Here is a 92593-nt window from a genome sequence, read left to right as displayed (position 1 = left end):
CGACAAGATCGACGAGAACCTTCGCGAAGCCATGGAAAGCAGAAGCAATCTAGCACCTGCTGCCTGAGTGAAAGAATGCCTTGGGTGCCAGGACAGGAACCCAAGGCGCCTGGCCCGTCCATGAACATCCGTGACCGCTCCATCCGATAGAACTCTGCCGGCCCCCGCTGGGCCCGGGTGCTTGGCGGCCCACTTAGTCTACTATCCCACTAGACATAATCTGGATTTGCACTAGCCTTTATCCCATGCAGCGGATGGAGGTAGCATGCTGGACCTGATCGACCGCAAGATCATTGCCGAACTGCAGCGCGATGCCACGCTATCGGTAGCGCAGATCGGCGAACGTGTCGGCCTTTCTCAAACGCCATGCTGGAAACGAATCCAAAAGCTCGAACAGGCCGGCATCATCCTCGGGCGGGTGGCTCTGGTCGCCCCGGAACGGATCGGCTTCGGACTGACGGTCTTCGTTGCCATCGAGGCATCGGACCACAGCCCGGCATGGCGCGACACTTTCCTCAGCACAATCGAGAGCATGCCGGAAGTCATGGAGCTCCATCGCATGGCAGGCGAAGTGGATTACATGCTCAGGGTCGCCGTTGCCGACATGGCTGCCTACGACGCCTTCTACAAGACGTTGACCGAAGCCGTGACGCTGAAGAACGTCACGTCGCACTTCGCCATGGAGCGGATGAAGAGTTCGACGGCGTACCCAATCGACACCGCCAAGCGATAGGAACCTTCTCCATGCCATCGGCGAAAGAGAAGAGAACCGCTCTCTGCGGCCCCTGTTTTGGAATGTACATTGTCTATCGGTTCGGTAGACTGATGTCAGACGTTTAAGGAATGTTCGATGGCGCAAACCATTACCATCCCTGGTCTGAACGACGGGCCACGGCCCGTTTATGCGCGGGCCAGCTCCCGCATCGTTCAATATCAAGCAGCGCAAGAGCTTTGTCCCTCGGCCGACAGGCCCACTGGACCCCACGGAAACATCGTGCGGCCTGCCATCAGGCAGCGCCTCGTATCTCAGATCGAGTTTCAAGGAGCTTCGCAACATGCATGACAGCAGACAGAAGTTCGACAAAGTCTTCGGATGGGCCGCCTTTCTGGCGTCCTACCTGCTCGTAGTCGTGCTGATCTCTCTTCCGTTTTCCGATCGCGGAACAAATGAGCAGCCTCAAACGTCGAAAGGGGAAATCGCGTCACTGCTGACGGATTGAAAGCAGTAGCAGAGCCATGCGGACCAGCCGTGGTTTGGGAGCAAAGGAGTGCTAAGATGCGCAGAGATTCTGGCGGCCAACAGAGCAGACACCTGTATGATGTAGAGAGATTTTCTCTTGCAAACATCCCAAAGGAAAATTCACTCGATGTTGTCAATGAAAGGCAAGTATGGGCTGAAGGCGCTCTATCATCTTGCCGGCCTGCCTCCCGGGGTCATGGCACAATCCATCGAGATTTCGGAAAAGCACGGGATTTCCAAGAAGTTCCTGGACGCAATTCTCGCAGATCTCAGGCACAGCGGCTTCGTGCAGACCCGCAAGGGGCGCGGAGGCGGCTATTGCCTGACCCGTTCACCGGACTCCATCATGGTGGGCCACGTGTTACGGGTGCTGGACGGGCCTTTGGCCCCGATCCACTGTGCCAGCCGGACGGCCTATCATCGCTGCCACGACTGCCCCGACGAGAACGCCTGCGCGGTTCGGCTCACCATGCTGGAAGTGCGCGAGGCGATCGCCGCCGTTCTGGACAACAAGTCCCTCACTGCGATGCGGCAAATGGTGGAGGACGAGAAGGCGGATCTCGACGAGGTGCTGGCGGCATCCTGATCCGTCAACGCCTCCTCGTCACGGTTTCGGAGGTGGTACGATGACCCTGCATGTCGCGATTATCGGAGGCGGCGCAAGCGGAACGCTCGCGGCCGCCCACCTGCTCAGGCGCAGGAGCAGCCCGGAAAGGCTGCGGATCACGCTCGTCGAAAGCCGCGAGGATGTGGGCTGCGGCATCGCCTATTCCACCGACCAGTCCAGTCACCTCCTCAATACCCGTGTCCACAACATGAGCGCCTTTCCCGAGGAGCCCGAACATTTCGCCCGCTGGCTGGAACGGCAAGGGCTGAGTTCCGGCGGTGGACTGGAGTTCGTGCCACGCAAGGTCTACGGTCGTTACCTTACCGAACTCATCGCCGCCGAGCCCAATGCGTCGGCAGTTCCACGGCTGCGCATCGTGAAGCAGGAATGCACCGGGCTGCGCCCCCATGAGCACGGAGTGGAAGTGGCGCTGTCCGATGGCACCGTGCTTCCCTCCCACTTCGCGATCCTCGCAACCGGCTATTGTCGCGACGGGCGTCACGAACCCGGGCTGGACGACCCCTGGTCCCGGCCCGAAAAGCATGACCTTGCTGCGCCGGTGGTTCTCGTCGGCACCGGCCTCACCATGGTCGACATGGTGATGTCGCTGCTGGATTCCGGCCAATCGGGACCGATCTATGCGCTCTCCCGGCGCGGCCTGCTGCCCCAGCCTCACAGGGTGACGAAACCGCTGAAGCTCTCGACTGCCGATATCCCCATCGGGACCAGCCTCGCCTACATGATGCACTGGCTGCGCTCCACAATCCGGTCGCACGAAACCGCGGGCGGAAACTGGCGCGACATCATCGATGGGCTGCGGCCGCATACGCAGATGCTCTGGCGCCATCTTCCGCACGAAAGCCGTGGGCGCTTCCTGCGGCATGCTTCCAGCCTGTGGGACACGCACCGTCACCGGATGCCCCCGGCATCGGCCGACCGCATCGCCGATGCACAGGCTTCCGGCCTGCTACGGATCATCAGGGGGCACTTCCAGGAGGCGCACAGGACGGCGCATGGTACGAACATCACCTATCGTCCGTCCGGCAGCAGGGAACCTCTGGTTCTGGAAGCCTCGCACGCAATCGACTGCCGCGGCTTCGGTCGCCTTTCGCTTCCCACAAAAAACCGGCTCATACAGTCTCTGCTGGACGATGGCCTTGCCCGTGTCGACACCCTGAAGCTTGGCCTGGATTTCGACAAGCACGACGCCCTGGTCGATGCGAACGGGTGCAGCACAGCCCGCGTCTTCGGTATCGGTCCGATCACACGCGGTTCTCATTGGGAAATTACCGCGGTTCCGGATATCCGCGAGCAGGCGGCCCGGCTGGCCGAGCTGCTGCTCGGCACTCCCGGGCTGAACGAATCCGCACCCCGTCGGGAAACCAATTAGGTCGCAAAGGGGAGAGGCAATCGTTCTCTCCCCTTCCCCGTTTGCGCTAAACCTCTTCTCTTTCCGCCAACAACAACGAAATGGACGCCAGCGGGCGAACGCGTTTAGTCTACCAATTCGATAGACTAAACGAAGGAGACGCCCCATGTCCAAGTTCGATATCGTCGGCCTCGCTGGCAGTTTCAGTGTGCCTTCCCGCACCAGAGGCCTCGTCGAAGAGGCTGTTGCACGCACGGTGGCCAGCTATGGCGGCCGTTCCAAGGTCATCGATCTTTCGCAGCTGGGACCGGACTTTGCAGCCGCACGCCATCTGAGCGATCTGACTGGTCCCGGGCGCGACGTTGTCGACCACATCGTCGAAGCAAGGGCGCTGATCGTTGCAACCCCGGTCTACAAGGGCAGTTATCCCGGGCTGTTCAAGCACCTCTTCGATCTCATCGAACCAACGGCACTTGTCGGCAAACCGGTTCTCCTGGCCGCGACCGGTGGAGGAGACAAGCACGCGCTGATCATCGAGCACCACCTGCGTCCGCTCTTTGCCTTCTTCGAGGCCCACACGCTTGCCACCGGTGTGTACGCCTCCGATCGCGACTTCATGGATGGCCAGCTTGCTTCCGCCAGTGTCACCGACAGACTGGACCGCGCCGTCTCGCAACTGGAGCCATATCTGAAACCGGACCTCAGGGAGCTGCCCTTCACCGCGAAAATCGAGCGCTGGCGCGGCAATGCCAACGCAGTCGCCGCCGTTTCGTGACGCACGTTTATCGATCCCATCAGGAGAATTCAGATATGACCCGACAGATCAGGCTTGGTGCTTTCCTGCCCGGCGGTGGGCAACACATCGCTTCATGGCGGCACCCGGACCAGCCGGCGGACGGCGCTACCAGCTTCGAATTCCACAAGCAGCTTGCACTGACGGCCGAACGCGGCCTGTTCGATGCCTATTTCCTGGCCGATGGCCTGGCCGTCTCCTTCGGCGGTGGCTCCGAAGGCGGCAGCGCCAAGGTGGCAGGGCTTGAACCGGTCACGCTCTTTTCCGCACTTGCGCCTCTCACCTCTCATATCGGTTTCATCGCGACGGCCTCCACCACCTACGAAGAGCCGTTCAACCTTGCCCGCAAGTTCGCGTCACTCGACCTCATTTCAGGCGGCCGGGCCGGCTGGAACGTCGTGACCACCGGCACGGAGGCTGCTGCCTATAACTTCAATCTCGACCAGCAGCATCCACACGCCTTCCGCTATGCCCGAGCGAAGGAGCATGTCGAGGTCGTCAAGAAGCTCTGGGAGAGCTTCGAGGATGACGCCTTCATCCGCGACAAGGAAAGCGGCGTGTTCTCCGATCTGGACAAGCTGCATAGCGCGGACCATCGCGGCGAACATTTCAAGGTCAAGGGCCCGCTCAACGTACCTCGCTCTCCGCAAGGTCACCCGGTCATCGTCCAGGCCGGCCAGTCGGAAGACGGTCGCGGGCTTGCCGCAGCGACGGCGGAAGTCATCTTCACCGCTCACCAGCGTCTGGATACGGCGCAGGAGTTTTACCGGGACATCAAGTCGCGAGCACAAGGTCTCGGCCGAGACCCGGGCCATATCCTGGTCATGCCTGGCGTCTCACCCTTCGTTGGCAGGACGGAAGAAGAGGCGCGCGAAAAGTACAATCGCCTCACGAGCCTCATCGTGGAGCAGGACGGGATCGCGCTGCTGAACGGACTGACCGGCGGAACACTCGACCTCAAGGGCTACGATCTAGACGGCCCGCTTCCACCAGCACCACCGACGGAGGGCATGAAGAGCCGCCAGACGCTAATCCGCCAGATCGCCGACGAGAACAATTTCACCATCCGTCAGCTCTACCAGTGGGTCGCCTCGGCGCGTGGCCATTTCACGGTCGTTGGGTCTGCGACGCAGATTGCCGACACGCTGCAGGAATGGTTCGAGAACGAGGCGGCCGACGGTTTCAACATCCTGCCGCCCTGGCTGCCGACGGCGCTGGAGGACTTCGTAGAGCTGGTCATCCCCGAGCTGCAGCGTCGCGGACTGTTCCGCACCGCTTACGAGGGTCGCACGCTGCGTGAGAACCTTGGGCTTCCCTACCCCCACAATCGCTGGACCACCGCGCGAACCGCGGTCCAGGCAGCCGAATGATCCGTGAACGGAGAGGATCCACCATGTCTATCATCGAGTCGGAACAGAGTGGCGCCTTCCGTCGGAGCAAATCCGACACGCCCTTTTCCGCGGGCCTCGCCGAGAAGGCCGTCGCCGGTCTTGCCCGGCTGGGGAGCCGCTACGGTGTACTCATCGCCTTCCTCGTCTTCTGGCAGGTTGCCAGTGAAGCGGGCTGGCTCAACCCGGCGGTCTTCCCGCCGCTCGACAAGATCATTTCGGCGCTCTGGAACGGTATCGCCGGCGGCTTCCTGCTGGACGATGTCGCCATCAGCCTGCAGCGTGCGGGCATCGCCTTCTCGGCCGCCGTCATCATCGGCATTCCACTTGGACTGTTCATGGGGCAGGTCAAGGCAGTCGAGCACAGCCTTGACCCCATTCTGCAGCTCTTCCGGCAGACCTCGGCTCTGGCCCTCTACCCGGTCTTCATCCTCCTGCTCGGGCTCGGAGAAGCGTCCAAGGTCTTCGTGATCTTCTGGGCAACACTGTTTCCCACCCTTCTGGCGACGATAGGCGGCGTCAAGCAGGCGGATCCGAAGCTGATCGAGATGGCTCGCGTCTACGGCGCCTCGCGGCTCACCATCTTCCGGCGCGTGGTACTGCCGGGCGCAGTGCCTTCCATCTTCGTCGGCCTGCGACTCAGCGCAACCACCGCCCTGCTCCTCCTGATCGCCGCCGAGATGATCGGCGCCAATAGCGGCGTCGGCTTCCAGGTCATGAATGCCCAGTACAACTTCCAGATCCCCCTGATGTTCGCTGCGATCCTGCTGCTGGCAATCCTGGGGCTCGGCGCGAACTACGCGCTCGAACGCCTGCAAGGCAGGCTCTGCCGCTGGAACCAGCTCAGCCGCTGACTGCTCCGTTTCCAATTTTGATCGAAAGGCTTCACCGTCATGAAAATCACCCGCAGATCCCTCAACTCCCTGGCACTTCATTCAGCCATCGCACTACTGGCAACGACCACCCTCTTCGGCGCGGCCAAAGCCGCCGAAGAAGCCACGACGATCCGCTTCCTTGGCAGTCATGGAGGCGTCTCGGCCCACGAACTGGCCGAGGAACTTGGCTATTTCGAAGGCACGGGGATCGTGCTTGAAAACATTGGCTATGCCGGCGGCGGGCCTGAATCTCTCTTCGCACTGGCGTCCGGTAGCGTCGAACTCGGCAGCGCGGCGACTGCCGCGGTCCTCAACTCCATCGCAGGCGGCAACGACTTCGTGGCGGCCTATCCCAGCAACGGGATCAATGCCGAGGTTCAAAGCATCTTCTACGTGCTCGAGGACAGCCCGATCCAGTCGATCAAGGATATCGTCGGAAAGACCGTTGCGGTGAATACGCTTGGCGCCCATCTCGACTACACCGTGCGGGAAGCCCTGCATGCCGAGGGCCTGGCCGAAAATGCCGCACGCCTAGTCGTCGTTCCAGGCCCGCAACTGGAGCAGGTCCTGCGCTCCAAGCAGGTGGACGTCTCGGCATTCGGCTACTGGCAGACGACCTTCGAGGGTGCCGCGCGCAAGGTGGGCGGTCTGCGCCCGATCTTCGGCGATACGAGCGTGCTCGGCGAGATCGCAGGCGGCTTCGTGGTACTGCGGCGCGACTGGACGGAAGAGCATCCGCAAGCTGCCAAGACATTCGTCGACGCCTCTGCCAAGGCGCTCGATTTCGCCCGCGAGAACCCGGACAAAACCAAGGAAGTCCTCGCGCGCGTCCTGAAAGAGCGCGGCGAAAACCCTGAAATCGCACAATATTTCGCGGGCTATGGCGTGCGTCCGGGCGGCCGTGCGGTCGATCGCGACGTCCAGTTCTGGATCGACGTCCTCGTCCGGGAGGGCAAGCTCTCCGAAGGCCAGCTCAAGGCGGAGGACATTCTCTATGCACCCGCTGCCGAGACGGTTGCGAGCGGAGGCTGATCATGACGCAAGGACAGGCAAGCGGGCGCGGCGAGGTCTCCATCCGGGACCTCTCCAAATCCTTCTCCCTCAACGGCCGCGCACTGAATGTGCTGCGCGGCCTCGATCTTCATGTCGAAAGCGGCCAGTGCCTGGCAATCGTCGGCGCCAGCGGCTCGGGCAAGACGACCCTGCTGCGCATCCTGGCGGGGCTCGAGGCTGCCGATTCCGGCGACGTTCTTGTCGACGGAGCGCCTATCCACGGCGTGGGATCCGAACGTGCGGTGATCTTCCAGGAGCCGCGCCTGCTGCCCTGGCTGACGGTAATCCGGAACGTTGCCTTCCCGCTTGAGGTGCGCGGCGTTTCAGCCACGGAGGCCGCCGACCGTGCCCGCCACTACCTGCGCCTCGTGGGGCTTCTGGATTTTTCGGAAGCCTATCCCGCCCAGCTTTCCGGCGGCATGGCACAGCGCGTGGGCATCGCGCGGGCGCTTGCGGTACAGCCGGAACTGCTGTTGCTCGACGAGCCCCTGGGCGCGCTCGATGCAATGACAAAGATGACCATGCAGGAGGAACTCACCCGGATATGGTCCGAGGAGCACGTCACCATGGTCCTTGTTACCCATGATCTGGAGGAAGCGGTCTATCTCGCCGACCGCGTACTGGTCCTGCCCAAACACAAGGGCGGTGTGATCCGGACGATCGACGTGGATCTCCCGCGCCCTCGGGATCGGAGCGAGCCACGCTTTGTGGCGCTCCGCCAGTCCCTGCTGGCCGAATTCGGCCTGCATTGATCTGAAATCTCTTCACGCCATAGCACCGTGAAGTCGTAACAGCTGACTGAACCAGGCCCCCCTATCTGCAGCGGCCCGAAACCTTAAAGGTTCCGGGCCGCCTTAGTATGTGATGGTCACCAAGCGTCTCAAGACGCCTGCTCGACTGTCGATTTATCAGCCTTAGCTCGCGCCGGGCTGCACCACAGGAACCCTAGGCAGGTAGCGGTAGGCCATGCGATTTTGCCGCACGAGAACACTCATCATGCGGGCGGCGGTCCCGAATGTCATCTCGTTAAGCGGCCCATCGCCCTCCCACGGCTTGGAGAGGCGATCGGTGATCTCACCGACCAGATGAGACGGCAGAATATCGGTACACCCTCGCATGTGGACGAATATTTCCCCGATCGAAACGACTCCATCTGCCGATTCGACCACGGGCTCATTCTCGCCGATCGACCAATCATCGAACGCAAACAACGCTTCGCGGAACAAGTTATGCAAGGTAATTGGCGCATGGCCATCAGAGAGGTGTGGCAAGGTCATCATGATCTGTCTCCTTCTCACGTTGCGGATCACAACACCGGAAAACCCCAGCGGCTCCAACTCTACTGAACAAGTAGAGAAATACCAGCGAAAGATCGCGGTCGGGAAGCAGCGTTTATGCCGGCCGGCCTTCCGTATTCAACCATGGTTCGAACCGGGCCGAGGCCCGTTGGTATGGGCGATTACCGCAGGCCTCAATCCGGCTCAAACTTATCATTTTCTATCTTTTTTATAGAATGACTGTTCTTTATGAGGCTGCTCCCTGTGCGAGCATATGCCCCATCAAGTAAACTGAGCTGGGGACTGAAGATCATGACTTTTTTTTCGACCATCAAGCGTTTTGCTGCCGGAAGCCTCGGAGCCTTGCTCCTCAGTGGTACGGCAATGGCATCGGAAGCGCTTGTCGACGCCAATTGGCTGCAGGACAACCTTTCCAATCCGAAGGTTCGCATATTTGAGGTCAGCGTGGACACGGGTGTCTACGAACGCGGGCACATTCCGGGCGCCGCTCATCTCAATTGGCACACCGATCTGGTCGATCCTGAAAAACGGGATATCGCAAGCCGCGAGGCGTTCGAGAAGGTGCTCCGGGATGCTGGCGTCGACAAGGACACCACGATTGTCCTCTACGGCGACAACAACAACTGGTTTGCTGCCTGGGGTGCATGGATTTTTGAGGTCTATGGGCTTGGCGACCAGGTCAAACTGCTGGACGGCGGGCGGAAGCTCTGGGAAGCAAAGGGACTGCCTCTCGATACGGCTGCAGTCGACCATGAGGATTCTACGCTTGAGCTTGCGGAGCGCGACAATGCTGTTCGTGCGCGCTTCGTCGATGTGGTCGCCGTTGCAGAAGGCAAGCATGACGTCAAGCTGGTGGATATTCGCTCCGCCGACGAATATTCCGGCAAGATCTTCGCGCCCGAAGGCGTGAAGGAACTGTCGGTTCGGGCAGGTCACATACCGAACGCTGTCAATGTTCCTTGGGGCACGATCGTCAACGAGGACGGCACATTCAAGAGCGCCGACGAGATCAAGGCTATCTACGCCGGGAAAGGTATCGACGGCACCGCGCCGGTGATCACCTACTGCCGCATTGGCGAGCGCTCCAGCCACACGTGGTTCGCGTTGAAGAAGATCCTTGGCTATGACGTCAGGAACTATGACGGATCATGGACGGAATACGGCAACGCAGTCGGTGTTCCGGTGACCAACCTCGCCGGCACTGTATGGACCGGAAAATAATCAGGCTCTCTTCGTTTTGAGCCGATGGATCGCCGAAGCGGCCGGACTGAAGTCCGTCCGCTTCGCCATTTCACCGTTTTGCTGATTTCGTGCCAATGACCTTTGCCCGCCTCGCCTCCGTCGCCATTCTTGGCGCAATCATCCTCTCCGGCATCCTGCTTGCGGCAGACGCGCAAGGGAGAGTGCTTTCGTACTCGCTGCTCGCCGGTGCAGCGTTCGGAATCGTATTGCAGAGAGGACGCTTCTGCTTTCTCTGTAACCTGCGCGATTTCGTGGAGAAACGAGACCCGTCCGGGCTGACCGCCATCCTGGTCGCGCTTGCTGCCGGCATCGTGCTCTATCAGGTCGTCCTGGGTGCCTGGGTTCCGGTTCCACAGCCGGGCCGCCTGCCGCCGACCGCCCATATCGGCCCTGTCGGCGTCGTACTTGCTCTCGCCGCACTGACCTTCGGTGTCGGCATGGCCATTTCGGGCTCCTGCCTTTCCGCACACTTCTATCGTCTTGGAGAGGGAGCATTCGGCTCTCTCGCCGCACTTCTGGGGGCGGCTTTGGGCTTCCTTGCCGGCTTTGCAAGCTGGAACACCCTTTACACCCTGACGGTCTATGATGACCCGGCCGTGTGGCTGCCGGAAAGGGTTGGATATGCCGGCGCAACCCTTGGCGCCCTTGCGGTGCTCGGCCTGCTCACAGCACTCGTGCTTCGGCTTGGACGCGTTGCCAAGGCGGATCCATTGCCGCCCACTACGGCTTCCACCGTATTCGAAGCCGTATTCGTTCAGCGATGGCCGCCGGTAACGACAGGCATCCTCATCGCCGCCATCAGCGCCTTCTCCTATCTGCGTGTCGCACCGCTTGGCGTGACCGCGGAACTTGGCAGCCTTGTCCGAACCGCAGCGGCATCGACAGGGCTTGTGCCCCAGACGCTCGTGGGACTCGACACGGTGCGGGGCTGCATCAGTGCGATCAAAACCGCCATTCTCTCACCGAACGGCGTCTTCGTCGGCGGCCTTGTTGCCGCAAGCTTCGCATCGTCGCTGCTCGCAGGCCGGTTTCAACCGTCCTGGCCGAGCATGGGCGGACTTGCGACCCGTTTCCTCGGCGGCGTGCTGATGGGCTGGGGTGCGATGACCGGCCTTGGATGCACCGTAGGGGTATTGCTTTCAGGTATCCACGCCGGCGCACTTTCCGGATGGGTCTTCCTCGTTTTCTGCACGGTCGGAGCCTGGGCGGTAATGTCGGTTCAGAAATACGCATCGCAGCGGCGATGATGTCCATGCTCTGAGAGAACCAGACCTTCGGACGTAGAATGAAATTCCCTTTATCTTCACGTAGTCAGAATGCTTGCCTTGGTATTGGAGCATCCAGCCACATCGTTAGTTCTTTCTTCCAGAAACCCTAACCTGTCGCTTGAACCTGGCCCTGATTAGTCTATCTTGGCTGTAGACAATGCCACGGCGAGGATTTTCTCATGACCGCAATCAAATCGGTAAAACTGCGCACCACCTCGTTTCCCACCGCCATGGCATTTTGTTGTCTCTCCATGTCGCGAATGCGGGTTTCGCAAAATCGAAACCAGACAAGCTTCCAACGACAGTGGCCTGACAGGCGGAGAAACGACAATGCAAAAGCAAGTCATTGAATACGGCGGCCTACCCGTCGGGATAGTTGTCCCTCAGGACGACACACTTCGATTTATCGCAGTTAAATTTCATGTCATCGACCTGGACAACCAGCGTTTCAGGAGCGTCGATGAATTGAGAACCGCCATAGGCAACCACATGGCGCAAACCGCAGCGATTGCTGCCTGACGGGCGGCAGCGGAATTGGGTCGGAGCTTTCCCACAGTGCAGCTCCGGCCCGCTAAGTCCAAGGGGAAGAGCCTCATCCGACAGAACAGCGATGAAAGAGCATACTGTCTGCGATCCGGCCGCAGATTAGGAAATCTGCATCACGCTGTACTTGCGAATTGAAGGTTTATTTCTTTCCGTCGCGGTTCAAGCGTGGCTAAATGCCCCATTAGACCCGAACGCTCAATCAGTCATGGAACTCACAGGAGTGTTGCGATGAGCAACGTTTTCCATCTCGCTGCAAAGATCCGTGCGGTTCCTCCCTACCTTGCAACGGAAGACGAAGCGATCGAGGTGGCCAAAGCCATCGCTGAGCGTATTGCTACGAGATCAAACCACAGGGGCCACGACCGGATACTGCCGTATGACAAGATGGCTCTCGTCGCTCAGTCCGGACTTCTGGGGGTGACGGTGTCCTCCGAGTATGGGGGCACAGATATATCCAACGCATCACTGGCGGAACTGATTGCGATCCTTTCCGAGGCCGATAGTTCGGTCGGGCAAATTCCTCAGAGCCATTTTTATATTCTCGAAGCGCTGCGACTGGCCGGCAGCGACGCGCAAAAGCAGTACTTCTTCGCTCGAGCGCTTGCCGGGGAATATTTTGCCGACGTGCTGACGGAAGCCGAACCGACAGCTTCAGAAGACATTGCGATCCGCCTGATACCGGACGGTGTCGGCTATCGTATTTCCGGCCGCGGATATTGCTCGCCCGGCGCCTTGTTCGCCGATTGGATGGCGATCTTCTGCCTGGACCCACAGAACCGGATCGTGATGGCGATCGTTCCGCGCCAGACAGAAGGTTTGGCCATTGTCGACGAGGGACATGTCCTCAGTCCGCGGGCGGCCGCAAGAGGTGGCGTCGTCATTGACAATATCTATGTCTCGCAGGATGCGGTGATCGACCACTACCGTAACTTCGAGCGGCACGTACCGCTCGGCGCGCTCGGCCAGCTTTTGCTGGCAGCCGTCGACCTCGGGATCGCGCGTTCTAGTTTTGCTGAGATGATCCGACTTCTGCGTACGGGAGAACGTGGCAGTGGCCGCCCTGAGACCGGGGCGACGAGCGGAGATCAGCTGACGATCGCTCGAACAGGATCCATCGCGATAAAGATAGAAGCGGCGTGCGCGCTCCTCGAACGAGCCGGCCGTAAGGTCGATGTGGCACAGATCGACCAATCACAGGAAACGGCGATCGAGGCCTCGATTGCGGTCGCCGCGGCGAAAGCCCTGACCGCCGATGCCGCCCTTGAGGCGAACCGCAGCCTCGACGAACTGGCGGATCCTTCGCCGAGCAAGGGGGAGCCGGGCCTGGATTGCCATTGGTCTGATGCCCGGATGCACACGCTGCATGATCCGGTTCGCTGGAAACATTACGCCATCGGCGACTTTCACCTGAACGGCAAGGTACCGCGTCCGAACGGCCAGTTCTAAGAACGATCAACCGTTCGAAACGTCGTCCAGCAAGGCGTTCGACCGCTTTGCGACCATCTGCTCGAGCGTCATGTTGTCGAGCACGAATGCAATCGCATCACGAACTTCAGTCATGGAATGGCGGATCTGGCAGTCTTCCGGGTGATTGCAGTCGTCACAGGCTTCGAAGGCTGTCTTGCTGGCGCAGCGGATGGGTGCAAGTGGCCCGTCCAGAATTCGAACGGCGTGGCCGACATAAATCTCGGAAGCCGGCTTGGACAAGGCATAGCCACCGCCAGGGCCCTTCTTGGACCGCAGGATGCCACCCTTGCGCAATTCAAGCAGGATGGCATCGAGGAATTTCTTGGAGATATTATTCTGAACTGCGATCTCGCTTACAAAGGCAGTCTTTCCAGGCTCCAGCTGAGCGAGGTGAACAAGGGCTTTCAGCCCATATTTTCCTTTTTTTGTAAGCATCGAGAGTACGAAACCTGCCTGCCTTGTGATCCGACAGCGCATTGCCGTCAGTATCCCACCGATACAAGACCGGAACGCAAGGTTCAATTGTCCTGAATGCGTCGAAACACAATCTTTCGTAGGTTCTCAAGCGCATGGACAAGGCTAGAGAGCTTGCTGGACAGGCGACCGAAACCGTCGAGGAAGACCGGCAAGCCTGCTTCCGATCAGACGCTCGAAGAAGCCGTAACCTTCCTCCCATCGCCCAAACCCGCTGGCGACATTGATATGACCAGCAAAGCCGATAGTCGCCAGATCGCTGCCCCAGCATTTGACGTGCCGTTCGAGCTCCCGAACATTCATATACGGATCGTTGAGACTTCCAACGACGAGGCTGGGGAATGGCAACCGCGCCAACGGGGCATCACCAAACTCGATCATGCAGGGATGAAGCCTCAACGTAACGTCCAGAGAACACGGCGCCACCAGCAACGCGCCCCGGATTTTCTCGGATAAGGCCCTTCTGCCATAGCTTGCGGCCAGCAGGCACCCAAGACTGTGCGCGACCAGAAAGACACCATCCGATCGAGACAGGACCTTGTCCAACTGGTGCTGCCAGTCCTCAAGAACGGGGCAATCCCAATCCTCCTGCTCCAGGATCGATGCATGAGGATGGTCATCTACCCAAAACTGCTGCCAATGCCCCGCCGGCGACCCTTTGAAACCCGGTAGAATAAGCGTTTGATACATCGCATCCTCCGACAACTTGAGACCCTCAAAGTTTAGCGGGACGCGAAAAATTGGCAGGCAACACGCAACCATAATCTAGTGAAACAGTAGATTATTATGCTCGGGGATTCTGCCTATGCTCCCTGGCCGGCGGACAGATCGCGCAGTCCTCGCGGCAGGGCATTCATGCATTCCACACCGATCTCGGTCACCAGGAACTGATCCTCGATCATCAGGGCGCCCAGCCCCTGCCCGTAGAAAGGCGCCTCCAGCGCTACGACCATGTTCGGACGAAGAATTTCCTGATTGTCGCTGGAGAAGAAGGGCCACTCCTCGATGCCGACACCGCCGCCGACCGAATGGCCGAAATGGCCACGGTAGTATTCGCCAAATCCACTCTTGCGCATCGCGGCCAGCATGGCAGCATGCACCGCGCCAAATGAGTTGCCCGGACGGAGCTTCTCGAGCCCGGCAGCGAACGCATTTTCCAGCGCCTTGAAGACGTCGCGCGCCAGTGGCGAGGCCGGCCCATAGGTGAATGTCCGTGCTCCGTCGGAAGAATAGCCATCGACCAGCGTCCCGACATCCGCCTTTATCAGCGCGCCCGGCGTCACCACCGCCGACATGTCCGAAAGGTCCGGACCGACGGAAATGAAGTCCCAATGACCGCTCAATGCATAGCCGTCTTCGGTGGCAGCGGCATTTGCTCCCGCCTTCCAGGCCGCCGACAGCTCAGGCAGCGTCGTTCCCGGCTTTACTGCCGAAGCCATCCGCACCAAGCCGGCTACCGCGGCCTTGGTCGCGCGGCGCAACCGCTGGATTTCGCGGGGCGTCTTCACCATTCTCAGACGTCGAAACGCCAGCGATCCATCCAGCCACGTTACCTGTGGCAATGCCCGCCTGAGAGCCTCGAAATCTGCCGCGGGCATGAATTCCAGATCGACGCCGATCCTTTCCCGGTCAAGCCCTCGTTCCTTGAGAAGATCGCCGAGCAGGCCGAAGCAGACGGATCGGTCAAACGTCTCGGGCCGAGAACCGCCGACACCGGAGCGACGGTAGGCGTCATCGACCTGCTGCACCGTCTCCACGCCGGTGAGGTTGGCCATGTCGATCCATATTCGATGGGTTCGAAGCTCCACCTCCGGCGCCAGCCGGCGGAACGCATCCGCAGCGTGATCGCTGGCCACTGCGGCAATGGATGTGGTGGCGTGCGAAGGAACCAGCGCGATCGCGGAACCTGCCCGGCCCCACATGGTCGCGACACCTGCCGGCGCACCAGTTGCGTAGCGAAATGCTTCAGGCTGAAAGAGCACCAATGCGGCGAGCCCTGCCTCTTCCATCAACTGCTGCGCATACTGCCGGTCGATATCGCTCATGCCAGACCCTCATCCATAGCCTCAGGGATTTAGCCATGTCCGGATCAAAGCACCAGCAAGGCTGGAACAAAATTTCTCCTGGCCGCGAGCCGGGCGAAGAGCGTTTCCCGGCGACGGCAAAAATCGTCGCAGGACACCGTTACAGCAAGGGGAGGCTTAAGCTATTCTCCGCCAACCATAGCATGGCCGCAAAGGCCCCTCGCCCTAGGAGTTTCGAAATGACCGGTTTGACGACCCATGCGGGCGCAATCCTCAAGATCAGCCGACGCAATGCCCGGACCATGACGGCGGCGGCGTTGCTATTTGGCGCACTCGCCGCAGGATCGGTACAGGCGCAGGACTTCGACGCCGACGCGACGATCAACATCGGTTCGCTCTACGAGCCGCAGAACCTCGACAACACCGCAGGCGCCGGCCAAGGCATCAATGAAGCTTTCAACAGCAACGTCTACGAGGCGCTGTTTCAACTGAACGACGACGGCACCGTAAAGCCGGTCCTGGCGAAGGACTATACGGTGAGCGATGATGGCCTCACCTACACGTTCACCCTGCAGCCGGGCGTCGCCTTCCATTCCGGCGACCCACTCACCGCGAAGGACGTAAAGTTCTCGATCGAACGCGTCACGTCGGCTGAATCCAAGAGCTCGCGGAAAAACAGCTTGAAGTCGATCGCCGCCATCGAGACACCCGACGATGCGACCGTGGTGATCAAGCTGTCCGCCCGCTCGATATCGCTCCCCTACAACCTGAGCTACGTCTGGATTGTCAACGATACGGCGACCGACCTGACGGCTACGGAAGACGGCACCGGACCCTACCAGCTCGAAGACTGGCGTCGCGGCTCATCGCTCGCACTTGCCCGCTTCGACAGCTATTGGGGCACGAAACCAAGCAGTGCCGACGTCGTCTTCCAGTATTTCACCGAGGCGACCGCGCTCAACAACGCGTTGCTGACGGGCTCCGTCGACATCATCACGTCGGTCCAGAGCCCGGATTCGCTGGCGCAGTTCAAGGACAACCCTGACTTCACGGTCTCCGAAGGCCAATCCACGACAAAGCTGCTGCTGGCCTACAACGACCGCGTCGCTCCGTTCGACAACATCAAGGTCCGCAAGGCGCTTGCCCGTGCGGTGGACGACCAGAAGCTGCTCAATGCGGTATGGGGCGACTACGGCACTTCGATCGGCTCGATGGTTCCGCCCACAGATCCCTGGTACATCGACCTTACAAAGACCGACGCCTATGACCCGGAGAGCGCCAAGGCGCTGCTGGCCGAGGCCGGTTACCCGGACGGCTTCACCTTCACCATCGACACGCCGAACTACGACCCTCATCCGATCGCCGCGCAGTTCCTGCAGACGGAGCTCGCCAAGGTCGGCGTCACGGTGAACATCAATGTCATCACCGCCAACGAATGGTACTCGAAGATCTACAAGGCGCATGACTTCCAGGCGACCCTGCAGGAACACGTCAACCACCGCGACATCGTCTTTTACGGCAATCCCGACTTCTACTGGGGCTACAACAACCCGAAGGTCGTCGACCTGATCCAGCAGGCCGAAGCGAGCGCCAACACCGACGAGCAGACGGAAAAGCTGAAGGAAGCCAACCGGATCATTGCCGAGGATGCTGCCAGCAACTGGATCTATCTCTATCCGCAAATCGTCGTCTCGGCGAAGTCGGTTACGGGTTATCCGTTAAACGGACTGAATTCGCAGTTCTTCGTGTCAGGCATCAAGAAGGCCGATTGAACCAGGTCTCCCCTTCGGCAAAGTCATAACCCGCGCTATATAGTTGACCGTCCGGTTCCACACCGGGCGGTTTCCCATGAAAGGTGCTGCCATTCTCTCCTATCTCCTGCGCCGACTGGCCATCCTCATGGTCTCGATCCTGATCGCAGCCATGGTGCTGTTTCTATTGCTGCGCCTTCTGCCTGGCGATCCGGCGAACGCGCTCGTATCGGTTGGAGCGGACCCCGAACAGATCGAGGCTGCGCGTAAGCAGGTTGGCTCCGACCTGCCGCTTTCCGAGCAATTCGTGGGTTTCGTTTCGAGCCTTTTGCGCTTCGACCTCGGCAATTCCTTCATCAGCCAGGCACCCGTCCTGCCGGAGATCGGCAAACGGCTGGCGGTCACCGTGCCGCTGACACTGATGGCGTTCCTTCTGGCGGTCGTCATCGCCGTCCCCCTCGGCATCATCGCCGCCGTGAAATCCGATCGTTGGTACGGCTCGGTCATCTCGGTCATCTCGCAGCTCGGCATCGCGGTGCCGGTCTTCTGGATCGGCATTCTTCTCGTGACGGTCTTTGCCGTAAATCTGAGGATCTTTCCTTCCGGTGGTTTTCCCTCACGCGGCTGGCAGCGACCCGAAGCGGCCTTTGAATCGCTTGCATTGCCCATCTCCACCATCGCCATTGTCATGTCCGCCTCGCTGATCCGCTACGTACGCTCGGCCACGCAGGACGTGCTCGGCAGCGACTACCTGCGTACCGCACGCGCGCTTGGCGCGAGTTTTTCGGAGGCACTGATCCGCCACGGCATCCGAAACGGCTCGGTGCCGGTTATCTCGATCCTCGGGATCGAACTTGCCTCCACACTGCTCGGCGCCGTCGTGGTCGAACGCGTCTTCTCGCTGCCCGGCCTTGGCTCCATGCTGCTCCTCGGCATCGAGCAGCGTGACTATCCGAACGTTCAGGGTGTGCTGTTCGTTTCGACGCTTCTGGTCCTGCTCGTCGGCTTTGCAGCCGATCTCGCACAGCGGTTGATCGATCCGCGGCTACGCGACCGCACGGTGGGGACCGACCGATGACCGATACCAGCCTCATCGATACCTCGCCGCAAGGCAGCACCCGCCGATCGTGGACCTTCACCATCGGCGCCATCGTGGTCGGCCTGCATCTCGTCATCGGCCTGTCGACGCTCTTCTGGACCCCCTATGATCCAACCGCCATGTCTGGCGGGCGGCTGGAAATGCCGTCCCTTGCGCATGTCGCGGGAACCGACAGGCTGGGCCGCGATCTCTTTACGCTGATCATGATCGGCTCGCGCATCGCGCTGATCGTCGGCACCGGCGCAATCGTCATCGGCGGACTGATCGGCATAGCCATCGGCTTGCTTGCCGCCTTCGCCTCCAGGACGCTGGACGACATGCTGGCCGCCGGCCTCGACATCCTAATCGCATTCCCCACGCTCCTGCTGGCCATGCTGATCGTCGCCTCCAGTGACGGCGCAAGTCTTTGGACCGCCATCGTCGCAATCGGCATCGCAAACTCGGCGATCGTTGCGCGGTTGACCCGTATCCTGGCGAAGCGGGTGCTGAGGATGGACTACATCACCGCTTCGCGCATTTCCGGCACATCGTGGATCGGCGTCGTGGCTATCCACATCCTGCCGAACATCTGGCCGACACTGCTCGTCAATCTCGCCCTGCAATTCGGCCTCGCGGTCATCGCCGAAGCCTCGCTTTCCTATCTCGGGCTTGGCACGCCTCCTCCAAATGCATCCTGGGGCCGTCTGCTGCAGGAAGCGCAGGGTACGGTATACACGGCGCCGTTGGGGGCGATTGCACCCGGCATCGCGCTCGTCTCGCTGGTCATCGGCGTCAACCTCCTCGCTGACGGCTTGCGCGACATTGCCGACCCCACACGCAGGAGGCGTCGATGAGCCCGCTTCTCGGCATCGAAAGCCTCACCATCCAGGCCGGCGGCAAACCACTCGTCTCCAACGTCTCCTTCTCCGTCGCACCGGGTGAGCGCCTTGGCCTGATCGGCGAGTCCGGTTCCGGCAAATCGCTGACGGCACTGGCCTCCATCGGCCTGCTTCCGGATGGGCTGCAAGCCTCCGGGTCTGTTCTCCTGGATGGGCGACAGGTGGTCGGGGCGCGCGACCGGGATCTTGTCCCCTTGCGCGGCACTGTCGCTGCAGTGGTATTCCAGGAGCCGCTGACCGCACTCGACCCGCTGATGACGATCGGTCGGCAGGTCGGCATCGCGGTTCGTCGCCGGGCGAAGCGCGATGGACATCCGACAGACTCAATAACTGTCATGGGCGAGGTTCTCGACCTGCTCGACCAGGTTTCCCTGCCCCAGCCCCAACGCATCGCGGAAGCGTGGCCGCATGAAGTTTCCGGCGGCCAACGCCAGCGGGCGGCAATTGCCATGGCGCTTGCCTGCAAACCGAAACTTCTGATCGCCGACGAGCCGACGACGGCACTCGATGTCACGACTCAGGCGGAAATCCTCAAATTGCTGGGCCAGCTGGTCCGGGAGCGAAACATGGCGCTGCTGTTCATCAGCCACGACCTGCCTGTCGTTGCCGGCGCGGTGGACCGGGTTGTGGTCCTGCGCCACGGAAGCATTGTCGAACAGGGGCCGGTCGCCACCGTCTTTGGTCAGCCATCCCACGAATATACGCAGAGCCTTGTCGCAGCCGCACGGGCCTTCGACGACGCGCTGGAGATCGCGCCATGAGCCTCATCGATGTCCGCAACGTCTCCTTCGGCTACACCCGCAACCAGAGAACCCTCGACGAGGTCAGCCTGACGCTGAGCAAGGGCGCCAATCTCGGGATTGTCGGTGAGTCCGGCTCCGGCAAGACGACGCTGCTGCGCCTGCTGCTTGGCCTCAACCGCCCTTCGGAAGGCGCCATCACCGTCAACGGCGTATCGCTGGAGCCGGCAAACCGGGAGTTCATGCGCGGCTTTCGTCGCACAGTGCAGGCGGTCTTCCAGGATCCCTACTCGTCACTCGATCCCCGCCAGAGCGTTTTCGACATTATCGCCGAGCCACTTCGGTCCTTGAAAATACCAGGCGACATCCAGCTCGCCGTTGCGGACGCCCTCGCATCCGTCGGTCTGCCAGCCGATGCAGCGGAACGGTATCCGCACGAATTTTCCGGTGGCCAGCGGCAGCGAATTGCGATCGCCCGGGCGATTGTTTCGCGACCGGACGTCATTCTGGCCGACGAGGTCGTCAGCGCGCTCGACCTTTCCACCCGCATCCGCATCGTCGAACTGCTCAAGACGCTCTCGAAGACCGCGACATTCGTGCTCGTCTCACACGATATCGGCCTTGTCGCCTCGCTCTGCGAAGAAACCGTCATCCTTGAGCGCGGCAGGATCGTCGAAAGCGGCCGGACCCGTGATATTCTCGCCGCCCCCCGCCATCCCTACACGAAAAGACTTCTCGCCAGCATTCCCCGCATGCCCGCCTGATCAAGCCCCCTGATTGATGATGGTCAGCGGGTCACGGCACCGGGCCGGTTCCAGCGCGTGATAGCGCGCAACCGGCTTTGAAATGCCGTTAGCACAGGGCCGTCACTTCAAATCGGCTGCCGTCAGCACATAAATCGATCGGCGACTACGCTCATAGAGCTTGATCGCCACATCCTGGATGGCCGAGCGCGATCTATCGAAGGCGTTGAGACACTCCGCTTCCGCGATACTGTTATCTGCTTTCTTCACGAGCGCCGCAGCCTCCACGAGAAAACGTACTTCGAACATGCCGTCATAGCCATGAAAGCGAACCGTCCGCTTCACGTCGTCGTAACTACGGCTCCTGTTTGGAAACTGAAGCGTCATGGTGGTCTCTTTTCGGATTGAGTGAGCCGGGACGGTAGACGCATTCTTTGGTCATCCGAGCCTGTCGCCATTTCGGCGGCAGCGGACCAGAAAATAGGTAGTGCTTTTATTTGGAAGGCAACTTGTCACGGCCCGATCCGCAGGTTCGATGCTTCACCAACCGGGTGACGAACCGTTACCCCCGAGACGACAAAGTACCCATTGCTTGATCAGGTCGCTTCACAGCGGCGGACGCACCCCACTCCAATCATGGAACCATGGGGATGGTTGCCTACATGGCGGACATATCATCCAGGAGGTTCTGCGCCAGTTCGCTGATGGCGACTTCCGATTCCTCCAATGTCCAGCCGACACCGGCAGCGCGCTTTGCAAGACCAGCCAGAACCGGCGGGAGATTGCCACCCGCCGCGGCCACGACGTCATCCGGCGTCAGCCCCTTGGCCAGTTCAAGAAACACCTGCTCCAGAGCTTCCTGGCAACCGATATCCCTGTCCGGATAGCGCTCGGAACTGCGTGGTTTGTTCAATACGATCATCTGCACCTCATCGTGTCGCGGGCTCCGTTGCGCTGGGCGCAGAGCCACTGATGCTGGTCGGCCGGCATGTTCTCGGGTCTTCGGATATTCGCACAAACGCTGACATTGGCGGTGCGGGCACCTACAGGCACGAGAATATCGGCAGTCTTGTTATGAAATGGACAAGGGCTCCGATCGGTCGGAGCCCTTGATCTTGGTACTTGTCGAGGTCGAAACCGACCTCGTTACATCATGCCGCCCATGCCGCCCATATCAGGCATGCCGCCGCCCGCAGCATCCTTCCGCGGCAGTTCGGCAATCATGGCTTCCGTCGTCACCAACAGACCGGCAACAGAAGCTGCGTTCTGCAGGGCGGTGCGAACAACCTTGACCGGGTCGACGATGCCCATGGCGATCATGTCACCGTATTCGGATGTCTGGGCATTGTAGCCGAAGTTGTCGGTGTTGCTCTCCAGTATCCGTCCAACGACCAGCGAGCCTTCATCGCCGGCATTTTCGGCAATCTGGCGAACCAGCGACTGCAGGGCCTTGCGGATGATGGTGACACCGGCGTTCTGGTCGTCGTTCTCGCCCTTGACGTCGAGGACGATGGAGGCGCGCAGCAGCGCCGTGCCGCCGCCAGGTACGATGCCTTCTTCAACGGCGGCGCGCGTCGCGTTGAGCGCGTCGTCGATGCGGTCCTTCTTTTCCTTGACTTCGACTTCCGTCGAACCGCCGACACGGATCACGGCAACGCCGCCGGAAAGCTTGGCAAGACGCTCCTGCAGCTTTTCCTTGTCGTAGTCCGAGGTGGTTTCCTCGATCTGCGCCTTGATCTGGCCAACGCGACCTTCGATATCGGCCTTGGTGCCGGCACCATCGACAACCGTGGTGGTTTCCTTGGTGATCGACACCTTCTTGGCGCGACCGAGCATTTCAAGCGTGACGTTTTCAAGCTTGATGCCGAGGTCTTCCGACACGACCGTGCCGCCGGTCAGGATGGCGAGGTCTTCCAGCATGGCCTTGCGGCGATCGCCGAAGCCAGGAGCCTTGACGGCAGCGATCTTCAGGCCGCCACGCAGCTTGTTGACGACGAGCGTAGCAAGAGCTTCGCCTTCGACGTCTTCCGAGATGATCAGCAGCGGCTTGCCGGTCTGAACGACAGCTTCCAGGATCGGCAGCATCGCCTGCAGGTTGGATAGCTTCTTCTCGTGCAGCAGCACATAAGCATCTTCCAGTTCAGCCACCATCTTTTCGGGATTGGTGACGAAATAGGGGCTGAGGTAGCCGCGGTCGAACTGCATGCCTTCGACGACTTCAAGTTCGGTTTCAGCGGTCTTGGCTTCTTCGACGGTGATGACACCCTCGTTGCCGACCTTCTGCATGGCGTCGGCGATGTATTGGCCGATTTCCTTCTCGCCATTGGCCGAGATGGTGCCTACCTGAGCAATCTCCTCAGACGTATTGATCTTCTTGGCCTTGGCGAGCAGGTCCTTGACGACGGCAGTGACGGCAAGGTCGATGCCGCGCTTCAGGTCCATCGGGTTCATGCCGGCTGCAACAGCCTTGCCGCCTTCGCGAACGATGGCCTGGGCGAGAACGGTCGCGGTCGTGGTGCCGTCACCGGCAATATCGTTGGTCTTCGAAGCAACTTCGCGGACCATCTGGGCGCCCATGTTCTCGAGCTTGTCTTCCAGTTCGATTTCCTTGGCCACGGTGACACCGTCCTTGGTGATGCGCGGAGCACCGTAGGACTTGTCGATGATGACGTTACGGCCCTTCGGGCCGAGCGTTACCTTGACCGCGTCGGCGAGAATGTCGACGCCGCGCAGCAACTTCTCGCGCGCATCACGGCCGAATTTGATTTGTTTGGCAGACATCGCAAAACTCCCGGGCTGATCGCCCAATGATCTTCATGATAGGAAACAGAGGCGGCAGAGGTCAGGCGATAACGCCCATGACGTCGGCTTCCTTCATGATCAACAGGTCTTCGCCGTTGAACTTGATCTCGGTGCCGGACCACTTGCCGAACAGGATGCGGTCGCCGACCTTGACATCGAGAGGCACGATCGCGCCGCTCTCGTCACGCACACCGGTGCCGACGGCGACGATTTCGCCTTCCTGCGGCTTTTCCTTGGCGGTGTCCGGGATGATGATGCCGCCCTTGGTCTTGGCCTCAGCCTCAATACGACGCACGACGACACGGTCGTGCAACGGCCGAAAATTAGCATTAATCATTTTGGGGTTCCTCAGCGAGAACACAGCCGAAAGGCCGATCTCGATAAGCGCTTTTAGCAGTCTTACGTTGTGAGTGCTAGAACTAATTCGTGCCTTGGTAGCAATCCGGGATTTGAGCTCGCGGAATTTCGTTTCTTGTATGTTGGGCGATATTCATGCCGTCATAGCAGCCCGGAGGCCGGATATTCCGGCGCCGGTGATGGAGATGATTACCAAGCCCTTGGTAATAGGAAGCATCGCACGGAAGGAGCGAGGGTATTGACCGCTCCGCGGCGGGCTCCCTCCCGGGCAATCATCCCCCGACCGTCAAACCGCTATGCGACGCGCCGCCTTGTCGGAAGCTTTGCGGTCGACACCATACTGAGTAATGATCTTTGTCGCATCCTCGACGCTGATGCGATGCTTCTTTGCCAGTGTTTTCGCGTCATAAGCTTTCGCCGGCGCTGAATTGAGGTCCGTCATAAAAGTCTCCATTTAATTTCGCGCTCCCGTGGGGCGCTCGATCGGATGATACGGCCGCCCGGCAACATGCCGGCGGCAAAGGTTCCATTTTAGAAAGGAGGGGCGGTTTCGATCGCCAAGCCGCCAAAACAGCGCTCGAAGTGAGCGCAATCGCTCCAATTGCCCAGTGACTATGTCCAAAGAAAGGTTAGCGGGCTGCACAGACGCCCGACTGCCCTCATCGTTATCATGATGACCCGACGCAAGTGTTCCTGCGTGGTGCCGGCATCCATATCGGGAACGCCAGCACGGCAAGAAGGTCATCACATTCCGGTCCTACAGCTTCATGTTGAAAAATGGAATGCGGGCGATCCGGCTTCGCACCTGCCTGACGAGCGATTGCCGCGGTGAAAAACAAGCAGTTGGTCCGTCATCCCCCTGCAGCCGGAGCACAGGACGCCTATTCCTGCAGATGTGAACACTCCGCCATATCACCACCTCAGGTAGCATTTTTACGAATACTGAAACAGGAAGTTGACGCGACGGCGTGGCTGATATATGAAGAACCCTCGATACTTTGTTTGCTGAATTTGTTTTTGCTGCGCTATGCGCCGTTGACGAACTTTCCCTCTCAAAAGTCGAAACAATCGCCGGGAATCGCCCGGTGATGATTAATCTTTGCATTGAAGGGGTTCGTTATGACCACTGGCACAGTTAAATGGTTCAACGCCACCAAGGGCTTCGGCTTCATTCAGCCTGACGACGGTTCCGCCGACGTCTTCGTTCACATCTCCGCCGTCGAACGTGCGGGCATGAGCTCGATTGTCGAAGGCCAGAAGCTTAGCTTCGAGCTTGAGCAGGACCGCAAGTCGGGCAAGATGTCCGCAGGCCAGCTGCAGGCCGTTTAATGCTCCGGTCTCCATGACCGGACATACTGGCATGGTGGCAAGACATATAAAGGCCAGACAGATGTCTGGCCTTTTCCCGTTGGCTGGTTGACCTCATACGGTATCCGAGAGGTTTCCCATCAGGCCGTTTGCGCTTCGAGCCACGGCCTTCTGAAGTTCTATGAGGAAGATATATTGAGACATTCGAGCGACAATGGCTTTGCCGAGCGCCGCAAGACTGCGGAGAATGCCAAGCGGGAGCTTTTGACCAAGTTTGCAGCCGCCCCGAAACCGACTGATCCTGAAGTTCAGGAACGATTGGCGGCGCGCGAGGCAGTGAGCGTGGCAAGGGCGGCTCGCCGCGCCGAGCGCGAAGCCTTGAAGCAGGCAGAGAACGAGCGTCTGCTGGCGGAAGCCGCAGCAGCGGCTGCCGCAGCCGAAGCCAGTGAGAGAGCCGAAGCCGAAGCCCGGCAGGCAGAAATGAACAATCGTATTTCTCGCGTGGTGGCCGATGAAGCCGAACGCAAGGCCGAGCGGGATCGCCGCTATGCGGCTCGCAAGGCTCGTAAAGCCTGACAGTCAAGGGTATGCCCGGCAGCGTGGAATACGCCTGCTGCGGCGCCGTTTACCTGCGGCTGGAAAGGGATCGAAATTCATGAACACTCATGCCCGCGCCGTCGACGCGTCGTTCACGAATACCGGCGGCTCCTGGCTGAAGATACTTGCAAAATACCGGCAGCCACGTCTGGGACGTAGCGTGTTCGAGCTTTTTGTAACTGTCCTCCCTTTCGCCGCCTTCTGGGCCGGAGCCTATGCTTCGGTCCTGCACGGATTTTGGCCGGGGCTGATTCTGATCATTCCGGCTGCCGCCTTCCTGCTTCGGCTGTTCATGATCCAGCACGATTGCGGGCACGGCTCGTTCTTTGCGCGGCGCAAGCTTGACACATGGACGGGGCGCACTCTGGGCGTCTTGACCATGACGCCATACGATTACTGGCGTCAGGCCCATGCAACCCATCACGCGTCGACTGGCAATCTCGACGAACGGGGCATCGGCGATATTACCACCCTGACCGTCGCGGAATACAATTCCCTGCCGCGATCAAAGCGCCTTGCATACCGAGCCTACCGCCATCCACTGGTGATGTTCGGCATCGGTCCCGCCTGGCTCTTCCTCGTCAAGCAACGCCTGCCTTTCGGGATGATGAATTCCGGGGTCATGCCCTGGATATCCACCATGGGCACGAACCTTGCGATCGCAATACTGGCGGCATTGATGATATGGGCCGTCGGGCTTGTGCCCTTCTTGCTGATCCACCTGCCGGTGGTGCTGCTGGCGGCTGCGGCCGGCGTTTGGCTTTTCTACGTTCAGCACCAGTTCGAGGATACCCATTGGGCAACGTCCGAGGAGTGGCAGTTTCCCGAAGCCGCGCTTCATGGTGCGTCCCATTACGACCTGCCGCTGGTGCTGCGATGGATTACCGGCAACATCGGTGTTCACCACGTCCATCACCTGGCGAGCAGGATACCTTACTACAGACTGCCGGAAGTGCTGCGCGACCATCCCGAACTGGCATCCATCGGCCGCACAACCCTGTCGCAGAGTCTTTCGTGCGTCGGGCTCGCGCTGTGGGATGAAAAGCGCGGCAAGCTGGTCTCCTTCCGGGATGCCGCAAAGGCTCTACCTCTCGCATGACACTAACCACGGCGCCTGACGACAGCGCTCCGATCCGAAAACTAAACCGACTTTTCCAAGGACTGAAGTTTGAACATGACCGCAAGTAACAACACGACCGCCGCTGACACGGTGATCTCGTTGACCCCGACCCAAATCCGTGGCCTGAAGCTTGCCAAGGACGGTGACCTGCACTTCCAGGAGGGAAAACGATGGACGCACCTGAACGCCGTCGTCACCTACGCCAGAACCGACCGCTTCAAGGAGCGGCCGCGCAAGGTCAAATTCCTGATGACCGGGACTTTGAACGAGTTGAGGGAATTCGGCCTTCTGCGAAACCTCACACCAGATGTGGCAACGGACGAAGCTCCCCATGGGATCACCATGGCAGGCAAGATCTGGCTCCTGAAGCATAAGTGACGGCCGCGCGGATACGCGACGGCAGACAGGCTTGGCGAGGTTGGCGTTCCTGCCCCCTCGTCATTGCCACGATGGGCATCGTGGCACGGGCGGCCTGATAAAAACTCAGTCTCCATGGTGCCGCCCACCTTACCCCTAATTCGGTTCGCCACGAATTCCCCCAACCCTGCCACTATGATCCCGCAGGGATTCAGAGGCCCGCATTCGCGGGAGTATTCCCGTAACCGTCGGCAGATTTCCGTCGCTCTACGGCCGCTCAAATACGGCATCTGCCCTATGTCTTCCTCCCGAGTGTGCGAACTGTCAATTCAAGCTGGCTGCGTGGTTCGCAACGGGTCAGCGGATTTTTCGAAAATCCCCGGCACTCATTCGTGTCATGTACCGGTTCCGACAGTCACTGACAGCCTCTCTCTTTTGTTTGAGGGCCAGGATGTCGGGGGATACCGGTGAACTCGGGTCTATCTTGAAGCCGAACAGTCCTCGTCCCACTTCCACGATGTTGAAATGCTTGCTGGCGAGCGCGTTGATGGACCGACTTATCTCCTGCCTTTCAATCGTCAGCCGGATGTAGTCCGAGGTCGCCGGCTCCGCGTCCAACTGAATGAATTTGGAAGGAAGCATCGGGTCGAGCTTGCCGAAGGTGGTCTCGGTATCGACTATGAACGCTATTTTCTTATAGTCCTCGCCGGGAAAGCAGGCGCTGTGATATCGCCCAGTCTTCCGTCCTTCGCCACGATAACAGCGTGGTGAAGTGCCTCCAGAAAATGCCCGGGCAAATGACAGAGAAGCCATCCAAGCTGCACACCGACGCCGAACCGCATGTGAGCCACACGCGCATTCCTGTAGCATTGCCCGACCGGTGCGCTGTCTATCCTGGGCACGGTCAGAATTCCCGAAGCCGGGAAAAACGTATCGCGAAGTTGACGCGCAAGCTTGTGGTCTGCGGTGAGCGTTTTTCGGCGTAGCATGCGGTCCTCCATCGCCGTTGAAGAACGTTCTCGCTAGGGACGCTGTTTGTCCCGCAGCCAAGCGATGCAACCGCCAGGAAAAACCCGCTGGCTGGCGATCCTGTTGCTTCCGGGAAAACCTACTCAAACTCCAGTTCTTATAAGTATCAATCCGCTCGATTTCGGCCAGTGCCTCGGGCCACAAAACTATTTACTCGCACTCTCGGGGTTCTGTCGCCGGGCCGGGCGACGCCAACCATAAGCAGCTTTTCCATTGTTTTCTCGCTAGCCTAAAGGATGACATTCACTGGTGGGCGCCCTTCCCCACCAGTTGCCCATCCGCTGGAGCAGCCGAACGCTGGTGCTGCAATGAGGGATCCGCGAGTGATGACGACAGAAGCGCCTTGTGACGGAGGTCTATACCTGCGGCAAAACTTACAGCGCTTCGACGATAGCCAGCTTGTCGGCGGCCTCCTGCGTGAGAGAGGTCGAGGTCGTCATGAACGTACTCCTTCCTGTGCTGAGGCCTGCCGGATGCAAACCTTCCCGGTATCGGCACCTTAGGCGCAGATGTTGGTTATTTCGGTGGAGCTGTTTGTGGGTCTGCTATTAGAGGTCGGCGTCGATGCGCTCGATCAGGCCGTCCGAACTGGTCGCGATCCTCATGATGCCGGTCTCGTGGCCGAAATCGCCCTTGAAATCCAGGCGGAGGTCCGCGTTGAAGGCGTCCAGTGGCTCCATGGACAGCAACCTGCTTGCGGTGTTGTAACCAACGAAGAACCGCTCGAAGTAGATCCGGACGCCGTCCCTGCCAACAAAGGCGTCGCCGATCGAAACATCGTCGATGACGGCATCGGGAGCGAACAGGGACAGCGTGCCTTCGACGTCGAATGCGTTTGCGGCCGTGATGAAGGATGCGACCATCTTCTGCATGGTGCGCTCCTCAGATGTCGGTGATCGTGGTGTCGGCGATGGTCTGGGCGAAGCCGCTTCCGAACAGGGCGGCAGGCGTCTGAAAGCCGGGGCGGACCTCGCCTGCGAGGACACGGCGACCTGCTTCGGCGGCAGCCATCGCGGTAAAGGTATAGCCGTTGACCGTGTCAAGTAGCGAGCGGATCACGTGGCCTTCCGCGTCGGTGACTTCGACGGCCGCCTGATATCGGTTCGCCAGCCGATCCTCTTCACTCGGCCCATCCGGGAGCAGAGAGACATCGCCCTGAGGAAAGCCGTCGCCTGTCACATGCACGAAGGTCTCGATGTCAGGAACGCCCGTGGACCGCCAGATCGTGATGAGATCGGGAAGCGTCACTGGGAAGCAATCGACCTCGCCTTTGCCGAAGTCGAATTTCCTAATACCCTCGGCAGGAGTGCTGACGAGCTTGCCGTCGAGACGAGCGAAGGTCTGTGTGGTGACATTCTCCATCGCGCTGATCGCCGACCCGCGCGAAAGACCACCTGCAACATGCAGAGCAATACCGATCTTGCGGGGCGCTCGGACCCTCCCCAAAGCATGTCCGGCGAGGCTGCCGAGCATTGCGACGCTGCCACCACCGCCCGGCATCAGCATGATCCCTGCTGCCTTCGCCTCATCGTCCAGGTCTTCGGCCAGATGGTAGCTGTCGAGTTCGGCTGCAGTGTCGAGATAGTGCACGCCGTTGCGGAGCGACGCCCGCATCAGGACTTCGGCGGTCCTCAGGAAAGGTCCGGCGCAGTTCAGCAGGACTGATATATCGGCAACACCATTGTCGATCCCTGCAGTGTCGCCGAGGTTAAACACCCGGTATTCAACGCCGAGCTCGGCGGCAAGCCTGGAGAGGGTCGCTTCGCTGCGGCCTGCGAGGACCAGAGAAGTGCTTGCCGCCTTTGCATGTTTCGCTGCCATGCGGCCGGTATAACCGGTCGCACCATATATCATCAGCTTTGTCATATCAGTGCTGCCATTCCTTGTAGACGAATTCGAGGCTATAGCCGTCGGGGTCGCGAACCTGCGCGGCGTAATAGCGTGGGTCGTAGTGGAGCTGCGGGCCGGGGGGATGGATCTCGGTTGCACCCGCGGTGATCGCGGCGTCGAAAGCGGCTTCGACTTGGGTGGTGCCTTTGGCGACGAAACCGATATGCGCCGAGCGACCATCCACGAACCCTTCGCGAAGCCAGAAAAACACCCTGCCGTTAGCGCCAAAACCCTTCAGGTCCGGATGGCCGGGAGGCCCGTCCTTCCCGTCGTAGTCATGTGCATGAACGATTCCGAGCGGTGCCAGCACCGCCTCGTAAAAGGCGATCGAGCGGGCGATATCGCTAACGGAAATGAAGACATGATCGAGCACAATGTTCTCCTTTGGTCAGATGATGTAGCCGCCGGCGACTTCGATGTTCTGGGCGTTGATCCAGCGATTCTCGCTCGACAGTAGGCTGGCGACGACGCTACCGATCTCTTCAGGTTCGCCGACGCGGCCGAGCGCAGTCTGACCGGCAAGCATTGCCTCGAACTCGTCGTTCAGGCCACCGCCGAGCTCGGTGCGTATCGCGCCAGGCGCAATCGAGTTCGCGCGTATACCGCGCTCGCCAAACTCCTTGGCCATATAGCGGGTCAGGACTTCGAGGCCACCTTTGAACGAGGCATAGGGGGCTACGCCTGCGGTCGCCACGCGCGATGTGGCGCTGGTGATGTTTATGATTTGGCCGCCATCCGCCATCAGCGGAAGCAGGATCTGCGTCAGGAAGAATGGACCTTTGAGGTGTACGTTGAACAGTCCGTCGAACTGCTCTTCCGTCACCGTGGCTATCGGACTGAAGAGGCCATATCCGGCGTTGTTGACGAGATAGTCGAAATCGCCACGGCCGAAGATAGTTCCCAACTTCCCCGCGACGTCGTCACGAAACGCCGAAAACGAGCTGATGTCGCCCACGTTGAGTTTCAGGGCCACGGCCCTGCCGCCGTTTTGCGCGATCGTATTCACAACGTCCTTGGCCTTGTCGGGATTGCTATTGTAGGTGACGATCACGCCCATGCCGTTTTGGGCACACTCGATGGCGGTGCTTGCTCCAAGACCACGGCTGCTGCCGGTAATTATGACGATCTTAATGGGATTCTCCTTGCCTCTTCGGTCTGACTAGAGGCTAGGACCGTGCTGTCTCGTGCGCTCACCCATTCCTCTCTGTTACTTGCCTATTTCTGCTTTGTGATTGCGATAGCATCTCCGGTCTGTCACCGTTGTCCTCATGGAAAAGCAACTTCAGGAACTGCGCAGCCTAGCCTCGTCGGCCGAAAACCGGCGGACGGAAACGGGTATTCCCCGCGTCGCCATGGTCCAGGGCGAGATACCGGAACATCGCCTTTCGGCCGTCTACGAGCCAATGATCAACCTGATCCTGACGGGATCGAAAACGATGACGGTCGGAGACCGGACCTTTGCCTACGATCCAGCCACCTATTTCGTCATGTCGGTCGATCTTCCGGCCGTAGGATCGGTGCATCCGTCGGCGTCCGGGGAGCCGTATCTCGCGGTCAGCCTGACGCTACATCCTCCGACGGTCGCGGCGCTGATTAGCGATCTTCCCGTTCAGGTCTGCGGCAAGCTGTCTGGATCGGGCTTCTCGGTCGCGCCGGTCAACAACGAGTTTCTTGACGCTTGGGTGCGGATGCTTCGGCTTATGGACCGGCCGGACGAGGTTGCCGTGCTCGCGCCTGCCTACGAAAGGGAAATCCTGTTCCGGGTGCTGCAGGGGCCTCTCGGCTGGATGCTTCGGGACATCGCCGTGCCTGATGCGGCGCTCTCACGGATCGGCGCCGTGATCCAGTGGATCAGGGAGAACTTCGCAAAGCCCTTGAAGGTGGAGGCGCTTGCCGAAATGGCGGCCTTGAGCGTTTCGGCGTTCCATCGCCACTTTAAGGCTGTCACCGCGCTGAGCCCGATCCAGTACCAGAAGCAAGTCCGGTTGTTGCATGCGCGGACGCTTCTTATGGCCGGAGAGGGAAACACTACTTCGGTGGCGTTCGGTGTCGGCTACGAAAGCCCGAACCAGTTCAGCAGGGAATATGCCCGGCAGTTCGGCTTACCGCCATCCAAGGATATATTACGTCTTCGAGGCGAGGCCGCGTAACTGTCCCTATGCGGGAGACGTCCGTTTTCGAGAACCTAGTCGGGCATGGAAGCGGCGCTTGACATGGGTTCAGGGCCCAACTCAATGCACCGAAGGTGCAGCGATTGCGCAAGCGCGAAATACGGGGCATCGAAAACAGAATGATTTTTAGGTGATTGCTTAAATCAATGGCGGAGAGGATGGGATTCGAACCCACGATACGCTTTTGACGTATACTCCCTTAGCAGGGGAGCGCCTTCGACCACTCGGCCACCTCTCCGGTCGAGGCCTGATTATTTCGGATGCTTGCCGATTGCAAGGTCTTTTCGCAACAGCGGTGGAAATGCTGTGCACCGACCTCCCGGAGCACAGCTTTTGCCCTGTCAGTAGCCGGATCGGCCACCGGAATTGGGGATGCCGCGGCCGTAGCGAGCCGCCAGGCCCCGAAGCGCGCCGGCAAATTCGGCAACATCGGAGCCCACGGCAACGAATCGCGCACCAAGATCGATGTAGCGCAGGTTGAGCGCCTCGTTGAACGTCAGGATGCCCGCCGCCTTTCCGGCGGCCGTGATCGTGCCGATCGCCTTCTCGATGACTTCCTGAACCTCGGGCGCTTCGATCCGGCCGATATAGCCCATGTCCGCGGACAGGTCGGCAGGGCCGATGAAGACACCATCCACGCCATCCACGGCAGCGATATTCTCCAGATCGGCGATGGCGGCGCGGGTTTCGGCCTGCACCAGAAGGCAGATCTCGTCGGATGCCGTATCGGCATAATCGGCAATCGTGTTGAAGGCCGAGGCCCGCGCAACGGCTGCGCCCACCCCACGGATGCCGTGCGGCGGATAACGGACGGCGCGGACTAGTTCGCGGGCCTGCTCTGCCGAATCGACCATCGGCACCAGAAGCGTGCGGGCGCCGGCGTCGAGCAGCTGCTTGATCATCCATGTCTCGCCCGTCGGCGGGCGAACCACCGGCTCAGCCGGGGACGCTGCCAGCGCCTGCAGCTGCGATATGATGCTGCGCAGGTCGTTCGGACCGTGCTCGCCGTCGATTACCAGCCAGTCGTAGCCTGCCGTCCCTGCCAGCTCCGCGAGAAGTGGCTCCCCGGTGTTCAGCCACAGGCCGATCTGGGGCCGCCCACCCTCGCGGAGGGCGGCTTTGAACTGGTTCTTCGGTACAGGCATAAGATATTTTCCTAGGAGAGAAGTTGCTTGAGATCGGCCGCCGCATCGGACAGCACCGCCCGGTCGGGTTCGATACCCAGATCGAGAAGTTTCTTGCCCGTGACGTAGGCCTTGGCGTCGTTGATGGCATCCACGGCAACGAAGCGCCCGTCGCGGAAATACCAGATGGAGACACTGCCTTCGCGCATGCCCGGCCGGACCAGCGTCTCGTCGTAGCCGAGATTGAAGCCGGCGATCTGCAGTTTCACGTCGTACTGGTCGGACCAGAACCACGGTGTCGGCTGGTAGGGAGCCGTGCCGCCGGCAAGGATGGCGGCAATCGCCTCGGCCTGATCGACGGCGTTCTGAACGGATTCGAGACGGACCTGCCGTCCCTTCCAGGGCAGGAGCGTGCAGTCGCCGGCAGCAACGATCGACACGTCTGAGGTCCGGCCGAAAGCATCGACGATGACGCCGTTGCCGACATCCAGGCCGCTTTCCTGCGCAAGCCGGTCCTCGGGCGTGACGCCGATGCCGACGATGACGAAGTCCACGTCGATCACGCTGCCGTCCGACAGTTCGGCGCCACAGACCTTGCCATTCTTGCCGATAAGGCGGGCGAGCCCCGTCCGCTCGCGTATGGTAACGCCGTGCTGCAGGTGAATGGTGCGGATCACGTTGGCGGTTTCGGGCGCCGCCACTCGCGACAGGATGCGATCCGCCATCTCGATCACCGTCACCTCGACCCCGAGATGCCGGGCAACCGCCGCAGCCTCCAGCCCGATATAGCCACCGCCGATCACAAGCAGACGACGGCCCGGGAGCATCTCCTCGGCGAGCAGATCTGCATCGCGCTTGTTGCGCATGACGAAGACACTGTCGAGATCGCCACCGATCGCCGCCGGAAGTGTGCGTGGGACCGCGCCCGTGGTCAGCGCCAGCGTTTGGTAGTCAAGCCACGAGCCGTCCTGCATGCGGACACGTTTCTTTGTCCGGTCGATCTGCTCGACATAGGTCGACAGCCGAATTTCAACATTGTTTTCCGCGTACCAGTTCTCGGTGCGAAACGTCAGGCGGTCGAACTCCATCTCGCCCATAAGGTACTTTTTCGACAAGGGCGGTCGCTGGTAAGGAAACGCGTCTTCCGAGCCGAGGATGGTAATTGGCCGGGCATCCTTCAGCGAACGTAATTTCGCGGCGAGTGCAAAACCCGCCTGCCCCGCTCCCACGATAACCAGCCTGTCTGTCAAAACTCTTCCTTCCCGCCTTGCGGCCCGGACATAAGCTCCTGATCCCGAAGGGGTAGCTTTGCACCGGTACGGCGTCAACAGGCGGACCGCAGATGCTCCAACCATGCCTGCGTTGGATTTTCGCGGATTACGCTACTGGGTTGAAGATGTTCAGGATGTATTAGTCCAATGCCGGTAGAATCACTGCAACGAGGAGCCAGAAGGAGGGTGTTATGCCCTTGAACATGGAACGAGACCCTAAACAGAACATCCCCCGCGACCAGGTCTTCGAGAAGTTTACAATCGATCGCCCGGGCAAGATCATCTTTGTAGGCCACCACCTCAGCACCAAGACGCATGTGCGTTGCCTGATCCGCACCATTTCGCTCTATGGCGCGGAACTGGACGTCAGCCCGAATGTGCCTGTGCCCAACAATTTCTTCCTGAAGATTCTCGGCATCCATGACGATATCGGAAGCACGCTGATCCGCCGGGAAGAAGAAAAGGTCACAATCGGCTTCAACATGCTGATCGATAGCGAGTTCCTGCATCACGTCATTCGCCTGAGCTTCGAGAACAGCTAGGGCGGAGCGCGCGTCTCGCTTCCCATCGTTACCCGCCGGACCTCCGCAGGCCTGCCATTGCGGTCGGCCCAGCGGACCGACAAGCGGCGCGCCCCCACGGCCTGTCGACACGCCACCGGCAACGCCTCGCCGGTGAAGCCATTTGGCGTTACTGAGGACTTGCGTGGTCGAAAATCAGCCTTATGGTGCCGGTTTTCGCAGCAGAGCTCATCGCCATGTCCGCCTTTTCCCGCTTCACGCCCCTCATCAACTCGCTTCCCGCCACTGTGCCGTTCGTCGGGCCGGAGGCGATCGAGAGAAATCGCGGCCTGCAGGTCAAGGCCCGCATCGGGGCCAACGAAAACGGTTTTGGACCGGCACCCTCCGTGCTCCGGGCCATCACGGAAGCCGCCGCCGATACCTGGAAATACAGCGATCCCGAAAACTACGAACTGAAACAGGCTCTGGCGAGCCATCTCGGCTGCCGACCCGAGAACCTGGCCATCGGCGAGGGAATCGATTCGCTTCTCGGTCAGATCGTTCGCCTGGTGATCGACCCCGGCATGACCGTGGTGACATCGCTTGGCGCCTACCCGACTTTCAATTTCCATGTGAACGGCCATGGCGGGCGGCTGGTGACGGCACCATACGCTAACGACCGCGAGGATCTCGACGGGCTTCTGGCGGCGGTGCGCAAGGAGAACCCGCCCCTCGTCTATTTCGCCAACCCGGATAATCCGATGGGCAGCTGGTGGGATGCGGACAGTATTGTGGAGTTTGCCCGGGCGCTGCCGGAGACGTGCCTGATGATCCTCGACGAGGCTTACTGCGAAACGGCGCCGGCAGGATCCACACCTTCCATCGAGGCCCTGATCGACCGCCCGAACGTGGTGCGGACGCGAACTTTCTCCAAAGCCTATGGCCTGGCAGGCGCGCGGGTCGGATACGTCATCGCAACACCCGGCACCGCGAACGCCTTCGACAAGATCCGCAATCACTTCGGCATGGCGAGAATCAGCACCGCGGCAGCGCTCGCCGCCCTTGCAGACCAGCCCTATCTTCAAGACGTGCGGAACAGGATCGCCGCATCCCGCGAACGGATCTCAACCATCGCCCGGGCAAATGGCCTTTCACCGCTGTCGTCGGCAACCAACTTCGTCGCCATCGATTGCGGTCGGGACGGCGTCTATTCGAAAGCCATCGTCGATGGGCTGATGGAGCATGGGGTGTTCATCCGCATGCCGGGCGTTGCACCGCTCAATCGCTGCATCCGCATCAGTGCCGGACCGGAAGCCGACATGGCCCTCCTGGAAGAGGCGCTGCCGCAGGTTCTTAAAACTCTTTGATATGACGAAAACCGCATAGGATCGCGCCGGCCTTGTTCCTGCCGGTCGCGGTCCTATCCGTTATGATATCGTCGTGCAGCGTTTGAAATCCGTAGCGAAGTTTATCACGCCGCCGGATCAGTGCAGCGTCATCCATTCGCGAGCGGCACGAAGTGCCGCAGCGAGGTCTGTTTTGCTCATCGTCCGGGCCAGATCGGCGCGAAGCTCGGCGGCACGGTCGGAACCCTTGATGGCCGCGATGTTCAGCCATTTGTGAGCCGAAACGAGATCCACCGGGCAACCACGACCTGTCGCATACATCAACCCCATGTCGCAGAAGATGTCGGGGCGGGCTTCGCCACCCATCGTGGCGTATTCGGAATTCTGCATTTCAAAGCGTGCCATCGTTTTTGTCCCTGTTCGAAGCCTGTTACTTCGGCATGTCCCTGTTTTATTTCCCTTTCGGGCACCTTCCGGATCACCGTCTTCAAGCGGTTCATCTGGTCCTTCAGGCCGGCGGAATTTCCCGCTCGTTTGTGAGGATGACTATGCGGCAGATTTTCCAACAGTCGCCTAAAAGGCATGATTAATTTGATGAAAACAAAATCCAAACGCTTGGTAAAATTGGGTTTTTGTTAAATATCAGAAGCCCTGCGGATTAGGCGATTTGCCTCAAATTTTACGAAAAATTCAGATCCGGATTTCAACCCTTCGCTAACCACCATTCAAGGAGCGGCGTGAACCTCTCTGAGTTTCCGCGGCGACCACCCTCCGAAAATCCCGCTCACCGCCCGACCCGATAGATTTACCTTTACGTGCGCGTAAGCTAGCTTGGGCCTGCCCGCCTGAACCGCGGGATGGAGGAATGGCGCGCGACATCTCGCGCGAAATGGGATGGAGAACCAAACATGATGCGTCGATTGATGCTCGCGTCAGCATTTGTGCTCGCGGCGACCGCGGGCCAGGCCGCGGAGGCGATTGAAGGAAACTGGAAAACAGCCAGCGGCGAAACCGCAACGATTGCGGAATGCGGTGGCGCCTACTGCATTACCTTGAAAACCGGACAGCATGCCGGAAAGAAAATCGGCAGGCTTGCCGGAAGCAATGGCCGCTATGCCGGCGAGATCACAGACCCGGCCGCCGACAAGACCTATAGCGGCACCGGCTCGGTTAGCGGAAATTCGCTGCAGATGAAGGGATGCGTTCTCAAGATCCTCTGCAAGTCACAGACCTGGACCAAGCTCTGAGAGTTCTGCACAAAGTTCCGCCATCAGGCGTCGCAAATCCGGTTGCGGCGCCCCCTTCTGCTCAATTCACAGCCACCAGCGCGCCAAAAACAGGCAGCGCAGAGCATTTTTTCCCAATGTAACAGTTTTGTGAAACTCTTGAAACGGAGGGCATTCGTCAGTTTGCCCCGAAATCGCCACATATGCCGCACCGATGAAGGCGCGCCCTCGCCCATAGGTCACATTCACATCTTCTAAATCGTAAGCGACTGATTTCAATCAATATTGTTGACTTGCATGGGCGGCAACGGCAATCCCGGAAGCTCATGCGACCGTAAAAACTGCGCCCACATCACCCCTTATGGTTGCCGCCGATTTGGCAGCTCATCGATTGTCAATGTCTCGTTGACAACGCATTCCAATTTGCGGCCTTCCGCCTCCCTCGTTTCGATCCGATATCAGCCTCCAGCAAGCGACACTGGTTCGCTCTGGCTGACAAAGGAAACGAATATGACCAAGTCTCTTACTTCTACATTTGCCGCCGCTCTTATCGCGTCAGCTGCATTTGGCAGCGCTGCACTGGCCTCTGGCGACTATTATCAGGGCGCAGATGCCCAGCCGGCAGCCTCCGTCGATATCTTCCAGACAAGCAGTGTAGGCGAGCGTTCCATCCAGCGTGATGGCGTTTCGGTCCAGGTCGCGAACCAGGCCGTCGATCGTGGCGACTACTATGAAGGCGCAAACCGTCCGAACTAAGCCTGCCAGTTCATTCAAGACCCCGGCGTGCCCCGCATAAGGTCGCAAACTCTGCGTGGCAGCCTAATCATCCAAGGATATGAAAATGACCAAGTCTCTCACCTCCACTCTTGCTGCTGCCCTTATTGCTTCGGTCGCCTTCGGCGGCGCCGCACTTGCAGGCGGCGACTATTACACGGGCGCTTCCAAGGATGCCGCCGGACACATCGACCGCGTCCAGACCAGCAGCGTCGGCGATCGCGGCAGCTTCACGCATCAGAAGATCGCGCAGGCGCCCGACAACGGCGACTACTATGAAGGCGCAAACCGTCCGCAGTAATCGGTCGCAAGCCCATCAAGACACCAACATGCCGCGCATCAGGTCGCAAACTCTGCGCGGCAGTTCAAACTGTTCAGGATAAGAAAATGACCAAGTCTCTCACCTCTACCTTTGCTGCTGCCCTCATTGCCTCGGTCGCCTTCGGCGGCGCCGCACTTGCAGGCGGCGACTATTATGCAGGCGCTTCCAAGGAAGCCGCCGGACACATCGATCGCGTCCAGACCAACAGTGTCGGGGACCGTGGCAGCTTTACGCACCGCGAGGTCACCCCGACTGCCGACAGCGGCGACTACTATGAAGGCGCGAACCGCCAGCAGTAAGACCGAGCCATCGGTCGGTTCACCGCACCAGATCCACCGCAGATTGCGGTGGGCCACCAGTGGCCGGATACTTCCGGTGAAGATGATGTTTGCCGGTATTTTTGCGGCAGGCGTGATCGCTTCAGGCGCAGCGACAGTACCGCGCTCAACGGCGTAGCACATATAAAAAGACCAGCCGCCAAGGCGGCTGGTCTTTGCAGTTCATTCAAGACACCGGCTGAACGGCGGGTCGCAATCGCCCTTCACCTGCAGTGATTCCATGGTCTCTCAACAAGGGATCACAGCAACACCATAGTTGAACGCCATTGGCGAATCAACGGATGCTTTCGGGCTGCCAACGGGCCTCCGGAAAGAGGCGGTAGTTCGCATCGAAATAGGCACCACTTCACAACTGCTTGATCTATCTGCCATTTCTTTGTGAACGGCAAATCTCATCTTTCTCGGAACGATGTGATGGCGAGCGTGTTCTTTCCCTTGCGAGCGGCACAAAATTTCAAGCCGCTCGATGAGATCAATGGAAAGGCAGGATTATGAAAACCTATCTGACTTCCGGTTTTGCAGCCGCTCTAATTGCTTCCGCTACTTTCGGAGGCACAGCCCTTGCTCAGTCCACTCAGTACGATCCGTATGCGGAAGCTCCGCCCGCGGTCAATGACAGCCAGGTCGATACGATGTCCACCGGCAGCATCAATGGCGATAGCCGGTATATGGTTGGCGGCCCGAACATGTCCGACACCTATGTCGACGGTTCGCAGGACACCGGTGACTATTACAGTGGTGCCATGCGTCCAACCAACTAAGCGGTTCGTTCAAGACACCGTTCCCGCTCGGGTCGCGTAAAGAGCGGGAATGATCTGATCAAAGGCCGGCTTCACAAGCCGGCCTTTTTTCCATGCACACGCCTGAGTTCCCCCGGATTCCGTTTGCTATACTGAACATCACATGAACCCATGCGTCAGAGTGAGTTCAGGGCGGCGTCACTATCCTGCCACTATTGGATTTGGGAAAGTCAGATGTCAGTGCTCGCTCGCCGTCTCTTCATCGTTACTCTGATCTGCGCCAACTTCGCGATCCTGTTCGCGGCTGTTGCAAGCCAGCCGAACAATCGCGGTTCAAGGCACGGGTTGCTGCCATCCTCGCCCTGCCAGTCCTCGTTCGGCTGCGGAGTATCGCTATGAGAGCCCGGCCCCATTCGGGCACACGCGGCCTTAAAAGGGCGATCGTCACCAGCGTCCGCCTCTGCCTCGCCACCCTCATCCTCGTCGGTCCTCTGGCGGCCGTCGCAGTTGGCATGTCCGCGGACGGGCTGATGCCGAAACGTGGCGCTGGGCTTGTGCTCTTCGTCAGCCTCCAGCGGCAGTCAATGAGCTGAACCAGACCGACACGGGCCGCACGATGAGCCTTTTGCTTGTCAGCGACTTCATCCTATAATGCCACATGAGCAAACGAATCTTCTCCCTGTCGCCTCTGTCTTTCATCAGCCCAAGCCCTTACGAGCCCCGCCTCTTCGATGATCCGACGGAGGCCGTGGACGAGTTGACGAGGCTCTACGAGCGCAACACCACGTTCCTGATGCAGGCGTTCGATGCCCTCGGAAAGGGGGCCGCCGTCACCGGCCGCTACCGCGCCTGCTACCCGCAGGTCAGCATAGAATCGACATCGTTCGGGCATGCGGATAGCCGCCTTTCCTACGGGCATGTCACCTCGCCGGGCATCTACACGACCACGATCACCCGTCCGAAGCTCTTCCGCCATTACCTGAAGGAACAGCTCGGTCTGCTTATGCGCAATCACAACGTGCCGATCACCGTCTCGGAATCGACGACACCTATTCCGCTGCATTTCGCGTTCGGCGAAGGCGCCCATGTTGAAGCTTCGGCGACAGCGGGTCTGGCGGACGTGCCGTTGCGCGACCTGTTCGACACGCCGGACCTCAACAACACCGACGACCTGATCGCCAACGGCGAATATGACCAGGTGGTGGGCGAACCTGCTCCCTTGGCGCCCTTCACGGCGCAGCGCATCGACTATTCGCTGGCGCGGCTGAGCCACTACACCGCCACCAGCGCCAACCATTTCCAGAATTTCGTTCTGTTCACCAACTACCAGTTCTACATCGACGAGTTCACCGCCTGGGCACGCGAACTGATGGCGAATGGCGGCGAAGGCTATGACGCCTTCGTCGAGCCCGGCAATATCGTGACGCACGCCGGCACACCGCGCGATGAGGCCAACGTGGTCGGGCGCCTGCCCCAGATGCCCGCCTACCACCTCAAGAAAAAAGGGCATGCCGGGATTACGCTGGTCAACATCGGTGTCGGCCCTTCGAATGCGAAGACGATCACCGACCATATTGCAGTATTGCGACCACATGCCTGGCTGATGGTCGGGCACTGCGCCGGACTTCGCAACAGCCAGCGCCTGGGCGATTACGTGCTGGCGCATGCCTATGTCCGTGAAGACCACGTTCTCGACGACGACCTTCCCGTGTGGGTGCCGATCCCGGCGCTGGCCGAGGTGCAGCAGGCACTCGAGGACGCGGTGGAAGAGATTACCGGCTACGAGGGTTTCGAGCTGAAGCGCATCATGCGCACCGGCACTGTCGCGACGATCGACAACCGCAACTGGGAACTGCGCGACCAGCGCGGGCCTGTGAAGCGGCTTTCGCAGTCGCGCGCCATTGCGCTGGACATGGAATCCGCCACCATCGCGGCCAACGGCTTCCGCTTCCGCGTGCCCTACGGCACCCTGCTCTGCGTATCGGACAAGCCGTTGCACGGTGAACTGAAGCTGCCGGGCATGGCGACCGCCTTCTACCGGACGCAGGTCAGCCAGCATCTGCAGATCGGCATCCGCGCCGTGCAGAAGCTGGCGGCCATGCCGGTCGAACGCCTCCATTCGCGCAAGCTCAGGAGCTTCTACGAGACGGCGTTCCAGTAACGTAACGCCGCAGCGAGACCGTTACTCCCTTACCGTGTCTCTCAAGTGGTCGAGAGCCTTGCGCAGCTTCTCGACCACCTCGTCCACCTCGGAACGGCTGATCGTGAATGCCGGTGAGGCCAGCATCCGGTCGCCGGTCGCCCGCATCACAAGACCATTGTCGAGGCAGTGATTGCGGACCATCGTGCCGATGTCGTCGGGTTTGGCATAGCGGCGGCGGGTCGACTTGTCAGCGGCGAGTTGCAGGCCGCCCATCAGGCCGACGCTTTGCGCCTCGCCGACCACCTCATGATCTTCCAGGCTTTTCCACCCTTTAGCGAAATAGGGGCCGATATCGTCCCGCACCCGCTCGACGAGCCCCTCATCCTCGATGATGCGTATGTTCTCGAGCGCCGCTGCCGCGCAGACCGGATGGCCGGAATAGGTGAAGCCGTGATTGAAGTCACCGACCTCGTCGAGCATCACGTCCGCCACCCGGTCGCTCACCAATACACCGCCGATCGGCAGGTAGCCGGAGGACAGCCCCTTGGCAATCGGGGCGAGATCAGGCTCGACGCCGAAATGCTGGTAGCCGAACCAGGAGCCCAGACGTCCGAAGCCGCAGATCACCTCGTCGGACACGAGCAGGATATTGCGCTCGCGGCAGATCCGGGCGATTTCCGGCCAATAGGTTTCGGGCGGGATGATCACGCCGCCTGCCCCCTGGATAGGCTCCGCGACGAAGGCGGCGACGCGGTCCTCTCCCAGTTCGTCGATTTTCTCTTCCAGTTCGCGGGCCACCTTGAGGCCGAATTCGGCCGGCGAAAGATCACCACCCTCGGCATACCAGTAGGGCTGTTTGATGTGCGAGATGCCATCGATCGGCAGGTTGCCCTGCTCGTGCATCCACTTCATGCCACCCAGCGAGGCGCCGGCGACGGTGGAGCCGTGATAGGCATTCTTGCGCGCGATCACGTGGGTTTTCTCCGGCTTTCCGAGCGCCTTCCAGTAGACGCGGGCCATGCGGAGCCATGTATCGGACGCCTCAGAACCGGAATTGGTGAAGAAGACCCGGTTGAGCTTGCCGCCCGCATGGGAGGCGATCTTCTGGGCCAGCAGCGTGGTCGGCGGCGTCGTGGTGCCGAAGAAGCTGTTGTAGTAAGGCAACTCGTTCATCTGCCGGGAGACGGCATCTGCCATTTCCTTGCGCCCATAGCCGATGTTGACGCACCACAGGCCCGCGAAAGCGTCGAGATACTTCTTGCCGTTGCTGTCGAAGATATGAACCCCTTCCGCCCGCTGGATGATGCGCGTGCCGGCCGCATTCAGCTTCTTCATGTCGGAGAAGGGATGCAGGTGATGCGCGGCATCGATGGCGCCGAGATTGGAAAGGGACGATGTATCGGACATGGGGCGTAGCTCTGCCTTCTGATTGTGTGACCAATTCTTATCGGCTACGAACAGGGCTTCGCAACCTCCTTCAGAAGACATTCCCCATGACTGACGAGACTGCTCCGCCCCGCATCGAGATCCTACTCGTTGGCATGAACGGCGATCTGCGCGGCAAGCAGATCCCGCTCGAAGCGGAGAAGAAGGTCTGGGACGGCGCTGTGCGCCTGCCCTCCTCTACGCAATCGCTAGATATCTGGGGAGACGACAACGACGACATCACCGGCCTGTCCCTGACGATCGGCGATCCGGACGGCGTCTGCATTCCCGACCGCCGCAGCCTTGCGCCTATGCCGTGGGCGCCGGAAGGTTCGCGCCAGGTGCTCTCGACCATGCACGAACTGGACGGCACGCCGAGCTTCATGGACCCGAGGGCCATCCTTGCGGCGATGCTTAAACGCTACGAAGATCGCGGGCTGACGCCGGTGGTCGCGACCGAACTGGAATTCTACGTCGTCGAGGACGACTGGCGGGAAACCGGCAAGCCACGTCCTCCGGAACGGCTTACCTGGCGCGGCGAGCCGAACGGCTTCCAACTCTACGACATGAGCGCTGTCGATGCGCTCGACGGCTACCTGCAGACGGTGCGCAGCTGGGCGAAGGCACAAGGCCTGCCGGCCGATGCGACCACGGCGGAGTTCGGTCCCGGTCAATTCGAGATCAACCTGCTCCATCGCCCGGACGCGCTCGCCGCCGCCGACGACTGCATCTACCTCAAGCGGATCGCGGAACAGGCGGCCCGCAAGCATGGGCTGAAATCCACCTGCATGGCAAAGCCCTACGCCGAGCACGCGGGTTCCGGCCTGCACGTGCATGCGAGCGTCATCGACAGCGCCGGCAACAACGTGCTGGATGCGAAGGGCGGCGATCCCGTTCGGCTGAAATCCATCTGCGCCGGGATGCTAAACACGATGCGTGAGGCCCAACTGGTCTTTGCGCCTTTCGCCAATTCCTACCGCCGCTTCCAGTCCGGCTCGTTTGCGCCGGTCGACATAGACTGGGGTCCGGGCCACCGCGGCACGGCGGTCCGTATTCCGGAGAAGGATGGACCGGGCGCACGGGTAGAGCACCGCGTCGCCGGTGCGGATGCCAACCCTTATCTCCTGCTGACGGCGATCCTCGGCGGCATGCTGCTCGGCCTCGACGAGACGCTCGACCCCGGTCCGGCAACGGAGCCGGGCAAGCCCGCGCAAGGCAGCCGTCGCCTCACCCATGACTTCCTGACCGCGGTGGAAGACTTCGCGGCCTCGCCCTTCATCGCCGATACGTTCGGCGAGCAGTACCGGGCGCTCTATGCCGACACGAAGCGGAAGGAGGCCATCACCTACCTTCGCACCGTTTCCGACTTCGATTACCGGACCTACCTGCCCAGGATCTAGGTCGGCAGATCATCCGGCGCGACGCGTAAGGGGTGATGCATCAATGTTTAGGGGAATGTTCAACCCCTTCTTAGGCCGCGGTGCCTAAGGCCGGGGAAACCTAATTCTATCCGGCAGCATGATGCGCTTCATAGTCACCAAATCCATCGCGGCAGGGCTGCTATCCATGCTTGCCTCGCTGATCGTATCGTTCACGTTCGTCCCCATGCTGGGCGGACAGGTCGCGGGCGCCGGACTGATCATGACGATCGTCTGCCCGCTCGCAATCGGCATTCCGGCGTCGGCAATGCATTTCTATCAATCCGAACGCGTCCGCAGAGCCGAGGCGGCAACATCCGATGCACTTGCAAGGCTGGCCTCGGCCTACGAGGAATTACGGCTGCAATCTCGCCAGGACGACCTCACCGGCGTGCTCAACCGCTATGCCTTTCAGGAGGAGCTGGAGAATTTCAGCCGGAACGGCGTCACAGGATCTCTCGTCTTCCTCGACCTTGACCACTTCAAATCGATCAACGATCGCTACGGCCACGCCACAGGAGACGACGTCCTTCGCGCAATCGGGCTGATCCTCGCGAAATATCAAGGTCCGTCCGGTATCGTGGGCCGCCTCGGAGGCGAGGAGTTCGCACTCTTTCAGAGCGGCCTGAAGGTCAATGAGATGCTCGTCCGATGCGAGGAGGTCAGAGAGCTTATCCAACGCGTGGATGTCCGCTCTGCCTCGGGTGCGCGCGTGCCCGTTTCGGCCAGCATGGGAGCCTTTCACTGTACGACAGGGTTTGACGCCCTCGAATGCCTGAAGGCCGCCGACATCAATCTCTACCAGGCGAAGGCGCGAGGGCGAAACCGGGTCATCGTGTCGGCCTGAACGGTACGGATCGCGGGCTCAGCCTCACGGCATCTCGCACGCATTTCGGTGGCTCGTATCCGTGAGATCAGATGCCGCTGCCGACGCCTTGCTCAACCTGGCCCGAGTCGCGCGGCACAAGGACCTTGAGCTCGCCCGCATGGATCTTGAGCTTCACGTCGCGGTCCATGGGCAGCAACTCGCCATCGATGACGCAGCGGACATCGTGACGCTCGCGGGGAAAATGCAGTTCCAGTTCCGTGGCGGTCATGGCCGTGACGGCAGCGTTCTCCTTCAGCCGGCCGCGCAGTATGTCGAGCGCCAGCTGTGCGACACCCGCAGGCTTCAGGGGATCAGCAATGTAGAAGCCGAGATGGCCGCCGGTCAGGCTGTCAGCGAACATCAGCGGATCGCTGCCGAACTCGTTGTTGGAAACTGAGATGGCCGAAACCTTGCGGTGGCCGACTTTCCCTTCCGCGTTAAACTCCACCTCGAACTCCGGTGGATTGAGCATGACGCCGAAGGCAGCGCGGGTACTCGCCCTTATCTTTCCAAGACGAGACCCATAGGTCATCGAATTGCGATAGCGGACCATCCGGGCATGGAGGCCGGCGGAGAACTGGTGCACGAAACTCTTGCCGTTCGCACTGGCAATGTCGACATTCTGGACCTTGGCATCGGCCAGGACATCCAACACCTGCCAGATATCGAGGGGCAATTTCAGTGATCGTGCAAACAGGTTCATCGTGCCGGCAGGCACGATCCCCAGCGCCAGGCCGCTCCGCCAGGCGATATCCGCAGCCGCCGATATCGTGCCGTCGCCACCACCGGCAATCAGCCCATCGATGCCGTCGCTCTGCGCGGCCTTCTGCATCGTTGTGACGACGTCATCGCCGGCCACGACATGACAATCGATATCATGCCCGGCCTGCTTGAATGTCTTGACCGCATGGGCGCAGTAGGCATCCATGTCGGTGGTCCTGAACGTACCGCCATCGCGGTTGAAGACGGCAAACAGGTTCATCTGGCCTCGCTTGGGCAACGCGCCGGTTTTGGCGGCGGGACAACGGATCATTCCAGAAATGGTTGCGCGGTTGACACTTATCAACAGCGAGCCGGTCGCCACCTGCGCCCACCCATTCGCATGGAAGATGGGTGGAGCGCGCGGCAGGTTCTACCGCAATGCACAATCGCGTGGTATCTCTTTGCGACACGACCTCGATAATTCGCTCACCACGGGTGAATTGGGCGTCTCGCCGATTTCTCGCTTCAGCAGACATTACCACCATGAGTGACAACGCAGCCGCCCTCGATTCCGTCCAAAACCGGGCGGACCCTCGCGCCCCGGAATCCGTGACAACCCTTTCGCCGCTGGCGATCATCCTGATCGAGATCGCCCTTGCCGTCGGTGGCTTCGGCATCGGCACGGGTGAATTCGTCATCATGGGCCTCCTGCCGGATGTCGCTTCGACCTATCAGGTCAGCATTCCAATGGCCGGCTACGTGATCAGCGCCTATGCGGTCGGCGTCGTCATCGGCGCGCCGATCATCGCCATTCTTTCCGCCCGGCTGCCGCGCCGCACGTTGCTGCTTGGCCTCATGATAGTGTTCACTATCGGCAATATCCTGAGCGCGATGGCGCCTGACTTCTGGACCTTTACGGCGCTACGCTTCATCACCGGCCTGCCACACGGCGCATACTTCGGCGTCGCATCGCTGGTGGCTGCCTCCATGGTGCCGCCCAACAAGCGAGCGCGCGCCGTCGGCCGGGTGATGCTCGGCCTGACAATCGCGACGCTTGCCGGCACGCCGCTTGCCACATTGATGGGCCAGATGCTCAGCTGGCGGGCTGCGTTTTACCTGGTGGGCGGCATCGGCGTGCTGACCGTGTTGCTGCTCTGGTATTTCCAGCCGCGCGACACGGTGAAGGAGGGTGCCAGCATCCGCCGCGAACTCAGTGCCTTTGCCCGCACCCAGGTATGGCTGACGCTCGGAATCGCCGCGATCGGCTTTGGCGGCATGTTCTCCGTGTTCAGCTACATCGCCTCGACAACAACCCAAACGGCCGGCCTTCCGGTCGGCATGGTGTCGATCGTGCTCGCCCTTTTCGGCATCGGCATGAATGTCGGCAACATTGTCGGTTCGCGGCTTGCCGACATTTCGCTCAAAGGCACGATCGGCGGCTCGATGGTGTTCTACGTCTTCGTCATGCTTGGCTTTGCGCTCTTCGCGCACATTCCGATCGCCCTCTACATCACCGTCTTCCTGATTGGCTGCGGCTTTGCGCCCGGACCGGCCCTGCAGACACGACTTATGGACGTCGCGGCCGACGCACAGACGCTCGCCGCCGCCTCCAACCATTCGGCCTTCAACATCGCCAATGCGCTCGGAGCCTGGCTCGGCGGCCTCGTCATATCGTGGGGCTGGGGTTTCGCCGCAACCGGCTATGTCGGCGCATTCCTGTCGCTGGTCGGCCTTGGCGTGTTCCTGATTTCGGTCGCGCTGGAAAAGAGAGGCGTCCGCTAAACCTCGCAAGCTGGCCCAGATGCCCCGACATCACTCCTTGCCACCTGGAGGCATCGACAACATCTACAGCGAACGCAACGAATGAAGGAGAACTCCATGCGCGCCGTCGGCTTCACCATGCCCCAGCCCATCACTGCGGATAAGTCCCTGCTGGACATCGAACTGCCGAAGCCCGAAGCAACCGGGCGCGATCTTCTCGTCGAGATCAAGGCCGTCTCGGTAAACCCGGTCGATACGAAGGTGCGCAATTCCGCGGCCGTGGAAGCCGGCGACTATCGCGTGCTGGGCTATGACGCCGCCGGTATTGTTGCAGCTGTCGGCCCGGACGTCACGCTCTTCCAACCGGGCGACGAGGTCTTCTATGCCGGCGCGATTAACCGGCAGGGCACGAACGCCGAGTATCACCTCGTCGACGAGCGGATCGTCGGCCCCAAGCCGAAAAGCCTGAGTTTCGAACAGGCCGCCGCCCTGCCCCTCACCGCGATCACCGCCTATGAGGCGATGCTTCACCGCATGAAAGTGCAGGACCCGGTTCCGGGTGCGGCGAACGCGATACTGATCATCGGCGGCGCCGGCGGCGTCGGTTCGATCGCGATTCAGCTTGCGCGCCAGCTGACGGACCTGACGGTCATCGCCACCGGTTCCCGGCCGGAAACGCAGGCCTGGATCCGCGAGCTCGGCGCCCATCATGTCATCGACCATAGCAAGGCACTGGCACCGCAGGTGGAAGCGCTCGGCATCGGTGCGCCCGCGTTCGTTTTCTCGACGACTCAGACGGACCAGCACATCGCGGACATCCTTGAACTGATCGCGCCGCAGGGCCGTTTCTCGCTGATCGACGATCCGAAGGAGCCGATGGACCTGCGCCCCTTCAAGCGCAAGGCGCTGTCAATCCACTGGGAAATGATGTTCGCCCGTCCGGTCTGGCAGACCGCCGACATGATCGAGCAGCACAAGCTGCTGAGCCACGTCGCGGACCTGGTGGATGCCGGCCGGATCCAGACCACGCTCGCCGAAACCTACGGCACCATCAATGCGGAAAACCTCAAGCGCGCTCATGCCATGATCGAGAGCGGACGAGCCAAGGGCAAGATCGTGCTGTCCGGGTTCTGACCGGAGCTAGCCCTTCTCCCCGGCAGGCCGCACGATCCTCGGAGCCGTCGTTCGCCCAGCAGGTTGCAGCGGCATTCATGCGTTTGCTCAAGCGCATGAATGCGAAGGCTTGTGGACTGCAACGCCGACCATGATGAGCAACACGCCCACCACGTCCACTGCGCTCGGAATCTGCCGAAGCACGAGAACGCCGATCACGGTGGCGGTCGCCGGGAGGAGCGCCAGCAGCAGTGCGAAGCTCGCCCGCGGCAGGCGTGACATGGCGAGCTGGTCGCAAACGTAGGGTATCACCGACGAGCAGATGCCGACCCCTATTCCGGCAAGGACAAGCAGCGGCGCGCCGAAAGCCTCCAGCGCCTGCAGAAAGCCGATCGGCATTACGAAGAGAAACGCCGTGCTCATGGCTGCTCCCAGTCGCTCGATGCCGCGCGAGGCTCCGCCTTCCGAAATCTTGTGGCCGAGAACGATGTAAAGCACGAAGAGCGCCCCGTTCAGCACCGCCCAGAAGAGGCCGAGCAGGTCGGATGCCAACGCAGGTCCCTCGACGACAAGGAGTGATGGCACGTCAATCAGAAGCGCGACCCCGAGGACGCCCAGCGCGAGGGCAAACCAGTTTCGCCCCGTTCTGAGGCCGTAGAGCGCCATGCCGATCGTGCCGACGAACTCGATCGCGGCAACGAGCGCGATCGGGAGACTGTCGAGCGCGAGGTAGAACGCCGTATTCATCCCCGCGAGGGTTGCGCCGAGCGCGATCAGAAGCACACGCTCACGCGCGTCGGCGTTCAGGAACGTTCGCCAGGGCTTCGTTATCGGCGCAAAGAGGAGGGCTGCCGAGGCAATCCTGAACCAGGCCGTGCCAAGGACGCCAACGGCGGGAAAGAGCAGCACGGCAAAGGACGGCCCGAGATAGTGGAAGACGGCTGAGACCGCGAACCAGGCGTGCGACGGTACTGCCTCGGCAGTTCGCGTCATTAAAGGCATCGGCCGGACGGAAGTGGGGGATTCGACTTGGCGGTCCATTCATGCATCATAGAAGGCAAGGTAGCTGAGTATATGGATAAGGCGCATGCGTAATGGCGGCAATAGCACCATAATGAAGGCAAAATCGCCGATTGACCATCGAATCGAAACATCCGAACTCGATGCCGCCGATCGGGCCATCCTGCGGGAACTGATTGCCGATGCCCGAATTGCCAGAGCCGAACTCGCACGTCGAGTGCGGCTCTCTGCGCCCGCCGTCGCTGAACGGGTTCGCCGGCTGGAGGACAGGGGCATCATCACGGGTTATGGAGCAAGGATTGACCCTCGCCGACTGGGATACAGTCTGAGCGTGCTTATCCGCGCCCGCCCGAGTCCTGGCCTGATGAAGGACATGGTCGCCGCGATCGAGGCGACACCGCAGATCGTGAAATGCGATCGCGTTTCCGGCGAGGACTGCTTTATTGCGTTAGCTCATGTCCGCGACGTGGGAGAGATGGAGGCCGTCATAGACCGACTCGTCCCCTTCGGCGCAACGAACTCATCCATCATCCAGTCCGCCACAGTCCCCGAGCGTACCTGGGACCTCGTGGGCCGATAAGGGAGTACTGCTCTCCAACGGGCTCTTGTCCCACGCAGCCGGATATTCGGACCGTCACAACGCGGCTAACGGGCTTGCCGAGCTGATGCGCGACATAGGTGTGCGTGCCTTCCGCAGCAACCTTAACAAACGACAGGTCTTCGCCTACACTGACGCCGTCCGAGCCGTAGGGGAACGTCATGGCCACATCGCAGGCGAATACATTCGGTAATCCGATCAATGCAATCACCGGAGCGACATGGTTCGGCTATCTCGCCAGAACCGTCCTCACCTTCATGTTCTGGGCGAGCGGTTTGGCCAAGCTCATCGGCTTCGAAGAGGGCGTCGCCGAAATGGCGCATTTCGGACTTGAGCCCGCGGTGGCGTTCAATATTGCCACCATCGTCGTGCAACTCGGCGGATCGATCCTGATCATCCTGAACCGATGGACCTGGCTCGGTGCCGGGGCGCTTTCGGTCTTCACGGCACTAACGATCCCCATCGCCCATAATTTCTGGACGATGGAAGAGCCGTTCAAGACCATCGAGTTCTATGTCGTGATGGAGCACATCACGGTGATCGGTGCGCTGATGGTCGTTGCCTGGAAATCGCGCTAGGCAGCCAGCAACTACGCCTGCAGGACCACGACGCGGCTGCCGACTGTTACCCGCTCGTAGAGGTCGATGACGTCGTGGTTCATCATCCGCACGCAGCCGCTCGACAGCGCATGGCCGATCGTCTGCGGCTGGTTGGTGCCGTGGATGCGGAAATGCGTATCGTTGCCGCCGCGATAGAGATAGATGGCGCGGGCGCCGAGAGGATTGTGCGGGCCACCGGGAACGCCGCCGGCATATTTCAGGTTCTTTTCCGGCTCGCGGCGGATCATGTTGGCCGTCGGCGTCCAGGTCGGCCATTCCGCCTTGCGGCCGATATAGGCATCGCCCCGCAGCGCCAGACCCTCGCGACCGACGCCGACGCCGTAGCGCATGGCCTGGCCGTTTTCCATGATATGGTAGAGGCGGCGGGCCGCCGTATCCACGACAATGGTGCCCGGCTTGTACGTGGTTTCGTAGGCGACGACCTGCCGGCGAAGTTCAGGCTTGATCTTTTCAAGCGGCATCGCCTTCAGCGGGAACGTCTCATCGGGACGCGCTGCATAATTGGCCCGGTGGTCAACCCCACTGGATGCACAGCCGGCAACTAACAGCGGCAGCCCGATCAGAAATCCGCGGCGGGAAATCGACATGAATCGTATCCTCAATGTGTCGGCTTTGTGTCCGGCCACTTAATGAGATTATGGTTAATGGAGGCTTAACTGAATCCACAAGTGGTTGATCGGAAAGGGTCGCAACCCCTAGCCCCACTGCATCTCACAGCAATTTTACCACTGCGCGCTGCTGGATCAGTGATTTCCAAACGGAAAGAGGCCCGTCAGTGACGGGCCTCTTTCGTTGATAGCAAACGTTCAGATGCCGCTTATCGCACGGATCCAACCGTGCTTGTCGTTGCTCTGGCCACGCTGGATGCTGACGAGCGCCTGACGCAGACGGGTCGTAACCGGACCGGTCTCGCCACCGCCAATCTGGAACTCGCCGCCTGAGAACTTCACCGTACCGATTGCCGCAACGACAGCCGCCGTACCGCAGGCGAAGGCTTCCCTGAGCTTGCCGCTCGCCACATCGGCCTGCCACTCCTCGAAGGAATACGGCTTCTCATGCACGGTAATGCCCTCGTCGCGCGCGAGAGAGATCAGCGACTTGCGTGTGATGCCCGGCAGGATCGTCCCGCCAAGCGGCGGCGTCACAATCGAGCCGTCCTCCATGACAAAGAAGACGTTCATGCCGCCGAGTTCCTCCACCCAGCGTTGCTCGGCAGCATCGAGGAAGACAACCTGGTCGCAGCCGTTTTCAGCGGCTTCTGCCTGCGCAATGAGGCTGGCGGCATAGTTGCCGCCGCACTTCGCGGCGCCCGTTCCGCCGCGGGCAGCGCGCGTATAGTGTTCCGAGACCCAGATCTTCACCGGCTTTGCGCCACCCTTGAAGTAAGGTCCGACCGGCGAAGCGATGACGCAGAAGATGTATTCCTTCGACGGACGAACGCCGAGGAAGGTCTCGCTCGCGAACATGAAGGGGCGCAGGTAGAGACTTCCCTCGCCTTCCGGGATCCACTTGGCATCGATCCGAACCAGCTTCTCGACGGCATCGAGGAAAGCCGCTTCCGGAAGTTCCGGCATTGCCATGCGGCGTGCGGATTCATTGAAGCGCCGGGCGTTTTCCTCGGGCCGGAACAGCACGACGCGTCCATCGGCCGAGCGGTAGGCCTTCATGCCCTCGAAAATTTCCTGGGCATAGTGAAGGACGCTCGATGCCGGGTCGATGGGGAAAGGCGCGCGCGCAGTGACCTCGGGGGAATGCCAGCCCTTGTCGCTCGACCAGCGGATCACCGCCATGTGGTCAGAAAAGAGGGTGCCGAAACCAAGGCTCTCGAACGCCTTGAGGCGGTCCGCTTCGGCCAGGGGGGTCTGGTTGGGTTTGATGTCGAAGGTAAGGGCGGTCTCGGCTTGCATGAGTGGTGGTCTCTCAACTGGTCTGGATTGTGGGCGCAAACTGCCCCTTCGGTCGGCGTTTTTCAAGCTGGAATAGAGGCCGTTCGGTACGCCGGTTTGCACGACGCATTGAAGCGGGCAGAGCTCTGCCCTTCCCGACCCGCCCAAACAACGATCCCGTCCTGCACAGACGGCATCCTGAAACCTTGCTAAACGGTTGGTGCGGCAGGACAGCCCTGCCGCCACCGACCTCACATATTCGGATAGACGGGTCCCTCGCCGCCCTGCGGCGGCACCCAGTTGATGTTCTGGTTGGGGTCCTTGATGTCGCAGGTCTTGCAGTGGACGCAGTTCTGCGCGTTGATGACAAAGACGTCCTCGCCGTCCTTCTCCACCCATTCATAGACGCCGGCCGGACAGTAGCGGGTCGACGGGCCGGCATAGATGCCGAGTTCCGAGCGCTTCTGCAGATCCATGTCTTTCACGTGCAGATGGACCGGCTGGTCCTCCTCGTGGTTGGTGTTGGACAGGAACACCGAGGACAGCCGGTCGAAGGTCAGCACGCCGTCGGGACGCGGATAGTCGATGCGTCTGTGCCTGGCCGCCGGCTCGAGTGACTGGGCATCCGTCTTGCCGTGCTTCAGCGTGAACGGCGAAGTGCCGAAGATCTGGTTGACCCACATGTCGAGGCCGCCGAGCGCGATCCCCAGCGCCGTGCCGAACTTCGACCAGAGCGGCTTGACGTTGCGCACCTGCTTCAGATCCTTGCCGATATCGCCGCCGCGCCACTCGTTCTCGATCTCGACGACTTCGTCGTTGGCGCGGCCGCTCGCGATCGCCGCGGCGATCTTCTCCGCCGCCAGCATGCCGGACAGCACCGCGTTGTGGCTGCCCTTGATGCGCGGAACGTTGACGAGGCCGGCCGAACAGCCGATCAGCGCGCCGCCGGGGAAGGTGAGCTTCGGCACCGACTGGTAGCCGCCCTCGGTAATGGCACGCGCGCCGTAGGAAATGCGCTTGGCGCCGGCAAAGGTCGGCGCGATCGTCGGATGTGTCTTGAAGCGCTGGAATTCCTCGAACGGATGCAGATAGGGGTTCTTGTAGTTCAGGTGGACGACGAAGCCGACCGCCACCAGATTGTCCTGCAGGTGATAGAGGAACGAGCCGCCGCCGGTCTTCATACCGAGCGGCCAGCCGAAGGAGTGCTGCACGAGGCCGGCCTTGTGGTTCTCCGGCCTCACCTCCCAGAGTTCCTTCAGCCCGATGCCGAATTTCTGGACGTCGCGATCCTTCTGGAGATCGAATTTGGCGATCAGCTGCTTGGCGAGCGAACCGCGCACGCCCTCGCCGATCAGCACGTACTTTCCATGCAGTTCCATGCCGCGCGTGAAGGCGGGACCCGGCGTGCCGTCCTTCTCGATGCCCATGTCGCCGGTCGCCACGCCGCGCACGGCACCCGCCTCGTCATAGAGCACTTCGGTCGCGGCAAAGCCCGGATAGATCTCGACGCCGAGGCCTTCCGCCTTCTCCGCCAGCCAGCGACAGACGAGACCGAGCGAGACGATGTAGTTGCCGTGATTGTTCATCAGCGGCGGCATCAGCATGTTCGGCAGCCGCACCGAGCCGGCAGGTCCCAGCACCAGGAACTGGTCTTCGGTCACCGGCGTGGTGAAGGGATGGCCCTCCTCCTTGCGCCAGTCCGGCAGCAGCCTGTCGATGCCGACCGGATCGACGACCGCGCCCGACAGGATGTGCGCGCCGACTTCCGCGCCCTTCTCGAGCACCACCACCGAAAGATCCGGATTGACCTGCTTCAACCGGATCGCCGCCGACAGCCCCGCAGGTCCCGCACCGACGATCACAACGTCGAATTCCATGCTCTCGCGCTCGGGAAGTTCCTGTTGCTCGCTCATTACCTACTCCACTTGCCGGCCCAGCCCGGCACCTAGTTGTCTGACAACCTAATTGGCAAAAGACGACGAGGTTGTCGATAAGGAATGCGACTGTTCCTCCCGCTTTCACTTCGGCTCATCAATCTTACCTTTACGTTAACGTAAGATATCGATTGATCAGTGAAAATCAAGTTGCGGGTGGGACTATGACGCGCATCACTGCTCCTGCCCAGCGGGTTGCGCTTGCAAAGACCGCCGAAGCGTTGCATCCCCAGCACATTCACGACAAGCGCAGGCCCGACATGAGCACGACCAGTTCCCCTTCATCACTTTCAGCGGCAGAACTCGCGGAGCGGCTACGCGCCCTACATGCGGACCTGACGGTCCTCAGTCCAGCGGATCTGGCCGGACGGCATCCCGGAGAACACCCGGAAAATTTCGGCGCAGGCGTCATGGCACAACCCTCTTCCACCGAGGCCACTGCTGCGCTCGTCTCCTGGTGTGCCGCCGGCAACGTGGCGATCGTGCCGCAGGGCGGCCTCACCGGGCTCGTCGGCGGCAATGTCAGCCACTGCGGAGACGTGATCCTCTCCTCGTCCCGGCTTAACCGCGTGATCGCCATCGAGCCCGAGGAAATGACGGCAACGGTCGAGGCAGGCGTCACGCTGGAGGCCCTGCAACTGGCCGCCGCCGCCCACGGGCTGACGACCGGCATCGACCTCGGGTCACGCGGCACGGCCACCATCGGCGGCATGGTCTCGACGAATGCCGGCGGCATCCTCGCCTTTCGCAACGGCGTCATGCGCCATCAGGTGCTTGGAGTAGAGGCGGTGCTGCCGTCGGGCGCGGTCTTTAGCGACCTTACGCGCGTGGTCAAGGTCAGCGCCGGGCCGGACCTGAAGCAGCTGTTCATCGGCGGAGAAGGTGCCTTCGGCTTCGTGACGAAGGTCGTCCTGAAGCTTGAGCCGCAGCGTCCCCACCGGGCAACGGCCATGCTCGGAGTAGTCGATGCCCGAACAGCCCTTTCGGTCGTTCACCACTTCCGCTCCCTGCCGGCGGTGACGCTGGAGGCCGCGGAAATGATGTGGCCGCGCTACATCCGCAACCACGCCCGGCTCAAGGGTCTCGACCTTTCCTGGCTGGAAGACGGCGCTTCCGCGCTGCTCATCGAAATTTCCGCCGAAAGCGTCGAAGCGGCGACGGCTGCGCTCGAAGAGGGGCTCGAAACTCTATGGGAGCCGCTCGATCTCAAGGGCGGGATCGTTGCCCAGTCGCTCGATCAGACGCGGAAATTCTGGGACATCCGCGAGGATTCCGGCTTCTATTACGGGGAAATCCCGGATGCGGCATCCTTCGACATCTCCGTGCCGCCAACCTTCCTCGATACCTATGTCGCTGATCTCGAAAGCCGGCTGAAGGCCATCGACCCGACCTACGAGGCCTATGTCTACGGCCATATTGCCGACGGCAACCTGCACCTGACGCTGGACAAGCGCGGCCCGTTGCCGGACCCGGAACTGCGCGCCGTGGAGGATGCGGTCTATACCGGGATAAGGGAAGCCGGCGGCAGTTTTTCGGCCGAACACGGCGTCGGCTTCGAAAAACAGCACGGCTACCGGATATTCGTCTCCGAGGAAAAACAGGCTCTGGCACGCACGCTGAAACAGGCGCTCGATCCGAAAGGCCTTTTCAATCAGGGCAAGGTGCCGTTCGCCTGAGCCTTATGACCCGGATGCAATGCCCGCAACGGAGATTTCGAGGCGACACGAAAAAGCGGCGGCCCAGGGGACCGCCGCTTTTTTTGTGATCGTTACTTGCGGCGGTCGGGCGCCTTGCCGGTCGCCGGCTTGGGCTTGCCCTTCTTCACGAAGGGCTTGCCATCCTTGCTGAAAGGCTTGGCGTCCTTGTTAAAAGGCTTGGCGTCCTTGTTGAAGGGTTTGCCTTCCTTCTTGAACGGCTTGTCCTTGAAAGGCTTGTCGAAGCTGCGGGCCTCCCGCGCTTCCCCTGCACCTGCGGGCTTGCCGGCAGGCTTGGCCTTCGGCCACTCGTCCCGGGGCCCTTCGCGCGGCGGGCGATCGTCCCAGGTCTTCTTGACATAGGGCTTGCCTGCGGAAGGGCGGCTGAGATCCGGCGTACCTTCGACGCGGGTCACGCGAATGCCGCGCTCCAGCGTCTTGTCCTTGCCGATAGCCTGAGAGAACCGCTCGGCGTGATCCGCAGCGATCTCGACGAAGGTTTCATCCTGCTGCATCTTGATCGCGCCGATTTCCGATTTTGTCAGCTCGCCGTTGCGGCAGAGCATCGGGATCAGCCAGCGCGGCTCGGCATTCTGCTTGCGGCCGACCGAAAGTGAAAACCACACGGCCGGGCCGAATTCGGAGCGGGGTGTGCGCGGCGTGGCCGAAAACTCGTCCCTTTGCCCGCCTCCTTCCCGCGGCTTGCGGGTCCCGTCGACTGCAACCTCTACCAGGTCTTCCGGCGCAGCCTGTTTGGCGCGATGAAGATTGACGAAAGCCGCAGCCAGCTTTTCCGCACCATAGGTGGCAACCAGCTTGGCAATCAGGTCCTCTTCCTCTTCACGCGGCTTTTCCTCGAACACAGGATCAGCCAGCAGCCGTTCCTGGTCGCGGGCGATCACTTCGTCTGCCGAGGGCGCCTGTGCCCAGGTTGGTGTAATCTCGGCACCGGCGAGCAGGCGCTCGGCCTTGCGACGCTGGTTCACCGGCACAATAAGCGCGCTCACGCCCTTGTTGCCGGCGCGTCCGGTACGCCCGCTGCGGTGAAGCAGCGTGTCGGAATTGGTCGGCAGATCGGCATGGATGACCAGATCGAGACCCGGCAGGTCGATACCGCGGGCAGCGACGTCGGTTGCGATGCAGACGCGGGCACGGCCGTCACGCATCGCCTGCAGGGCATGGGTGCGCTCGTTCTGCGTCAGTTCGCCGGAAAGCGCCACGACATCGAAATTGCGGTTGTTGAAGCGAGCCGTCAGATGGTTGACGGCGGCGCGCGTCGAGCAGAACACGATGGCGTTCTTGGCGTCGTAATAGCGCAGCACGTTGACGATGGCATTCTCGCGGTCGGAGGAAGCAACAGCCAGGGCGCGATACTCGATGTCCGCGTGCTGCTTTTCTTCGGTCTTGGTCGCAATCCGCACCGCATCGCGCTGATAGCGTTTGGCGAGCTTTGCGATCCCGGACGGAACCGTCGCCGAGAACATCAGCGTGCGACGTCCCTCAGGTGCGGCTTCCAGGATGAACTCCAGGTCTTCACGGAAGCCGAGATCGAGCATCTCGTCCGCCTCGTCGAGAACTGCAACCCGCAGTTCCGACATGTCCAGCGCGCCGCGACGGATATGGTCGCAGATACGGCCGGGCGTCCCGACAACGATGTGCGCGCCGCGGCTGAGCTCGCGCCGCTCGTTGCGGATGTCCATGCCGCCGACGCAGCTGGTGATCACCGCACCCGTCAGCTCGTAGAGCCAGTCGAGTTCGCGCTTCACCTGCATCGCCAGCTCGCGGGTCGGTGCGATGACGAGCGCCAGCGGAATGCCGGCACGGTCAAACTGATCCTGACCGTCGAGCAGCGTCGGCGCCATGGCAATGCCGAAGGCCACCGTCTTGCCGGAGCCGGTCTGGGCGGAGACCAGTGCGTCGGATGTCCTCAGCGCCGGGTCGAGCATAGCCTGCTGGACCGGGGTCAGGGTTTCATAACCGCGTTTCGACAACGCCTTGGCGATCGCCGGGACGGCGCCTTCGTAATCGGTCATACTGTCATTCTTTCGGAATATCGGGCGCGCCTGTGCGCCTGGCTGCAACGCTCGCAGCACTACATGTGGCAGTTCCTATCGATGGAAGCTGCAAATGTCAAAGCTCAGATCTCGAATCGACCGCCCTGCCCTTTCCAAGCCCACCTCGACATTGCTAGCCTCACGGCACCACAAATCAGTTCTGGAAGGAATCACCATGGATCTCGGACTTGCCGGCAAACGCGCCCTCGTACTCGCTTCCTCGCGCGGCCTTGGCCTCGGGATCGCCACGGCGTTGGCGCAGGAAGGCGCAAACGTGCTGCTGGTCGGCCGCTCGAGTGAACGTCTCGCGGAGAACTGCAAGGCAATCAATGCCAAGGGTAAAGGCAAGGCGGACTGGGTTTCTGCCGACCTTTCCGACGCAGATTTCGTCGAGACGATGAAATCGGCAGTGCAGGAAAAGCTCGGCGGCATCGACATCCTCGTCAACAACACCGGCGGCCCGACGCCCGGCACGGCGGAGGAAATGACGGCCGAAAAGCTGGAGACCTTCTTCCAGTCCATGGTGCTCCGCGTCATTACGCTGACCGGCGCCTTCCTGCCCCAGATGAAGCAGCAAGGCTGGGGCCGCATCCTGACTGTCGCCTCTTCCGGCGTCTTCGAGCCTATCTCGAACCTCGCCCTGTCGAACACGCTGCGCGGCGCGCTGGTGGGCTGGAACAAGACACTCGCAACGGAAGTTGCCGGCTCCGGCATCACGGCAAACATGCTGCTGCCGGGCCGCATCCACACGGACCGCATCGACGAGCTGGACAATGCCAACGCGGCGCGGCTTGGCAAGAACATCGAGGAGATCCGCACGGCATCGGTGAAGAGCATTCCGGCCGGTCGCCTCGGCAAGGTCGAGGAATTCGCCGCGGCCGGCGCCTTCCTCTGCTCGGAGCCTGCAAGCTACGTCACCGGCGCGATGCTGCGCGTCGATGGCGGCGCCTCCAAGTCGATCTAGTCAAGCAAAGCAACAACAGCGGCGCCGGCCTGTTTAGAAAAGGCTGGCGCCGCCTTCTTCCGCGACTGTATAGTGTCCATGGTGAAACACTTCGCGGGAGGGAACGTGGATCGCATTCGATACTGGATGGTGGCGACAGGCGCGCTGATCATCCTCACCGGCCTTGTCTGGATTGCACATGGAACCGGTTTCGTGAGTTTGCCGGCAACCGATTTCATGACCGAACTCAGCGTCTGGACCGTCAATGGCGGACTTGTCTGCGTGTTCGGAGCAATCGTACTTCTCGGCTCCTGGCGGCTGCTGCGGGAAGAACCTCACGCGGAACCCGAGGATGGGGACGTGCCAGGGTGACGGCGCGACCACGGCAGCACGATCACAGCAAAAGGCGCGAGGAATGAAGCGCATCCTCATCGTCGTTGGCATACTGGCGACCTTGGTCGGCCTTGTCTGGATGGGACAGGGAAGCGGCCTGTTCCCCTACCCGGCCTCCAGCTTCATGATCGACCAGTCGCCCTGGATCGCCTATGGCGCGGTCCTTGCCGTTGCCGGGCTCGCCCTGATCTTTGCGGCGTGGCGGCGATGATTGGCGGGCTTGCCATCAATACGGAAATTCCGTATGGTTATTATCGATGACGCAGAGGTTCGACCCTGCAAAAGACGCGGCCAATCTCGAGAAACACAATGTGTCACTCGCCTTTGGGGAACGGATTTTTGAGGACGACAACTACCTGATAATTCCTTCAATTCGCGAAATCGACGACGAAGAGCGGTTTAAAGCTGTTGGTGGCGAGGAGACGTGCCGCGCTTCATGTCGGTGCGAAGGAGCAACAAGGGTGAAGAACGAGCATATCATTCTGCCTTCTGATCCGGCCGACGCCGAGGATTTCGACGTCACGGCGGAAGCGATGGACCGAGGCCAGCGGGCCCGCCTGATCCGCAGGACGAGGATTGAACTCGGTCTGTCTCAGGCCGAGTTCGCCAGCAGATTCCGCATGCCGGTCGGCACTCTTCGTGACTGGGAACAGGCTCGCGTGACAGCACCGGATTTCGCCATAGCCTATATCCGCGTGATCAGCCTGCATCCCGATTTGGTAGCCACGGCTGTGGCATAAGCAGCAGTTCACGTCAGCTGCAAGCCACTTGCTTTCTCAAAGCCCCGCGAGGATCTTCGGCAGGTCTGCGATCAAGCTGTCCCGTGTTTCGAAGCTGAGCGGCTCGTCGTAAGCCCGGTTCGAGACATAGAGCCGGGCGAAGACCACCCGACGGTCGTTCTTCTCGGCCCAGCCGACGAACCAGCCGAGCGGTCGATCCTTGGCCGGTTTCCCGTTTTCGTCGCGCAGCCGTCCGCTGCCCGTCTTGCCGTGGATGACCCAGCCGTCCGCCGCCTCGAAGCGGGGAACGATGGACTTCGTCATCTCCACCGCATGGTCCGAAATCGATAGCCGCCCGGTCAGGAAGCGCCGAAGGAATTGTACCTGGTCATCGGCCGAGATCGTCAGTGACGACATGAGCCAGGATTCCGTCAGGCCGTCCGTATTTCCGGGTCCACCGGAAACGTCGCGATTGCCGTAGTCGAATCGCTGGATGTAGTCGCCGAATTTCCCTTCGCCCAGACGCCGGGCGATCTCCTGCGAGTACCAGACGATGGACTCCTTTTCCCAGCCCGTCGGGTCGAAGGCCTTCTGTACGCGCTTCGGCCCACCGAATTCCTTGCGATACTCCCAGCGCGGCGTTTTTTCGTCGGTCAGGATTCCCGCGTCATACCCCATCATGGCCAAAGGCAGCTTGAAGGTCGACATCGGATAGACGCGCTCGTCGCAGCTCCCTTCGCGGTGCAGAGGTTCGCCGCTCTCCTCGTCGATCATGACGGTGCAGCGGATGGGGTCGACGGCCAGAGCCGGCGCGGTAGCGTAGATCGAGACGAAAAGGCTAACGGCGGAGGCAAGAAGAGCGCGTCTGTAAAAGACCATGATGAAAATCCCGTGGTTCACTTCGATCTTTCTAGGCAACTTGCACCGTCGCCGACAAACGACGATAACTGGCAGGAGCCATAAGAAAAACTAAGGCACCCATGGTCCGGCCACATCTCCCGCTTAACGCCCTGCGCGCCTTCGAGGCCGCCGCCCGGCATCTTTCCTTTACACGTGCTGCGATCGAACTCTGCGTCACGCAGGCGGCCGTCAGCCATCAGGTGAAGCAGTTGGAGCAGCGGCTGGGCGTGACGCTTTTCCGCCGACTTCCGCGCGGATTGATGATCACGGAGGAAGGTCTGGCGCTCCTGCCGACGCTCGAAGACAGTTTCGACCGGATGGCGGACATGCTGGAGCGTTTCGAGGGCGGGCACATGCGCGAGGTGCTGGTGCTCGGCGCCGTCGGCACCCTGGCCGTCGGCTGGCTCCTGCCGAGGCTCGGCGATTTCCGCGAGCGCCACCCGTTCATCGATGTCCGGCTCTCCACCAACAACAATCGCGTCGATATCGCGGCAGAAGGGCTGGATTACGCCATCCGCTTCGGCAACGGCGCCTGGCATGACACTGAGGCACTGCCGCTGTTCGAAGCACCGCTTTCGGCGCTCTGCGTGCAGGCGATGGCAGCACAGCTGAAGACACCGGAGGATGTGGGGCGGCAGACGATGCTGCGCTCCTACCGGACCGATGAATGGCCAGGCTGGTTCGAGGCGGCAGACATCGAGCCGCCCCCGGTCACAGGACCGGTTTTCGATTCTTCCGTCCTGATGGTCGAGGCGGCATTGCAGGGTGCCGGCGTCGCGTTGGCCCCGCCGCTGATGTTTTCCCGTCACCTCGCCTCGGGCGCTCTCCAACAGCCCTTTGCCGTCTATGTATCGAAGGGCAGCTACTGGCTCACCCGCCTCAAGTCGCGCAGCGTCACGCCCGCGATGAGTGCATTCCGCACCTGGCTCGTGGAGATGGCGGAGGAGACGCGGCGCGACACCGCATGACCGTTTCGGGATTGCCATTCCGCGCCGCCTGTGCCATTTGGCGCGCTCTCAAATTCTAAGGGCGCCGCAAGCGCCCTTTTCGCGTTCGGGGCAACATCCCGATTCAATGATCTATGACGGACAGAAGGAGCACCGCGATGGCACGGGCGCTGGGGCTTGATTTCGGCACGACGAATACGGTTGTCGCACTGGCGGATGGAAATGGCGGCACGAGCTCCCTGCCGTTCACGAGCAGCGCCGGAAATAGCGACACGATGCGCACCGCGCTGTCCTTCATGAAGGACCGGCAGCTGGGCGCACAGGCGCTCAAGGTGGAAGCCGGTCAGGCCGCCATCCGCCAGTTCATCGACAATCCGGGCGACTGCCGCTTCCTGCAGTCGATCAAGACCTTTGCGGCAAGCTCCCTCTTCCAGGGAACGCTGATCCATGCGCGGCGTCATCAGTTCGAGGATCTGATGGAGATCTTCCTGCGCCGCCTGACGGCCTACGCAGCCGATGCATGGCCGTCGGAAGTCTCCAGGATCGTCGTCGGTCGCCCCGTGCAGTTTGCCGGTGCCAGCGCCAACGAAGAACTGGCGCTGGAGCGCTACAACGCGGCGCTGACGCGTCTCGGCTTTCCGGAAATCCATTACGTCTACGAACCGGTGGCGGCAGCGCACTACTTCGCGCAGAACCTCGACCGCGACGCGAACGTGCTCGTCGCAGACTTCGGCGGCGGCACGACCGACTACTCGCTGATCCGTTTCGAACGGCACGCCGGGCGCCTGACCTCCACACCGGTCGGCCATTCCGGTGTCGGCATAGCCGGCGACCAGTTCGATGCCCGGATCATCGACCATCTGGTGGCGCCGGAAATCGGCAAAGGAAGCCAGTTCAAGAGCTTCGACAAGGTGCTGGACGTACCGAGCAACTACTACACCAGCTTTTCGCGGTGGAACCAGCTGTCGATCTTCAAGAGCAGCAAGGAGTTCGCCGACCTGAAGTCGCTCGTCCGCTCCGCTCTGGAGCCGGAGAAACTGGAAGCCTTCATCGATCTCGTCGAGCATGACGAGGGCTACCCACTCTATCAGGCGGTCTCGGCGACGAAGATGGCGCTGTCGAACGCCGACGAGGCCGAATTCAACTTCGCGCCGCTCGGCCGCGCCGGCCGCAAGATGGTGCGCCGCAACGATTTCGAGAGCTGGATCGCCGACGACCTCACACGCATGGAAGAGGCACTGGACGAGGTGCTGACGCAAACCGGCACGCCTGCATCGGAGATCGACAAGGTCTTCCTCACCGGCGGCACGTCCTTCGTACCGGCGGTCCGGGGCATCTTCGCGCGCCGGTTCGGCGACGAGAAGATCGAAAGCGGCGGCGAACTTCTGTCCATTGCCCACGGTCTCGCCCTGATCGGAGAAGGCGACGATCTGGCGCAATGGGCAGCATGACGCTTTCAAGCTGCCTCGCGCTTCGTTAGAGTGAGGCCATGATCCAGTCGAAAGACCTCGAACCCGGCGAACTCGCGGCGCTCCTGCATTTCTATTCAGATGCGGGCGTCGAATGGTTGCTGGACGACGAGCCCATCGACCGGCTTGCAGAATTCCAGGTGCAACAGGCGGCGCGCGAGCAGCAGAGGGCGTCGCGACAGCCGCCGGCTGCAGCCACCCAGCCCGAGCGCAAGACGCCGGCCCGTTCCGCAGCGCCGGCCATGCCGATCAATTCGCCCACGGTCGCCGTCCCGGACGATCAGGCGGTGGCCGCCGCGCGGTTTGCCGCCGAAAGCGCCCGCTCGCTTGCGGAACTCAAGACGGCGCTCGAAACCTTTGGTGGCTGCAACCTCAAGAACGGCGCGCGCTCGACGGTTTTCCTGAGCGGCGACCCCGCTTCGAAGATCATGGTGATCGGCCCGATGCCGAACGCCGACGATGACCGCGACGGCATTCCCTTTTCCGGTCGGCAGGGCCAGTTGCTCGACCGAATGCTGGAAGCGATCGGCCTGTCGCGCGAGGCGCTGCTTCTCACCAACATCATTCCCTGGCGACCGCCAGGAAACCGCATGCCCTCGCCCGCCGAGACTGCAATCTGCCAACCATTCATCGAACGGCAGATCGCACTGACAGAACCGACGCACCTTCTGCTGCTCGGCAACTTTCCCGCCCGCTTCTTCTTCGGCGACAGCGGGACCATTCACGGCCTGCGTGGGGAATGGCGCGACGTAACGACGGGTGGACATGCTGTTCGGGCGCTGGCGACCCTGCACCCGCAGGAACTGCTGACGGCTCCCGGAAGCAAAGCCTTGGCCTGGCGGGATCTTTTGCTGTTTTCACACGCGATCGTCGGCCGCTGACGCCTGAAAAATGATCATTATTACCTCAATATGACAATAGTCATGCAGCAAGCGCATGGCAGTGTAGCTTTATGTCGCATTGTGGAATCTACGCTGCACTGCAATATAAGGCTGTGTCTTGGGAGGAATTCTAGGTTTTAAGGAACCAAGGCCATGACTACCCGTTCGCGCCCGATCCATTGCGGATTTGAGAGCCTTCGTAATGCCAGCCTGCCGCCGCGTTCGACGCAGGGCTATCACAGGTTCGGCTCAGCCACCAACGAGCAGTTGACGGCCCGCGCTATCGGCCGGACCGGAAGCATCACGCGCCCGTCCGCCATCTTCGCGGATTTCCGCGAGCGTTGATCTCTCCTCCATTCGGATAGGAACCAGGATCATGACACAGCTTCATCCCCTGCGGGCGCTCCGCGCCGCATTCAGCGATGTCAATGCCGCCATCAGTGCGGCCCGGGAATACAACCACGCGAGCGCGGTGCGCCGCGGCGACGCGCGTCCCGGCAATCCGCTGACGGCCGGCATCCCTCTCTGACGCTTGTAAGAGCCTTCTGGCTGACCGGAACGGAACCCGCCTAGGTCGAAGGCGGCGATGCCTTGGCGGCCCTGCGCCGCTCAAGGCCAAGCTGATGCTCGCGGTACACGATGAATATTCCGGCAGCGATGGTGATGGCCGTTCCGATAATCATCGGCATGGTCGGGATGTCGCCAAAGATAACGAACGCGATTGCAATCCCGAGCAGGAAGGACGTGTATTCGAACGGCGCCACCGCCGACACGTCCGCATGGCGGTAGCTTTCCGTCAGGAAGATCTGCGCTATGCCCCCCAGAATGCCCGAGGCGATCAACAGTGTCGCCTGCTCGCCGGTCAGGACGGTCCAGCCGAAAGGCAGGCTGATCAGCGAAAGTACCGCACCGGTCAGCGAAAAATAGAAAACGATGGTGGGCGTCTTCTCTGTCTGCACAAGCTGGCGGACCTGCACCATGGCAAGACCGCTCAGCACGGCAGCCATCAGCACCGCGGCCGCCCCCATTGCCTGCGTGGATTGAAGACCGCCCTCGCCGAATAGCGTCAGGTTGGGCCATGAGACGATGAGCACTCCCACCATCCCGGCCATGACCGCCGTCCAGCGATAGAATCGGACCTGCTCTCGCAGAATAATGGCCGCAAACACGACCGCCATGAGAGGCGAGGCATAGCCGATCGCAATGGCCTCCGGCAGTGGCAGATGGACCAGGCCATAAAAGCCGCACGCCATCGACATGACCCCGAACAGTCCGCGCTTGAAATGGCCGAACGGTCTGTCAGTCCTGACGGCCGTGAGAAGATCGCGCCGCCACGCGAGATAGGCGATGATCGGGATCAGTGCGAATGCGGAACGGAAGAAGGTGATCTGCCCGGCCGGGACATCAGCTCCCGCCGCCTTGATACAGGTTTGCATCATTACGAATATGGCGACTGACAGGATCTTGTACACGATCCCGCGCAGGGGATTTCCTGCTTCAACAAACATTTGGAACTCTGGGATATGCGACTCTAGGCCAAGTCATCTGCGGCGGGGCGAACATAGAGGGAAACTGGATGCAAACCCTAAAGGAAGTATTGCCGACATGACATCAAATTGACGACAGGTCGATCAATATCATTGCGGGGAAGGCAGCCTGGCCGTTCTCAAGTCCGGACAGGCGCCTGTCTCTGGTTATTTGTGCAACATGGCCCGACGCATCGTTTGTTAGCATCGTGTTAGCAACCCATTGGTATTACTCGGACCCTCACCTTGCCGAAAGGACCTGCCGTCGTGCCTTCTCCTGAACATCCAAACCACACGCCGGCGCTCCCGTTCAAGAAGCGACCGAACTGTACCTGGAGCAGATTTAGGCAAAACCGCGGGCATTAAAGGCCCTCACCTGGCTTTCCCGCACCTTCTACTGCACGCATAGGGACCCCTGCGCTTATGGGCAAATCCGACAATAAAATTGTTGAACTCTCCAATTACCGTCCGACCGATTTCGTCTTGGAGCGCGTCGATCTCACGTTCGAACTCGACCCGACGAACACGAAAGTGGATGCGCGGCTGATCTTTCATCGCCGCGAGGGTACCGAGGCGAAAAGTCCGCTGGTGCTGGACGGCGACGAACTGGCACTGTCGGGTCTGCTTCTCGATCAGAACGAGGTTCCGGCCAGCCAGTTCGAGGCGACGCCGCAGAGCCTGACGATCCGTGATCTGCCGGAGAGCGCACCGTTCGAGATTACGGTCACGACGTTCATCAATCCGGAAGCGAATACGCAGCTGATGGGCCTCTACCGCACCAACGGTGTCTACTGCACCCAGTGCGAGGCGGAAGGTTTCCGCCGCATCACCTATTTCCCTGATCGTCCAGACGTTCTGGCGCCCTATACGATCACGATCATCGCCGACAAGGCCGCCAACCCGCTGCTGCTCTCCAACGGCAACTTTCTCGGCGGCGGCAACTACGACGAAGGCCGGCATTTCGCCGCCTGGTTCGATCCGCATCCGAAGCCGAGCTATCTCTTCGCCCTCGTCGCCGGCGACCTCGGCGTGATCGAGGATACGTTCGAGACCATGTCGGGCAACGAGGTCGCGCTGAAGATCTACGTCGAGCACGGCAAGGAGCCGCGCGCCGCCTATGCCATGGACGCGCTGAAGCGCTCGATGAAGTGGGATGAGGAACGTTTCGGCCGCGAATACGACCTGAACATCTTCCAGATCGTCGCCGTCTCCGACTTCAACATGGGAGCCATGGAGAACAAGGGCCTCAACGTCTTCAACGACAAGTACGTGCTGGCCGACCCGGAAACCGCCACGGACCAGGACTACGCCAATATCGAGGCGATCATCGCCCACGAATATTTCCACAACTGGACCGGCAACCGCATCACCTGCCGCGACTGGTTCCAGCTGTGCCTCAAGGAAGGCCTGACGGTCTACCGGGACCACGAGTTCTCGGCCGATATGCGCTCACGCGCCGTCAAGCGAATCGCGGAAGTCCGGCACCTGAAGTCCGAGCAGTTCCCGGAGGATGCGGGTCCCCTCGCCCACCCGGTGCGCCCGACGAAGTATCGCGAGATCAACAACTTCTACACTACGACCGTCTACGAGAAGGGTTCAGAGGTCACCCGCATGATCGCCACGCTGCTTGGGCAGGAAGGCTTCAAGAAGGGCATGGACCTCTACTTCGAACGTCATGACGGCGATGCCGCCACGGTCGAGGATTTCGTCAAATGCTTCGAGGACGCGAACAGTCGCGACCTCAAGCAGTTTTCGCTCTGGTATCACCAGGCCGGCACCCCGCTGGTCACGGCATCGGGCGCCTATGATCCAGCAGCCTCCACCTTCACGCTGTCGCTGGAGCAGATGATCCCGGCAACACCCGGCCAGCCGAAGAAGGAGCCGATGCATATCCCGGTCTCCTACGCACTCATCCTCGACAACGGCTCGGTGGTGACACCGAATGCAGTCGCCGGGGGCGAAGTGACGGGCGACGTCCTGCATCTTACCAAGCGCAAGCAGACCTTCGTCTTCTCGGGCATCTCGTCGCGCCCTGTATTGTCGCTCAACCGCAGCTTCTCGGCGCCGATCAACCTCCACTTCGACCAGAGCACGGAAGACCTCGTCCACATCGCTCGTCACGACGGCGATCTCTTCTCGCGCTGGCAGGCGCTCAACGACCTGATCCTGCCGATCCTGATGCAGGCGGCGCGGGATGCTCGCGACGGCAATCAGATCGCCTGCGAGCCCGCTGTCATTTCGGCCATTGTCGAAACCGCCGCGAACGAAGCTCTGGAGCCCGCGTTCCGTGCCCAGGTTCTGGCTCTGCCGAGCGAAGCCGACATTGCACGCGAGCTTGGCAGCAACAACGACCCGGACGCAATCCACGCGGGGCGGACGGCGATCCTCTCCGCGATTGCCGATGCAGGACGGGACGTCTTCCAGCAACTCTCCGACGACATGCAGATCGAGGGAGGCTTCACCCCGGACGCCTCAAGCGCCGGCAGGCGCGCGCTGCGCAACAGCGCGCTCGGCTATCTCACCTATGCCGAGCAGTCACCGGCCCGTGCGGCCGAGGCCTTCGCATCCGCCGACAACATGACGGACCTGCTCCAGGCCCTCACCGTGCTGGAACACCGCTTCCCCGAAACGGACGAAGCCGATGCGGCACTCGGCGCATTCGTGACACGCTTCGACGGAAATGCCCTGGTGCTCGACAAGTGGTTTGCGGTCCAGGCGACCATCCCGGGGTCCGGCACGCTTGACCGCGTCAAGGCGCTCATGGCCGATCGGCACTTCGCGCCCAACAACCCGAACAGGGTGCGCGCGCTCGTCGGCAGCTTCGCTTTCTCCAATCCCACCGGCTTCAACCGCGCCGACGGCGAAGGCTACCGCTTCCTTGCGGAACAGATACTGGCCATCGATCCGAAGAACCCGCAGCTCGCCGCACGCATCCTCACCTCAATGCGCTCCTGGCGCTTGCTGGAACCGATGCGGGCCGATCATGCCCGCTCGGCGCTGATGACGATCGAGCGAAGCGCAACATTGTCAACGGATGTCCGCGACATCGTGGAGCGCATACTAAAGGGATAGGCACTTCCCGATACAACCTATGATTCCATTAGAATCGCAGGTGAATCAAATAGTTAAAAATCTATTACCAAACCTCTGGACACGGCGAATCACTCATGATTCATTAGGCTAGATTCGGGCGAGCGGCGCGCCGAATTTCCATGAGGGGTTATATGAAAACGATGGTGGACGTGCGGCGGGCAACCGCCGGCGAGGGATTGCCGCGTCTGAAGATTCCTGGAGCAAGCAAGGCTTCGGGGGTTTTCTCGGACGGGCCAAACCTCACCGTGACGCCGTTCTCACGGCAGTTGCCGCGTGTCGAGTTGATGCTGAAGCGATCGATACCGCTTCTCATCCTGGCATTCCTCGCCGTTGTCGCCACCTCGCGCAGCCTTGGCCTCGTCAACGAACATGCGCGCATGGAAGAAGCCGCCCGCCAGGCGACATCGCTGATGGCTGCCGCAGCCGTCGCCGCGTTCGCCGATCAGGACGGTATGATCGCTGCCGGCGACCGCAAGGGCGCCGAAGCGCGACTTGCAAAATTCCTTCCCTCGGATCGTCTGCGGCCGGAATCATTCCTCCTCCTCATCGACCCGTCCGGCAAGATCTTCGGAGGATCCGGCACGAACCTTCATGTCGGACAGCAACTGACTTCCCTCCTGCCTGAAACCGCCGCGCTTCGGCAGTTCGGCGGATCTGGCCTGATCGAGACCTCGATCGGCGATGAATCGCACTATGCCGCGATCCAGCCCCTCGGCAACGACGGAGGATTGATCGTCGCGGCCTACTCCCTTTCGTCGATCCAGTATTTCTGGCGCCATGAAGTGTCGCTCAACGTGACCCTCTTCGCCTGCGTTTCCGTTATCCTGCTGGTCATCCTCTATGCCTATTACATGCAGGTGAAGCGCGCCCGGCAGGCAGATGAAACCTTCCTCGAAGCCAACCTGCGCATCGAGACGGCGCTGTCGCGCGGCCGTTGCGGCCTGTGGGATTTCGATGTCGCCAACCGGCGCCTGTTCTGGTCGGGATCGATGTACGAGATGCTCGGCCTGCCTCCGACCGGCAACGTACTCTCGTTTGCCGATGCGGCCCGCATGATGCACCCGGCGGACGGCAATCTCTACGCGCTGGTGCGCGCCATCAGCCGCGGCAATGCCAAGCAGGTGGACCAGATTTTCCGCATGCGGCACGCGGCCGGCCACTACGTCTGGATGCGAGCACGCGCGCAGGTTGTCCGCAACGGCGCCGGACGCACCCATGTCATCGGCATCGCCATGGACGTCACCGAGCAACATCGGCTGGCGCAGCGCTATGCGGAGGCCGACCAGCGGCTGGCGGACGCCATCGAATGCACCTCGGAAGCTTTCGTTCTCTGGGACAAGAACGATCGCCTGGTGATGTGCAATGCCCATTTCCAGCAGGCTTACGGCCTTCCCGACAGCGTTCTGGTTCCGGGCACGGAACGCGCCGCCGTGAAGGCTGCCGCCGCACGGCCTGTCATCGAGCGCCGCGTCGTCGATCCGCACCAGAACGGACTTTCGCGCACGACGGAGGTCCAGCTGGCTGACGAGCGCTGGCTTCAGATCAACGAACGGCGAACCCGCGACGGCGGCCTGGTTTCGGTGGGAACCGACATCACCCTTATGAAGCGCCATCAGGAGAGACTGCGCGACAGCGAACGGCGCCTGATGGCGACGATCGGCGACCTCTCCTCGTCCCAGAAGAAGCTGGAGCGGCAGAAGGAAGAACTGTCGATCGCCAACGCCAACTATCAGGCCGAGAAAGAGCGGGCCCAGGCGGCCAACAAGGCAAAGTCCGAATTCCTCGCCAACATGTCACATGAGCTTCGCACGCCGCTCAACGCAATCCTGGGCTTCTCGGAAATCCTCGTCAACCAGATGTTCGGACCGGTTGGCTCGGCGAAGTACGGCGAATATGCACGCGATATCCATGACAGCGGCAAGCATCTCCTGAACCTGATCAGCGACATCCTCGACATGTCGAAGATCGAGGCAGGCCACATGACGATCCAGCAGGAGGCAATCGACCTGGCCCCGCTCGTCGAGGAAAGCCTGCGCCTGACCGCCATCTCCGCCGAGGAGAAGAACATCGCCGTCGAGCAGCGGCTCGCCAGCAATCTGTCGATGGTCGGTGACCGCCGCGCCATGAAGCAGGTGATGCTCAACCTCCTGTCGAACGCCGTGAAGTTCACCGACGACGGCGGCCGGATCGTGGTCCGTGCCCGCAAGTCCGAATCCGGCGTGCTTCTCACGATCGCGGATACGGGCATCGGCATCCCGAAACCCGCATTGGGCAAGATCGGCCAGCCGTTCGAGCAGGTTCAAAGCCAATACGCCAAGAGCCAGGGCGGCTCCGGCCTCGGCCTCGCCATCTCACGCTCGCTCGTTGCGCTGCATGGCGGCAGGATGCGTATACGCTCCTGCGTCGGCAGAGGCACCGTCGTCTCCCTTCATATCCCCGAAGGGGCTAATCCCGGCAACGCATTCGCGCGCCTTGCTACGCGCTCACTGTCTTCCGGAAGATCGCCCGTACCGCTTTCGACAACCGCTTGACCTCACCTTCCAGCGTGCGGATGTCCGGGCAGTCACCCGCCCGGCAGACACGCTCCACAAGGCCCGCCGGCGCTTCCTTCGGATCGAACGGGCCATCGATGCAAAGCCGGATGATCTGCGAGAGTTCGGTGAACAGGCGCAAGGCCTCGATCAAACTATCGACATCGCTAGGAGGCATCATCTCCGGTCCGAGAGCCTTCAGTACCTCGCCAGTGCTCATGGACGTGGCGGTACAGGCAGGTCCCTTCCCGGGCACAACCAGACGCAGATATTGGGCAATGAACTCGATATCGACCAGTCCGCCGGGAATGAGCTTCAAGTCCCATATGTCGCGAGGCGGTTTTTCCTGCTCTATGAGGTCGCGCATCTCCTTGACGTCGGCGGCGATCTTGCGGACGTCGGGGGGACGAGACAAGACCTCCGAGATTACTGCCCCCGCTTCCTTCGCAAGGCTCGCATCGCCGCAGACCAGACGCGCGCGCGTCAGGGCCATGTGCTCCCAGGTCCAGGCTTCTTCCTGCTGATATTTGCGGAATGCCTTGATGCGGGTCGCAACCGGCCCCTTGTTGCCGGACGGCCTCAGCCGCATGTCCACCTCGAAGAGTACACCTTCCGACATCGGAGCCGAAAGGGCGGCAATCAGGCGCTGCGTCAGCCGCGTGAAATAGCGGGTGCTGTCGATGGGCTTTTCCCCATCCGACTCGAAGGCATCGTCGTCATGGTCGTAGAGCAGGATGAGGTCGACGTCGGAGGCCGCCGTGAGTTCGAAACTGCCGAGCTTGCCCATGCCCATCAAAGCCACCCTGCCGCCGGGATAGCGTCCGTGGGTCGCCTCGATCTCCCGCACCACGGCTTCAAGCGCCTGCTCGATCAGGAGATCGGCAAGGTCGGTGAAGGCGTGGCCGGCCTGCATGCCGTTGATCGCGCCGGTCAGCAGTCTTATGCCGATCAGGAAGCGCTGCTCGGCTGCGAATATGCGCAGCCTGTCCAGCAACTCTTCATAGTGGCGCGCGGCGGTCAGGAAGGTCCTGAGCCGCTCGGACAGGTAGTCGCGCGTCGGCAGCTCCGACATCAGCCCCGGATCGAGCATGCCGTCGAAGACATGCGGACGCGAGGCGATGATGTCCGCCAATCGTGGCGCCGCCGACATCACCGTCACGATCAGGGAGAGGAGTGCCGGATTGTTGCCGATCAGCGAGAAGAGCTGGATGCCGGCGGGAAGCCCTGACAGGAAACTGTCGAAGCGCAGCAGCGCTTCGTCGGCCCGGCTGCTTTCGCCGAAAGCCCTCAGGAGGTCAGGTGTCAGTTCGGTCAGCCGCTCGCGTGCCTCTACCGATTGTGTCGCGCGATACCGGCCATAGTGCCAGGTGCGGATCACCCGTGAAATGTCGGCGGGTCGCTGGAAGCCCAGCATGGCCAATGTTTTCAGGGTGCCGGGATCGTCCTGCTGGCCCGTGAAGACCAGATTGCCCTCTACACCGGAAAGCTTCGCCTCCTGTTCGAAAAGGCGCGCGTAACGCTTCTCGACTGTGCGCAGCGTCGCCTCGACCTTGGCGGAAAACGATCCCGTGTCCGCAAACCCGAGCATGAAGGCGATGCGCTTCAGTTCCGCCTCGGTTTCAGGCAGGCTGTGCGTCTGCTCGTCCCGCACCATCTGGATGCGGTGCTCCACATCGCGCAGGAACCAGTAGGCGTCCGTCAGCTCCGCCGCGATCTCCGGCCTGATCCAGTTCGCCTCCGCAAGCGCTGCAAGCGCCGTCTCCGTTTGGCGGGCTCGCAGCGGCGGCATCCGTCCGCCGGCGATCAGTTGCTGCGTCTGCGCGAAGAATTCGATCTCGCGTATGCCACCGCGGCCAAGCTTGACGTCGTGGCCTTTCACGGCGATGTCGCCATGACCCTTGTGCACGTGGATCTGCCGCTTGATGGAGTGGATGTCTGCAATCGCCGCGTAGTCGAGGTACTTGCGAAAAACGAAGGGCACGAGCTGACGCAGGAAATCCTCGCCGGCCGCAAGGTCTCCAGCCATGGCGCGCGCCTTTATGAACGCCGCCCGCTCCCAGTTCTGGCCGCGGCTCTCATAGTAGAGCAGCCCCGCTTCCACCCGCACGGCAAGCGGCGTCGAACCGGGGTCGGGCCTGAGCCTCAGATCGGTGCGGAAGACATAGCCGTCGGCCGTGCGTTCCTGGAGGATGCGCACGAGGCGCCGCATCATGCGGGCGTAGATCTCGGAGCCATCCATCGGATCCGGCAGTATCCCGCTCTCGGGATCGAAGAACACGACGATGTCGATGTCGGAGGAATAGTTGAGCTCGTAGCCACCCAGCTTGCCCATGCCGAGAACGATGAGGCCGGAACCCTCGCTCGGGTTTTCGGGATTCTTTAGCCGCATCTTGCCGCTGTCATGCGCCGCAAGCAGCAGATGATCGATGGTCGCGGCAGTCGCCGCATCCGCCATGAGCGTCAGGTAGCGGGTGGTATCGCGTGCGGTGAAGAGGCGGCCCAGGTCGCCCAGAGCCACGAGGAAGGCGGCATTCCGCTTCATCGTCCGCAGGCAGGTCATGACATCCGCTTCGGAGGGCGTATTGCCATCACGCGGCCGCCAGCAATCGCGGCTCGTGCCGATCATCCGCTCCAGCGCCGCCTCCAGCGGCTCCGAGACGGCAGTGGCAACCAGTTGCGGCGAGATCACTGCCGTGTCTCGCAGATAAGGTGACAAGGAGAGCGCCGCGATCAGGAACTGCTTCAGCGCGCCGTCGTCCGCCATCGCATCTGCGACCACGGGCTCCTGCTTGGCGATGTCCTTGAGGACCGCCGTGACGGCCTTCGCTTCGGTCTGGTTAAGCGGCCGGATTACATCCGCGCCAACGTCTATCAGTCTTGTTTTCGTAATCGCCACAGTCTCCTCCCTGCTGCTTCCCTTCTTTAGGGCTTCAGCACGGGGAATACCATCGTGGCGGTCAACCCGGGAGAATTCTCCCGGTCGGGATGCGTTGCCGACAGCACCAGCGATCCGCCGTGCAGTTCCATCACCGCCTCGACCAGCGACAAGCCCAGGCCGGTCCCCGGCTTCGAGCGGCTGGCATCGAGGCGCACGAAACGCTTCGTCACCTCGCCGCGCTTCTCCGGCGGAACACCCGGTCCGTTGTCGCAGACGGCAAGCCGCACTTCGTCGGCGTCCACGCTCAGAACGACCTGCACATCCGGCTCCCCCTCACTTTCGGATGCATACTTGATCGCATTGTCGAGGAGGTTGAAGATTGCCTGACCGATGAGTTCCCTGTTGCCCTTTACCTTCACCTCCGGCGCGATCGAGGTCCCGAGCGAAAGACCCGCCTCCTCCGCCACTGGCTCGTAGAGCTCGCAACTGTCAGCGGAAATCGCAGAGAGATCGACTTCGCTCATTTCGGCGACGATGGAACCTGCCTCGACGCGGGAGATCATCAGCAGCGCGTTGAAGGTTCTGATCAACTGATCGGACTCGCCGATGATGCCTTCGAGCGCTGCCCGCCGGGTCTCGACATTGTCCTCGCTCAAGGCATCGGCCGCCTTGTTCCGCAGCCGCGTCAGCGGTGTCTTCAAGTCATGGGCGATATTGTCTGAAACCTGCCGTAGTCCTTCGTTGAGTTTCTGGATGCGTCCAAGCATGGCGTTCAGCGATTCCGACAGCCGGTCGAATTCGTCGCCTGATCGGCCGACAGGCAAGCGCTGCGACAGGTCACCAGCCATGATCTTCTGGCTCGCCGCGGACATCCGGTCGATGCGTTTGAGGGCATTGCGGCCGATACCGAACCAGATGAACAAGGCACCGACGCCCATGATGGTCAGCGCCACCATCAACGCCCGGCGAACTATGCCCCGGAAACGGCCAGGCTCGCCCAGGTCGCGGCCGATCATCACGCGAAGGCCATTCTCCATGAACAGCACGTTGGCGATCGCCAGGTGTCGGCGGGCGGGACCGGATTCGGAATAGGGTTGATAGGTGAAGGGAAGACGGGTCCAGCCCTCGTTGCCCAGCACGCCCGGTTCGACGGATGCGACGTTGCCGGCGACGATCTCGCCGGTCGGTCCTGCCACGACGTAGAGATTGGCGCCCGGCTGGCGCGCCCGGCGCTCCATCATCCGCAGCATGCCGTTCAGGCCATTGCGCTCATAGACGCGCTGCACATCGGCCACCTCTTCCACGAGGTTGTCGCGCGTCTGCTGCACCAGGATGCGCTCCGACATCGCGGTCACATAGAAAACCAGAAAGGCGGCGCAGATGGCAAAGAGCAGGATATAGAGGCCCGACAGCCGCACGGCGGTCGATCGGAACATCAGGCGAAGCCGGGTCAGCACGCGATCACGCCTCGTCCTTGATCATGTAGCCCGCACCGCGGATCGTCTTCAGAAGCGGCCTGTCGAAATCCTTCTCGATCTTCGACCTCAGGCGCGAGACATGCACATCGATTACATTCGTCTGCGGGTCGAAGTGATAGTCCCAGACGTTTTCCAACAGCATGGTGCGGGTCACCACCTGGCCGGCGTTCTTCATCAGGTATTCGAGCAACCGGAACTCGCGTGGCTGCAGGAGAACCTCCTTGCCGGCGCGCTTTACCTCGTGGGACAGCCGGTCAAGCTCCAGATCGCCGACCCTGTATGCCATGTCCTGTTCCGGCGTCCCCTTGCGGCGGCCGAGAACCTCGACACGGGCAAGCAGTTCGGAAAAGGCGTAGGGCTTCGGCAGGTAGTCGTCGCCGCCGGCCCGCAGGCCCGTGACGCGGTCATCGACCTGACCCAGCGCCGAGAGAATCAGAACCGGCGTGTTGACGCCACGCTTTCGCAATTCGCTGATGACGGAAAGCCCGTCGCGACGTGGCAGCATCCGGTCAATCACCATGACATCGTAGCTGTTCTCGCTGCCCATGAAGAGGCCGCTGTCGCCATCGCTCGCATGGTCGACAACGATGCCGGCCTCGCGAAAGGCTTTGGTCATATAGGCCGCAGCCTCGAGGTCGTCTTCAATCACCAGAATCTTCATGTGCGGCACAATAGCGTGCGGCGACTGTTTTGCACCATCGGATTCGATAACCTCGGCTTCGCGGGTGGACGTTGCCATCGCACGGCTCCTTCAATGCGAATGAAAAAGGGGCACCGGCCGTTGCCGGCGGCGCCCCTTAGTTAGGCTGACTGAAAGGATCAGCCCTCGTTGATCGGCAGCGCCACGAAGCGGCTACCGCGATCCGACTCTACCTGGAAGAGCGCACGGGTGCGGCCATCCTTGCGAGCCTGTTCGACCACAGAGTCGATGTCGCTGGCCTTCTCGACCCGCTTGTTGTTGACCGAGACAATCTTCTCGCCGACGCGCAGACCGCGTGCCGCCGCTTCGGAGTCAGGGTCCACTTCGACCACCGAAAGGCCGGCCCCGTCTTCAGCCGGAGTAACGGTGATGCCGAGGTTTGCCAGCGCCTGTTCGGTCGACGGAGCTGGTGCATCCGGCTCCTTGGTTTCGGCGGCCTTGGTTTCTTCGCTTGCGAGGTTGCCCAGCGTCACCTCGAGTGTCTGGGCTTTGCCATCTCTCCAGACCGAGAGCTCGACCTTGGTATCGGGGACAAATGCAGCGACCTTTCTTGCGAGATCGCGTGCATCCTTGATCGGATCACCGTTCAGGGCGGTGATCACGTCACCTTCCTCGATACCTGCCTTCGCGCCAGGAGAACCTTCCTGAGGCGCAACGACCAGTGCACCCTGCGGCTCGGACAGGCCAAGCGAATCGGCGATGTCCTTGTTGACCGGCTGGATCTGGACGCCGAGCCAACCGCGCTCGACCTTGCCGTCCTCCATCAGGTTCTTGACGACGTCGCTGGCGACAGACGCGGGAATAGCGAACGCGATGCCGACGCTGCCGCCCGACGGCGAGAAGATCGCCGTGTTGATGCCGATGACCTCGCCTTCAAGGTTGAAGGCAGGACCGCCGGAGTTACCGCGGTTCACGGCTGCGTCGATCTGGATGTAGTCGTCGTACGGGCCGGAGCCGATATCGCGGCCACGTGCCGAGATGATGCCGGCGGTCACCGAGCCGCCAAGACCGAACGGATTGCCGACGGCGACGACCCAATCGCCGACGCGCACCTTGGTGTCGTCTGCGAAGTTGACATAGGTGAACTCACGGTTGGCATCGACCTTCAGCACGGCGAGGTCGGTGCGGCTGTCCTTGCCGATCAGCTTGGCGTCGAGTTCAGTGCCGTCATCGAGCACGACGGTATATGCAGCACCGTCAGCGACGACGTGGTTGTTGGTGACGAGATAGCCGTCCTCGGAAATGAAGAAGCCTGAACCCTGGGAGGTCGGGCGCATGCGGTGCGGACGATTGTCGGAACCGCCGCGTCCACGCTCTGCGCGATCGCTGTCGCCGCGACCTTCCGGTCCGCCGAACTCGCGGAAGAAGCGCTTGAGCGGATGGTCGTCAGGGAGATCATCGAAGCCCTGGCCGCCGAAATTGAACGAGAAATTGCCGTTGTCACTGGCTGGCTGCGCCTCGGATTGAACGCGCACCGATACGACTGCGGGCGAAACGGCCGAAACGACGTCCGCAAAGCTTGGAGCCTGCGGCGCCTGGACTTTCACCGGATCGGCAAAGGATTCAACGACCTTGGCCGGGATCCCGGTCGACAGCATCACCGCGGCAAGGCCTGCGACCGTCGAGGTCTTCAGCACTGTCTTCAGCGAGGGCCGTCCAAAGTTGGTGTTGCGCATGTGAGTACCTTCTTCTCTTCACTCAGGTTGTATCCGGGAATGCCCGGAAGACGGTGGATGTGAAGAGATATAGGGAGGCTCACCTTAACTGCAGGTGTCGGACGCATGAAATCTTGGTAATGTTCCGGAAGGCGTTTAGCGTTTGTCGAGCAGCTCGTTGATACGCGCCTGTTCCTCCGGCGTCAGTGCCGCCGGCGCCCGCGCCTGAAGCCTTCCCCGCGCCATGAGCAGCAGTATCAGCCCACCGATCAGCAGCAGTGCTGCCGGCGCGCCCCACAACAGAAGCGTACGGGCCGAAAAACGCGGCTTCAGCAGGACGAATTCGCCGTAACGCGAAACGACGTAATCGATCACCTGTTCGTCCGTATCGCCGTCCGTCAGCCGCTCGCGAACGAGGATGCGCAGGTCGCGCGCCAATTCCGCGTTCGAATCGTCGATCGACTGGTTCTGGCAGACCATGCAGCGCAGCTGTGCCGACAGGCCGCGGGCACGCTCTTCAAGACGCGGATCGGCAAGGATCTCGTCCGGATTGACCGCCAACGCCGGAAGGGGCGTGAGGAAGATGAGCAGCGCGACGAAAAGCTTCGCAAGGCTCGACCCTCTCCCCTCATCCGGCTGCCGCCACCCTCTGCTCGCCCGTGGGGAGAGGGTCAGGGTGCGGGGCAATCTCCTTGAGGCACACATCACTCCGCCGCCTCCAGCTTGGGTGCCTTGGCCGGCTTCGCCTTGCGCGTCGGGGCACCCACCCGCAGGCGGCGATCCGACAGCGATATGAAGCCGCCGATCATCATGATCACGCAGCCGCCCCAGATGCAGAGGATAAAGGGCTTCCACCAGATACGCACCACCATGCCGCCGCCAGCAATCGGATCGCCGAGCGAAACATAGAGCTGGCTGAAGCCGAACGTGACGATCCCGGCTTCCGTCGTCGGCATGCCCCGCGCCGTATAGATCCGCTTGGACGACCATGTATCGGCAACGGCGACGCCGCCCTTGCTGATCGTGAAGTGCCCCTGCTCCTCCGTGAAATTGGGGCCGATCGATTCGCGCATGCCGTCGAAGACGAGCGAATAACCGCCAGCTTCGGCAGTCATGCCCTGTTTCATCTCGATGACCGACTCCGTCTCGAACGTCGTTACCATGACGACGCCAAGGACCGTCACGCCGATCCCGAAATGAGCGAATGCCGTGCCGAAGGTGGATCGGGGCAAGCCGACCAGCCGCCGCCAGGCCACATTGAACGGCAGCTTGCTGAAATTCGCGCGGTGCCAGAGGTCGGCGAGTGCGCCGAACATGGCCCAGAAGCCGATGATCAAACCGAATGCGGCCATCACCGGTCCGCCATTCTGGATGTAGTAGAGGCCGAATCCGGCAACGAGCGCCAGTCCCGCCGCCACATAGAGCCGCTGCATCGCGCCCAGGAGGTCACCGCGCTTCCATGCCAGCATCGGGCCGAAAGGCACGGCGAACAGCAGCGGGATCATCAACAGGCCGAAGGTCATGTCGAAGAACGGCGCACCGACGGAAATCTTCTCGCCGGTCAGCGTCTCCAGCACGAGCGGATAGAGCGTGCCGATCAGCACCGTCGCGGTCGCCACGGTGAGAATCAGATTGTTGAGGACCAGCGCTCCCTCGCGCGAGATCGGAGCGAAAAGACCACCGGCCTTCAGCATTGGCGCGCGCCAGGCGAAGAGGGCGAACGCGCCGCCGACGAAAAGCATCAGGATCACCAGGATGAAGATCCCGCGGGTCGGGTCCGTGGCGAAGGCATGAACCGATGTCAGCACGCCGGATCGGACGAGGAAGGTGCCGAGCAGCGACAACGAGAACGTCATGATCGCCAGCAGTACCGTCCAGATCTTCAGCGCCTCGCGCTTTTCCATGACGAGTGCCGAATGAAGCAGCGCGGTGCCAGCCAGCCAGGGCATGAAGGAGGCGTTCTCGACCGGGTCCCAGAACCACCAGCCGCCCCAGCCGAGCTCGTAATAGGCCCAGTAGGAACCCATGGCGATGCCTGCGGTCAGGAAAGTCCAGGCGGCAAGCGTCCATGGTCGCACCCAGCGCGCCCAGGCGGCATCGATGCGGCCGTCGATCAGCGCCGCCACCGCAAACGAGAAGCAGACGGAAAAGCCGACATAGCCCAGATAAAGGAGCGGCGGATGCACTGCCAGCCCAAGGTCCTGAAGCACGGGATTGAGGTCCTGCCCTTCGGCTGGTGCCGGGCTCAGACGCGCGAAGGGATTGGAGGTCAGCAGGATGAACAGCGTGAAGGCGGTGGTGATCCAGGACTGAACCACGATCACATTGGCGCGCAGGCTATCCGGCAGGTTCCGGCCGAACACTGCCACCAGAGCGCTGAAGAAGACCAGGATCAGCAACCAAAGCAGCATGGAGCCTTCGTGATTGCCCCAAACGCCCGAGTACTTGTAGATCAACGGCATCATCGAGTGCGAGTTCTCCCAAACGTTCTTGAGAGAAAAATCCGAGACGACATAGGCCCAGGTCAGCGCCGCAAACGAAATCAGCACCAGCAGGAAGGTCATTATTGCGCCCACGGGCGCCAGCGCCATCATTGCCATGTCGTTGCGGCGCGCACCGATCAGCGGCACGATGGAAAGGATCAGAGACGTCGCAAGCGCCAGGACGAGCGTGTAGTGGCCGATCTCGATTATCATTGGGTCGCCGCCTCTTCTCCGTGCTGCCACATACCCTTTTCCTTCAGGCCGTCAGCAACTTCCTTCGGCATGTAGTTCTCGTCGTGCTTGGCGAGCACGGTATCGGCCACGAAGCCGCGCGTGGCTGCGTCGAAGGCGCCCTCGGTCACGACGCCCTGCCCTTCCCGGAACAGGTCCGGCAGGATTCCGGTGTAGCTGACCGGAACCGTCTCGGAACCATCGGTCACCGAGAACGTCACGGTGGAGCCCTCGCCGCGCTTCACGGATCCTTCGGCCACCAACCCTCCGAGCCGGATTCGCGTGCCCGGCGAAACCTCCGTCTTCGCCAGGTCGGACGGCATGAAGAAGTAGGCAACAGACTGGCTGAGAGCGAACATGACGAGAAGCACTGCGGCGAGGATGAAGCTCATACCACCGGCGATGATCGCGAGCCGCTTCTGTTTGCGTGTCATTGGGTCACTCCTTCGGCAGCGATGCCGATTTCGCGCGCCAGCGCGATCAATTGCCGTCCTTCGTCACCCTCGGCGGGGAAGGTCTTCAGCCCTGTTTTAAGCGCTTCCGCGGCTTTTTCTTTGTCGCCTAGCACGGAATAGGACCGGACGAGCCGCAACCAGCCCTCCAGATTGTTCGGATCGCCCTCCAGGCGCGCAGCAAGACTTTCCACCATGCCGCGGATCATGTCCTGCCGGTCGCCCTCGGGCATATCCTCGGCAGCGGCCATATCGTCGGATGTCGGTCCGCCGGGCGCTGCGTTCGTTGTCGCCTGGGGTGTCCCACCGGTCGAAGCGATATGCTGCTGGACCAGTTCCATCCAGGGAGCGTCAGAGGGCGAATCCTTGGCGATCGCCTCGAAGGCTGCACGAGCCTCGTCGCGACGCCCCGACTGTTCCAGGCCTAGAGCGACATAGAAACGGGCACGCGGGTTGCCGGGCTCCAGGCGAACGCTCTCCTCGAACGCGAGCCTCGCATCCTCCGTCACGATCCCGTCGGTGCCCGCAACGAGCGTTTCGCCCAGGCCGGAAAGCCGCTCTGGACTAGGCCCCAGAAAGCGGATCGCATTGCGGTATGCAAGCTCCGCATCCGCAAGCCGCATCGATCTGAAGTAGATTGGAGCAAGCAGGTCCCAGCCGGCCCCGTCCTTGGGGTTCTCCGCGAGGTGCCGTTCCGCCTTGGCGACCAGAAGCGCCATGTTGTTTCCGGGGTTGGCAAGCCGCGCTTCCAGCGGCTGGTCGGGCAGTTGCGGGCTGCCGAGCAGAAGGTAGAGCGAGAGGCCGACGGCCGGGACGAGAGCGGTCATCACCGCGCCGGTCGCGGTTAATCCCCCGCGGGGGGCGGGACAGTCTGCATCCTTGTCGGCGTCGCCCGCGACGGCAATCAGGCGACGGCCGATCTCGGCCTTCGCATACTCCGCATCCTGCGCCGAAATCAGGCCGAGGCCGCGGTCGCGCTCGAGTTCCGTCAGCTGATCGCGATAGACGGCGATCTCGCCGGCACGGTCATCGACCGCCGGCCTGGAGCCGCGCGCAAGGGTGACGAGGAAGACTGCAGCAACGGCAGCCGTCAGAATGGCGAGAATGATCCACAAAAACATAATGGTCCAATTACTTGAACCGACCTGTAATTCCAACTGCCAAGCCGGTGATGACGCGGATTTGAGGCGTTTGGCCGCAATCTCTAGGCTCCATTTGTGCCGTTCTGACGACTTCAGCCATGACTTAGGTCAAATCTGTCAGACGAGCGGCGTCCACGTGCCGTCCTTGTTGCGGCATGCTGCGCCCCGCGCCTTAAGCTCGCGCCCGTCGCTCGTGACCGTATGCGTATACTGTCGGCAGTTCTGCGAGCCCACCTGATAGGGGGCGGCGGCAATCACCTGTCCGCTGACGCCCCTGCCGTTCCAGGCGACCGGCTGGCCGCCGGGCGCGGCTTCCAGCGCCCTGTATTCCGCTTCCAGTGCACGCGACCGATCGCTGTTGCTGATCTCGACGCCGCTGCGACTGACGATCCCGCCCTGCAAGGCCGCGATGTAGGACGCCGACGCCGAAGGCCGCGCGGAGAGAAGACCTCCGCTGCCGGCGCCATCGGTTGTCGTGCAGCCTGCGAGAGCAAGCGCTAGCAACATCGACGGAACAGCAAGATAGATACGGTTTGGCTTCATCTGTTCAGCACCGGTTGGAAACGCTCTCATTGCGCAATGATCCTGCATGCCGATGTTTCGACAACGCATTGATTGGATATGGATCGTTTGCCTTCATCAGGCAACATCCTTTGTCACCGAAGGCAAGAGAAGTGTTGCACGAAGCCCACCCTTCGCACCGCGCTCGAGATTTACGGTGCCCTGGTACTCGCCGGCAATCTCGCGAACGATCGACAGGCCGAGCCCGGCCCCTGGGCGGCTCTCGTCCAGCCGCCGCCCCCGTTTCATCGCCTCGCGAACCTGCTCCGGATCCAGCCCCGGCCCGTCGTCCTCGACCGAAACCTGGAGCCAGGTACGGCGCGCGCCTTCGGTCACTTCGGGCGGGCGCGGATCGGTCGTGGCGGCGGCAGCGATCCAGACACCCGTCCGGGAAAAGCGGGCCGCGTTTTCGAGCAGATTGCCGATCGTTTCCTCGACATCCTGCTGTTCCATGGCAAACACCGTGCCCGGTGCAACGGAAAGATGGAATTCCATGTCGGGGTTGAGGCGTCGCATCACCCGCACCAACCGCTCCAGAACCGGCTCCGCTTCGGTGCGGACCAGCACCGATTCCCGCTGTGCCGCAATGCGTGCCCGATTGAGATAGGAGTGCACCTGCGCCTGCATCGCCTCCGCCTGCGACTGGATCAGTTCCTGGTGTCCCTTGTCCAGCGTCCGCGCCTCGTTGATCAGCACCGCGAGCGGCGTCTTCAGCGAATGGGCGAGATTGCCCACCTGCATGCGGGCCCGGTCGACGATGCGCCGGTTGCTCTCGATCAGCGCATTGATTTCGTTGACCAGCGGCAGGACTTCGCGCGGAAACTCGCCTTCCAGGCGCTCCGCCTGCCCGCGCCTGATTTTTTCCAGTGCGCGGCGAGCACGGTCCAGGGGCCGCAGGCCGAAGAGGATAGCGCCGCCGTTGACGATGAGGCTGCCGAGCCCGAACACGGCCAGCGCGATATAGAGGCTTCGGTCGAAGATACGGATATCCTCTTCCATCACGTCGAGATTGCCGGCAACGCGGAAACGGGCAGCCCTTCCCTCACCATCGAGCACGACTTCCGTCTCCGCCACCAGAACGTTGTTTCCGAACGGATCCGTAAGCGGGTAGAAGCGCTCGTAGCGGTTGTTGAAGGGCACGCTGAGGATGGAGGGAACGGCGATCTTGGAAACGCCGAGGGAGGAGGAGGAAAGAGGCGACGCGGCAAACGTGCCGAGCGGCTCGATGATCCAGTACCAGCCGGTCTCCGGCTGCGAATAACGCAGGTCGCCGAGCTGCGGATTACCGACGAGGTTGTTGTCCTCGCCGATCGAAACCGAATTGATGACGTTGTAAAGCTGCGCGCGCAGGAGGTCGGTAAAGGAGCGTTCGGCCGATTGCCGGTACAGCGTCGAGATGACGAGCGCGATCACCACCAGCGCGATCCCCGACCACAGCGTGGCCAGTAGCAGAACGCGTGCCGTTAGCGATCTAGGCCCGGCCATCATCGTCAGCTGGCGTCGTTGGGCGATTGCATCCTGTAGCCGAGGCCGCGCACCGTCTCGATCAGGTCGACCCCGAGCTTCTTCCTCAGCCGCCCGACGAACACCTCGATCGTATTGGAGTCACGGTCGAAATCTTGGTCGTACATGTGCTCGACCAGTTCCGTGCGGGAAACGACCTGCCCCATGTGATGCATGAGGTAGGAAAGCAGCCGGAATTCATGGGAGGTGAGCTTGAGCGTCGAGCCGTCTACCGTGGCCTTCGATGCCTTGGTGTCCAGCCGCACGGGGCCGCAGACGATCTCGGACGAGGCATGACCCGCGGCGCGGCGGATCAGTGCCCTCACCCGTGCCAGCACTTCTTCCACGTGGAATGGTTTGGCGACATAGTCGTCTGCACCGGCATCGATGCCGGCCACCTTGTCGCTCCAGCGGTCGCGGGCCGTCAGCATGAGCACTGGCATGCTCTTGCCCTCCTCGCGCCATTTCTCGACGACGGTTATCCCGTCGATCACCGGCAGGCCGATATCGAGGATGACGGCGTCGTAAGGCTCCGTCTCTCCCAGGAAATGTCCTTCTTCGCCATCGAAGGCCTGGTCTACGACGTATCCCGCCTCCTTCAAGGCGTCCGACAGCTGCCGGTTGAGATTGACGTCGTCTTCGACTACCAGAATGCGCATTTCATGCCCCACCGTTCTCGGCGACCCTGTGATCGCCTTATCCGCCTTACATCGGCACCCGCACTGTTACCTTGCGCGGCCGCTCGCTGCCATCCCCTTGTACAAGGACAGTGACGATGCAGGTCTGGCCGTCCGAAGCCGGCTGGGCAGAGAGCAATTGACCACCCGTCTCGCTCACGACGCGGGCCGCAGCGGCGCCGCAATCGGCTGCAGCCAGGATCAAATAATCCGTGGCTGCCGCGGGTTTGAAGGCTGTCAGACCGGCAAGGCCGGCGATCATTATCGCAGGGATTGGCAGTCTTGCCATCGTTGAACTAATCCATCTCCAGAACGGATCGAACAGATCCAAAGTATGTGATGGATTATGTAACCGACAACGTCTGAATGCCAAATGAATGGTCCGGCAACGGGTTGGGAGGCGCTAACCGTGTAACCCGTAGATCCGGGATACGCCCCGCAGCATGGCAGGAATGGACGGGACTGCTCCCTCTCACGTGAGGTCTTTCACCATCAAGATCCATTCCCCGGGCACGTCTGACCCCGGGAATGCGGTAAAGGGCCGCCTGTCCCACTCCCTGAAGCCAGCTTTCTGATAGAGGCCATAGGCTCTGGGATTAAAGCTGCCGACCATCAGCGTCAGACGATCCCTGTGTTGCGCACGCGCGATGCGTTCTGCCTCTGTCAGCAGGTCTTTTCCGAACCCTTTGCCCTGATGTTCCGGATAGATGGCGGCGGAGGAAATATAAAAGGTTCCGGCGGCCACGGCTTTCAATTCATTCAGCGGCTTCACGGCTTCGATGGCCGTTACCGGTCCAGACGGTTCGGGGATGACATAGCCGTTCAAGCCTCCGACGAGCCGACCCAGATGTTCGGCAACGCGCCAGTTCTTGAAGTGCGTAAAATGGCTCTCGTCGTTGCGGATGATGTTCCGGCCGACCTCGAAGGCGGATTGACCGGGAGTGGCCATTTGCCCCCACAGGAACGATGTCAGGCGGCGGGTCGCCATATCCGCGAGAAGAACGAGATGGGTGCAGTCCTCCGGGGTCGCGGATCGGAAGGCAATGGACTGAGGTGCAGGGGTCGAGAGCATGCGTTTTCCCTGGGTTCTACAGCGTCAGACAACAAAAACCCGCCGACCGGTGTGCGAGAGGACGAAAGATTCGTCAAGGTTGCGCCGTGTCTCCGCTCCCGGCGCTTTCGGCCAGGTGTTCGTCCGCTCGCCCTTTGCGGACATTCGCTGGTCCGTGTAGTCTCTGTTTCTGCTGCGGATGGAAACGAAAGGACCCGTGCAATGGCAAAAAACACGATCTGCCTATGGTACGACAGGGATGCCGAGGCCGCCGCCCGGTTCTATGCCGAAACCTTCCCCGACAGCTCGATGGGTGCCGTCATTCGTGCGCCCGGAGACTATCCGGATGGCAAGCAGGGGGATGTCCTGGTTGTTGAATTCACTGTTGCCGGTGTTGCTTGCATGGGCTTGAACGGCGGCCCCACGTTCAAGCATAACGAAGCGTTTTCATTCCAGATCGCAACTGACGACCAGGAAGAAACCGACCGCCTCTGGAACGCCATCGTCGGCAACGGCGGCCAGGAAAGCGACTGCGGCTGGTGCAAGGACAAGTGGGGCGTGTCCTGGCAGATCACGCCACGCGTCCTCACCGAAGCCCTTGCCGCAGGCGGCGATGAGGCAAAGCGTGCCTTTGGCGCCATGATGACAATGCAGAAGATTGACGTCGAGGTGATCAAGGCCGCTCGGCGCGGCAACTGAAGTGATCAGGGCGGACTGTTCATCAGCTTCGGCCCGATACGGCCAATTGCCCAAGGGCGGCTAAGACGACCGCCTTTTGGGCACGTGCGTCCAATTGATAGCCTGTCAGACTTAAATCATCTGAAACACACCGGTCCCCTCAAACCTCTGAAACGCTTCCACGCTCCGGCGCATGTTGGGGAGCATGTCAGGTAGAGCGTCCGGATGGACCCAGCCGACCGCCTTCGATTCATCATCCCCAACAACCGGCACCCCCTCGAAGTCATCGGTGTAGAACATCATGACAAAGAACTGGCAAACATCACCATTGGGAAAGGTGACTGTCTCGAACTGCGGATCGCTGCCGAAACCAAATGGCCGCAGGTTCCAGATGCGGATGCCGGTTTCCTCCATTGTCTCCCGGATGGCTACCGACTGGAGGTCCTCTCCTTCTTCAGCATTACCGCCTGGGATGCCCCAGACGTTGAAGTCGCTCCTATGCTGCATCAGCACGCACCCGTCGGATCGTCTGACAACGACTCGAGCACCCGGAACTAAAATGCAGCCTGACCCTACCTTCGCACGAAGTTTTCCAAGATAACTTTCTGAAAAGCTCAATGTCTCACCCCCGGCGATAGACCGCTAATCTTACTGCCGGGCCATTATGTACAGGATAACCAGAGGATCTTCTATCTGGGTTGGCGGTGTAACTTTCTTAAGCGTAGCCGGCTTATGCGAGCAACATACCGGCTCCCGATACGGTACGGCCCCCTAACCTACTTCCGCCCGATCAGGGCTTGCGCCGAAATGCGCCCGTAGATCGACAGCGCTCCGCCGATGGCACCGGTGAATGCGATAGCGAGATCCGCGAGGTCGCTCTGCACCTCCGGCGTCAGGTCCACCCCTGCCACCTGCAGCAGCGATGCGGCCACCGCGATGAGCGCGCCCCACACCGTCTTCGACCGATACCAGGTCTTTGATCCATCCATGGTCATTCTCCTAGGTTGAGACTGTTGCAATTGCCGGCAGCCCGAGGGGCACCGCCCGGCCGAGTTGCCGGACGCGGATCGTGAGGCTCGGCTGCGGCGCACCGAAATCGGTGAGTTCCTGTGCTTCGGTATAGACATGGCGCGGCTCGGCCAGATCGACCGTCCGCTTCGCTTCGGCACCGTCAAGGATCTCCAGCCGGTAACGCTCCTCCGGCTCGTCGAGCGGGATGTCTGCTGCGTCCCAGTCGTCAGCTTCGATGCGGCTGCGGCGGGTCCAGGAAAGGTGCCATCCGTCAGGTCGCCGCAGCCCACGCAGGTGCACCGGCGAAAGCGGCGTTTCCGCCCGCGTTCCGCCGGCAAAGGCGAATGGTCCTATACGGCCGCCCGATGCGGACGTGCCCTCGGCGACCCAGTTGAGGTTGCGGCCGCGTTCCTCGACCGTCAGCCCGAGTGCCACGACCGCCTCGTCCAGCAGCACGATCGGCGCGCCGGTGGCGGCACCAGCCATCATCGCGTCCTCGGTTCCAGCCAGGCCGCGCAGCAGGATCGAAAGCCGCCAGCGGTCCGGCGCGATCTCCTCTGCCTCCGCAAAGCCAAGCACTTCCCAGGCCCCGTTGGCGGCCCGGATGGCCAGCCTGTTTTCGCCAGCAAGAACGGCAGCGTGTGTCGCAGACGACAGCCCCCCGAAAAACAGGTCCAGTTCGATGGCCGTCCCCCGGTTGAACCGGCCGCTCACGCCCTTGGTCAGAGGACTTGTCAGACGGCCTGTCCGCGCCGGGCGATCGAGAGATGTCCGCAACGCGTATCCCTCGCTCGTCACGGACGATGACAAAAGTATCCGCTGCCAGGGGCGGCAGAAGACTGCCGCCCGCGCGAAGCTCTCCCCGCCGCCGGCGGAAAAGCGGGGCAGGTCCATAAAATGCACGATCGGCGCGAACGCATTCGACGCCGGTCCGCCGTTGCCCGGAACACCTGTCTCCCCGGTCGGTGCCGGCGGCGCGAGCACGGCGTGCTGCCGCGCTTCGATCCGTCGGACGCTGCCATCGTCGATGCGGTTGATGAGGAATGTCCCGGCCACGCCGGGCAGGCTGATCGGATCGCCGGGCTGCAGGTCGATTTCCGTCGGCGAGATCGCCAGAGTCAGGCTCCTCCGCGAAACCCTCAGGTCGCGCACCGCGGCCTCGGCCGCAGCCAATGCCGTCTCCTCCGCCAGAACCGCCGGAAGGTCGTAAGCAAGCACCCGCTGGCTCCCGGTGCGGGCCCGGCGTGAGCGGACGCTGGCCTGCTCGTAGTCGAGCGCCGGATTGTAGGAACCGAGCACGACCTCGGCGGCAAAATCGCTGTCATGGCCGCGCGTCTCCGACCACAGCGGTTCGCCTTCCATGTCCGCCAGAACGTCGACCAGCCGGGGCTCAAGGCTGGTGGCTCCGCGCGAGCGAAACCGCAACCGGCCCGCATCCTCGACCACATCCACCCGAAACACATCGAGCAGCGGCGTCAGAAGCGACCGCGCCGAGGTCACCTCCGCCTGAACATAGCCGGTGAGATCGCCCGTCACCTCGGAGGTGTCGAAATTCTCTATTCCGTGGTCGGTCAGGATTGCTCCAATCGCCTCAGCAAGCGTCGTCGCCCCCAGCCTGCCGTTCAGCCAGTGGCCGGCCCGCCAGTTTCCACCGTCGGACCAGATCGATCGGCTCACCGGAAACGCCGGATAGGGCCGCGCATCCCATGTCCACACAAAGACATGGTCCGCATCGACCGGCCCGCTCGCCGCAGCGGCCTGCCAATGCTCGTGATGAGCTGTGAGAAAGCGCCGCTGCATCGCATCGGACCGGCCACGGCTGGAGAAATGCGGCGCAGCACTTTCCGTCGACTTCGGATCGACGAAGACGTTCGGCTGGTTTCCCCCTTGTCGACGGCCGCGCACCCCAGTTCGGTAAACCAGATGCGCTTCAGGCCCGGAAGCCATGCCGTGGGCTCCACCTTCTCCACCCCGCCCACGCGGTCGTAATGCCGGTTCGACCACCAGCCGACGATATCCTTTGTACGAAAAACCCAGGGCTTGCCGGCGCCGTCTGTGATCGGCGAGCGAGTTCGATCCTTGCGGTCAGCCTCGCTCGCATAGTACCAGTCGAAACCTTCAGCGGCCGCGATCTGCGCGCGCATTGCCGCCTGCGCCAGCGTCCGGCGCTCTCGGCGTCGGTCACATCGACGGTCTCCGCATTGAACGCCAGCCGCCGCGACCGCAGTCCAGCCACCGTCACGTAGCTTGCTCCATCGCTGATCTTCAGCAGCAGGTCCTTGCCCTTCTGCGCCACCATGGTCATCCCCTTGTTCGAGAAGTGGAGCGCCTTGCAGCGCCGTGTTGCCAATCGAATGTTGCTTCCGCCGGCGGCTGCTTGCTGCTACGCGAGGAAAGCCCATCTCTTCCTCCCGAGTCTCCGCCCCGCATGAGCTTCCTCACCAGACGTTCCGCGCAGACAGTCGCCGTCCTTGCCGTGACGCAGCTCATCGGCTGGGGCACGACCTTCGAGACGCTCGGCGTCCTCGGACGAACGATCGCGCCGGATCTCGGTCTGCCGAACGAAGTCATCTTCGCCGGCCTGTCGGTCATGATGCTGGTCAGCGCGCTCGCAGGGCCCATTACCGGCCGGTGGCTCGACCGGTACGGCGCTGCGCGCGTGCTCGCAGCCGGCTCGATCCTCTTTGCGTTGGGGCTCCTGCTGCTTGCTTCCGCCGGCGGCATCGTCACCTATGTCGTTTCGTGGGTCGTGCTCGGTCTCGGCGGTGCACTCGGCCTCTCCGCCCCCGCCCATACCGCGGTCGTGGAGCGCGAAGGGGCGGCGGGCAAACGCTCCATCGCCATCCTGATGCTCTTCACCGGATTGTCCGTAACGATCTTCTGGCCGCTCCTCAGTCTCCTCAACGAGATGATCGGCTGGCGGATAACCTTCGCCGTCTGCGCCGGTCTCCAGATTTTAGTCTGCCTGCCTCTCTACCTGTTCGGCTTGCCAAAGCCGGCACCCGGCGAGAGGGAAAACAAGGCGAATGATGTGGCCCCCGTCGCCTTGTCCGCAGCCGAGAGACGCCTTGCGTTTCTTCTCGTTGCCGCAATCATGACGATCACCTCCTTCGTCACCTTCGGGCTCGCTCCCACGCTGCTCGAACTGCTGCAGAGGTCGGGAGCCTCGGCGGATTTCGCGCTGCAACTGGCAGCCGCGCGCGGTGTCATCGGCATCTCGGCACGGGGCATGGACATGTTGCTCGGGCGCCGTGGCAACCCGTTCCTGACCTCGATTGCCGGCTGCGGCATGATGCTTCTCGCCCTTGCCTGCCTTCTCCTTCTTCCG

At 61.5% G+C, this 92593-nt stretch carries 94 protein-coding genes, 1 tRNA gene and 4 pseudogenes (1 of these 99 cut by a window edge); 54 read left to right on the top strand and 45 right to left on the bottom strand.

What is annotated here, in order from left to right; translation table 11 throughout:
• The first annotated feature begins 265 nt into the window (after positions 1–265).
• From LH464_RS10600 to LH464_RS10560, 9 genes are all read left to right on the top strand, one after another.
• Positions 266–733, top strand: coding sequence for an Lrp/AsnC family transcriptional regulator (locus tag LH464_RS10600; RefSeq protein WP_226786335.1), 468 nt, complete (start codon positions 266–268; stop codon positions 731–733).
• A gap of 322 nt (positions 734–1055) precedes the next feature.
• Positions 1056–1220, top strand: a complete 165-nt coding sequence (locus tag LH464_RS10595) for a hypothetical protein (RefSeq protein ID WP_226786334.1) — start codon at positions 1056–1058, stop codon at positions 1218–1220.
• Positions 1221–1367: 147 nt separating this feature from the next.
• Positions 1368–1826: an RrF2 family transcriptional regulator gene (locus LH464_RS10590; protein ID WP_226786333.1), complete on the top strand. Its 459-nt coding sequence runs from the start codon at positions 1368–1370 to the stop codon at positions 1824–1826.
• Between the two features lie 40 nt (positions 1827–1866).
• Positions 1867–3237, top strand: coding sequence for an FAD/NAD(P)-binding protein (locus tag LH464_RS10585; protein WP_226786332.1), 1371 nt, complete (start codon positions 1867–1869; stop codon positions 3235–3237).
• 145 nt (positions 3238–3382) lie between these two features.
• On the top strand, positions 3383–3991 hold the full coding sequence (gene msuE, locus LH464_RS10580) for an FMN reductase (protein ID WP_226786331.1): 609 nt from the start codon (positions 3383–3385) through the stop codon (positions 3989–3991).
• Positions 3992–4026: 35 nt separating this feature from the next.
• Complete coding sequence (locus tag LH464_RS10575) at positions 4027–5379, top strand: LLM class flavin-dependent oxidoreductase (protein ID WP_226786330.1); 1353 nt, start codon at positions 4027–4029, stop codon at positions 5377–5379.
• Between the two features lie 23 nt (positions 5380–5402).
• Complete coding sequence (locus LH464_RS10570; protein WP_226786329.1) at positions 5403–6251, top strand: ABC transporter permease; 849 nt, start codon at positions 5403–5405, stop codon at positions 6249–6251.
• Between the two features lie 39 nt (positions 6252–6290).
• Positions 6291–7304 (top strand): ABC transporter substrate-binding protein, encoded by a 1014-nt coding sequence (locus LH464_RS10565; protein ID WP_226786328.1) that lies wholly within the window; start codon positions 6291–6293, stop codon positions 7302–7304.
• Positions 7305–7306: 2 nt separating this feature from the next.
• Positions 7307–8077 (top strand): ABC transporter ATP-binding protein, encoded by a 771-nt coding sequence (locus LH464_RS10560; RefSeq protein WP_226786327.1) that lies wholly within the window; start codon positions 7307–7309, stop codon positions 8075–8077.
• Positions 8078–8239: 162 nt separating this feature from the next.
• Here the strand turns inward: LH464_RS10560 and LH464_RS10555 are convergent, their stop codons facing one another.
• Entirely contained in the window at positions 8240–8605 is a 366-nt protein-coding gene (locus LH464_RS10555) for a hypothetical protein (RefSeq protein ID WP_226786326.1), read from the bottom strand.
• Positions 8606–8914: 309 nt separating this feature from the next.
• On the opposite strand from LH464_RS10555, the gene LH464_RS10550 reads away from it, so the two are divergent.
• From LH464_RS10550 to LH464_RS10535, 4 genes are all read left to right on the top strand, one after another.
• Complete coding sequence (locus LH464_RS10550) at positions 8915–9844, top strand: sulfurtransferase (protein WP_390624964.1); 930 nt, start codon at positions 8915–8917, stop codon at positions 9842–9844.
• 95 nt (positions 9845–9939) lie between these two features.
• Positions 9940–11112 carry a YeeE/YedE family protein gene (locus LH464_RS10545; protein WP_226786325.1) on the top strand — a complete coding sequence of 391 codons (1173 nt, stop codon included), beginning with the start codon at positions 9940–9942 and terminating at the stop codon, positions 11110–11112.
• 351 nt (positions 11113–11463) lie between these two features.
• Positions 11464–11652: a hypothetical protein gene (locus tag LH464_RS10540; RefSeq protein WP_226786324.1), complete on the top strand. Its 189-nt coding sequence runs from the start codon at positions 11464–11466 to the stop codon at positions 11650–11652.
• A gap of 255 nt (positions 11653–11907) precedes the next feature.
• Positions 11908–13125: an acyl-CoA dehydrogenase family protein gene (locus LH464_RS10535; protein WP_226786323.1), complete on the top strand. Its 1218-nt coding sequence runs from the start codon at positions 11908–11910 to the stop codon at positions 13123–13125.
• Between the two features lie 6 nt (positions 13126–13131).
• Here the strand turns inward: LH464_RS10535 and LH464_RS10530 are convergent, their stop codons facing one another.
• The 3 genes from LH464_RS10530 to LH464_RS10520 all read right to left on the bottom strand — a co-directional run bounded on the left by LH464_RS10530 (position 13132) and on the right by LH464_RS10520 (position 15665).
• The gene (locus LH464_RS10530; RefSeq protein ID WP_226786322.1) at positions 13132–13581 is read right to left on the bottom strand and encodes an RrF2 family transcriptional regulator; all 450 of its coding nucleotides are present in this window, start codon (positions 13579–13581) and stop codon (positions 13132–13134) included.
• A gap of 144 nt (positions 13582–13725) precedes the next feature.
• Positions 13726–14310 (bottom strand): RBBP9/YdeN family alpha/beta hydrolase, encoded by a 585-nt coding sequence (locus LH464_RS10525; RefSeq protein WP_226786321.1) that lies wholly within the window; start codon positions 14308–14310, stop codon positions 13726–13728.
• A 113-nt stretch (positions 14311–14423) separates the two neighbouring features.
• On the bottom strand, positions 14424–15665 hold the full coding sequence (locus tag LH464_RS10520) for a M24 family metallopeptidase (protein ID WP_226786320.1): 1242 nt from the start codon (positions 15663–15665) through the stop codon (positions 14424–14426).
• A gap of 281 nt (positions 15666–15946) precedes the next feature.
• Between LH464_RS10520 and LH464_RS10515 the strand changes: the two genes are divergently transcribed.
• From LH464_RS10515 to LH464_RS10495, 5 genes are all read left to right on the top strand, one after another.
• Positions 15947–17416, top strand: coding sequence for an ABC transporter substrate-binding protein (locus tag LH464_RS10515; protein WP_226786352.1), 1470 nt, complete (start codon positions 15947–15949; stop codon positions 17414–17416).
• A 76-nt stretch (positions 17417–17492) separates the two neighbouring features.
• Positions 17493–18473, top strand: coding sequence for an ABC transporter permease (locus LH464_RS10510; RefSeq protein WP_226786319.1), 981 nt, complete (start codon positions 17493–17495; stop codon positions 18471–18473).
• A complete protein-coding gene (locus tag LH464_RS10505) occupies positions 18470–19327 on the top strand; it encodes an ABC transporter permease (RefSeq protein WP_226786318.1) in 858 nt (285 codons plus the stop codon). The genes LH464_RS10510 and LH464_RS10505 overlap by 4 nt, the downstream gene beginning before the upstream one ends.
• Positions 19324–20133, top strand: a complete 810-nt coding sequence (locus LH464_RS10500; protein ID WP_226786317.1) for an ATP-binding cassette domain-containing protein — start codon at positions 19324–19326, stop codon at positions 20131–20133. Before LH464_RS10505 ends, LH464_RS10500 begins: the two co-directional genes overlap by 4 nt.
• Positions 20130–20876: an ABC transporter ATP-binding protein gene (locus tag LH464_RS10495; protein ID WP_226786316.1), complete on the top strand. Its 747-nt coding sequence runs from the start codon at positions 20130–20132 to the stop codon at positions 20874–20876. The genes LH464_RS10500 and LH464_RS10495 overlap by 4 nt, the downstream gene beginning before the upstream one ends.
• A gap of 102 nt (positions 20877–20978) precedes the next feature.
• Here the strand turns inward: LH464_RS10495 and LH464_RS10490 are convergent, their stop codons facing one another.
• From LH464_RS10490 to LH464_RS10470, 5 genes are all read right to left on the bottom strand, one after another.
• The gene (locus LH464_RS10490) at positions 20979–21242 is read right to left on the bottom strand and encodes a DUF1488 family protein (protein ID WP_226786315.1); all 264 of its coding nucleotides are present in this window, start codon (positions 21240–21242) and stop codon (positions 20979–20981) included.
• A 271-nt stretch (positions 21243–21513) separates the two neighbouring features.
• Positions 21514–21777, bottom strand: a complete 264-nt coding sequence (locus tag LH464_RS10485) for a hypothetical protein (protein ID WP_226786314.1) — start codon at positions 21775–21777, stop codon at positions 21514–21516.
• A 224-nt stretch (positions 21778–22001) separates the two neighbouring features.
• The gene (groL, locus tag LH464_RS10480; RefSeq protein WP_226786313.1) at positions 22002–23636 is read right to left on the bottom strand and encodes a chaperonin GroEL; all 1635 of its coding nucleotides are present in this window, start codon (positions 23634–23636) and stop codon (positions 22002–22004) included.
• A gap of 61 nt (positions 23637–23697) precedes the next feature.
• Positions 23698–23994: a co-chaperone GroES gene (gene groES / locus LH464_RS10475; RefSeq protein ID WP_226786312.1), complete on the bottom strand. Its 297-nt coding sequence runs from the start codon at positions 23992–23994 to the stop codon at positions 23698–23700.
• 306 nt (positions 23995–24300) lie between these two features.
• The gene (locus tag LH464_RS10470; RefSeq protein WP_226786311.1) at positions 24301–24456 is read right to left on the bottom strand and encodes a hypothetical protein; all 156 of its coding nucleotides are present in this window, start codon (positions 24454–24456) and stop codon (positions 24301–24303) included.
• Positions 24457–25133: 677 nt separating this feature from the next.
• Here LH464_RS10470 and LH464_RS10465 point away from each other — a divergent pair.
• From LH464_RS10465 to LH464_RS10450, 4 genes are all read left to right on the top strand, one after another.
• Positions 25134–25343 (top strand): cold-shock protein, encoded by a 210-nt coding sequence (locus LH464_RS10465; RefSeq protein ID WP_226786310.1) that lies wholly within the window; start codon positions 25134–25136, stop codon positions 25341–25343.
• A 174-nt stretch (positions 25344–25517) separates the two neighbouring features.
• Positions 25518–25898: a DUF6481 family protein gene (locus LH464_RS10460; RefSeq protein ID WP_226786309.1), complete on the top strand. Its 381-nt coding sequence runs from the start codon at positions 25518–25520 to the stop codon at positions 25896–25898.
• 79 nt (positions 25899–25977) lie between these two features.
• Entirely contained in the window at positions 25978–27018 is a 1041-nt protein-coding gene (locus LH464_RS10455; RefSeq protein WP_226786308.1) for a fatty acid desaturase, read from the top strand.
• 111 nt (positions 27019–27129) lie between these two features.
• Positions 27130–27417: a hypothetical protein gene (locus LH464_RS10450; RefSeq protein WP_226786351.1), complete on the top strand. Its 288-nt coding sequence runs from the start codon at positions 27130–27132 to the stop codon at positions 27415–27417.
• A 336-nt stretch (positions 27418–27753) separates the two neighbouring features.
• On the opposite strand, the gene LH464_RS10445 is transcribed toward LH464_RS10450, so the two are convergent.
• From LH464_RS10445 to LH464_RS10425, 5 genes are all read right to left on the bottom strand, one after another.
• Positions 27754–28209 (bottom strand): hypothetical protein, encoded by a 456-nt coding sequence (locus tag LH464_RS10445; RefSeq protein ID WP_226786307.1) that lies wholly within the window; start codon positions 28207–28209, stop codon positions 27754–27756.
• Positions 28210–28973: 764 nt separating this feature from the next.
• The gene (locus tag LH464_RS10440) at positions 28974–29297 is read right to left on the bottom strand and encodes a nuclear transport factor 2 family protein (protein ID WP_226786306.1); all 324 of its coding nucleotides are present in this window, start codon (positions 29295–29297) and stop codon (positions 28974–28976) included.
• A 10-nt stretch (positions 29298–29307) separates the two neighbouring features.
• Positions 29308–30291: a saccharopine dehydrogenase family protein gene (locus LH464_RS10435; RefSeq protein WP_226786305.1), complete on the bottom strand. Its 984-nt coding sequence runs from the start codon at positions 30289–30291 to the stop codon at positions 29308–29310.
• A 1-nt stretch (position 30292) separates the two neighbouring features.
• Positions 30293–30688 (bottom strand): VOC family protein, encoded by a 396-nt coding sequence (locus LH464_RS10430; RefSeq protein ID WP_226786304.1) that lies wholly within the window; start codon positions 30686–30688, stop codon positions 30293–30295.
• Between the two features lie 15 nt (positions 30689–30703).
• Positions 30704–31447, bottom strand: a complete 744-nt coding sequence (locus LH464_RS10425; RefSeq protein ID WP_226786350.1) for an SDR family NAD(P)-dependent oxidoreductase — start codon at positions 31445–31447, stop codon at positions 30704–30706.
• 136 nt (positions 31448–31583) lie between these two features.
• Between LH464_RS10425 and LH464_RS10420 the strand changes: the two genes are divergently transcribed.
• Positions 31584–32465 carry an AraC family transcriptional regulator gene (locus LH464_RS10420; RefSeq protein WP_226786303.1) on the top strand — a complete coding sequence of 294 codons (882 nt, stop codon included), beginning with the start codon at positions 31584–31586 and terminating at the stop codon, positions 32463–32465.
• Between the two features lie 168 nt (positions 32466–32633).
• On the opposite strand, the gene LH464_RS10415 is transcribed toward LH464_RS10420, so the two are convergent.
• The 3 genes from LH464_RS10415 to LH464_RS10405 form a co-directional block, all read right to left on the bottom strand.
• A tRNA-Ser gene (locus LH464_RS10415) sits at positions 32634–32724 on the bottom strand.
• Positions 32725–32827: 103 nt separating this feature from the next.
• On the bottom strand, positions 32828–33631 hold the full coding sequence (locus LH464_RS10410) for an aldolase/citrate lyase family protein (RefSeq protein ID WP_226786302.1): 804 nt from the start codon (positions 33629–33631) through the stop codon (positions 32828–32830).
• A gap of 11 nt (positions 33632–33642) precedes the next feature.
• Positions 33643–34860, bottom strand: a complete 1218-nt coding sequence (locus tag LH464_RS10405) for an NAD(P)/FAD-dependent oxidoreductase (RefSeq protein WP_226786301.1) — start codon at positions 34858–34860, stop codon at positions 33643–33645.
• 212 nt (positions 34861–35072) lie between these two features.
• Between LH464_RS10405 and LH464_RS10400 the strand changes: the two genes are divergently transcribed.
• Positions 35073–35423 (top strand): hypothetical protein, encoded by a 351-nt coding sequence (locus LH464_RS10400; RefSeq protein ID WP_226786300.1) that lies wholly within the window; start codon positions 35073–35075, stop codon positions 35421–35423.
• Between the two features lie 215 nt (positions 35424–35638).
• The gene (locus LH464_RS10395; protein WP_226786349.1) at positions 35639–36748 is read left to right on the top strand and encodes a pyridoxal phosphate-dependent aminotransferase; all 1110 of its coding nucleotides are present in this window, start codon (positions 35639–35641) and stop codon (positions 36746–36748) included.
• Positions 36749–36865: 117 nt separating this feature from the next.
• Here LH464_RS10395 and LH464_RS10390 read toward each other — a convergent pair whose 3' ends face one another.
• Positions 36866–37132 (bottom strand): SEL1-like repeat protein, encoded by a 267-nt coding sequence (locus tag LH464_RS10390; RefSeq protein ID WP_226786299.1) that lies wholly within the window; start codon positions 37130–37132, stop codon positions 36866–36868.
• Positions 37133–37635: 503 nt separating this feature from the next.
• Between LH464_RS10390 and LH464_RS10385 the strand changes: the two genes are divergently transcribed.
• From LH464_RS10385 to amn, 8 genes are all read left to right on the top strand, one after another.
• Complete coding sequence (locus LH464_RS10385; protein WP_226786298.1) at positions 37636–37974, top strand: DUF2147 domain-containing protein; 339 nt, start codon at positions 37636–37638, stop codon at positions 37972–37974.
• A gap of 489 nt (positions 37975–38463) precedes the next feature.
• Positions 38464–38709, top strand: a complete 246-nt coding sequence (locus LH464_RS10380; protein ID WP_226786297.1) for a hypothetical protein — start codon at positions 38464–38466, stop codon at positions 38707–38709.
• A gap of 85 nt (positions 38710–38794) precedes the next feature.
• Positions 38795–39028 carry a hypothetical protein gene (locus LH464_RS10375; protein WP_226786296.1) on the top strand — a complete coding sequence of 78 codons (234 nt, stop codon included), beginning with the start codon at positions 38795–38797 and terminating at the stop codon, positions 39026–39028.
• An 86-nt stretch (positions 39029–39114) separates the two neighbouring features.
• Positions 39115–39348, top strand: a complete 234-nt coding sequence (locus LH464_RS10370; RefSeq protein ID WP_226786295.1) for a hypothetical protein — start codon at positions 39115–39117, stop codon at positions 39346–39348.
• A 530-nt stretch (positions 39349–39878) separates the two neighbouring features.
• On the top strand, positions 39879–40148 hold the full coding sequence (locus LH464_RS10365) for a hypothetical protein (RefSeq protein ID WP_226786294.1): 270 nt from the start codon (positions 39879–39881) through the stop codon (positions 40146–40148).
• 213 nt (positions 40149–40361) lie between these two features.
• Positions 40362–40526 (top strand): hypothetical protein, encoded by a 165-nt coding sequence (locus LH464_RS10360; protein ID WP_226786293.1) that lies wholly within the window; start codon positions 40362–40364, stop codon positions 40524–40526.
• Entirely contained in the window at positions 40523–40720 is a 198-nt protein-coding gene (locus LH464_RS10355; RefSeq protein ID WP_226786292.1) for a hypothetical protein, read from the top strand. Before LH464_RS10360 ends, LH464_RS10355 begins: the two co-directional genes overlap by 4 nt.
• Positions 40721–40785: 65 nt before the next feature.
• Entirely contained in the window at positions 40786–42288 is a 1503-nt protein-coding gene (gene amn, locus LH464_RS10350) for an AMP nucleosidase (RefSeq protein WP_226786291.1), read from the top strand.
• 21 nt (positions 42289–42309) lie between these two features.
• Here amn and LH464_RS10345 read toward each other — a convergent pair whose 3' ends face one another.
• The gene (locus tag LH464_RS10345; RefSeq protein ID WP_226786290.1) at positions 42310–43677 is read right to left on the bottom strand and encodes an aspartate aminotransferase family protein; all 1368 of its coding nucleotides are present in this window, start codon (positions 43675–43677) and stop codon (positions 42310–42312) included.
• Between the two features lie 86 nt (positions 43678–43763).
• On the opposite strand from LH464_RS10345, the gene LH464_RS10340 reads away from it, so the two are divergent.
• Both LH464_RS10340 and LH464_RS10335 read left to right on the top strand, forming a co-directional pair.
• The gene (locus tag LH464_RS10340; protein WP_226786289.1) at positions 43764–45095 is read left to right on the top strand and encodes a glutamine synthetase family protein; all 1332 of its coding nucleotides are present in this window, start codon (positions 43764–43766) and stop codon (positions 45093–45095) included.
• Positions 45096–45213: 118 nt separating this feature from the next.
• The gene (locus tag LH464_RS10335) at positions 45214–45960 is read left to right on the top strand and encodes a GGDEF domain-containing protein (RefSeq protein ID WP_226786288.1); all 747 of its coding nucleotides are present in this window, start codon (positions 45214–45216) and stop codon (positions 45958–45960) included.
• Between the two features lie 67 nt (positions 45961–46027).
• Here the strand turns inward: LH464_RS10335 and LH464_RS10330 are convergent, their stop codons facing one another.
• The gene (locus LH464_RS10330) at positions 46028–46963 is read right to left on the bottom strand and encodes a diacylglycerol/lipid kinase family protein (protein ID WP_226786287.1); all 936 of its coding nucleotides are present in this window, start codon (positions 46961–46963) and stop codon (positions 46028–46030) included.
• A gap of 263 nt (positions 46964–47226) precedes the next feature.
• Between LH464_RS10330 and LH464_RS10325 the strand changes: the two genes are divergently transcribed.
• Together LH464_RS10325 and LH464_RS10320 are read left to right on the top strand one after the other, a co-directional pair.
• Complete coding sequence (locus LH464_RS10325; protein WP_226786286.1) at positions 47227–48465, top strand: MFS transporter; 1239 nt, start codon at positions 47227–47229, stop codon at positions 48463–48465.
• A gap of 96 nt (positions 48466–48561) precedes the next feature.
• The gene (locus LH464_RS10320; protein ID WP_226786285.1) at positions 48562–49578 is read left to right on the top strand and encodes a zinc-binding alcohol dehydrogenase family protein; all 1017 of its coding nucleotides are present in this window, start codon (positions 48562–48564) and stop codon (positions 49576–49578) included.
• A gap of 87 nt (positions 49579–49665) precedes the next feature.
• Here the strand turns inward: LH464_RS10320 and LH464_RS10315 are convergent, their stop codons facing one another.
• Complete coding sequence (locus LH464_RS10315; RefSeq protein WP_226786284.1) at positions 49666–50550, bottom strand: EamA family transporter; 885 nt, start codon at positions 50548–50550, stop codon at positions 49666–49668.
• A 94-nt stretch (positions 50551–50644) separates the two neighbouring features.
• Here LH464_RS10315 and LH464_RS10310 point away from each other — a divergent pair, with 94 nt between their 5' ends.
• Positions 50645–51157: an Lrp/AsnC family transcriptional regulator gene (locus tag LH464_RS10310; protein ID WP_226786283.1), complete on the top strand. Its 513-nt coding sequence runs from the start codon at positions 50645–50647 to the stop codon at positions 51155–51157.
• Between the two features lie 179 nt (positions 51158–51336).
• Positions 51337–51753, top strand: coding sequence for a DoxX family protein (locus LH464_RS10305; protein ID WP_226786282.1), 417 nt, complete (start codon positions 51337–51339; stop codon positions 51751–51753).
• An 11-nt stretch (positions 51754–51764) separates the two neighbouring features.
• Here LH464_RS10305 and LH464_RS10300 read toward each other — a convergent pair whose 3' ends face one another.
• From LH464_RS10300 to LH464_RS10290, 3 genes are all read right to left on the bottom strand, one after another.
• On the bottom strand, positions 51765–52382 hold the full coding sequence (locus LH464_RS10300; protein ID WP_226786281.1) for a L,D-transpeptidase: 618 nt from the start codon (positions 52380–52382) through the stop codon (positions 51765–51767).
• A gap of 219 nt (positions 52383–52601) precedes the next feature.
• Positions 52602–53702 (bottom strand): branched-chain amino acid aminotransferase, encoded by a 1101-nt coding sequence (locus LH464_RS10295; protein WP_226786280.1) that lies wholly within the window; start codon positions 53700–53702, stop codon positions 52602–52604.
• A 230-nt stretch (positions 53703–53932) separates the two neighbouring features.
• Positions 53933–55594, bottom strand: a complete 1662-nt coding sequence (locus tag LH464_RS10290; RefSeq protein WP_226786279.1) for an electron transfer flavoprotein-ubiquinone oxidoreductase — start codon at positions 55592–55594, stop codon at positions 53933–53935.
• Between the two features lie 185 nt (positions 55595–55779).
• Here LH464_RS10290 and LH464_RS10285 point away from each other — a divergent pair, with 185 nt between their 5' ends.
• Positions 55780–57291: an FAD-binding oxidoreductase gene (locus tag LH464_RS10285; protein ID WP_226786278.1), complete on the top strand. Its 1512-nt coding sequence runs from the start codon at positions 55780–55782 to the stop codon at positions 57289–57291.
• 92 nt (positions 57292–57383) lie between these two features.
• On the opposite strand, the gene LH464_RS10280 is transcribed toward LH464_RS10285, so the two are convergent.
• Positions 57384–59342, bottom strand: a complete 1959-nt coding sequence (locus LH464_RS10280; RefSeq protein WP_226786277.1) for a DEAD/DEAH box helicase — start codon at positions 59340–59342, stop codon at positions 57384–57386.
• Between the two features lie 196 nt (positions 59343–59538).
• On the opposite strand from LH464_RS10280, the gene LH464_RS10275 reads away from it, so the two are divergent.
• From LH464_RS10275 to LH464_RS10255, 5 genes and pseudogenes are all read left to right on the top strand, one after another.
• Positions 59539–60327, top strand: coding sequence for an SDR family oxidoreductase (locus LH464_RS10275; RefSeq protein WP_226786348.1), 789 nt, complete (start codon positions 59539–59541; stop codon positions 60325–60327).
• A 105-nt stretch (positions 60328–60432) separates the two neighbouring features.
• Positions 60433–60678 (top strand): hypothetical protein, encoded by a 246-nt coding sequence (locus tag LH464_RS10270; protein WP_226786276.1) that lies wholly within the window; start codon positions 60433–60435, stop codon positions 60676–60678.
• Between the two features lie 43 nt (positions 60679–60721).
• Entirely contained in the window at positions 60722–60910 is a 189-nt protein-coding gene (locus LH464_RS10265; protein ID WP_226786275.1) for a hypothetical protein, read from the top strand.
• A gap of 46 nt (positions 60911–60956) precedes the next feature.
• Positions 60957–61070, top strand: a pseudogene (locus LH464_RS24530) (BrnT family toxin); the annotation flags it as partial.
• A gap of 90 nt (positions 61071–61160) precedes the next feature.
• Entirely contained in the window at positions 61161–61439 is a 279-nt protein-coding gene (locus tag LH464_RS10255; protein ID WP_226786347.1) for a helix-turn-helix domain-containing protein, read from the top strand.
• A gap of 36 nt (positions 61440–61475) precedes the next feature.
• Here LH464_RS10255 and blaOXA read toward each other — a convergent pair whose 3' ends face one another.
• Positions 61476–62297 (bottom strand): class D beta-lactamase, encoded by an 822-nt coding sequence (blaOXA, locus tag LH464_RS10250; RefSeq protein ID WP_226786274.1) that lies wholly within the window; start codon positions 62295–62297, stop codon positions 61476–61478.
• A gap of 101 nt (positions 62298–62398) precedes the next feature.
• Here blaOXA and LH464_RS10245 point away from each other — a divergent pair, with 101 nt between their 5' ends.
• The 5 genes from LH464_RS10245 (at position 62399) to LH464_RS10225 (ending at position 66144) form a co-directional block, all read left to right on the top strand.
• Complete coding sequence (locus LH464_RS10245) at positions 62399–63286, top strand: LysR family transcriptional regulator (protein WP_226786273.1); 888 nt, start codon at positions 62399–62401, stop codon at positions 63284–63286.
• 137 nt (positions 63287–63423) lie between these two features.
• Positions 63424–64716, top strand: a complete 1293-nt coding sequence (locus tag LH464_RS10240; RefSeq protein WP_226786272.1) for an Hsp70 family protein — start codon at positions 63424–63426, stop codon at positions 64714–64716.
• A 38-nt stretch (positions 64717–64754) separates the two neighbouring features.
• Positions 64755–65615, top strand: coding sequence for a uracil-DNA glycosylase (locus tag LH464_RS10235; RefSeq protein ID WP_226786271.1), 861 nt, complete (start codon positions 64755–64757; stop codon positions 65613–65615).
• A 153-nt stretch (positions 65616–65768) separates the two neighbouring features.
• The gene (locus LH464_RS10230) at positions 65769–65960 is read left to right on the top strand and encodes a hypothetical protein (RefSeq protein WP_226786270.1); all 192 of its coding nucleotides are present in this window, start codon (positions 65769–65771) and stop codon (positions 65958–65960) included.
• Positions 65961–65991: 31 nt separating this feature from the next.
• Positions 65992–66144 carry a hypothetical protein gene (locus LH464_RS10225; protein ID WP_226786269.1) on the top strand — a complete coding sequence of 51 codons (153 nt, stop codon included), beginning with the start codon at positions 65992–65994 and terminating at the stop codon, positions 66142–66144.
• A gap of 40 nt (positions 66145–66184) precedes the next feature.
• On the opposite strand, the gene LH464_RS10220 is transcribed toward LH464_RS10225, so the two are convergent.
• A complete protein-coding gene (locus tag LH464_RS10220; protein ID WP_226786268.1) occupies positions 66185–67123 on the bottom strand; it encodes a DMT family transporter in 939 nt (312 codons plus the stop codon).
• Positions 67124–67564: 441 nt separating this feature from the next.
• Here LH464_RS10220 and pepN point away from each other — a divergent pair, with 441 nt between their 5' ends.
• A complete protein-coding gene (pepN, locus tag LH464_RS10215; RefSeq protein WP_226786267.1) occupies positions 67565–70213 on the top strand; it encodes an aminopeptidase N in 2649 nt (882 codons plus the stop codon).
• Positions 70214–70374: 161 nt separating this feature from the next.
• Positions 70375–72675, top strand: a pseudogene (locus LH464_RS10210) (PAS domain-containing sensor histidine kinase); the annotation flags it as partial.
• Between the two features lie 34 nt (positions 72676–72709).
• Here the strand turns inward: LH464_RS10210 and LH464_RS10205 are convergent.
• The 13 genes from LH464_RS10205 to LH464_RS10145 all read right to left on the bottom strand — a co-directional run bounded on the left by LH464_RS10205 (position 72710) and on the right by LH464_RS10145 (position 87597).
• Complete coding sequence (locus tag LH464_RS10205; protein WP_226786266.1) at positions 72710–75661, bottom strand: bifunctional [glutamine synthetase] adenylyltransferase/[glutamine synthetase]-adenylyl-L-tyrosine phosphorylase; 2952 nt, start codon at positions 75659–75661, stop codon at positions 72710–72712.
• A gap of 26 nt (positions 75662–75687) precedes the next feature.
• A complete protein-coding gene (locus LH464_RS10200) occupies positions 75688–77097 on the bottom strand; it encodes a sensor histidine kinase (RefSeq protein ID WP_226786346.1) in 1410 nt (469 codons plus the stop codon).
• 7 nt (positions 77098–77104) lie between these two features.
• The gene (locus LH464_RS10195; RefSeq protein WP_315859618.1) at positions 77105–77860 is read right to left on the bottom strand and encodes a response regulator transcription factor; all 756 of its coding nucleotides are present in this window, start codon (positions 77858–77860) and stop codon (positions 77105–77107) included.
• An 80-nt stretch (positions 77861–77940) separates the two neighbouring features.
• Entirely contained in the window at positions 77941–79497 is a 1557-nt protein-coding gene (locus LH464_RS10190; RefSeq protein WP_226786265.1) for a Do family serine endopeptidase, read from the bottom strand.
• A 135-nt stretch (positions 79498–79632) separates the two neighbouring features.
• Complete coding sequence (locus LH464_RS10185; RefSeq protein WP_226786344.1) at positions 79633–80067, bottom strand: cytochrome c-type biogenesis protein; 435 nt, start codon at positions 80065–80067, stop codon at positions 79633–79635.
• A 113-nt stretch (positions 80068–80180) separates the two neighbouring features.
• Positions 80181–82172, bottom strand: coding sequence for a heme lyase CcmF/NrfE family subunit (locus tag LH464_RS10180; RefSeq protein WP_226786264.1), 1992 nt, complete (start codon positions 82170–82172; stop codon positions 80181–80183).
• Positions 82169–82624, bottom strand: coding sequence for a cytochrome c maturation protein CcmE (ccmE, locus tag LH464_RS10175; RefSeq protein ID WP_226786263.1), 456 nt, complete (start codon positions 82622–82624; stop codon positions 82169–82171). Before ccmE ends, LH464_RS10180 begins: the two co-directional genes overlap by 4 nt.
• Complete coding sequence (ccmI, locus tag LH464_RS10170; RefSeq protein ID WP_226786262.1) at positions 82621–83763, bottom strand: c-type cytochrome biogenesis protein CcmI; 1143 nt, start codon at positions 83761–83763, stop codon at positions 82621–82623. The genes ccmE and ccmI overlap by 4 nt, the downstream gene beginning before the upstream one ends.
• A 138-nt stretch (positions 83764–83901) precedes the next feature.
• On the bottom strand, positions 83902–84327 hold the full coding sequence (locus LH464_RS10165) for a hypothetical protein (protein WP_226786343.1): 426 nt from the start codon (positions 84325–84327) through the stop codon (positions 83902–83904).
• Between the two features lie 96 nt (positions 84328–84423).
• Positions 84424–85830, bottom strand: a complete 1407-nt coding sequence (locus LH464_RS10160; RefSeq protein WP_226786261.1) for an ATP-binding protein — start codon at positions 85828–85830, stop codon at positions 84424–84426.
• 5 nt (positions 85831–85835) lie between these two features.
• Entirely contained in the window at positions 85836–86507 is a 672-nt protein-coding gene (locus LH464_RS10155) for a response regulator transcription factor (RefSeq protein WP_226786260.1), read from the bottom strand.
• A 46-nt stretch (positions 86508–86553) separates the two neighbouring features.
• On the bottom strand, positions 86554–86814 hold the full coding sequence (locus LH464_RS10150) for a hypothetical protein (protein ID WP_390624962.1): 261 nt from the start codon (positions 86812–86814) through the stop codon (positions 86554–86556).
• A 183-nt stretch (positions 86815–86997) separates the two neighbouring features.
• Positions 86998–87597, bottom strand: a complete 600-nt coding sequence (locus LH464_RS10145; RefSeq protein WP_226786259.1) for a GNAT family N-acetyltransferase — start codon at positions 87595–87597, stop codon at positions 86998–87000.
• A 201-nt stretch (positions 87598–87798) separates the two neighbouring features.
• Here LH464_RS10145 and LH464_RS10140 point away from each other — a divergent pair, with 201 nt between their 5' ends.
• A complete protein-coding gene (locus LH464_RS10140; RefSeq protein ID WP_226786258.1) occupies positions 87799–88275 on the top strand; it encodes a VOC family protein in 477 nt (158 codons plus the stop codon).
• A 111-nt stretch (positions 88276–88386) separates the two neighbouring features.
• On the opposite strand, the gene LH464_RS10135 is transcribed toward LH464_RS10140, so the two are convergent.
• The 5 genes and pseudogenes from LH464_RS10135 to LH464_RS24830 all read right to left on the bottom strand — a co-directional run.
• Positions 88387–88872, bottom strand: a complete 486-nt coding sequence (locus tag LH464_RS10135; protein ID WP_226786257.1) for an NUDIX domain-containing protein — start codon at positions 88870–88872, stop codon at positions 88387–88389.
• A 158-nt stretch (positions 88873–89030) separates the two neighbouring features.
• A complete protein-coding gene (locus tag LH464_RS10130; protein WP_226786256.1) occupies positions 89031–89243 on the bottom strand; it encodes a hypothetical protein in 213 nt (70 codons plus the stop codon).
• A 10-nt stretch (positions 89244–89253) separates the two neighbouring features.
• Entirely contained in the window at positions 89254–90159 is a 906-nt protein-coding gene (locus tag LH464_RS24995; RefSeq protein ID WP_449301440.1) for a GTA baseplate fiber-binding domain-containing protein, read from the bottom strand.
• A 186-nt stretch (positions 90160–90345) separates the two neighbouring features.
• Positions 90346–91409: pseudogene (locus LH464_RS24990) on the bottom strand (baseplate megatron protein TIM-barrel domain-containing protein); the annotation flags it as partial.
• Positions 91410–91414: 5 nt separating this feature from the next.
• Positions 91415–91564: pseudogene (locus LH464_RS24830) on the bottom strand (phage major tail protein, TP901-1 family); the annotation flags it as partial.
• 129 nt (positions 91565–91693) lie between these two features.
• On the opposite strand from LH464_RS24830, the gene LH464_RS10110 reads away from it, so the two are divergent.
• Positions 91694–92593 carry the 5' portion of an MFS transporter gene (locus tag LH464_RS10110; RefSeq protein WP_226786255.1) on the top strand. The gene runs 315 nt beyond the window's last position, so only the first 900 of its 1215 coding nucleotides appear in the window; it begins with the start codon at positions 91694–91696; its stop codon lies beyond the right edge, outside the window.

Origin of the sequence: Pseudorhizobium xiangyangii, assembly GCF_020531965.1 — a bacterium.
GTDB classification, from domain to species: domain Bacteria; phylum Pseudomonadota; class Alphaproteobacteria; order Rhizobiales; family Rhizobiaceae; genus Neorhizobium; species Neorhizobium xiangyangii.
Note: the sequence above shows the minus strand (reverse complement) of the source record. Positions and strands in the feature narration are given on the sequence as shown.

Excerpts from the sequence above, each read along its gene's own strand:
- LH464_RS10600 (WP_226786335.1), top strand. The coding sequence starts at position 266 with ATGCTGGACCTGATCGACCGCAAGATCATTGCCGAACTGCAGCGCGAT.
- LH464_RS10595 (WP_226786334.1), top strand. The coding sequence starts at position 1,056 with ATGCATGACAGCAGACAGAAGTTCGACAAAGTCTTCGGATGGGCCGCC.
- LH464_RS10590 (WP_226786333.1), top strand. The coding sequence starts at position 1,368 with ATGTTGTCAATGAAAGGCAAGTATGGGCTGAAGGCGCTCTATCATCTT.
- LH464_RS10585 (WP_226786332.1), top strand. The coding sequence starts at position 1,867 with ATGACCCTGCATGTCGCGATTATCGGAGGCGGCGCAAGCGGAACGCTC.
- msuE (WP_226786331.1), top strand. The coding sequence starts at position 3,383 with ATGTCCAAGTTCGATATCGTCGGCCTCGCTGGCAGTTTCAGTGTGCCT.
- LH464_RS10575 (WP_226786330.1), top strand. The coding sequence starts at position 4,027 with ATGACCCGACAGATCAGGCTTGGTGCTTTCCTGCCCGGCGGTGGGCAA.
- LH464_RS10570 (WP_226786329.1), top strand. The coding sequence starts at position 5,403 with ATGTCTATCATCGAGTCGGAACAGAGTGGCGCCTTCCGTCGGAGCAAA.
- LH464_RS10565 (WP_226786328.1), top strand. The coding sequence starts at position 6,291 with ATGAAAATCACCCGCAGATCCCTCAACTCCCTGGCACTTCATTCAGCC.
- LH464_RS10560 (WP_226786327.1), top strand. The coding sequence starts at position 7,307 with ATGACGCAAGGACAGGCAAGCGGGCGCGGCGAGGTCTCCATCCGGGAC.
- LH464_RS10555 (WP_226786326.1), bottom strand. The coding sequence starts at position 8,605 with ATGATGACCTTGCCACACCTCTCTGATGGCCATGCGCCAATTACCTTG.
- LH464_RS10550 (WP_390624964.1), top strand. The coding sequence starts at position 8,915 with ATGACTTTTTTTTCGACCATCAAGCGTTTTGCTGCCGGAAGCCTCGGA.
- LH464_RS10545 (WP_226786325.1), top strand. The coding sequence starts at position 9,940 with ATGACCTTTGCCCGCCTCGCCTCCGTCGCCATTCTTGGCGCAATCATC.
- LH464_RS10540 (WP_226786324.1), top strand. The coding sequence starts at position 11,464 with ATGCAAAAGCAAGTCATTGAATACGGCGGCCTACCCGTCGGGATAGTT.
- LH464_RS10535 (WP_226786323.1), top strand. The coding sequence starts at position 11,908 with ATGAGCAACGTTTTCCATCTCGCTGCAAAGATCCGTGCGGTTCCTCCC.
- LH464_RS10530 (WP_226786322.1), bottom strand. The coding sequence starts at position 13,581 with ATGCTTACAAAAAAAGGAAAATATGGGCTGAAAGCCCTTGTTCACCTC.
- LH464_RS10525 (WP_226786321.1), bottom strand. The coding sequence starts at position 14,310 with ATGTATCAAACGCTTATTCTACCGGGTTTCAAAGGGTCGCCGGCGGGG.
- LH464_RS10520 (WP_226786320.1), bottom strand. The coding sequence starts at position 15,665 with ATGAGCGATATCGACCGGCAGTATGCGCAGCAGTTGATGGAAGAGGCA.
- LH464_RS10515 (WP_226786352.1), top strand. The coding sequence starts at position 15,947 with ATGACGGCGGCGGCGTTGCTATTTGGCGCACTCGCCGCAGGATCGGTA.
- LH464_RS10510 (WP_226786319.1), top strand. The coding sequence starts at position 17,493 with ATGAAAGGTGCTGCCATTCTCTCCTATCTCCTGCGCCGACTGGCCATC.
- LH464_RS10505 (WP_226786318.1), top strand. The coding sequence starts at position 18,470 with ATGACCGATACCAGCCTCATCGATACCTCGCCGCAAGGCAGCACCCGC.
- LH464_RS10500 (WP_226786317.1), top strand. The coding sequence starts at position 19,324 with ATGAGCCCGCTTCTCGGCATCGAAAGCCTCACCATCCAGGCCGGCGGC.
- LH464_RS10495 (WP_226786316.1), top strand. The coding sequence starts at position 20,130 with ATGAGCCTCATCGATGTCCGCAACGTCTCCTTCGGCTACACCCGCAAC.
- LH464_RS10490 (WP_226786315.1), bottom strand. The coding sequence starts at position 21,242 with ATGACGCTTCAGTTTCCAAACAGGAGCCGTAGTTACGACGACGTGAAG.
- LH464_RS10485 (WP_226786314.1), bottom strand. The coding sequence starts at position 21,777 with ATGATCGTATTGAACAAACCACGCAGTTCCGAGCGCTATCCGGACAGG.
- groL (WP_226786313.1), bottom strand. The coding sequence starts at position 23,636 with ATGTCTGCCAAACAAATCAAATTCGGCCGTGATGCGCGCGAGAAGTTG.
- groES (WP_226786312.1), bottom strand. The coding sequence starts at position 23,994 with ATGATTAATGCTAATTTTCGGCCGTTGCACGACCGTGTCGTCGTGCGT.
- LH464_RS10470 (WP_226786311.1), bottom strand. The coding sequence starts at position 24,456 with ATGACGGACCTCAATTCAGCGCCGGCGAAAGCTTATGACGCGAAAACA.
- LH464_RS10465 (WP_226786310.1), top strand. The coding sequence starts at position 25,134 with ATGACCACTGGCACAGTTAAATGGTTCAACGCCACCAAGGGCTTCGGC.
- LH464_RS10455 (WP_226786308.1), top strand. The coding sequence starts at position 25,978 with ATGAACACTCATGCCCGCGCCGTCGACGCGTCGTTCACGAATACCGGC.
- LH464_RS10445 (WP_226786307.1), bottom strand. The coding sequence starts at position 28,209 with ATGGCTTCTCTGTCATTTGCCCGGGCATTTTCTGGAGGCACTTCACCA.
- LH464_RS10440 (WP_226786306.1), bottom strand. The coding sequence starts at position 29,297 with ATGCAGAAGATGGTCGCATCCTTCATCACGGCCGCAAACGCATTCGAC.
- LH464_RS10435 (WP_226786305.1), bottom strand. The coding sequence starts at position 30,291 with ATGACAAAGCTGATGATATATGGTGCGACCGGTTATACCGGCCGCATG.
- LH464_RS10420 (WP_226786303.1), top strand. The coding sequence starts at position 31,584 with ATGGAAAAGCAACTTCAGGAACTGCGCAGCCTAGCCTCGTCGGCCGAA.
- LH464_RS10410 (WP_226786302.1), bottom strand. The coding sequence starts at position 33,631 with ATGCCTGTACCGAAGAACCAGTTCAAAGCCGCCCTCCGCGAGGGTGGG.
- LH464_RS10400 (WP_226786300.1), top strand. The coding sequence starts at position 35,073 with ATGCCCTTGAACATGGAACGAGACCCTAAACAGAACATCCCCCGCGAC.
- LH464_RS10395 (WP_226786349.1), top strand. The coding sequence starts at position 35,639 with ATGTCCGCCTTTTCCCGCTTCACGCCCCTCATCAACTCGCTTCCCGCC.
- LH464_RS10390 (WP_226786299.1), bottom strand. The coding sequence starts at position 37,132 with ATGGCACGCTTTGAAATGCAGAATTCCGAATACGCCACGATGGGTGGC.
- LH464_RS10385 (WP_226786298.1), top strand. The coding sequence starts at position 37,636 with ATGATGCGTCGATTGATGCTCGCGTCAGCATTTGTGCTCGCGGCGACC.
- LH464_RS10380 (WP_226786297.1), top strand. The coding sequence starts at position 38,464 with ATGACCAAGTCTCTTACTTCTACATTTGCCGCCGCTCTTATCGCGTCA.
- LH464_RS10375 (WP_226786296.1), top strand. The coding sequence starts at position 38,795 with ATGACCAAGTCTCTCACCTCCACTCTTGCTGCTGCCCTTATTGCTTCG.
- LH464_RS10370 (WP_226786295.1), top strand. The coding sequence starts at position 39,115 with ATGACCAAGTCTCTCACCTCTACCTTTGCTGCTGCCCTCATTGCCTCG.
- LH464_RS10365 (WP_226786294.1), top strand. The coding sequence starts at position 39,879 with ATGAAAACCTATCTGACTTCCGGTTTTGCAGCCGCTCTAATTGCTTCC.
- LH464_RS10360 (WP_226786293.1), top strand. The coding sequence starts at position 40,362 with ATGTCAGTGCTCGCTCGCCGTCTCTTCATCGTTACTCTGATCTGCGCC.
- LH464_RS10355 (WP_226786292.1), top strand. The coding sequence starts at position 40,523 with ATGAGAGCCCGGCCCCATTCGGGCACACGCGGCCTTAAAAGGGCGATC.
- amn (WP_226786291.1), top strand. The coding sequence starts at position 40,786 with ATGAGCAAACGAATCTTCTCCCTGTCGCCTCTGTCTTTCATCAGCCCA.
- LH464_RS10345 (WP_226786290.1), bottom strand. The coding sequence starts at position 43,677 with ATGTCCGATACATCGTCCCTTTCCAATCTCGGCGCCATCGATGCCGCG.
- LH464_RS10340 (WP_226786289.1), top strand. The coding sequence starts at position 43,764 with ATGACTGACGAGACTGCTCCGCCCCGCATCGAGATCCTACTCGTTGGC.
- LH464_RS10335 (WP_226786288.1), top strand. The coding sequence starts at position 45,214 with ATGATGCGCTTCATAGTCACCAAATCCATCGCGGCAGGGCTGCTATCC.
- LH464_RS10330 (WP_226786287.1), bottom strand. The coding sequence starts at position 46,963 with ATGAACCTGTTTGCCGTCTTCAACCGCGATGGCGGTACGTTCAGGACC.
- LH464_RS10325 (WP_226786286.1), top strand. The coding sequence starts at position 47,227 with ATGAGTGACAACGCAGCCGCCCTCGATTCCGTCCAAAACCGGGCGGAC.
- LH464_RS10320 (WP_226786285.1), top strand. The coding sequence starts at position 48,562 with ATGCGCGCCGTCGGCTTCACCATGCCCCAGCCCATCACTGCGGATAAG.
- LH464_RS10315 (WP_226786284.1), bottom strand. The coding sequence starts at position 50,550 with ATGACGCGAACTGCCGAGGCAGTACCGTCGCACGCCTGGTTCGCGGTC.
- LH464_RS10310 (WP_226786283.1), top strand. The coding sequence starts at position 50,645 with ATGCGTAATGGCGGCAATAGCACCATAATGAAGGCAAAATCGCCGATT.
- LH464_RS10305 (WP_226786282.1), top strand. The coding sequence starts at position 51,337 with ATGGCCACATCGCAGGCGAATACATTCGGTAATCCGATCAATGCAATC.
- LH464_RS10300 (WP_226786281.1), bottom strand. The coding sequence starts at position 52,382 with ATGTCGATTTCCCGCCGCGGATTTCTGATCGGGCTGCCGCTGTTAGTT.
- LH464_RS10295 (WP_226786280.1), bottom strand. The coding sequence starts at position 53,702 with ATGCAAGCCGAGACCGCCCTTACCTTCGACATCAAACCCAACCAGACC.
- LH464_RS10290 (WP_226786279.1), bottom strand. The coding sequence starts at position 55,594 with ATGAGCGAGCAACAGGAACTTCCCGAGCGCGAGAGCATGGAATTCGAC.
- LH464_RS10285 (WP_226786278.1), top strand. The coding sequence starts at position 55,780 with ATGACGCGCATCACTGCTCCTGCCCAGCGGGTTGCGCTTGCAAAGACC.
- LH464_RS10280 (WP_226786277.1), bottom strand. The coding sequence starts at position 59,342 with ATGACCGATTACGAAGGCGCCGTCCCGGCGATCGCCAAGGCGTTGTCG.
- LH464_RS10275 (WP_226786348.1), top strand. The coding sequence starts at position 59,539 with ATGGATCTCGGACTTGCCGGCAAACGCGCCCTCGTACTCGCTTCCTCG.
- LH464_RS10265 (WP_226786275.1), top strand. The coding sequence starts at position 60,722 with ATGAAGCGCATCCTCATCGTCGTTGGCATACTGGCGACCTTGGTCGGC.
- blaOXA (WP_226786274.1), bottom strand. The coding sequence starts at position 62,297 with ATGGTCTTTTACAGACGCGCTCTTCTTGCCTCCGCCGTTAGCCTTTTC.
- LH464_RS10245 (WP_226786273.1), top strand. The coding sequence starts at position 62,399 with ATGGTCCGGCCACATCTCCCGCTTAACGCCCTGCGCGCCTTCGAGGCC.
- LH464_RS10240 (WP_226786272.1), top strand. The coding sequence starts at position 63,424 with ATGGCACGGGCGCTGGGGCTTGATTTCGGCACGACGAATACGGTTGTC.
- LH464_RS10235 (WP_226786271.1), top strand. The coding sequence starts at position 64,755 with ATGATCCAGTCGAAAGACCTCGAACCCGGCGAACTCGCGGCGCTCCTG.
- LH464_RS10230 (WP_226786270.1), top strand. The coding sequence starts at position 65,769 with ATGACTACCCGTTCGCGCCCGATCCATTGCGGATTTGAGAGCCTTCGT.
- LH464_RS10225 (WP_226786269.1), top strand. The coding sequence starts at position 65,992 with ATGACACAGCTTCATCCCCTGCGGGCGCTCCGCGCCGCATTCAGCGAT.
- LH464_RS10220 (WP_226786268.1), bottom strand. The coding sequence starts at position 67,123 with ATGTTTGTTGAAGCAGGAAATCCCCTGCGCGGGATCGTGTACAAGATC.
- pepN (WP_226786267.1), top strand. The coding sequence starts at position 67,565 with ATGGGCAAATCCGACAATAAAATTGTTGAACTCTCCAATTACCGTCCG.
- LH464_RS10195 (WP_315859618.1), bottom strand. The coding sequence starts at position 77,860 with ATGGCAACGTCCACCCGCGAAGCCGAGGTTATCGAATCCGATGGTGCA.
- LH464_RS10190 (WP_226786265.1), bottom strand. The coding sequence starts at position 79,497 with ATGCGCAACACCAACTTTGGACGGCCCTCGCTGAAGACAGTGCTGAAG.
- LH464_RS10180 (WP_226786264.1), bottom strand. The coding sequence starts at position 82,172 with ATGATAATCGAGATCGGCCACTACACGCTCGTCCTGGCGCTTGCGACG.
- ccmE (WP_226786263.1), bottom strand. The coding sequence starts at position 82,624 with ATGACACGCAAACAGAAGCGGCTCGCGATCATCGCCGGTGGTATGAGC.
- ccmI (WP_226786262.1), bottom strand. The coding sequence starts at position 83,763 with ATGTTTTTGTGGATCATTCTCGCCATTCTGACGGCTGCCGTTGCTGCA.
- LH464_RS10165 (WP_226786343.1), bottom strand. The coding sequence starts at position 84,327 with ATGAAGCCAAACCGTATCTATCTTGCTGTTCCGTCGATGTTGCTAGCG.
- LH464_RS10160 (WP_226786261.1), bottom strand. The coding sequence starts at position 85,830 with ATGGCCGGGCCTAGATCGCTAACGGCACGCGTTCTGCTACTGGCCACG.
- LH464_RS10155 (WP_226786260.1), bottom strand. The coding sequence starts at position 86,507 with ATGCGCATTCTGGTAGTCGAAGACGACGTCAATCTCAACCGGCAGCTG.
- LH464_RS10150 (WP_390624962.1), bottom strand. The coding sequence starts at position 86,814 with ATGGCAAGACTGCCAATCCCTGCGATAATGATCGCCGGCCTTGCCGGT.
- LH464_RS10145 (WP_226786259.1), bottom strand. The coding sequence starts at position 87,597 with ATGCTCTCGACCCCTGCACCTCAGTCCATTGCCTTCCGATCCGCGACC.
- LH464_RS10140 (WP_226786258.1), top strand. The coding sequence starts at position 87,799 with ATGGCAAAAAACACGATCTGCCTATGGTACGACAGGGATGCCGAGGCC.
- LH464_RS10130 (WP_226786256.1), bottom strand. The coding sequence starts at position 89,243 with ATGGATGGATCAAAGACCTGGTATCGGTCGAAGACGGTGTGGGGCGCG.
- LH464_RS24995 (WP_449301440.1), bottom strand. The coding sequence starts at position 90,159 with ATGGACCTGCCCCGCTTTTCCGCCGGCGGCGGGGAGAGCTTCGCGCGG.